This window comes from Flavivirga algicola (assembly GCF_012910715.1).
In the GTDB taxonomy this organism is placed as follows: Bacteria; Bacteroidota; Bacteroidia; order Flavobacteriales; family Flavobacteriaceae; genus Flavivirga; species Flavivirga algicola.
In genome coordinates this window covers 408,700-524,042 of record NZ_JABBHF010000002.1, presented here as the reverse complement: position 1 = coordinate 524,042, position 115,343 = coordinate 408,700, and the positions used below count along the sequence as shown (strand labels likewise).

Sequence of the window (115,343 nt, the reverse complement as noted above, 5' to 3'; positions counted from 1 at the left end):
GTTGTAATTACAAGACATGGTTTGCATAATGCAAGAGAATACCCAGACGAAGATCTTAACTTTATGAATACAGCTAATGGAAAGCACGTTATGATATGGCAGGCAGATTGGGATTATGGTGTTATCGGTACAGCCGAATTACGATTTGTAGAGGATTCCTGGAGTACTGTTAACTCAAAAAATAATAATAACAATAGTGCTAAGGTAGATATTAATGGCTCTGGCAATAATAGATTTCACTATATTTTTACTTTTGAAGGCGATGCTACTGCCGTTAACTATTGGAATGCGCAAACTTTAAACCAAAATAATGCGGCAAGTTTGGCATCAGGAAAATCACAGGACATCACAGTTAAATTTAATAGAGTCAAAAGAATTACTTATGAGCTTCAAGATATAGCAGATATAATCCCTACACATTTAAGCAGTGTTAATTGGAAAAAAACAAGGCAGGTTAATTTAAGTTCCCCAGTACTTAACGAAGATGGTTCTGTGGCCATTGCTTCGGGAACAAGAACATTTTATTATGAGGCTCTAGATGTTGAAGATGAAGATGAAGATAGAGATGGTTTTATAAGAAAACATTGGTTTTGGGGCGTTTATTATTATGGAGAAGAAGGTGATTATTTTTATGAAAAGTTAGATCCTCAACCTTGGCAACAACATGTTTATTTTGCACACAATGGAACCAGAGGAAATGGAACAAAGACAGACGAATTGGCTAACAGAGGTTTCTTTTTAGGAAAAGGAAGTTACACAAACTGGCTGTCCAATGAAGGTTTTGATGGGCGTTGGGTACAGTTGTTTCAGGATTAATACATTTTTATGAGTTTACGCTAATATAGTTTTTTGTTTTATAGCGTATTGAATTAGTTTGTTTGATTAAAACCGCAGTATTGTCAATACTGCGGTTTTTTATGATTAATGATATGTTATGAATGTATTATAAACGTAAATTTGTAAGCAATTAACGTTCTAATTTTTTGCAATATTTATATAATTTGTACATTTATCTCAATTAAAGTAAATCTATTTAGTTTTAAGGGTTTTATTTAGCTTTTAATGCTTTATTCTGAATTAAATGCTATCCAAACTGCTAGATTATAGATGAAATTAAACACTGATAATTGTATGATTTTCAGTGTTTTTATTTTTTTAGTATGAGAAGTAAATGAGCTTCATCTAATAAATTATTTAAATAGAAATTTTATAAGAGATGGCAAACAATATCTTATAAATTAAGAAAATATATTATGAAATTACATTTTTTTATTTCATTGGTCGTTATTTCGGCTTTGGTACTGCCAATACATGCGCAAATAGTTCTTTTAGGCGATAATGCACCTCATGAAAATGTTAATGATGGAAACTTCTCTGCGATTTGGGGGTATTGGAGAAAAGCAGAGCAATCCCCATTTTGGATAACTCGTGCTGTAAAAGGAGAAAGTGAATACCCCATGGGGCTCCATCATGGTACTTTGTTTTCAATGTATGAAGTTGCTGTAGCCGAATCGAAAATATTAAATACAAATCCAGAATACCAACAACCTCTTGCGGGCGATGTTTTAAATTGGAGTTTTGGTGCCGATTTGGAGTATATAAGTGATGGTACAATGACTGTAAGTTTGGTTTTTGGAACTTATGAACGAATTCTGGCTGAAAAAGTGAAATTAATAGGATCAGATAAAATCGTAGAACATTTTAAGGGTACTTACACTGTTACAAAAGAAGATGCCAAGGCAGGTCTTCCTTTTGTAAGGGTTACTTTTTATTCAGGAGAGGATGTTAAAGTGTATTTGCATTATGTTAACATAAGTGTCGTGGCGCCCAAAAAAGCAGGTCCTGTATTAGAAGTAAATACTACTGGTACTGGTATGCAGTTAAGTTGGACCAATAAAAAAATAAAAACAAATACCAAGTTTAAAATTTACAGAGGTCGTGATTTTGAAAAAGGGATTGCTTACGATTTAATAGGTGAAACAACATCAAATAATTTTGTAGATAGCAATTTTATAACTGGGGTTGAGTATACTTATATCGTTACCCAATTTGATACTGAAGAATCAGCAGGTTCTAATAAAGTACGGATAACAAAGTACGATAAAGAGGCGCCAGCCCCTCCGACTAACTTGAATGTTGAAGTATTTGATGCAGAATTAAAAATCAGCTGGACTAAAGTTTCAGATAAAGATGTTAAAAGTTACTCCATATATCGAGGGGATGCCAATGGAGAGAAGATGCAGGAGATTGCTCATGATATCAAGGGTAATAAGTATTTAGATTTTACTCCTATTAAAGATATTGAGAATACCTACATAGTTTTTGCCCATGATTTTAGTGGTAACAAAAGTATGGCATCTAAGCCTGTAAAAGCAAAAGTTAAAATGGTTTCAGGAGCATCTTTTAGCGATTTAATACGTCCGATGCCAATATATAAAGAGCTACGTTCAGATTTATGGGGAGCAGAGAGTGTTCTTCCTCGTGATCCAGACAATGGTATTGAGGATCCTAATTGGAGTTATTGGGGAGGTCGCCCAGTGAAAGGCAAAGAAGGAAAATACCATATGTGCGTAACCCGCTGGCCAGCGAATGCTACAAAAGGACATTGGGAGTGGCCTAGTTCGACAGTAGCTTATGTGATGTCTGATGAGCCAACAGGACCGTATGTTGTGAAAAAAGAAAAGGCATATAATTTTGCAGATGGTTATGGACATAACCCAGATATCATTTTATTAAATGATGGTACTTATATACTCTATTCCCTTATTAATTGGGAAGCCACATTGTTTAAGTCAGCAGCAATGGGTGGGCCATGGAAACGTCTAGGGACTATGACTGTCAATACAGAAACAGCTGATGAAATTCCCGAAAGGTTTTATCGCTTTTATAGAAATTTGTCTGGAGTGCATTTAGATGATGGTCGTTTCCTATTTGTAACAAAAGGCGGCGCCATGATGCTAAGCGAAGGAACAAACCCTCTTGGACCATATAATGTGCTTACCAAGCCAACAGAAGGGAATCCAATTATTCCAGAGAAATACCGAAACTCTAATTATGAAGATCCAGTATTATGGAAAGATGAGGTGCAATACCACATGATGATAAATGCATTTTGGGATTATCGGGCCATCTATCTACGCTCACCAGACGGTATTCGCTGGAAATTTAACCCAGGAACAGCATATACGCCTAATAATACCTCCTACGAAGATGGAACACAAACGCATTGGTATAAATTGGAAAGGCCACATATATTGCAGGACGAATATGGGCGTGCAACCCATTTGTCTCTTGCTGTTATTGATGTGCCAAAAGCGGACGACCTGGCAAGGGATAAGCACAGTTCAAAAAACCTTATTATGCCACTTACGCTTCATAAACGTATGAAAATGTTAAATAAAACTCCTGTTAATATAGATACAAAATCTATAAAAGTGCTTGTAATCTCAGAATCAGGATTCGACGCACAGAAGGATATAGATATAGCATCACTGCGCTTTGGAGCCTCAGAAGCGGTTAATTATGGAAGAGGAGCCAAAGTTATAAAAACAAAGAAAAAAGGAAAAAACCTTATTATTGAATTTGAAGGAAAAGGCAATGGTATAACCAAAGATAATTTTGTATGTAAGATGTTGGGTAAAACAAAATCAGGAGATCTGTTAATAGGCTTTACCAGATTATCTGCAAAATAATATGAAACAGTTATTGCTTAATTTAAAAACTCTCAAATACTTCTTATACCTTTACAAAAAACTTAAGCATTTTGCTTAGTCAATTTAATTTTGATACTTTAGTTGTCGATGTAAATTGTTTTCTTATGTTCGAAAAGAAATATAAACTCTCCATTTTACTTTTATCACTGTTTTTTTTTGTATTTAATTTATTTGCTCAAAAAAAAATTTTAGAAGCTTCTTCTAATTTTACCATTTCTAGTGGTTTGTCGCATAATGGAATTACTTCTATTTTAGAAGATTCTAATGGGTATTTATGGTTTGGTACCTATGAAGGGCTGAGTCTTTACGATGGTTATGATTTTAAAATATATAAAAACAGGGTAGGCGAAAAATCTCTTGTAAGCAATCGGGTAAGAACATTATTCGAAGATCAAAAAGGTAAAATATGGATAGGAACTGATGAGGGAATTAGTTTGTATGATTTATCAACTCAGAAATTTAAAAGCTTATATTCAAATAAGTTAGTAAAAAAAGGATTAAATGGGCCTGTTGTTAGAAGCATAATATCCAATAAAGATGGTTTTGTTGTTTGTGCCACAGAAGAATCTGGAGTTTTAGTTTTTGATGATAATTATAATTTCATAAATGCATACACGCCAAAAGGGGTGGTTTCTCAAGATAAAGTTCGGTTTTTTCAAGGAATCATGTTAGATGAGTCTCAATATTTATATGCTACTTCTCAGGGACTTTTCATATTTAATTTAAAAACGAAGAGTTATAATAGGGTATTGCAAAATAATATAATGCAAAGTAGTTCGATTTCTGTTTTAGATCAAAATACATTATTGGTAACACTTTTCCTTGGAGTCGCTATAATTGAAATAAAAAAAGAAGAAGGAGGAAGCATAACATTTCAATTAAGAAAGAAACTCCTAACGCAACATAAGTTTAACAGTAGTATGGTCGATTCGACCAATAAACTATGGTTGGGGTTATTAAATGATGGGGCTGTCCGATTTAATCAAGTTAATGATTTTATAGATGGGGAAAACGGGAAAGAATTATATTTTGAATTTAATTCAGGTTATATAAAGAGTAGTTGTTTTTATGAAACAACAACAGGTGACTGTTGGTTGGGAACTTTTAATGAAGGGCTTTTCAAATTTGAACTTAATCAAAACCCATTTAAAAAGTACAACACCAAAATGGGATATAAATATGGCGTTAAAGCCAATAATATTACAGAAATTTCGCCTATCGATGACAAAAGTGTGTACTTGAGCGATAGTGGTGGTGGAGTTGCTATTTTTAACACAGAGCTTCAAAAATTTGAGCCTATTAAAAATCCAGTAATAGACGAAAAAAAGATAGAGTTGGGAAACACCTTTTATGACTCAAGACAAAATTTATGGTTTAAGGTTAATGGTGCTGGTTTATGTCGATTAAAAAAGAACGATACCAATATTGAAGTCGTATATAATGCTGCACCGCCACTTTTTAACTATATACATATTCAAGACTGTACAGAAGATAAAGATGGAAATATATGGGTAGTTGGAAATTATGGTGTTTTCAAAATAATTGTAAATAACCAAAATAAGATTATTAATGTTGAGACCATAAATGACAATCCGTATTTTAAATCCGAAAAACTAGGATTTATAAGGTGTGTATATCCAGATCCGTTATACGATTATGTATGGATTGGAACCGATAAAGATGGGCTCTTTAGAATAAGTAATAAAGCCCCTTTGTATAATACCGAGATAGACCAATATGTTAATGAAGAAGGTAATGATGAGACATTATCAGACAATTTTGTGAGTTCAATTATTAGATTGCCTAATGAAGAATTATATGTTGGAACTGAAGGTGGGGGGATATGTAAAGTATTAAATAGTGACAGCAAACCAAAGTTTGTTACTTTTTCCGAGAAAGAAGGATTGTCCAATAATGTTGTAAAAAGTATTCTATACGATAATGAGTATAATTTGTGGATTGCAACTAATATTGGCTTAAATAAATTTAATACCAAAGATTATACCTTCAGAAGATTTACAGATTCAGACGGTCTGCCCTTTGAAGATTTTTGGTACGCTTCAGAACATTTGAAGAACGGATATTTAATGTTTTCGGGTTTGGATGGTTTTTGTTATTTTAAACCAGAAGATATTCTAAATAAAGAAGCACTACCAAGATTTGAACTCGAAAACCTTAAACTATTTAATAGGTCGGTAACCGTTGGAGATTCTGTTAGTGGTAGAGTAATACTAGATAAACGATTGGCGGAAATAGATGAGGTAAAGCTTAAACATAATGAAAATGTATTCTCATTAGAACTTACAAGTCTACATTTTTCTAACCCTAAAAACCATCATATAAGATACAAGTTGTCTCCATTAAATGAAGAATGGGTTGAAGTACCCTCTAACCAAAAGACTATTTACTTTAGTGGTCTTCCGCCTGGTGAATACATTTTAAATACATCGGCTTCAAATTCTTTAAACGAATGGACACCAATTCAAGCTTTAAAAATTACTGTATCTACACCCTATTGGAAAACAAAATTGGCGTTTTTCATTTATTTTCTAATTGTGACACTTATCGTTTTTCTGATTATAAAAGTCATTTTTAGAATTCAGGCTTTAAATCATAAAGTTGAGATAGAGCAAATGGAAATTGATAATGTTAAGCATTTAAATGCGGCGAAACTAAGATTCTTTTCTAATATTTCTCATGAAATAAAAACGCCCCTAACACTTATTTCAGGACCGATAAATTTATTGATACAAGAATTTGGAAGGAATTTCAATGCTGTTGAAAAATTAAAGCTTATCCAGCGTCAATCTAAAAAAATGATTCAACTTGTAGATCAAGTACATGATTTTCAAAAAGCAGATTTCGAATTACTTAAAATGAACTATTCTCATTTTCATTTCAATTTGTTCATTGAAGAACTTATAAAAGACTTTGAGTTTTTAGCTAAAAATGAAGATAAACAGTTGTCCTTAAAAAATAATGCAAGTGATGTTTATGTGTCTGCAGATAAGCAAAAGCTAGAAAAGATTTTTAACAATCTACTTAACAATGCCTTTAAATACACAAAAAAAGGTGATTCCATTTCATTACATATTAGTAAAGAAGATAAAAATTTAATTGTTTCGGTTATAGATACGGGCAGAGGGATCGACAGTAAAGATCTGGAACATGTTTTTGAAAGGTTCTATCAATCTCATAAAAGACATGAGTCTTACATTGGAGGCTCGGGTATAGGATTAGCATTTTCGAAACGTCTAGTTGAGATGCACTATGGCTATATAAGTGCTGAAAGTGAAATAAATGAAGGGACCACTTTTACGGTTAGGCTGCCAATAGTTAAAAAGGGAAAAAATAATAACGAAACAAGCCAAAAGGAAATTTTATTGACTGCTGAAAAAGAATTGGAGACCAATACCATGTTAATAAATAATGATGGTATTACAGATATAAAGATAGATACAGAGTTCTCGGATGCCACAATTTTTTATGCAGAAGATAATTTGGATATGCGTTTGTTTGTATCAAAGTCATTATCAAAGTTCTTCAATATAACTACTTTTGTTAATGGTCAGGAATGTTTGGATGCTATGGAAAATGAGTGGCCGGATATTATTATTAGCGATTTATTAATGCCAGAGTTAAATGGATTAGACCTATGCAAACGTGTAAAATCTGATGTAAAAACCAGTCATATACCAGTTATACTATTAACAGCTTGTGTTGCTGGTGAAGACAGGATCCAAGGCCTTAGAGATGGAGCCGATGCCTATATTAAGAAACCATTCAATATGGAGCATTTGGTAACGCGGGTAGAAGCCTTATTACTAAACAGAAAGCAATTGCGAGAGCGTTACCAAATAGGGATTCCTTTAACAAAAGAGAATAATAAGAACAATGCAAACGACAATGCATTCTTAGAGAAACTTTATAATCTTATGGCAGAAAATTTAGATAATCAGGACTTGGATATAAATCAGTTTGCCAGAAAATTATTTTTAAACAGAACCTTGTTTTATCAAAAGGTAAAAGCACTTACTAACCATACGCCTTTTGAGTTATTGAAAATGTACAGATTAACTAAAGGCGCAGAGTTTTTGGTTCAGGAAAAACTATCGGTTAAAGAAGTGGCCATACGCACAGGTTTTAAGAGTAGAACGCACTTTACCAGATTGTTTAAAGAGAAGTATGGCACGACGCCAGGGATGTATGCAACAGAAAATGAGAAAAAATATTCTTAAAACAAAGTTATAAAACTCCTAAGTCCAGAGATATTAATCCGTGTTTTTCATTTATATTAAATGATTTTATTTCAATAAGATCTTTGATTATAGATCTAAAACTTAAGCTTTTCCGGTTCTTAATAATTGAATTATAACAGTGTTATAGTAACTTTTAAATCTATTAACAGCTTATTTCTTTTATTTAAGCAATTTAGTCATCTTGTTTTTGCAACTAAATCAAATACTTACTCTTGGGTACCTATAAATTATCCAGAAATACATCCTTTAGTTTGATTATAAGTTCCTTTGGCTTGTGTTCAAGTATTTTCAGAATAAAGCATTAAGTAACGTTATAAACCTTATTGTGGTCTGATATTCAGTTTGATAAGGTTGTTACTTACTGAGGTGATCCTCTTTTTTACAGAGGAGGACATGATTTAAAAGCAAAAAAATCAATTTTAAACCCTACAATAATTTAAATAAAAATATGTCGCCAAAAAAAATTAATTCTGCAATAATTCTAATGAGTTTAGGTCTATCTCTATTCCTTTTAAACACAGGGTGTTTTGCTAAAAAAATAAAAGCAGAGTCTGTGTTTTTTAACAATAGTATAAAAGAAGACGCTACTTCTGCTGTGTTACATAGAATATTAGATGCAGGAGATAAGCCTATTTCAGAAATTAAATTTGAAAAAGGGACATACCATTTTTATCCAGATAAGGGACTGGAGCAGTTTTGTTACATATCAAACCATAATGATGTAGTCATAAAAACAGCATTTCCTATTTTCAATATGAAAAATCTGGTGATTGATGGTCAGGGATCTACGTTCATTTTTCATGGAAAAATGATTCCTTTTTTAATTGACATGTCTCAAAATATTACATTAAAAAATCTAAATATTGATTGGGAAATTCCTTTTCACAGTGAAGGTTTGGTTGTGTCTAGCGATTTAAAAAATCGCACATTTGATTTGAAAATATCCGATGCATATCCATATGAAATACGTAACGAACAGTTGTATTTCATTAAAGAATCGTATGAACATAACCTCGGACAAGCTATTTTGTATGATCCAGAACGTAAAGCTATAGCTTACGATACGGAATCGTATACACCACTTACCTTATATCATCACTTACCAAAAAGTGAAGGTGTTGTGAAAAACAGTACAAATTATAAGTACAAATTAGACCCAATAGCACCTAGTCAACGCGTTATTGGTAGAGAATTTAGGCTAAGCGTAAAAGAAATAGAGCCTGGATTGATTAGAATTTTTAATCATGGTAAAAAAATACCTCCAGTTGGAAAAATACTGGTTTGTAAAGGAGAACAGCATTTAAATAGATTGGCTCCAGCCATTCGTTTAACGGGGACCTATGGCTTCAAAGCTACTAATGTTAACATTCATCATGCGGGTGGAATGGGAGTGATAGCAGAAAACTCGGCAGACCTGATTCTAGATAATGTAAATGTTACACCCTCACATGGTCGTATGGTTTCAACAACAGCAGATGCTACGCATTTTGTTGGATGTAGAGGCAAAGTAGAATTAAAAAATTGTACGTTCAATAACCAATTAGATGATGCTACTAATGTACATGGAACCTACCAAGAAGTTATTGATCTTTTAGGAGAAAACACCATAGGTGTTCGCATGGGGCATTTTCAACAACAAGGTTTTGTTATAGGAAAAACTAATGACACCATTGGTTTTGTAAGGTTGAGCAAATCTTTCTTTCCTTATGATAAGCTGACTATAAAGTCTACCAAGCGTTTTAATAGTAGATACCAAATTATAACTTTTAATGAAGCTTTACCAAAAAATTTAGAACCTGGAGATTTAATCGAGAACTTAAGCGGTTATCCAGAAGTATTGGTAGAGAACTGTAATATTAGCCGTAACAGGGCACGTGGATTGCTGTTGTCATCACCCAAGGAAACCATAATAAGAAATAACTTTTTTAGTACCGAAATGGAAGCACTTTTAATACCTGTAGAAAGTGGGCATTGGTATGAGTCTGGCAATGGTTCGAATATAACCGTTGAAAATAATGTTTTCCAAGATTGCAATCATAGCGGATACGATCGGGGGGTAATACGTTTTGTAACAGATGACGATAATGAAAATATTGCTTTTAATAATATAAAGATAAAAGGAAATACATTTAACCATTTTGACAATCTGGTTCTTGAAATAGCAAATACGAATAACCTTGAGTTTTCAAACAATACAATTTCATTGTCAAAAACCTTTCCTAAACTTTTCAATCAAGATTGTGCGATCATGGTAAAATCATCAAAAAATATTGAATTCAAAAATAATACATATAAGGGTGAGGCACCCCTTATTCTCGAAACCGAAAAAGATATGCCTAAACTAACATTTAACTAAAACTAATAATTTATGAAGAACAACCAACATTGTAAGTTGCTAATATCCTTTAAGATAGGGGTTTAAAACTTGAATTTAACTAAACTAAAATTTGAAATTAATTAACAAACAAATGAGACAAAAAAAATTATTGAGATCAAGAAAATTGCTAGGGCTCAAGAGCCTAATGCTTTTTCTTTTTATCCTCTTGAGTGTTACTAACATTCAATCGCAAAACACAACCATAACAGGAACTGTTAGTGATACTAATAACGGACTACCAATACCAGGGGTTACTATAATTGTAAAAGGGACTAGTACGGGTGCAGTTACTAATTTTGACGGAAAGTATTCTATCAATGCAGAAATTGGTGATGTTCTTTTATTCAGTTACCTAGGGATGGAGGACAAATCTGTTACAGTGACACAAACTACTATGAATGTGTCTCTCGACGAATCAGTAGAAGGCTTGGAAGAAGTGGTGGTTATAGGTTACGGTACTCAAAAGAAGAAAGAAATTACTGGAGCTGTAGGAAGTGTTAAAGCTCAGGATATTGAAAATATAGTAACTTCAGATTTGGGTAATGCCCTTCAAGGTCAGGTTGCAGGTGTAAATATTACGGCATCAGCAGAACCAGGAGGACAGTCAGAAATACTTATTAGGGGGATCACATCTATTTCAGGTTCTAACACGCCCTTATTTGTTGTAGATGGTATCCCTCAAGAAGGAGATCCAGGAATTCCACCTACAGAGATTGAATCTATAGATATTTTAAAGGATGCTGCATCTGCAGCAATTTATGGTACACGTGGAGCAGCTGGAGTTATTCTTATAACTACCAGACAAGGAAAAGCAGGTTCGCTATCTGTTAAATTAAATGCCAGTTATGGTTTACAACATATAACATCTGGGACACCATTAATGAATACTGCTCAACAAACCTATTTTAATCTGGTTAGGGACAGAAACCAAACAGGTAGTACAGACGATATTACGGTACTAAATTTTACAAGAAGCCCATTGTCTTTTCAAAATGATACAGATTTATCAGAGCTGGTATTTATAGATAACGCTCCCATACAAAACTATACGATTAATGTATCGGGAGGTACTAAAGATATTACCTATAGTGTTATTACAAATTTGTACGAAAAAGAAGGCATTATTATCAATTCTAACTTTAAACGTTTCAGTACACGTGCAAACACGACATATAATCATGGCAAATGGCGCATTAATGCGACAGCTGGTTTAAATAGAGAAATAACTGATAGGTCACCAGGAGGTATTATTACACAAACAGTACGTTATTTTCCAACGCAGCAAGGGTTAAATATTAATTCCGATGATCCGCTTATAAGTTTAAGAGGGGATGAGTCTAATAGACTAGGTTGGGTTATTGATAGTTTTGATAATACCGATAATGCACGCAGAACACGTGCCTATGCTCAATTTAATGCGAATTATGAATTTTTTAAAGGATTAAACATAGTAGCAAGAGTTGGTATAAATGAAACAAATGAAATTAGAGAACGTTTTAATGGCTATACACCTGTTTTTAATGCAATAAGTGGGGAAGAGATAAGTAACCCAGCTAATAGTTTCGTTCAAAATGATGCTAGTAGATGGTCTTCTAACACCTTCGATTCCTTCCTTACTTATAAGAAAAGTATAGGAGATCATAATCTTACGTTTACCGCTGGAGCTTCGAGAGAAGAATATGTATATAGAAATTTTACAGCTAAGAAGTATGCCGTTGCCAGTAATGATATTCGGGTGTTAAATAATGCGACATTAAATCCAGATGCAAGATCTGGTAACAATTACACCAATACAATTGTCGGTTATATCTCGCGTATTCAATATAACTACAAAGGCAGATACTTGTTGAGTTCCAGTGTGCGTCGTGACGGTTCTTCAAAATTTGGATTAGATAAACGATGGGGAACTTTTCCATCTATTTCGGTAGGTTGGAACATCTCAGATGAGCCATTTTGGGCACCAGTTAAAAGCACTGTAAACAACTTCAAATTTAGAGCAAGTAGAGGAACCGTTGGAAATGAAAGATTTAGTCCATATGCATTCTCTGCTGGAATTACACAAGGATTAGATTATGCTTTTGGCTCAGGAGAAGGTGCATTAAATTTAGGTGCTGCTCAATCTCAATTTGCTAATGCTGTTGTACAGTGGGAAACTTCTATTCAAAACAATATTGGTTTTGATTTGGGCTTCTTTAAAAATAAATTTACACTTTCTGCAGAGTATTATAATACAGAGAAAGAAGATATGCTATTTCCAATAGTATTACCAGGTTCTACTGGAGGAGGTAATAATTCTCAAGTGGTTTTAAATGTTGGTAATATGACAAATAAAGGTTTTGAGCTCTCTGCAGGGTATAGAGGTGAAATAGGTAATTTGAATTTTAGAATGAATGGGGTTTTCACGACTAACGAAAATGAAATCACAAAAATTAATGGAGAAGGCGGCTTTCTGTTTACCAATGATTTTGGTTTAATAAGCGGTGCCAAATCTAGTTCGCAGGTTACTGTACTGGCAGAAGGTTACGAGGCAGGAGCATTCTTTTTATATCCAACAAATGGGGTGGCAGATACCCCAGAAAAACTTGCAGAATACCAACAATTAGAACCTAATGCAGAATTAGGTGATTTAATTTATGTAGATAGTAATGGCAGTGGAGATATTTCTGATGCCGATAGGGTGTACAGTGGTAGTGGATTGCCAGAATATGAGATAGGATATAATTTAAACCTTGATTATAAAGGTTTTGATTTATCAATGCAGTGGTATGCAGCATTAGGGCATGAACTTATGAATGGTGCTGAAGCTACAGCATATGGTTATGGTAGACATAGAGATTTGATTTATGCCTGGTCTGATGTAAACCAAGATTCTCCAATTCCAGCATATAGAGGTAATGTTAAAGATCACCCTAATTACAAAGGTTATACAGACTTATGGTTAGAAGATGGGGATTACTTGCGTCTAAAAAATATTACATTAGGGTATAGTTTTTCAAAGAAAATTACAGAGAAATTAGGTATTTCCAAATTCAGAATATATGCTACAGCGCAAAATGCTCTAACCATTACAAACTATGAAGGTTTTGATCCAGAAGTTGGAGGGGGTATACAAGCAAGAGGACTTGATAAAGGAAGATATCCAATAACCTCACAATATATATTTGGATTGAATTTTAATTTTTAATATCAATTGTTATGAAACGAATTATTTTTATTTTAACAACCTTTAGTTTGGTTCTGGCTGCCTGCGAAAATGCAGAGTTTTTAGACGAGAAAAATCCAAACTTGATTGCTACAGATAATTACTGGAAAAATTTAGAAGAAACTAATGCGACTTTGAATTCTACCTATGCAGTGATGTTTAACCATCATGTGTTGAGCTTGTTGGAAGAGTCATGGAGGTCGGATATGGGCTGGCCGGGATATGGTCGTCCAACACCTGGTCAGGATCAAGGTAGAGCATACTATTATAAAACATATACTAATGACGATTCTTCCATTCAAAATAAATGGGATGCGCTTTATCAAGGTATTTTTAGAGCAAACCAGACCATACAAGCGTTACAGAGTCTTGAAGGTACAGTAAATGAAGAGGAATGGACGTTACAAATGGCGCAAGCAAGGTTTTTTAGGGGCTTATTTCATTTTTACTTGCATACCTCGTTTAACCAAGGAGAAATTATAATTAGAGATGCTGTTCCAGTAACTCAAGAAGATTTTAATAAAGGAGTGTCTCCTTCTTCTGAAGTTATTGCCTTTTTTAGAGAAGATCTAAATTATGCCTATGCTAATTTACCTGCGAGCTATGATGGAACTGCAAGTAATGGGCGTGTAACAGCTGGAACCGCAGCAACCATTTTAGGAACGAGCCATTTATATGAAGAGGAATATAGTCAAGCAATGACGTTGTTCAATGATGTTATTGACAATCCAGAATATGGATATCGATTAGTGAATCCAGATGTTTTATTCACAATAGATGGGGAGTTTAATGATGAATCAATTTTTGAGATTAATTATAATGTTACCCATAGACCTGAGCTAGGACAGTGGGATGAACTTAGTCAAACTAACAGACTGGCATTTTTCTTTAGAGGTGTATATACAGCTATGCCGGCTTGGGCTTTATATAAATATAAAACAGAGCCAATGGATCCTCTAGATGATAGAAATTATTATATAGATCCAGTAGAAGGTAGAAAATTACGTAATGTACCTTTAAGAGCATCTCAAATGGTAACACTTATTGAAGATGCGCAAACATTATATTATTTAACCGATTATGTAAGCGAAAATATGCTTAAAAACCCAGTTGGATGGGGGTTCGGTCACTTAAAGAAATATTCCAACCATGACCACTTAGAAAGTGAAGATGATAATCCAGAGGGCGGATGGAATTCAGGTAAAAATGCCATAGTGAATAGATTGGCCGATGTATATTTAATGCGTGCTGAAACCAAAATAAAAACAGGAGATGTTACTGGAGCATTAGCAGACATAAATGCTGTTCGAGCCAGATGGGGACTTGTGCTGTTAGGGCCAGCTCTGGATGGAGCTCATACATATAATGCTGAAGTTTATACTGCAGAAACATTAATGGATCATTTAATGTATGTAGAAAAACCTTTGGAATTATGTAATGAAGGATATTCCATTCGTTGGACAGACCTACGTCGTTGGGGTATAATTGGTGAAAATTTTGAAAGATTAGCTAATGAGGTATACCATTCGATAGACTTTACATATACTAAAATGGACGGAGGGCAGGCCACATCAGATGTATCGTTGCAATTAGGACCAGATACTAGTGGTACAGCTTCTCATGTAGTAGATTATGAGTATGATTTAACTGCTGAAAATTATATTCCTGAGCTGCATGATTATTTACCCATTCCACTAAGTGAAATTACAACTAACTCAAGCATAACTGACTAAAAACAAACATTATGAAGAATATTGAAAAATATATAATAATATGTCTTGCTATGCTATTAATAGTAGCTTGCCAAGATGATGAATATGATGCACCTGATACGGTTTCCGATGTAACATGGTATACTAGTGTTCCTCCAGGAGATGAGTTTTTAAGGGCAACAGGTGGTTTTATATCCTTTTTAGATGCTTCACAAGGAGATATTTCTCATGAATGGACTATTGAAGAAGGTAATCATTTCTTAAAAACAGGATTTAATGATAAAGACTTTTTACCAGATTTTATCGATTCGAGCAAGGGGCTTGTAACCGACGATAAAGCCGTTCATGTTTTATTTATGAAAGAAGGTAAAAGTACAATTTGCCTTAAGAATATATTTGATGAAAAGGTGGTATACCAAACTGTCGATGGCCCTATTGAAGCCACTCAGGTTGGAGATAAATGGGTATTTGAAAAGTGTTTTGAAGTAGAAGTTATAGCTGAAGAAATTAAACCAGCATTTCGAATACTTCAAGACGGTATCGAAATACTTAGAGTTGGTGAAGATGATGAAATAGATATTAAAGATAAAGATACATGGCCTACTATAGATGTTGAAGTTAACAAAACACTTACATTTATAGATTTAAGTAAGGTTGGAATACCCAATGCCCGAACATGGCGTATCAATGGCGGTGTACCAGAAACTTCAAACGATTCAATTGCAGAAATTGCATTCTTGAATTTTGGTACAACAGTTAATTTAGGTCGTATTGAATCCAGAAGAGATGAACCGCTTCCAACCAAAACAAACTGGAAATATATACCTCTAAATGTAAGCGTTGTATCTTCATCCGAGCCTTTCGAAGTAATTAGTGAAATTAATGAAGATGAGACAGAAAAAATATCGTTTCAGGTTGCCGGTATTATAGATCCCGCTAGCTTGGCAGGGCAAAATGGAAATTTTACGGTTAACGTAAATAATACAGATGCAGGTTTTAACCAAGATATTGCGGTGCAAGCTATCGAAATAAATTCTGTTGACGAGTCTATTTTGGAACTAACATTGGCGGATCCCATATATAATAGTGATGTTGTAACCATTTCATATAGTGGAGGAGGTATTCAATCTACGGATGAAAGGCCTCTCGAAGATTTTGGTCCAATAACTGTAAATATGTATACTACAAATGTTTTAAGTAAAGATATTTTCGGAGCCGAAGGAGTAACTGGAACACGTGGTGGCGTTCAAGGGTTTTGGGCACAGCATAGTGAGTGGTTTGATACAGGCGGACGTTCGGAAGAGCAAGCCGCTAGTGGAAATGCTTCCTTTAAATGGAGTACCCCAGACTGGGATACAATGTCTGGTGGCAATCACAATTTCCAGGGGTCTGGAGATGGTCAATTTGTTGCAGATCCAGGAACTTATGAAATGTCGTTGAAAGTATATCTTCCATCAGGTTCCGATATGCAAGCCGTTAGAACTGTGTTGCAAACTCCTTGGACACCTGTAACATGGTCGTTCGATGGCATAGCAAAAGATACTTGGGTGACTTTAACTAAGACTGTAAATATCACAACACACACTTTTATGTGGTTACAGATGAATAGGTCAGATAATCCAGGAATTTCTGGAGCACAGACTATGTATATTGATGATATAGAACTTGCACCTATAGAACTGAGACCTTAATTTAAAATAATAAATATCCGATCTTTATTTTTCAGGAAGGTCGGATATTTTTATTATTAGCATAATTATGAATAATATTTATTGATAGATAAATGTTTGCTAACCATGAATATTATAATATTCATAATGACCCTAAATTTAACATTAAAGTATTGATTGTTAGTGTAAAAACTATGAAGACCATGAAAAAAAATAAAATTAAATTCCTACACGTATTCAGCTTAATGGCCCTTCTTTTTATAAGCCATTTTAATTATGCTCAAGTTCGAGTACCAAGAATTAACATAGAAGATTTTACTGGTACAGAAGAGCAGGCTAATGCTAAAATTGCAACTTTAGAAGCTCTAATAACAGATGCAGAAAATGAAGGTATTGATGCCTTAAAAGAAAAAATGACGGTTCGTTTGGCCAAAGTATTTTTGGTTTATGCTAATTGGGATGAAAACAATAAAGATCTTCACGAAGATTTCTTCGATGGATTACATACATTCCATCAAACTACGCCGCAAAACTTAGCAGAACATTTAGCCACTTATGAGCGTAGTTCAGTAATTACAATTTTAGAAGAAGGTATTGCTACACTTACAGCAATTATTAATGGGGAAAGAACTCGTAAACCAATTCCAAATATAGATTGGTCTAAAATAGACTATGATGGAAATCAATTGGTGCATGAAGGGAAGCCTATTTATATCTCAGAATATATTTGGCAGCCAGATAAAGCTGGTGATCATGATTTAAGAGACTATTTTGGGGCCTTTGATGGTTTTTATGTAGACCCAGGACATGTATCTAATGAAAATGGAGATATAGCTCAGTGGCTTAGAAATAATATTATGAGTGAGCCTTCAGGTAATTTTGGAACCATATTTTTCGGGCAAAGACGTATACCAAACTGGTTGAAACAGAAGTATCCAGACATAGAAGTTGGAGAAGCGCATTATATAGGTTATGATATTAGTAGTCCAGGCTCAAGAGAAATAATGACAAAGCTTTGTGAAGGTATTGTGCCACTAACAGCTGGTAAGAACTTTTCTAAGCAAGGGTATATGCTCACTAATGAGCCACATTGGAATCTGGCAGGAACATGGGAAGTAGTTGAGTTTTCAGAACATGCAAAAGATAGTTTAAGAACATGGTTACAAAATAAGCATACAGATATTGCAAGCCTTAATACACTATGGAATAAAAGTTTTTCAAGTTTTGATGACATAACAATAGATGATTTTCCCATGCCAGATAGCGAAAGAGGAAACCCTATATGGTATGATATCATGAGGTTTAATCAGGAGCGGGTTACCAATTGGTTCACATTTATAAATAATGAAGTCCTGAAGCATGATCCTGAGGCTAAAACACATATAAAGGTAATACCATTTCAATGGGCTCAAAATGGTAGACATAGCGGATTGGATTTTGAGGCACTAACTGCTTTAACAGGGAACATAGGTAATGATGCAGGAACAAAAAACTCTTTAAGATGGGGAGGCCCTCAGCCCTGGGAAGATCGTTACCATTATTTCTGGAGAGATATGGCTATGACCTATGATTTCTTTAGATCTGTATCACCAGATAAAGTGAACTATAACTCAGAGGGGCATTATATTCAGGCCAATGCGTTTACAGATTTATTTTTAGATCCAGCTTATGTAAGGACAGTTTACTGGCAATCTACATTACAAGGTATGAATTCATGTCAGGGTTGGTTTTGGCCCAGAAAAGCAGATGGTTCTTTAGATCCAAATTCAGCTGAATCAATGGGGGGATCATTGATTGAACAACCTAGAGTTGTTAATGAGATAACGTCTACTTTAATGGATTTAACAGCACATTCTAATCACATATCAAAACTACAACATGTAAATCAGGATATTCGTATTTTTTATTCAGAAACATCGGCAATTAATAAAGGAAACCATATGGATCAAATATTTGAGCTCTATGAATCCTTATATTTTGAAGGGGAGTCTATAGGATTTGCAACCAGAAATATTATTGAAACACAACCAAATAATGATTGGGATGTTATTTTGGTTAATAGATCAGAATTTGTAACAACAGAGGAGTTACAGGCACTTCAGAACTATTTAGATAATGGAGGAACCATTATTATGGATGGAGAAAGTCTGGAAAAAGATGAGTATGGGAGAAACCATACTACAACTTTAAATACTAATAATGGAGGTACTCTCCTTACAGGAAGTTCTGTTGCAGATTTTACAACAAAAGCTCTGGATTTAATTGATAATAAAGGACATGCATCCAGGTTTACTTTAAGTGAAACAAATGGTATAGGGAGTAAAGGGTGTATGTGGAGAAGTTACACAAGTAACGAGGGTGAAGAAATCATAAATATTGTAAATATTGGTAAAACCCAGGCGACACTTTCTATAGGATTAAAAGGTACTGATAACGCTTTAATATGTACAGACTTATTAACAGGTGAAACGTTCGGCGAAGAATTCACAATGCAACCAGAAACGGTTTATTTACTGTCAGTAAGAGAACGTACTAATGCAGATAATAGATTTACCATAGTAACTACAAGCGAAACTTGTCCTGATCAGGATAATGGAGAAATTGAAATTACGGCAGATGTTGAACAAAACTACATAGCTACATTCAATGGGGTTGATACCAATTTCACGAAAGAACTCACTTTGAATGATATAATGCCTGGAACTTATGAGTTATGCATAAGAGCAGAAGGACTTGCTTCAAGCACATGTTATAATCTGGAAATTAAACAAGCAGAATCCATAACAGGCAAGTCAAGTGTAGATATTAAATCGAGTAAAATGTCTGTTAAAATAGAAGAAGGTACTGCTCCCTACACAGTTTCTGTTAATGATGTTGACGTTTATCAAACCAGAGCCTCGTCATTCGGTGTTGAGGTTAATCAGGGTGATGTGGTTAAAATAAAAACAGATGTGGATTGCGAAGGACTTATGATTGAAAAAGTAGATTTTCTTAATAGCGTTAGAGCATATCCTAATCCAACAACAGGCCTTATAGAACTTGCCATACCAGTAGCCGAAAAATCAATACCAGTTAATATATATGGTTTGCATGCTCAATTAATTTCTTCAAAAATATATCCCGTTGTGTCAGGAAAGATAATTTTAAATATTCAAGACAAACCAGACGGCATTTATTTTGCAGAAGTGTTATTCGACAGACCAGTAAATGTGAAAATTGTAAAAAAATAAACTATGATGAAAATGATAAAAACAATAGCCTTAGTCTTTTTTATGACATTTTTGTTCTCCTGTAGTGGTGGTAGTGATTCACCCGCACCTGAAGAAAACAAGGCGCCAGAGAAAGTAGAAACCTTAACATACCCTACTAACAATTTGTTGTGTATAGACAATACATTAGATTTTCAGTGGGGAGCATCATCAGATCCTAATGGAGATGCTATAACTTATACGTTGGAAATAGCAACCAAAAGTGATTTTTCAGATGTAGAGAGCCACACATCAACAACCACAACAAAAACGGTGACATTGGAAAAAGGAAAGGCTTATCATTGGAGGGTTCAAGCAAAAGACAGTAAAGACTTGTCGAGTGAATATTCTTCTGTTTATCAGTTTTATACAGAAGGTATAGGGGTGGTAAACCATTTGCCTTTTTCGCCAGAATTGATAGCGCCAGAAAATGATTCAAACACATCAGATGCATCTATCGATTTGAAATGGGATGCCAGCGATGTCGATGATGATGCTTTAACATACGATGTGTATTTTGATACAGTTAACCCACCAGTTTCTATGATGGGAGATAACCAATCTGAAAAGGAAATCAATGTTTCGCTAACAGTAACAACTACTTATTATTGGAAAGTTGTTGTTAATGATGGGAATGGTGGTGAAGCTATAGGGCCGGTTTGGAGCTTTGAAACAAATTAAAAAATAACATTGATTAGTAGTTTAAGTTAATTATAAAGTAGAGATTTATATATTTAGAATCTCTACTTTTTTATTCAATGATGAGGAGAGTATATTTATGGAAGATTCTCTAATGTTTAAATGACCATTGAGTACAATAGTTTGTGTAACAGATAAACCATTTTTTTGAATATTTGAAAAAAACAATGTAATTATCAAACTATAAATACATTCAAACCAGAAATTCCTTTGAATATTAAAGGATTTAGTATTGAACTCGAACACCCCTCAAATGAGGTTCCAGCTTCAATATTTGAAGTCATTTGCAATTAAATTGAAAACAATTCAAAAAATGAAAAAATATATAATCTATCTGGTTTTTGTTAATTTAATAGTTATTGGTTGTAAACAAAAACCACAGGATGTTTCACGAAATCATACTAAAATAACAAAGAAAAAACGACCTAATGTACTATTTCTGCTAGCAGATGATTTAGGATACGGAGAATTAGGGGCCTATGGTCAAAAAACAATAAAAACACCATTTCTAGATAGTTTAATAGGTCAAAGTATGAAGTTTACCAACTTCTATGCAGGTAGTGCTGTATGCGCGCCATCTCGTGCTGTGTTAATGACAGGGAAAAGTTCATCAATAAACACCATACGAGGTAATAATGGTTTAATGCCAAATGGTAGAGGAGGTAGAATCGCATTACGTAAAGATGAAGTTACTTTGGGAGAAATGATGACAGATGCGGGTTATGAAACGGCATTTATAGGGAAATGGCATCTTGGAGATCCCGATGATGTCTCTACATGGGCACATGGTCGCGGATTTAGTTATGCTGTACAAGAACAATGGTCTAATAAAAGGAATAAGAAGAATTTTGATGGCCCTATGGAATATATAAACGGCATGAAAGATTCTATTTATTTCGATTGGACAAAATGGCAAAGTCATGACGAATATAGAACAGATTTAGCACTAAAATATTTAGATAAAAAAGAGAGCGATAAACCATTTTTTCTATTCATGTCTTACAGAGCACCTCATGGTCATGAAAAAGTAATTGGAAACAAAACTTTGTATACCGAAAAAGGCTGGAAAGAGCCGAACAGATTACATGCAACTCAAATAACACTTCTAGATTCCTATATAGACAGATTACTTAAAAAAATTGATACTATGGGAGAATTAGATAACACATTAATCTTTTTTACTAGTGATAATGGTCCACATAGTGAAGGTAATGGACATGATCATGAGTTTTTTGAAAGTAATGGTGTTTTAAATGGATTTAAGAGAGATGTTTATGAAGGCGGTATAAGAGTCCCTTTCTTTGCTTATTGGAAAGGAAAGATTATACCTGGTTCTGTCTCTAAGCATATGGGTAGTGGACAAGACTTTATGCCTACCTTAGCAGAGATTGTGGGTATAAAAGTCCCTGAACAATCAAATGGGATTTCATTTTTGCCTACGCTTATTGGAAAAGAACAACCAAAGCATGAATATCTTAATGTAGAAGGTTTTTTTTCAGGTAAAAATGCATTCCGTCAGTCCATTAGATATGGCGATTTAAAAGGCGTTCGTTATGGAGCAGACAATCCCGTTGAGATATATGATCTTAGTAAAGATATTGCAGAAGAACATGATGTAGCCAATCAATATCCAGACTTGGTTACTAAAATAGAGACGTTCTTTAAAGAAGAACGAACAAACCCTTCAACTTACCCTTATGGTGGGTTTCATTATAAAAAGAGTAAAAATAAAAATTAAGAAAAGCGTGAGTTTTAATAGAAAAGTAGTATTCAAACTATCATTTTTAATGATGGCAATAGTATTGATGTCATGTAGTAAAACAGAAGAAAAATTTGTACTAAATCATGGCAAAAATGAAGTGCAGATATTTAAGACTAATAATGGCGCATTAGCTTATCAAATTACTTCTAGCGGAACAACTGTTATTGATTCTTCTTCCCTGGGGATTACTATAAATAACAATATTCTAGGAAGACATTCAAATATAAAATTAATAGATGAACAGCCATTTTTAACTAAATTTCCTTTGTTAGGAGTTAAAAGTAAAGCAGAATACAAGGCTAAAGTAGCAACATTTCAATTAACAGAAATTAGTGGTTTAATTTGGTATATAGATATTCAGGTTTCAGATGAAGGAGTAGCCTATAGATATCGTGTTCCAGGTACAGAAACGCAAACAGTTAATGGAGAAGAGACGGCATTTAAAATTCCTTCAAATACAAAAGTTTGGTTTTTTGAGAGAAATAGTGATTGGAAATTAAAATCACATGCAGGAGAATGGTTGTCTGCAGATATTTCTAAGATGCCCAAGATATCAAAAATGGGGCCTACCCAAGGGCTTACATTAACTTTAGAATTACCACAAGGCGGTTATGCTCAGCTAGCAGAAGCTGCACTTTGGAATTATAGCGGCATGCGCCTTGAAGCTATTGGAGATAATACGTTTAGAGCAAATTTTACAGAGGGAGGTAAAGGCTTTGAAATAGAGGGTGATATAAAAAGCCCTTGGCGATGTATATTGTTGGCAGATAATTTAAACGATTTAGTAAATAATACGATGGTGCCTGCATTAAACCCAGAACCAGATAATACACTTTTTGCAGATAGAAGTTGGATAAAACCAGGAACATCGGTATGGCATTGGTGGACTAAAAAAGAAGCTACTCCTGAAGATGAAAATCAAATGGTTGATGATGCTATTGCTCTAGGCTTAGACTATTCTATGGTAGATGAAGGCTGGGAGAAATGGGATAATAAATGGGAGACAACCACTAAATTATGTAATTACGCCAATAAAAATAACATAGGCATCTTTTTATGGAAACGTTCTAAAGAAATCAACTTTCCAAAAAACGATTGGGAAGTGATGCGTTATTTTTTAGATAGTGTAAAAATGACAGGGGCAAAGGGTGTAAAGGTTGATTTTATGAACGGACAAACAAAAAAACTTATAGATTTTGATGAAAACCTATTAAAAAAAGCTGCCGAACGCCAACTTATGGTGAATTTTCATGGATGCCAACAAAGTTCTGGAGAATATAGAACCTACCCTAATGAGGTAACAAGAGAAGGAGTAAGAGGATTAGAAGTAAACGGTATGAAAGAAGGCATGCTAACAGCATCTCATAATGCAGCATTACCTTTTACAAGACTTGTTACTGGGCATGCAGATTACACACCAATAGGGTTTACAAACCCAGGAGAAACTACATGGGCGCATCAATTGGCAACATTAGTCTGCTTTTATTCGCCATTTCAATGTTTGGCAGAAGGTACCGATTTTTTACAAGAATCTCAGTATGTAAAACCAGCTTTAAGTTTTATAGATGAGGTACCATCAGTTTGGGATGAAACCATAGTATTGCCAGAAAGTAAAATAGGAGATTTAGCCATTATTGTCAGACGAAAAGATAAAGATTGGTACTTAGGAGTTTTAAATGCAGGCGATACAAGAACAATTCATGTAAACTGTGATTTTTTATCTGAGAATAGCTATACTACCGAAGTTTTTACAGACGATTTAGAAGCAGATAAATTTGATATTTCTGGGTTGCATCCCAGACAGTTTTTTAAAGAATTCAATAAAGTAACACTATTTAAAAAAGAAACAACAAAAGCTAATAAAACAAGTGACTTAAAAATAGATTTAGCCCAAAATGGAGGAGCGGTAGTTTGGTTTAAATCGAATTAAAAAATAATAAAATGAAGTTTTCTTTTTTTAGAAAAATTACTAAAATTTTAATCACATTAAGCATGGCGTTAGTCATGGGGAGTACTATGTTTGTTCACTCTCAAGAAAGTGAGTTTTCCAAGTACAATTATTTAAAACAAACGTTGTCTTTAAATGGGGACTGGCAATTTGCAGATAGTACCCAAGTAAAAGGTAATAATTGGGATGTATTACCAGTACCTTCCAGTTGGAATACATTTACAGAATATGCCGATTATATTGGAGATGCTTGGTATAAAAAAACAATTTCAGTACCCAAAAACTGGTCTGGAAAACGTATTTTTTTAAAATTTGATGCCGTTTATGACATAGCAGATGTTTGGTGTAATGAGCATTATTTGGGGCAACATGTTGGTGGTTATACACCTTTTGAATTTGATATCAGTCCGTATATTTCAGCTGGAGAAAAAGGTGTCATAAAAGTAAAAGTAAATAACGAGCATGTTGTTGGAGCCTGGTTTCAATGGGGGGGTATCAATAGAGGTGTACATTTAATAGCACATGATGCATTAAGGTTGATTCGGCAAAAAATAGAACCTGTACTTGATGTTGTCACAGGAACAGCCCAGGTAAAATTAAAGGTAACTGTTGAGAATACCTCAGATTTAGATAAGTCTGTTTTAATTAGAGGGACCATTAAAGAACTGGATGACGTTGCATTTAGACTTACAGGAAATGTAAAAGCAGGTACAACAACAACGTTAACAAATAATATATTCCTAAATACCAGTCAAACACGTCTTTGGCATTTTGATGACCCGCAATTGTATCACCTTGAAACGGTATTGTTTAATAATACCGAAGCTATAGATGTATTACAGGCGCATTTTGGTATTAGGCATATAAATATGAAACCTGATGGACTTTACCTCAATGGCGAAAAAGTACGTTTAATGGGGTATAATCGTGTACATGATCATAGAGCTTATGGAAATACAGAACCAGAACATTTGGTGAAATCAGATATTGATATGATGAAACGCTCTGGAGCTAATTTCTCAAGAATCATGCATGCACCTAGTTCTCCAGAATTATTAGACTACTGTGATAAAGTTGGCTACTTAATTTGGGCGGAAATCCCAATGTGGCAAACCGTGTATAGAGTACCAATGAATAATAAAGAGGACGCAGAAATAGCAAAACAATTATACCCAGGAAACGCCTTAAAGGAAATGATACAGCGCGATTGGAATCATCCTTCAATAATAGGTTGGTCACCAGGCAATGAATTACGGGCAGAAGCGAGTTTGTATGTAGAAACCATGAAGCCTTTAGTTAAAGCATTAGATGTAACAAGGCCTTATGCTAACATACATGATGCTGGTTTCGATAAATTCTCTGAAGGTGGCTACAAGAATATAGATCGGCATAATGTAGATGCCATTTTAATGAATAAGTATGGCGGTACAGAAAATAAGATAAAATCTGTTTTAAAACAACATGAATTAGTACCAGAACTGCCTATATTTTATAGTGAATATGGAGAAAAACGGGATGAGTCTTTAAACTTTATGGTAGACTTCAAACCACTATGGGAACGTTTGGGTAAAGAACCATATGTTATTGGGGGAGCACACTGGACGTTTAATGATTACCGCAGTTATTTTAAAAAAACACCTCCTAGCCAAAACAGAGATTGGGGTATCGTAGATATTTGGAGAAACCCAAAGACTTTGTACTATCATATGTCTGAAATTAATGCACCAGTACATGATATTAATGTGGTGTTTAGTAAAAAAGAAGCTCGTGTTAACATCATACCAAGAGGTGTTTTAGAAATTCCATCGTTTACATTAAGAGGTTATTCCTGGGTTTACGAAATTTTAGATGAAAATGGATTGACGGTAAGCGGTAAAATTTACAATTTACCAGAAATAAAACCAGGAACCGAAAGTTTTTCTGAAACTATTGAATTAGGTGGCTCAAAAGGGAAAACATTAGTTGTATCTATCCTATCAAATAATGGTTACGCCGTTGCAGAATCACGTTTTGATATGATAACTCAAGAAGAATTACCCTTACCAACATTTACAACGCCAAAAGATCCTGAAATTAGAAAAGTATTACCATTAGATAAAAGTTTTATGGTTGGAGTAACAAGTCTTGAGGGAGACAAGGGGTTAGAAGTTGAATATGGTATCAAGTCGGGTAAATATACAAAGCAGCTCAAAGCAAATGTAAAAGGAGCTATAAGAATAAGAGGTTTAGAAAATGGGAAGACGTATTTTGGAAGGGTAAGACGCGTACTTGCCGAAGGTTTCAGTGTTTGGTCTAACGAATTTATAGTAATCCCAGATGGAGATAAAAATCCAGAACCTCCAAAAATTCTAGGTGTTATTAAAGGAGAAGATAAACTTATTGTAAGATTAGAGGCTTCAGAAAAAATAACAGGATATAGAGTGGACTTGAATAAAGGGAACGTTCTAAAAATTGAAAAGGTAAACCCAGGCTATTTAATTTTACCCAAGAACAGTATAAAAGTTTCTACAGTAAACAAATATGGAGTGTCTAGACCGACTTCAATTTTGATGAAAAAATAGAATTCAAATGAAAAAAGAGAAAATTTCAAAAGTTATTTTATGCGTTTTAGTAGCGTTTACTTTTTTGAGTTGCCTTAAACCAAAAGGAAAAGAAAAAAAAGAGCAGCAACTAAATGTACTTTGGATAAATGCAGATGATTTAGGAAGAGAATTGGCTTGCTATGGTAACCCTGATGTATCTACGCCACATATAGATAAATTGGCAAGTGAAGGGATATTATATACCAATGCTTTTTCTACGGCGCCAATATGTTCTACTAGCAGGTCTTCAATTATTACTGGGATGTACCCAACATATATAAACTGCCAGGATCATCGAACGTTAAATATGACGAAACTACCAGAAGGTATTCTGCCAATTACCAAGTACTTTCAAAAAGCAGGCTATTACTGTACGAATGCAAGTTCAGAAGATTTTAGTAAAAATGGAAAAGAAGACTTTAATTTTTTAAATGATGGGCTTTTTGATGGTACCGATTGGAATAACAGAGCCGAAGGACAGTCATTTTTTGCGCAAGTGCAAATTCATAATCCACACCGTTTGTTTGTAAAGGATACCGAAAATCCTATCAATCCAGATAAAGTTTTCGTTCCAGAATGTTATCCAGATCACCCATTAATTCGAGCCGATTGGGCTGCATATTTAGAAAGTGTACAGGAATGCGACAGGCAAGTAGGTAGAATTATGGCAAAACTTGAAAAAGAAGGATTATCTGATAATACGATTGTTATTTTGTTTGGAGATCATGGACGTCCACATTTAAGAGATAAACAGTTTTTATATGAAGGAGGATTACAGGTGCCTCTCATAGTTAAATACCCTAAAAGCATACAACTAGGAACTCTAAATAACGATTTAATAAGCTTGATTGATGTTACTGCGACATCATTAGATATAGCTGGATTAGAAGTACCAGATTATATGCATGGAAAAGTGTTTATAGGGGATAAAAAAGATCAAAGAGATTATATTTTTGGCTTTAGACAAAGAGCAGGTGATGCTCCAGAAAATATGAGAAGTATTTCTGATGGTAGATACAAGTTGATTTGGAATAGAACAGCCGATAGACCTTGGATGCAATTAAGTAGTTATAAAAAATTACAATATCCAGCATTTACACTTTATCATGTTTTGAATGAAAGAGGTGAATTGGGGAGTCCATACAATCTGTTGATGGCAAAAACAAAACCAGTGATTGAACTTTATGATTTAAAAAATGACCCTTTGGAGTTTTCTAACTTAGCTGAACATAAAGATTTTAAAAATGTGAAAAATAAATTGTTTTCTACTTTAAAAACTAATTTGAAAGAATTTGAAAAGCATATGGTTTTAGAAGATCAGGCTACAATTGAAAAAGCAAAAAAAGGATCTGCTAAATATTATATTAACTCACTAAAAAAGCAAAAACCTGAATTATCACCCAATGCTACCAATGAAGATATCTTGAAAGATTGGGAAAAGAGGTTAGTCAAATAATTTATTTCAAACCTGAATTTCTACAATGCCTATCCCAAACAAGAATGGGATAAAAGGGGAAAATCCATTTGATAAAATAGAAAAATAAACCATTTACTAATGAGCAAATCCCAGATATCAAGTTTGTGTGCATTAGAATATGATCCTTATATCTGGAAAGTTATTTGTTTTGTATATTATTCATTTATGCGTCTTTAAGAAATTAAGGGGTTAATGAATGGGCCTATATAGGTGGTATAGAAAAATCTCTAACTGAAGACTTTCTTATGTTGAATTCCCCGTTAAAAACTATGGTTTCAGTTTCAGAATCAGGATTGTTTATTCTATTCAATAATATTTCTCCAGCCTTTTTAGCCATATCATGTGTGGGTTGTCTAACACTACTCAATTCAGGGGTTACAAGTTTAGCAATTCGGGTTTCGGTAAAACCCACCAAGGCTACATCATCTGGAATTTTGAAGCCGTTATCTTTTAGCTTTTTCATAGCGCCTAAAGCTACCATATCGTTTACGCAAAAGAAAGCATCTGGTATATCATGATGAAAAATCAAATCTTCAATGACTTCCATACCTTCTTCAGCTAATAATCCTGTTTCTATAATTTTGTAATTTTCTTTTGGAAATTTATGTTTGTTCATGGCTTTTTTATAACCTTCAATTCTTTCAGAAGAAACACATAAGTTATTATATCCAGATAAATGATATATCTTTTTATACTTTTGTCTTATAAGGTGTTCTGTAGCGAAAAAGCTCCACTTTACATTATTAAAAATGACTTTAGAAGCTGGTAAAGTTTCATCAATTCTGTTTAAAAAAACAATTGGATATCCTTCATTATATTTTTCTATAAAATACGGTCTGTTTCTGTACCCAACGGTTGGTGCTATAATTAAGCCATCAACCATATTATTGATTAATGTTTTTACATTTTTTAGTTCTTGTTCTTCATTTTCATCAGATTGCATAAGTAAAACTTGATAGCCTTTTGATATAAAAAACTCTTGCAAAACAATCACTATTTCAGAATAATAACTATTCATAAACTCAGGTATGACAACACCTATATTAAATGATTTATTTTGACTTAACTTTTTTGCTATAGGGTTAGGATGATATCCCATTTCTTTAGCTGTTTTTAATATGAGTTCCTTAGTATCTTTTTTTATATCATATTTGTCATTAAAAGCCCTTGATACAGTAGAAACTGATACATTAAGCCTTTTTGCGACATCTTTAATTGTTACATGTATCATAGTTAATTTGTCTTTGGAGTTAATAAAAGAAATTCCACTTTAATTACTAAGAAGTATTGTTTTATGGTTGTTTCCGAAAACATTATTTAGAAATAATTTTTCATTTCAAATGAACCGTTTCATCATTGTTGTTCATGATATAACTGAATCGACAATAAGATATATTAATGATAAAAAGCTCATTTATGCTATTTAAAGATAGTATACAACTTATAGAAGAATGTTTTAAATTCAAATTAATTGATTTCGGAAACGGTTTCGGTTTTCGGAAACGGTTTCGGAAACGGTTTCAATATTTATTGTTTTAAAAATAAGATTCTCGCCTCTTTTTTAGTCTAAGTTTAGCTGAAATTATAAATTAAACATAAATATTTATGAAACTAAATTATTTTTTAGTAATGGTTTTTTTAAGCTGTAACTTGACGCTTTTTGCGCAAGAAAAAACAGTTTCAGGAATGGTTACTGATGAACAAGGAGTTCCACTTGCGGGAACAAACATTTTAGAAGCTGGCACTGGTAATGGTGTGCAGGCCGATTTTGATGGTAATTATAGTATTACGTTAAATGAAGGGGCCACATTAATTTTTTCTTATGTTGGAATGATAACTCAGAACATTTCAGTGAATGGTAGGGAAAAGATCAATGTAACATTAATTGAAGATGCCGCCCAATTAGATGAAGTTGTGGTAGTGGGTTATGGTTCACAGAAAAAAGTGAATCTTACAGGATCGGTTGAAACTGTTAAGGCGGATGAAATTACCAGACAACCAGTTGCACAGGCTTCTCAAGCATTAGCAGGGTTGGTACCAGGCTTAACGGCTGTACAATCTAGTGGACAACCAGGGCGTGATAATGCTACAATACGTATTAGAGGTATTGGTACATTGGGAGATGGGGCAAAAAACAACCCTTTAATTTTAATTGATGGAATTCCTGATGATATTAATGGGTTAGATCCTAACGATATTGAATCTATATCTGTTTTAAAAGATGCATCTGCTTCAGCAATTTATGGATCAAGAGCTGCCAATGGTGTCATATTAATTACCACAAAACGTGGTAAGGAAGGGAAAATTTCTGCTAGTTATAATACTTATGTAGGGGTGCAAGATCAAACCCAAAATCTTGATTTTTTAGGGGCTTTAGAGTATATGGAAGCATTCAATGATGCAGAACCTGGATCGTTTCCAGATTCTGTTTTAAACGATTACAGAGCAGGAGTTGGTGTAGGTACTGAAGCTTTACCTGATACAGATTGGGTAGACTTAGCTTTTTCTCAACCAGGTTTGCAACACTATCATAACTTAAGTGTTAATGGAGGTAGTGAGAAGGCTAGAGTTGCTGCATCTATTTCTTATTTAGATCAAGAAGGAAATATTCCTAATTATACGTTTAAAAGATACAGTGGTAGATTTAATACAGATTTGAAATTAGGAGAAAAGTTTGATGTCACTTTTGATCTTAACTTTAGAAGAGAAGTCGATAGAGCTCCTATGGATTTAAATCAAACCATAGCACAGGTTTACAGAATGCAACCCTTATTTAATGCTTTTAATGATGATGGTACTTGGGGAGCTGGTTTTAATGGAAGTAATCCTATTGCAAGAATTAATTCAGGATCTGTAGATCAAAGAGTAACTAACTATTTTAGAGGAGTACTTAAATTAACATATAGACCAATAGATGATATAGCAATATCAGCAACGTATTCTCCTCAATATAACGATTTTGATAGAGATGATTTTATTGCCACATATATTTGGAAAGATGGCTCTGCCGCAGAGCCTATGACAGATCATTTGTTAAACAATAGTTTATTTAAACAAACTAGTGAAGGGTTTACAGACAACTTTAATGTAATTATTAATTATAATAAAGATTTTGGAGACCATAGTTTTTCAGCATTAGCAGGTTATGAATTTTTAAAATTTCAAACAGAGAACTGGACTGCCAGTAGAAGACGTTTTGTGTTACAAGAATTTAGAAATCTAAATAACGGAGATTCAGATACGCAACTAAACTCTGGAAGTTCAACTCAAAATGGCTTAGAGTCTGTATTTGGAAGATTGAACTATTCTTATAAAGGCAAGTATTTATTTGAAGCTAATGTTAGACGAGATGCATCGTCTCGTTTTGCAGAAGGTTTTAGAGCAGCTACATTTCCTTCGTTTTCTTTAGGTTGGAGAGTAACGGAAGAGGATTTCTTTCCAAAAGACTCTTTTATAAATAATTTAAAACTTAGAGGGTCTTGGGGAGAGTTAGGAAATCAATTTACATATATAACAGTAAATGGTCAATCGGTACTTAACAATTTTAATTATGCTTCTTTATTTGGTGTCGGTAATGCTAATCCAACTTTAGGAGGAATTCCAATAGTAGGAGGGGCTCAAGATGTTTTAGCTAATACTTCATTAATTTGGGAGTCTGGTGAGTCCACAAACTTTGCGCTAGATGCAGGATTCTTTAGTAATAGATTAACATTTACTGGAGAGTACTACATTAGAAAAACTAAAGATATTTTGCTACCAATAACAATTCCTACAAGTGTTGGTTTTAATGCTCCTGCACAAAATGCTGGGGAAGTTAAAAACACAGGTTATGATTTATCCTTAGGATGGCAAGATAGCATAGGAGGGGTTAAATACGGATTTAATTTTAATTACTCTGATTTTAAGAACGAGATTACTGATTTAAATGGTTTGGATGAATTACCACCAGGTCAAACAATTAGTCGTCTTGGAGAGGAGATTGGGTCTATTTTTGGTTTAAAAGTTGAAGGTTTATACCAAGAAAGTGATTTTACAGGAGGCACTTTAAATAGTGGTTTACCTGTGCCAGCATTTGGAGCTATTCAAGCTGGTGATATCAAATATGTTGATTTAAATGAAGATGGAGTAATAAACAATGATGATAGAACTATTATAGGAAGTAACTTGAATAATAAAAATTGGGGTTTTGACTTTTTTGTAGAATATAAAGGATTTGATTTATCAGCTTCTGTTATTGGTGTAAGTGGAAGAGATGTTGTATTAACAGGAGATATGGGATGGTCTTTCTTTAATGCAGGAAAGATTCAACGTTGGCAAACAGATTATTGGACGCCAGAAAACACAAATGCTTCATTGCCACGTTTAACTGCGTTAAGTGCGCATCATAACTGGAGAGTTAATGAAACTTGGATGCATGATGCTTCTTATGTAAGAGTAAGAAATATTACATTAGGATATAAGCTTCCTGCTTCTGTATTGGATAAAGTGAATTTAACTAAAGCTAGAATTTATATTTCGGGACAAAACTTGTTCACGTTTGATAATATGCCAGATGGTATAGACCCATTAGTGCCTAATTTTAATACTGGGCAATTTTATCCAATTTCTAAAGTATACACATTAGGATTAAACATAGGATTTTAAATAAAAATAAAATGAAAAGAATTAAATTAATTATATCTACATGTTGTGTTATAGCTGCATTATCTATCAGTTGTGCAGACAATGTATTAAATTTGGATGATCCAGGTAGCCCTAACAGTGCTACTTTTTTTGAAACTGAAGCCCAACTAGAAGTTGGCTTAGCAGGAGTTTATGAAAGTTTAATCTATACACCAGGAAATTTCGTTCCAACTTTTCCTCAAATTTTAGATCATTCTACAGATTTAGCCTTTAATAGAGGTAATGTAGCTGGTGCTGCCGAAGCAACGCAAGGAGGGTTATCATCAACTAGTCCTCTGCCAAATAATTTTTGGAATAGATTTTATACTGGAATTCAAAGAGCAAACAATCTTCTTGGCAATATGGAAAAAGCTAAAGATGTTACTAACCCTGCTAGATATGATGAAATTAGAGCAGAAGCACTTTTTTTAAGAGCTATTTTTTATAGTTATCTAACAGAGTTATTTGGAGATATACCATTTAGAAAAGAAGCTGCATCAACATTGAATGATTTGGCAATTCCAAAAACTTCAAAAGCAGAAATAGTTACTTCAATCTTGGCCGATTTAGAAGAGGCTGCAAATATATTGCCTCAAACGGCTTCAGCCAGAGGAAGAGCATCTGCTAATGCAGCTAATGGACTGATAGCGAGAATAGCTTTGCACAATGGTAATTATGAACTTGCTGCTAGCAAGGCTCAGGAAGTAATGGATTCTGGCTTAGCGCTTTACCCAGATTATGAGTCGCTTTTTACTCAACCTGTAATAGAAGATACTAATAATCAAGAAAATATTTTAGATATCTCATTTACGGAAGGTACTCGTACTCACGGATTATCTATAGCTCAAGGAAGTAGATATGGAGGGTGGAGTCAGTTTGTGCCAGTTCAACAAACATTAGATTCTTATGAAACAATAAATGGGTTACCAATTGATGAAGACCCATCATTTGATCCTGTAAATCCTTTTGATAACAGAGATCCTAGAATGAAAGCTTCAATAGCTGTTCCTGGAGAACTTTGGACTAACCGAATCTTTCAGCAACATAGTGATAGTATAGCTACGTGGCAAATAGTAAATGGGGTTCAAACCCGTGTAATGAATCTTAATTCGGCTAATCCTGGTGGGTTAAAAATAACAGACCCTGTTAGTGGTGTAGAGTATACAACTGGTGGATCCAATCGTTTCACATCTTTTACGGGATATGTTTGGAAAAAATTCTCTGATGAGCCAGCTCTTACAGGAGATAAAGGGGTTTGGGCAGGAAATGCAGATCATCCAGTATATATTATGAGATTAGCTGAAATGTACCTAACCTATGCAGAAGCTAAGATAGAATCGGGTAATATTGATGCTACAGTATTAGATGCTATAAATGCGGTTAGGGAAAGAGGCTATAATGGTTCTGGCATAACTTATCCTGCTGTTGTAACAATGGATCAGGCTGAGTTAAGAAGAATTGTAAGACGTGAACGAAAAGTTGAATTGGCTAATGAAGGATTACGATTATTTGATATAAGAAGATGGGGAATTGCTGAAAAGCTAATGAATGGTAGCGCAATAGGAGGGCCTGCTAACGGATTTAGTAAAATAGGAGGAGACTTAGGGTTAGTGCCAAATATTGATGAAGATGGTCATGTAACATATCCAGGGGCACCAATTGAACCAAGAAAAGAAAAAGGAGATCTCAATTATAGAGATTTAGAAACAAGAGTGTTTAATCCTGCTAAGGACTATCTATGGCCAATACCTCAGGCAGAAATTGATGCATCAGAAGGTTTGGTTGAGCAAAATCCAAATTATTAATAATTATTTAGTTTGAGTTAGTTTAATTAGAAATCATAGTTGTTGATTTTATTTAGAAGAATTAGGGAACAAATTTTTTTGTTCCCTAATTTCAATTTAACTTAATAGTTTAAAAATGAAACGTAATAATTTACACAAAGGTAGATTTAAAATAACGGCTATAATGTTATTGCTTTTAGCTTCTTCGTGTAAAGAAAAGAATAGCTCTACTACGAATTTTAGAACCGATAAAAATCAAGAAACTAACTACTTATTCGAAATTTTAAATGATTCTTTAACGGGCGTATCATTTGTAAATAGAATTCAAGAGCGTATGGAAATGAATGCGCTTAACTATGATTATATGTATAATGGAGCAGGTGTTTCTGTAGCCGATTTTAATAATGATGGTTTAGCCGATTTGTATTTCATTTCAAATCAGGAAGAGAATAAATTATACTTAAATGAAGGCCATCTAAAATTTAAGGATGTAACACATACTTCAAAAGTCCAGGGATTTCCAGGGTTTGAGTTGGCATCAACCATTGTAGATATTAATTCAGATGGTTTGTTAGATATTTATGTCTGTCTGTCAGGGCCATACATAGAAGACACAGCCAGAGAAAACAAGCTTTATGTAAATAAAGGGAATGATAAAAATGGGGTCCCCATTTTTGAAGAGCAAGGAAAAAAATACCATTTAAATTTACCGCATTATTCCACCCAAGCTGTTTTTTTCGACTATGATAAAGATGGCGATTTAGACCTGTTTTTAATAAACCATAATACAGATACTAAAGTTCTTTATGATTTAGATAGACTACAAAACGTAAAATCTCCTTTAACCAGTGATCGGTTATTTAGAAATGACAATAACGTATTTGTAGATGTTTCAGATGAAGCTGGAATACTAAATGATGGTATTGGGTTTGGTCTAGGCATTGGAATTGGAGATTTAAATAATGACACATGGCCAGATGTTTTGGTGAGTCAGGATTTCGCTTCTAGTGATAGGATTTATCTCAATCAGAAAAACGGAACCTTTAAAGAGGTTTGCAAGAAAGCCACAGGACATACTTCAAATTTTTCTATGGGAAATGATATCGCCGATTTTAATAATGACGGCTGGTTAGATTTTATGACTCTAGATATGGTTTCTGAGGACAACTACGGTATTAAAGCCAGTATGAGCGGAATGAACCCCGAAAAATTTAATGAATTGCTGGCAAAAGGGTTTCATCGTCAATATATGTACAACGCTCTTCAATTAAATAATGGAACACCAACCAAAGATGAGACACCTGTGTTTTCAGATGTAGCTTCTCTTACAGGAATCTCTAGCACAGACTGGAGTTGGGGACCTTTATTTTTTGATATGGATAATGATGGTGATAAAGATTTGTTTGTTTCAAATGGTATAAAAAGAGACTTTAGAAATGTAGATTATATCCATTATAAACAGAGAACTGAAGCAGACTACGCTAAGAAAATAGAAGAAGCTCCAAATTCAGTAAGGAACCTTTTAGAAAAACAAAGGGATGAGGCCATTTTAAGGCGAATGCCCCTAAGAAAAAAAGATAACTATTTCTATGAAAACAAAGGACACTTATCTTTTGACAAAAAGAATAAAAGCTGGTGCAAAGAAATATTAACAGCTTCTAATGGTGCTGCTTATGCCGATTTGGATAATGATGGCGATTTGGAAATTATTACCAATAACATGGATGATAAGGCACATATTTATAAAAATACTGCTATAGAGCAAGGTTTAGGAAACTATTTAAAGGTGAATCTTGTTGGTGCTGAAAAAAATCCTTTTGGGATAGGAGCTCGCGTTGTTATAGCCACTACAAAAGGTTCTCAAACTTTAGAGCAGCATTTTTCTAGAGGATTTCAATCCTCAACAAGTCATGTTTTGCATTTTGGATTAGGTGAATTACAAGAAGTAAAAAAGTTAACCGTTTACTGGCCCGATAATAACGTACAGGAAATACAAAATATTTCAGGCAATCAAAAGATTACATTAAACCATTCAGAAGCATCTCAAACAGCTATAAAAAATGTTAAGGAGTCAAAATCAGAAAGATTGTTTCAGGATGTAACCGTATCAAAAGGACTAAACCATATCAGTCACCAGAATGTATTTAACGATTTTGAAAGGGAAAGTCTTTTACCGCATAAAATGTCTGAAGACAAACTAGCTTTATGTATTGGAGATGTTAATGGTGATAAGCTGGACGATTTTTTCGTGGGAGGGGCTGCTAACTTTCCAGGTGTTTTATATGTGCAAAATCAAACGGGGACGTTCACTAAAACCAATTCGCGTATCTTTAAAGCAGACAAGAAACATGAAGATGTAGATGCTACGTTTTTTGATGTTGATAATGATGGCGATTTAGATTTGTATGTAGTAAGTGGAAGTAATGAGTTTGAGCAAGCCTCTAAATATTATTCAGATCGATTGTATGTGAATAATGATGGCGTTTTTTCAAAGGTTACCGAAGCACTTCCGAAAGGTTTGAATTTTAGTGGATCTGTGGTAAGTCCTCATGATTTTGATAATGACGGAGATATAGATCTTTTTGTAGGAGGAAGACAAACCCCTGGCGTATATCCGTATGCAGGTAATTCTTTTCTTTTAAGGAATGAATCTACCAATACTCAAATTAAATTTTCTCGTGTTGAAAACAAAGAATTGGCAACTATTGGTATGGTTACCGACGCCAAATGGGAGGATATAAACTCAGATGATATTAAGGAATTGATATTAGTTGGTGAATGGATGCCATTGACAGTATTTAAAAACAAAAAAGGAACGCTTGTAAAAGATACATCATTTGCCAATCTAGATAAAAATACGGGCTGGTGGTTTAGTTTAGAATCTGGAGATTTTGATAATGATGGTGATATAGATTTCATAGCAGGAAACCTAGGGCTAAATTCAAAATATCAAGCTTCAAACGAAACACCTTTTCAGGTCTATGCCAAGGATTTCGATAAAACAGGAACAGTAGATATTGTCTTAAGTTACCATCAAAACGGAACTAATTATCCTTTAAGAGGAAGACAGTGTAGTTCACAACAAATGCCCTTTATTAAGAAGAAGTTTTCCAGTTATCATGAATATGCTTTGGCAGATTTAGAGACGGTTTATGGAAAAGAAAATATAAGCAACGCATTAAATCTTAAAGCAACAAATTTTGCATCCTGTCTTTTTGAAAACACAGGAGAAGGTCTATTTAAGATAAAACCATTAGTTAATGAAGCCCAGACAACTACAATAAAGAGCATTGTTTCCCATGATTATAATAAAGACGGGAATTTAGATCTACTTCTTTTAGGGAATCTGTATGGGTTTGAGGTTGAAACTCCCAGACAAGATGCAGGTTATGGTATGTTTTTAAAGGGGAATACAATTGAATTTACAAAAGAGCCACGAGACGATTTATATGTTAATGGAGAGGTTTTAAATGCAAAAACGATAACCTTAAATGATGGCGGAATAGGCGTTTTAATAGTAAAAAATAATGAAGCACTTCAGCTTCTGAAGATTAATAATTAATAATAGGCTTTTTTTAGAACATTAAAGATGCCGATATAAAAATAGACAGAGTTTTAAATTAAATAAAAATATGAATAAGAATAATGAAATGACACTAAAAGGTGTTTTACCAGTTATACCAACACCTTTTAATGAAGATGGAGGAGTAGATAAAGAAGCCATTAAAAAAATTACAAGTTTTTGTATTGAGTCTGGAGCAGGCGGTTTGGTTTTTCCAGGTGTTGCCAGTGAATACGATTTTTTGAGTGCAGAAGAAAGGTTAGAATTGTTGGAGGTGATTTATGAAGTTAATAAAGGCAAACTGCCGCTTATTTGTGGCGGAGGTAAAGGAGATGCCGAAACTATTGTCAATAACATTTTAGAGTCAGAACCATTTGGCTTTCATGCAGCTATGATATTAATACCTAAACAGTATGCAAATGATGAAAAAGGAGCTCATGATTTTTTAGCAACGATAGCGAAACGCGTTCCAAATTTGAGTATTATTTTACAAAATGCACCATTGCCCGTTGGGGCTGGTTTGTCTCCTAAAGCCATTTGTAGAATTGCAGAATCTATAGAACAAGTAAAATACATTAAAGAAGAAACGCTACCTTCAGGTTCCAGAATAACAGAACTCATAGAAAATGCTCCTGATCATCTTATTGGTGTTATTGGAGGTGGAGGTGCCAGATATATTATAGATGAAATGAAAAGAAGTGTTGTTGCCACAATGCCAGCATCAGAAATAACAGATTTACATGTACAGATGTGGAATGCATTTAAAGCAGGAGACGTGGAAACCGCAAGAGAAATTTATAAAGATTCACTTCCTTTATTGATAATTCAGGCTATTTACAGAATGCGATTAACAAAACATGTATTAACCGAAAGAGGTATTTTTAAAAACGATATTGTTAGAGCACCCTTACCTGAATTCGATGATTATGATAAAAAAGAATTATCATTTCAATTACAAAGTCTCTCAAAATATTTTAAAACTACCGTATTGTCATGAGTAAAATAATTTCTGTTGAATCTTTTGTACTCACCATTCCAAGAGACCAGCCTTATCTTGGTGACACAAAAAAAGGAGAAGAAGCTAATGAAAAAGGTTATTTTGTTCGTCAGGGAAATAAAACAGTATATGCAACTGTAGACAGAACGGTTTTAGTACGCATTATAACCGATTCTGGAATAACGGGATGGGGTGAGACCTATGGGCTTATTGCACCAGAGGCGACTATGGCATTGATTAATGATTTTATGGCAGATTTTGTAAAGGGAAAAGATCCTTTTGATGTATCTGTCATTTATGAAGACATCTATAATATGATGCGTTTTCGTGACTATAGCGGCGGCTATTATCACGATGCTTTAGCAGCCATTGATATAGCACTTTGGGATATAGTTGGTAAAATAACAGGTTTGCCAATTTCTAAATTGCTAGGAGGGAGAAGAAGAACAGAGATACCAGCTTATGTTTCTGGTTTGCCAAAACCAACCTTAGAAGAAAGAACCGAGCTTGCAGTTTCGTGGCAAGACAAAGGGTTTAACAGTTTTAAGTTTGCTACACCACAAGCAGGAGAAGATTTAAACTTAGAAATGGAAACCTTAAGAAATGCACTAGGTTCGTCTACAAAGATTGCTTGCGATATGCATTGGAATCAAACGTCTGCAGAGGCCATTTCAAAAATTAAAGAGATGGAGCCTTATAAATTATGGTTTGCTGAAGCACCAGTGACAACAGAGGATGTAAAAGGGTTGGCTCATGTAGCGCGAGCTGTTCAAACGCCTATTGCGGCTGGAGAAGAATGGAGAACTGTTTATGATGCTCAAAAGAGAATTAATGCCGAAGCTGTACATATTGTACAACCAGAAATGGGACATGTTGGCATCACACAATTTATGAGAATTGGTTTAGCGGCTCAATCCCAAAATTTAAGTATTATTCCTCATGCAACCATTGGTTCTGGAATTTTCTTAGCAGCTAGTTTACAGGCTAGTTCAGCATTAGAAGGTATAAAATCGCATGAATATCAGCACACCATTTTTGATCGAAATCAACATTTAATCACCGAAGGGATAGAGGTAAAAGAAGGAGTATATAGAATTACGGATAAGCCTGGTTTGGGAGTTGAGCCGACTGATTATACTATTTCATTACTAAAAAAATAATTTAGATGCAACAAGTCGATTACATTGTTATAATATTATATGCTATTGGAATTGTAGCCGCAGGAATGGTCTTTTCTGGTAAAATGAAAAGCTCCAAAGATATGTTTGCTGCAGGAGGTAAATCACCATGGTGGGTTTCTGGTCTATCAGCATTTATGACCTGCTTTTCTGCAGGAACATTTGTAATATGGGGAGGTATAGCCTATAAATATGGAGTTGTGGCCATCGTTATAAACCTTTGTTATGGCGTAGCAGCCTTACTTGTAGGGAGGTGGATTGCAGGCGTTTGGCGTAAAGCAGGGGTCAATTCAGCCTCAGAATTTCTTCAGGCGAGATATGGTTCTTCAATAGTGCAGTTTTACACATGGGTAAAAGGACTTTTGGTTATGTTCGTTACAGGAGGTTCTATTTATGCGCTTTCAAAAGTAGTGTGTGCACTTATGCCATTATCAGAAGGGCACTTTTTAGCAGATCCAACAACGGGTTATTTGTCGGTTCCTATAACATCTATCATAGTATGTATTATAGTGGTTATTATTGCTTTTTCTGGTGGTTTATGGGCTGTTTTAGTGACTGATGTTTTACAATTCATCATCCTTTCAGTTTCTGTGATTTTTGTGATTCCTTTGATTTTTGGTGAAGTAGGGGGGATCAGCTCATTCATAGAAAACGTTCCAGAAGGATTTCTTTCTCCAGTCGTTGAAGAATATTCTTGGTGGTTTATGATTGGATGGGTAACTATCAATTTTGTAGCCATGGGAGGAGAATGGGCTTTTGTGCAGCGTTATGTATGCGTACCTAAAGCCAAAGATGCCAAAAAAGTGGCTTATTTAATTGGAGGATTATATATTATAAGTCCAATTTTTTGGATGATTCCGCCATTAGTATACAGAGTTATTAATCCAAATGCAGATACAGAGCAAGCCTATATTTTAGCGTGTCAAAAAGTATTGCCAACAGGTATGATAGGTTTAATGATTGCAGCTATGGCATCTGCCACAGCGAGTATGGCAACCACAAGACTTAATGTTTTTGCGGGGTCTTTTACAGAAATTTATCAACGCATAAAAGGACATACTGTTAGTGAAAAACAAGTCGTAAATGTTGGTAGAATTGTTACTATAATTTTAGGAGGCATTGTACTTACAGGAGCATTATTAATACCGTTGTATGGCTACACAAATTTTATTATAGATATCAATACCTTACTCTACATACCCTTGATACTTCCATCAATTTGGGGATTGTTTTCCAAGAAAATAAGTTTATGGGCTGTGTGGGTAACTACTATAACAGGCTTTATTTCAGCTTATATTATTAAGTTTGCTTTAGTTGGTGACGGTTTTTTAACGCATGTAGAGCTTTTTAAACCCATGGTAAATTGGATTGCTGATAATAGTAGAATAACAGATATGTTATCAGGAATTATTGTGCCACTTATTATGTTATTGGCTTTCGAGATTTTTAGTAAAAAAGAAAATGAAGGTTGGGCTAAGGCTTTAAGTTTGAAAAAGCAGTTTGAAACTCAAAAAGCATCAACAGCGTCTTTAATGCCACTAAAAATGATAGCCATTACAATTTTTATCATTGCTTTAGCCATTGCAATTTTAGCTTTGGTTAATGATGAGCATAAAAAATTAATGTTTTCGTTTTCAATAGCTTTAGCTGTTATTGCTTACATAGCATTTAAGTATTTTACAAAAGCTAAAAAGGCATTGAGTTTGACTGATTAAATAAACTACTATGTGTTTGAAATGCATAGTTTTAAATAAAGAATGAAGTTCTTTTATAACAGAGTTGTCATTCCTGCGCAGGCAGGAATCCAAAAGCATGACAGGATTCCGCATCAAGTGCAGGAATGACAAATTGATCACAAAAGTTTATAGAAACTTAAGTAACTGTAATGGGATTACAGGGGTTTAACCTTTAACTTTATAGTAAAAGGTTAACGTAATTATAATAAGTCAGTTGTAGAACCTTTTACAGAAGACTTTCTAATAGTAAATTCACCATTTAAAACAATAGTCTCAATTGGAGTGTTTTTGTTTTCAATTTGCTTCAATAAAAGTTCTCCAGCTTTTTTAGCCATTTCATAAGTAGGTTGTTTAACACTACTTAATTGGGGGGTTACCAGTTCAGCTATTCGTGTTTCTGTAAATCCAACAAAAGCTACATCTTCAGGTACTCTATAACCATTATCTTTTAGTTTTTTAATGGCGCCCAAAGCTACCATATCATTCACACAGAAAAATGCATCAGGTATGTCATGATGAAAGATTAAATCTTCAATAACTTCCATACCTTCTTTTGCTAACAATCCCGTTTCAATAATTTTGTAATTATCCTCCAGAATATGATGTTTTTTCATAGCTTTTTTAAATCCCTGAATGCGTTCATAAGAAACAGATAAATCTTTATAGCCTGATAGATGATAGATTTTTTTATACCCTTGTCTAATTAAATGTTCCGTAGCAAAAAAACTCCATTTCAGGTTGTTAAAAACCACTTTTGAAACAGGAATAGACGTTTCAATTCTATTTAAAAATACCATAGGGTATCCCTCCTTAACTTTGCTTTGGTAGTATGTCATGTTTTTGCTGCCTCTAGTTGGAGCTATGATTAAACCATCAACCATATTATTGATTAAGGTTTGTACGTTCATTAATTCCTGGTCTTCATCCTCATCAGACTGCATTACCAAGATTTGATAGCCTTTAGAAATTAAAAAATTTTGGAGTGCAATTACAATTTCAGAATAATACTCATTAATAAATTCTGGTACCACAACACCGATATTTGAAGAACGCTTTTTACTTAATGATTTAGCCATTGGGTTAGGGTGATATCCCATGTCTTTAGCCGTTTTTAATACAAGCTCTTTGGTTTCTTTTTTTATATCATATTTATCATTAAACGCTCTGGAGACTGTAGAAATAGATACGTTTAATTTATCTGCAATGTCTTTTATTGTAAAATGCTTCATTTAAAATTTGTGTTAAAGCTAAAATAGTGAATTTTTCGGAAGCGTTTTCGGTAATTTTTTTCGTTTTCGGAAGCGTTTTCAGAGCATAAAAACAATATTGTTTTAATTGAGTTATATGGTTGTAGTATCTTTCAAAAGAATTAAAAATTTCTTTAATGAATAATATCGATATAATTGTCATATTAGTGTTTACAGCACTAGTTTTTATTTGCGGAATGAGTTTTTCTAAAGCAGGTAAAAACATGAAGTCTTTTTTTGCTGCAGGAGGTGCTTTACCATGGTGGATGAGTGGTTTATCCTTATTTATGAGTTTCTTTTCGGCAGGCACATTTGTGGTTTGGGGTTCTATAGCCTATTCCAGTGGTTGGGTGGCAGTTAGTATTCAATGGACCATGTGTATTGCAGGAGTTATTATAGGCTTCTTTATTGCTCCTAAATGGCAAAAAACCAAAGCCTTAACGGCAGCAGAATTTATTGCAGATAGGTTTGGAGTATCCATTCAAAAAATATATACCTACCTGTTTTTATTCATATCAATTTTTACAACAGGAGCCTTTCTATACCCAGTGGCAAAAATTGTTGAAGTTTCAACAGGTATTCCCATCACAACCAGTATTATTGTTTTGGGGGTTCTCATACTTATTTATACTGCTGTAGGAGGTTTATGGGCCGTTATTGTGACTGATGTTTTGCAGTTTATTGTGCTCACAGCTGCAGTATTGATTGTTTTACCGCTCTCTTTTGATAAAATTGGAGGTGTTAATAATTTTATAGCTAACGCACCCGAACATTTTTTTGAGTTTACCAATTCTGAATATACAGGAGTTTTTATGGTAGCTTTTGGACTGTATAATTTATTTTTTATTGCAGGAAATTGGGCTTATATACAACGATATACAAGTGTTGCTACACCAAAGGACGCTAAAAAAGTAGGTTGGTTATTTGGAGCGCTTTATACGATTAGTCCTTTAATATGGATGTTACCTCCAATGATTTATAAGGTGTTGAATCCAGATTTAGGAAATTTAGCAGAAGAAGGGGCTTATCTTTTAATGTGTAAAGAAGTGTTGCCTGTAGGTATGTTAGGCCTAATGTTAGGAGGAATGGTATTTGCAACATCCAGTTCTGTAAATACTACTTTAAACATTTCTGCTGGAGTTCTAGCTAACGATATTTACAAGAATATGTTCCCGAAAACTACCAACCAAGGTTTGGTAAGAGTGGGGAGAATAGCGACAGTTTCTTTAGGAATTCTTACCATAATAATTGCATTATTAGTTCCTTATTTTGGGGGTATTGTAGAGGTGGTTATGAGTGTAGCAGCATTAACAGGAGGTGCTATGTTTTTACCTCCGTTATGGGGATTGTTTTCAAAACATCAAACAGGCAAATCTGTATTAACAGTTACCATTATTTCTTTAGCTATTAATGCCTTTTTCAAATTTTTAGCTCCAGATGTAATAGGTATTACCTTAGATCGTGCTATGGAAATGGTTGTTGGTATGGGAATCCCAATTATTCTAATGGGTATCTTAGAGTTGTACTTTATTCAATTTAAAAATGATACATCACAGTATACCAAATATTTGGCAATTACAAGTGCTAAAGAAACTGCTACAGATAAAGACGAAGAAGCTAGTAACAATAAAAAAGGTATTAGGGTAATTGGTCTTGGAGTAGCTGCAACAGGACTATTAATAATCATCCTATCATTTATGGCAGATTCAGCAAAATTGCTAGTTAGTGGTATGGGAATAGCTATTTTGCTTTTAGGATTGTTCATTATAAAAAAATCTAAATAATTTAAGATAATAATTTGTGTTTTAATGATTGTAGAAACATTTAATAAAGAGAAACGTAACAGTAAAACTGTAGAGTTAGTTTGTGATTTAGGAATTACTGGTGGAGGAACAGCAGGCGTTTGTGCTGCTATAACAGCTGCAAGAAAAGGCACTAAAGTAGTGTTAATTCAAGATAGACCTGTATTAGGGGGTAATGCATCATCTGAAGTAAGGTTATGGATATTAGGTGCAACCTCGCACATGGGAAATAACAATCGTTGGTCTAGGGAAGGCGGCGTGATTGATGAAATTTTAGTAGAGAATTTATACAGAAATCCAGAAGGTAATGCTGTTATTTTTGATACAGTTTTACTTGAAAAAGTGTTAAACGAAGAAAATATAACATTGCTTCTAAACACAAGTGTTTATGATGTAACTAAGTCTGGTGATACTAAAATAGAATCGTTAAAAGCTTTCAATCCTCAGAATTCAACAGAATATATAGTAAAAGCACCCTTGTTTTGTGATGCTTCAGGAGATGGTATTGTAGCATTTAAAGCGGGCGCATCATTTAGAATGGGAGCAGAACCCAAAGAAGAATTTGGAGAATTATTTGCTCCAGATAAGTCTTATGGAGAATTACTTGGGCACTCTATGTATTTCTATAGTAAAAATACCGATAAACCAGTAAAATTTAAAGCACCAGAGTTTGCTTTAAAGGATATTAAGCAGATACCACGATATAAGGCGATAGGAAAAGATGATAAAGGGTGTCGATTCTGGTGGTTTGAATATGGTGGACGACATGACACCATTCATGATACGGAGCATATAAAATATGAACTTTGGAAAGTGATTTACGGCGTTTGGGATTATATTAAAAACTCTGGTGAATTTGATGATGTAGATAATATGACCTTAGAATGGGTTGGTACTATTCCAGGAAAGCGTGAAAGTCGCAGGTTTGAAGGATTATACATGATGACGCAACAAGATGTGATTAACCAGCAACAGTTTGATGATGTCATAGCACATGGAGGTTGGGCCATCGATTTACATCCAGCTGATGGTGTTTATAGTAAACTATCGGCCTGTACACAATGGCATTCTAAAGGAGTGTATCAGATTCCGTATCGTTCGTTTGTAAGTAAAGATATAGATAATCTGTTTCTAGCAGGAAGAATTATAAGTGCAACTCATGTAGCATTTGGTTCAACACGTGTTATGGCTACAACAGGGTTATGCGCCCAAGCTGTGGGTATGGCAGCAGCTTTATGTACAGAAAAGGGAATGAACCCAGCAGATATTTTGAAAAATAGAAGTATAGAAACGCTTCAAAATGAGTTAAATATTGTGGGGCAGAGTATTCCTAATATTCCAATAAATTCAAAATCAAATCTAATTAGTGAAGCAGCTATGGAAGTATCTTCAGAATTAGAAATTTCTGAAATTCCATTTGATGGGGATTGGTTTAGATTAAACATATCTGCAGCTCAATTATTACCATTTAAGGCTAATCAGAATTATAATTTTCAATTACTTGTAAAAGCTGATGAAGCTACGGAATTAGAAATACAATTAAGAACTTCTGAGAAATCCAAAAACTATACACCTGAGCTCATCTTAGAAAAGCAAACCTTTAGTTTAAATGAAGGTGAACAACATATAAACGTTGAGTTTTTAAAAGGGACTCCAAATAATCAGTACGCTTTTGTCTCATTTTTATCGAATGATAAGGTAAGTCTGAAAACAAGTGACAAACGCTATTCTGGCATTTTATCTGTTTTCAATGGGGTTAATAAAGCAGTGTCTAATAACGGAAAACAAGTGCCTCCAACAGATATTGGAGTAGATGAGTTTGAGTTTTGGACACCTCATCGTAGGCCAGATGGCAAAAATATAGCTATGAAAATTTATCCAGCCATTCAGTCGTTTGGCAGTGATAATATTGGCAATGGTTATGTACGTCCGTGGGGAGAAGTAAATGCTTGGGTAGCCGATTTGAATGATAAAAATCCAAGTTTAAAAGTGGAATGGGATGAAGTTAAAAAGGTTTCAGAAATCAAATTATTCTTAGATCCAGATTATGACCATCCCATGGAATCAACTCTAATGGGACATCCAGAAGAAGTAGTGCCTTTTTGTATGCGCAATTATAAGATAAAAGATCTAGATGGAAACATGCTCCATAGCGTTGAAGGTAATTACCAAACTATTAATGTGTTTAAGCCTGAAAAGCCTTTAAATTTAAAAGGATTTATAGTTGAAGCAGAACATCCATCGGAAGATGTACCCGCAGCAATTTTTGAAATATTATGCCAATGATGTAATGAGATGAATTGTGATGTACAAATGCTTGAATTAAAAAAAGACATTACTTAACATATAGTAAACAGATTAAAGTGTGAATAATATAAAATATTTCGTCATCATAATTAGTGTATTGATGGTTAATATTATAGATGCACAAGAAAATTATGGGGAGCTAATTTTTGTTGATGATTTTGAAAGAGTAGAATCGCAAGAGCTGAAGGATGAGCCTGGTAATAATTGGACAACTAGTAGCAATAAAACGGCACCAGGACATAAGCAAGTCGATTTAATAGATGGCACATTGCATATATGGATGCATAAATCTGCAAACCATGCAACAGCAGTACGGCATGAACTTGGGTTTAAAGATGGTTCGGTTGGTTTGAAATTTTTACTTACTTCTAACCAAGATGAATTAAAGTTGAATTTTGCAGACCTTTCTTTAAAAACGGTTTGGGCTGGACACTTATTTGATGTGGTGGTTCGAACACATGAAATTGTTTTTGAAGATAGGAAAACAGGAAATATGAACCTAAAAATACGAAAATCCATATTAGAAAAAAGTTTAACCAAAGCCCAAAAAGAATCACTTAAATCTAAGATACATAAAACCCCTTATGTGTTGGAAATCAACAAATGGTACGAGCTATTAGTACACATCAATAAAAACAAAGTTGAAGTTGAGATTGGAGGGAAAAAAGTAGGGGAATTCAAGTCAGAAGGATTTGAGCATAATAATAAAGCACTTCTAAGATTGCTGGTTCCAAATCAAGTATATATAGATGATGTTAAATTTTGGAATAGGAAATGAGACGTATAGTTTGCAAAATATATTATACCTTATTACTTGGTTTTGTATTTAATATTAATCTAAGTTGTTCACAAGAACCTAACGAGTTATCCTTAAACGCTAACGAGTTATCTTTAAACGGAAATTGGAAATTCCATGCCATTTATGGAGAGGGAGCCAATTACATGAATATAAAAGCAACTGAAGATCATATTATTATAGATAATAAGGATGCTAACGTAGAAATTCATGGCGAATGGAAATCTTCTAAAACAGGGATTCGGTGTTCTAAATTTTATGGAGAAGACTATTTAAAGCATAACTTCCCTGAGAATAATTTAGTTGAAGGAAAGAAAAAAGATGATGCCTATTTTAGATTCAAACCAGATTTTAAAACATCTGGATATTATGAAGCATTTACCAAATACCCTTTTGAATCGCATCTTACCGCGCAATATAATGTAAAGCATGCAGATGGAATCACCACAAAATATGTAAGTCAACGTGTGTTTTGTAATGAATGGGTTAGCCTGGGTATTTACAAATTTGATAGTGCCGATACTAATTATGTAGAACTAACAGCTATTGCTGGAGGTACAGTTGCTGCAGATGCAGTGTTATTCAAGGAAATTTCTAAAGAAAAGTTTTTAATTGCCAAAGATGAACCAAAACAGGTGTTTAAAACTGATTTTGATGATTCTAGATGGCATGATTTAAAAGTACCAGGGCACTGGGGAATGATCAACGATTTTTCAAATTACACAGGAATAGGCTGGTATAGAAAAACTATTGATATACCCAAAGCTTGGACTAAAGCTTCAGATGACAGGTATTATTTAAAATTTGATGGCGTATATCACCTATCAAAAATATATCTTAACGGCACATTTATTGGAAGTAATAGAGGCGGTTTTACACCTTTTGAGTTTGATGTTACAGAAGCCCTAAATTTTAATGGTAAAAATATAATTGCAGTTCAAGTAGACAATACAGCCATTGTTGGAGCAACCTGGAATTGGGGTGGTATAATAAGAGACGTAACTCTTACAAAAAACAAAGATGTTCGTATAGATTACCAACATATACACGCTGATCCCAATCTTAAAACAGGAGCGGTCGCGTTAAAATTAAAGGTGAGAATCGAAAATAATTCCAATGAGAAAAGAAGCATTACAGTTAACTCAAAAGTAATTGATACAACAGAAATAGGAGTTTTAAGTGGCACTATTGAAATTGAACCAAATACATCACAAGATATACATTTAGAAGCTTCATTAAAAGCTGATGCTGTCACATTATGGCATTTTGATAACCCAAAGCTGTACCAAATAGAAACTTCCATTTCCGAAGGTAAAACTGTTTTAAATAAACGAAGCGATAACTTTGGTATTAGAAAAATAGAACTTACCGATTCTAAAATGTTGTTGAATGAAGAACCAGTACGTTTAGCTGGATTTAATAGAGTTAGTGAACATCGTTTTTGGGGATCTTCAGAACCTTTAGAAGTGCTTGAAAAAGATGTTGACCTTTTAAAAGAAGCTGGAGCTAATTTTATGAGAATCATGCATGGTACCCAAAACGAAAAGCTCATAGATTTGTGCGATAGAAAAGGCATTTTATTGTTTGAAGAAATAAACGTAAGAGATTTAGATAACGACGAATTTAGAGCCAATTATCAACCGCTTTCAGAAGTTTCTAAAGATGAAGAAATACTTCAAAACCCAGATGAAGAAGTTTTGTTTTTAGACCAAGCTTATGTTAAAACTTCAAAAGAAAAAGGTGTCAAAAAAAACTATCTGTTGTCAAAATATTGGCTAAAAGGAATGATAGAGCGCGACATAAATCACCCAAGTATTATTGGTTGGAGTGTTGGTAATGAGTTAAATAACCATATGGCATATGGCAAAGAAGCCATAGCATATGTTAAGAACGAACTGGATCCTTACAGGTTAGTAACATGTGTGAGTAATTCAGGTCAAAAAGAACAATACACACCAGAAACCGACCCCAATACCTATGCAGATATCATCATGCATAATATGTACCGCTGGCAAGGGAAACCGCAGGAAATTTTAACCACATTACGTACCAAATGGCCAGATAAACCCATTTTTATCTCAGAATATGGCTTTGACCCGTTTCAAACTACATCACCTAATGCAGATAAAGCCATTTTCTCTGAGTGGATGAACCATTTTAGGCATAAAAACGAGTTTGTAGTAGGCACATCCATGTGGACGTTTAATGATTACAGAAGTGCTTATGCAGGTACTACAGCAGAGGAAAATAGAGTTTGGGGTGTTATTACTTCATGGCGACAAAAAAGAAGACTCTTTAATCGACTTAAAAAAGAGCATGCACCAATTCATGATATCAAAATTTCAAATATCGATTTTGAAAAAAGTACGGCAAATATAAGCATGCCTATTAAGAGCAGAAGCGATTACCCAAGTCATAGTATGGTGAACTATAAATTAGAGTATTCGTTTAGAGATACCAAAGGAAAAGTAATAGCTACAAACGCTATTGATTTACCAGAGCTAACCCCAGAAGATACCATTTGGAATGGTGTAATTACATGGGAAACCATATCAAAAGATGATATTTTAGATATCACTGTACGTTTGGTATCACCCACCAATTATTCAAGATTTGATAAAACCATATCCTTTACAAAGGCGATAACCCCTAAAATTTCAGAAGCAATTTCAGGAAACAATGCGGCACGAATCATTTTTGATAAAGTACCCAACGCCACAGAATATGCTGTGTCTTATGTAAGTGATGAAGGTAAAACCATTACATCTCCGAAGACGATTACTAATGTTATAGATATAGATAGTTTAACCAATGGAAAAGCGTACATTTTTAAATTGCATGCCATCAATGATAAAGGAGAAAGTAACCCTTCTCAAGCAAAGCAAGTAACACCAAATGGCAGACCATTACCGCCTATAGTTTGGGATGCATTTATCACTGATACTAAATTGGTTATAGGCTATTCTAGTGATTTTGAGGATGAAGATTATACTGTTAAATACGGTAGTTCAGAAGAAAATCTAGATAAAGAATTCACGTCAAATGTTAGAGGGATGATGTCTATTGATTTTAAAGACGAAAAAAAGGTGTATTTTAAGATCAAACGTGAGGCCGATGGAAAAGAAAGTAACTGGTCTGAAACAATACAAGCAATCAAAGTAAAAATTTAAGTAATGAGATTTTTTATAATATGTTTTCTTTCAATAAGTTTTGTTTGTGCGCAATCAAAAAGCGATAGTCACAAAAAAGCTTTTGAAAATTACGAAGTTATAGACTTAAAGGATTGGAATTTATCATGGCAAGATGAATTTAATTATGAGAACGAGGCATTAGACAATAATTGGATTTCACAAAATGGACCAACACAGCACGTTTTGGTAGCCTGTAGTCGTTGGAGAGAAAATGCTATTGTACATAATGGTATTCTGGAGCTTGCGATAAAAAAGGAAACAAGAGGAGGACAAGATTGGACGGCTGGTAATGTTTGGACAAAGAAAACCTTTGGCTATGGATACTTTGAGGCTAGGTATAAATATGCAGCTGCGCCAGCAACTAATAACTCTTTTTGGTTATGGCCTAAATTTAGACTACCTAAAGGAGAAAAGGCATGTGAAGTAGATATCAATGAAGGGCACTTTCCAAGCGTTATAAATACAAATGTACATAACTGGACAGATTTTGATACAGCTCCTGATGGGAGAAAAACGCATTCTAGCAATCAATTACATCATACGCTTACAGCTCAACCATTGCATGAAATTGAGTTAAAAGAAGTGGTAAAAGCTAAAAAAATCAGATTGCTTTCAACAACACCTAAATCAATTCAAATAAGCGAATTACGCATTTTTGGGACATCAATCAAGAACTTTCCGAAAAGTAATAAACCATTGCCCAGACATATCGAAAATTTAGTGGCTAATAATGATGTTACCATTACAACAAACGGGAATAATTCCAATGCTTTAAAGTCAGAACCTAGTTTTGTTGCAGATAATCGTCTTGATACTCGATGGGTATCGAGAAACTCTGGAGAAAAATGGATAGAGTTTGAATGGGATACTCATAAAAAAATAAAAAGTATTCAGTTCATAAACGGTTGGTTGCAAAATGATGGTATTTCAAGAAATTTAATAACAGATTATAAAATACAAGTATTTGAAAATAATGATTGGAGAACAATTCATGAGTATAATTTATCAGAAACATCAAACTTTGGGGAAGAATATCACACTTATGGTTTAGAATGGAATGAAGATTACTTTAAATTTTATTTTGATGGTAAATTGTATCATACAATGAGAAATAGGGTTTGTTTTAGTCAAACTAACATTCTATTTAGTTTGGCAATTTTGAAAAAGGATTATTCAGGACCTATTACAAATGATTTAGACGGAAAAAGCATGAAAATAGACTACGTTAGATATTACAATCGAAAAAGTAAAACAACAAACTAAATACAGATGAAAATTATGCGTAAACTTTCGTTATCACTTCTTTTAATAACTGTATTAATAGCTTGTTCTGGTAAAAAGAACAAAAAAGAGACGTTGAATACTATAAAAGAAGACGTTATCGACTATCAGATTGAATTGGGTGAAGTTTCACCTCAATCTGTTTTCGTAAATGATTCTTTAAGTATTTGGGGAGGTTCTCTAGTTAAAGGTGAAGATGGATTATACCACATGTTTTATTCTCGTTGGAAAAAAGATTTAGGTTGGGTTTGGGATTCTCACTCAGAAATTGCCCATGCCATTTCCAAAAGTCCCTTTGGACCCTTTGAACATAAAGATGTGACTCTCCCTATTCGTGGTGCTGAATACTGGGACGGACTTTGTACGCACAATCCAACCATCCATAAGTTTAATGGTAAATACTATTTGTATTATATGGGAAATACGGGAGATGGGAAGATTTATAGTAGGCCAGGAAAGGTGAAATTAAATCCTGTTCATCGAAACAATCAGCGTATTGGAGTTGCCGTTGCTGATAATCCTAATGGCCCATGGAAACGTTTCGACAAGCCTTTAATCGATATAAGTGCAGACAGTACTGCGTTAGATGCTTTAATGACTTCTAACCCCTCAATTACCAAACGTCCAGAAGGTGGTTTTTTAATGGTGTATAAGGCAGTAGGTAAAAAGAAACCTGGAATTTGGGGAGGCCCTGTAGTGCATTGCGTAGCAACATCTGATAGTCCTATGGGACCATTTAAAAAATATGACAAACCAGTTTTTATAGCAAAAGGACATGATTTTCCAGCGGAAGATCCTTTTATATGGTATGAAAGTGGGAAATATAGAGCAATAGTAAAAGATATGCACGGTGCCTTTACTGATGAAGGACGCGCACTAGTATTATTTGAATCTGAAGATGGTTTCGACTGGAACTTATCTGAAAACGGTTTGGTTTCCAAATTGGAAATAAATTGGAAAGATGGAACTACTCAAAAAGTGGAGCATTTGGAAAGGCCACAATTATATCTTGAAAATGGAAAGCCGATAGCATTGTTATGTGCCTCAGATACAGTAGATGAAAAAGGCATAATACATTCGTTTAATGTACAAATACCATTAAAAATAACAAAACATAAAAACTAAAAGGATGAAGAAAATATATTACTTATTTGTAATTCTAATAACATGTTATGCGTGTAATGAAGATATACAAAAAGAGGAATTAGGTCAAATTTCCCTTAATGGTACTTGGCAGTTTTTAGCTTCTAATGACATAGATGAAAAAGAAGTTCTACTAAAAACATTTAGCCAATGGGATACTATAAAAGTACCAGGAAATTGGGATACACGTGAACGTTATTCAGAATATGTAGGGAAAGGTTATTATCAAAAAGAATTTAGTTTGCCTGAAAACTGGAATGGAAAACAAGTGAGATTAAAGTTTGATGCCGTATATGAAACTTCAAAAGTATGGCTGAACGGACAAGAATTAGGAGAACATGTTGGTGGGTATACACCTTTTGAATTTAATATTACGGATAAAGTCGTTTTTGATAAACCCAATTCTGTTGTAGTTATGGCAGATAACACTTATAAACGCGGTGCTTGGTGGGCATGGGGTGGTATAAGTAGAAATGTATCTTTAATAGCTAATCAAGATGTTAGAATGGTGTATCAGCATATTACATCAGTACCCGATTTTGAGAAAAATGTAGTTGATTTTACAATTAAATATAAAGTTGAAAATAATGGTAATACATCAGCTTCTGCTAACATATATTCTGAAATTGAAGGAATCCATAAAGATTCTGTGTCTTTAACGGTTGAAAAAGCATCAACAGCGGTTTCATATTTAAAATTTAAAAAACCGCTTTCAGAAGTAAAACTATGGCATTTTGATGCACCTAATCTTTATGAATTAAATAGTACAATTTCTATTAATACTAATCAGGTTGATACAGCTTCAGATAAATTTGGGATAAGAAAATTTGAAGTTCGAGGTGAGCAATTCTTTCTAAATAATGAAGCTGTAAGAATGAATGGAATTAACCGTGTGCATGACCATCCAGTTTATGGTAACACAGAACCTGATGATTTAGTATTAAAGGATATGCTAGATATTAAATCTTTAGGATGTAATTTTTCACGTTTAATGCATGCGCCACTCTCTGAAAACTTACTAAAAGTGTGTGATAGTATTGGCTTTTTATTAGTAGAAGAAATTCCAGTTTGGGGAGATGATGACCCGCAAACGTTTCCTGATAACCCTCTAACCAAAAAATGGATGAAAGAAATGATAGAACGTGATTATAATCACCCATCTGTAGTTGCTTGGAGCGTTGGTAATGAGTTACGAGAGAACGATTCAATTGCAGCAACATGGCCAGAAAAAAAGATGACCAAAAATCAGTATGATTACGCAAATTCCATGTTAGATTATGTTGCAGCATTAGACCCTTCAAGATTAAAAACATACGTTACTATTACCACATACAGAAAAGGTGAAATAGGAAGCGAACCCTATGAAAAAGTAGATTTTATATCAATGAATTCTTATGGAAAAGCAGTGGAACTTGCTAAAAAAACGCATGATAAATTTCCAGGGAAACCAATTTTTATTTCCGAAATTGGTATTGGGCAAATTGGACCCGCGCCTAAAGGAAAATTAACAGACAAGCTTGTAGGGTATTTAAAAGAACTAAAAGATTTACCATATGTAACAGGCGTATCGCTTTGGAGCTATAACGATTACAGAAGTAATTATCGTGGTACACCAGAATCTGGATTTAGAGAATGGGGTATTGTTGATGAAAAAAGAAATAAAAAAGAAGCCTATAAACAACTTAAGGAGATTTATGCTTTTTGGAGTATAAGACAGTTAAAAGAAACTGACAAATAATAAATTACGCGACATATAAATCTATTGAATAAAAAAGATTAAGTTTAAAAAGTTAAAATGAAACAAACAAAAATGAATTATAAAACTTTTATCATATTATTACTAGCAATAATATCTGTTTCTTGTGTTAACAACAAAAAGAATACAGAAGAAGTTGTTCAGGAAACAAAAGAAAATAAAGAAGGTGTTTTTCCATTTAAAATGCCAACAGAAAAGCCTAATATACCTTTAAGTGCTGCTTCAGAGCGTATGTTTGATTATCTCACACCCAGAGTTCAGGATAATGAGCTTTTTTCACAGTTTAAGTATACTCGCTTAAAGGGGTTTGATTACAGTAATGGAGATGGAACGGTATCTCGTAGAGACCCATCGAGACCCATACATGTTAATGGAAAATATTATGTTTGGTATACAAAGCGTCACACAAAAGTACCTCCAATAGGCTGGAATAGAGCTGCTGAAGCAACAGATGAAATTCCATCTACAGATTGGGATTTGGCAGAAGTATGGTATGCTACAAGTAAAGATGGTATTACTTGGGAAGAACAAGGTGTCGCTATATCAAGACCAGAAAAGCCAAAATCTGGTTGGCGCTCAGTAGTAACTCCAGATATTTTAGTATGGAAAGGGAAATATTACCTGTACTATCAAGCATTTGATGAACCTAGCGGTTTAAGAGGAGATTTATGTCCAGTTTCAATATCGTATGCAGATTCTCCCGATGGTCCCTGGACACATGGAGGAGACAAAGTCATTCCTTTTGGGAAAGAAAACGAATGGGATCATAAAGCTACGCATGACCCACAACCTATCGTTCATAACGGAAAAATTTATGTGTATTATAAAGCGGCCTATAATAAGTGGCCAGATAATAGAAAAAACTATGCAGTGGGTCATGGTTTAGCTATTGCTGACGATCCGTTAGGACCTTATAAAAAACATCCATTAAATCCTGTTATGCAATCAGGTCATGAAACTACCTATTGGCCGTATAAAGGAGGTATAGCGACCCTAGCTATTAAAGATGGAAATGAGCGTGAAACCATACAGTATGCAGAAGACGGTGTTAATTTTAAAATAGCATCATCTGTTTCATTGACTCCAACTGCCGCAGCCCCATTTGTTGCAGATGCCTTTACAGACACCAAAAATGGCAGAGGGTTTACTTGGGGACTATCTCATTTTATCAATGCAGGAGTTTCAAAAAAGGCGTATTCTATCATCGCAAGATTTGACTGTGATTTAAGTTTAGATTATGATGAACCTGCATTTAAAAATACAGGAGTATGGCATAACCCAGATGTGTATTTTGCTCAAGGTATGGGGAGTATAAATAAACATCCTGAGGGGAGGGGGAGTAAAAAGTAATAGTTTAAGAAATAGGGAGCTAAAGTTTTCTTTCTTAAATACTATTCACTTTGTTTTTATGTGGAAATCAAAATATAAGATCAAATATTATTTGAATAAATGTGGATAATTCAAGAAGAGAATTAAACCCCATATATTGGTGAGTTAATACAATTAAGTTATGCATAGAAAAATGTTTGGCTATTGTTGAATAGGAAAAATATTTGGGAAATATTACTTGCATCAATTCACTTAAAAAGCAAAAACCAGAATTATCTCCAACGGCTTCAGATGAAGAGATTTTAACAGACTGGAAGAATAGGCTATTAAAGTAATCTTTTTGTTATTTGTAATTATTTGATTATCAGTGTTTATTGTTGAAATTATTCTCAGACCCAATTAAATTATTATGGTAGACACCATTTGATAGCTTATTAAATATTTTGCATACCTAATAGTATTGCAACACTATATTTAATCGGTTAATTAATAATGGCAACATATACCTCAAAAATAAAATTCGTTAAATATCACTTCTTTCTAGCCATATTTTTCTTTTCAATGTGCGGGCTAATTGCACAAGAAAAAACACTTAAAGATTTCTTTTTACCGATGGAGCCACAATCTGCTTTGGTAAAATTTGGAGATACCTGGGGAGATGCGTCTTTAATGCCAAGAGATACTGCAAATGGGCTGGAAGATGCCAGTATGAAGTATTGGTGTTATTGGGATGGTAGCATTGTTAAAGATGATGAAGGAAAGTACCATATGTATGCCAGTAGATGGGATCAAAAAAATCATCATAGTGATGGATGGAGAAAAAACTCTAAAGCAATGCATGCTGTGGCAAATAAAGCCATGGGGCCTTACAAAGATCTTGGTATGACTTGGTCATATTGGTGGGAAGGTAGAGCGCATAATACTATAGGTCTAAAAATGCACGATGGTAGATATGCTATGGTCACCAGTGAAATTACCAATGGAGAGGTGTTCGTTTCAGATAGCCCGTATGGACCATTTGAGTTTTACGGTGAACTCACTACCGATTTAAATGGGTATAGAAGAGGATTAACCAGATACAACAAACCACCTCACAGAATGGCTAATGTAATGATTATTAGAAGACCCGATAATCGTTATATGATAATGGCACGTTGGTGTGCGCCATTAATTAGTGATCATGGCATCTTAGGGCCTTACAAAGTTATGGGAGAAGCTGTTTGGAGAGACTTACCAGGAGTGCCTCAAAAATATATGGAAGATCCAACAATCTGGTATAGCGATGGTTTGTACCATGTTGTAGTAAACCATTATATGCAGAGTGACGAAACATATCATTTAACTTCAGAAGATGGGATTCATAATTGGAAAAACAGAGGTATTGCCTTTGAACACGATTCCAGGATTTTTAGATATACAAATGGTGATGTAGACGAATGGTTTACAGTACAACGTCCAACGGTATATGTAGAAGATAATAAAATAAGTCATTTCAATTTTTCTGTAATAGATGTGCATAAAGGAAAAGACGGCGGTAATGACAACCATGGAAGTAAAGTTATTGTAGTGCCTTTTGATAGTGACGGCTTTGAAAAATATATAAAAGGTGTTGTAGCTGAAGAACATGCCGCAGCAGACGCAACACCAGCGCCTTCAGGATGGACATCTGTAGACATAGGAAATTCTAAAATAATAGGTAACACTGGTTATAGCAAAGAATTTAATACCTTAAGAATAAAAGCTTCAGGTAATGCATTTAATAATAAATCTGATGCCTTCAGATATGTCTACAAAAAAATGTCTGGAGATGTTATGGCAAGTACGTTAGTGATGTCACAAGATATTACATCAGAAGTTATTAAAGCAGGTTTAATGTTCCGTCAGAGCTTAAAACCAAAATCAAAATTCTTAAGTGCCTGTATTGAGAAAAATAAGGGCTTCAGTTTAGAAAGAAGAACAGGTAAAACTGCCAAAGAGATCGTTTCTAAAAAACTGGTAGCACCATATTGGTTAAGAATGGTTAAAAAAGAGAATAGAGTAACCACATACATATCACAAACAAATAAGTTTAACTGGGAAAAAATTGATGAGACAATCATAGATTTAGATGAAGCTTTTTATGTTGGGGTTGCGGCATCTTCTTTAAACATGGAGAACTTGAATTTGGCACGTTTTAAAGATGTAGATGTACATGAGTTAGGACAACCCAAAACAGACCATATATATGCCCATAATTTACCAGATAGTATACCACAATCTCAAAAGGTTAAAGTCAGGATAGAATATGAATGTGCTGAAGAAAGAAAATTGTCTCTGGGTATGCAGAATACCACCACATGGAACGGATATAATTCGGTAAACAAATTGGTGAAAGGTTATGGTTTTATAGAGTTTGATTATGAGCCCGATAGAGCACTTACTACTAATGATGCCTACAGATTCAACTTGTCTTTAATACCAAAGGATAAAGACTGGAAAAGCGCTATACAAAGCACGTTAAAAGAAGCCGAATTAGAACGTCCTTATATAAGTGTAAAAAACATAAAATTATCTGATACAGTAGTCACACTGAATGTTGGTGAAATATATCAATTAAGTGCAGAAATTCATCCAGAAAAAGCATGGTCTAAAAAGCTGTTCTGGTCCACAGAGAATAATAAAATAGCAGAAGTGGATCAGGTTCTGGGTAAGGTATATGCACTAAAAAAAGGAAAGACCACAATACAAGTTAAAAATTCAGAAGGCATACAATCTAAATGCAAAATAATAATACAATAAGAAAGCTATGGAATTTATTAAAAACTACATTTTAAGAACAATATTAGTATTGTTAATAACAACTACAGGTTTTGCACAAACAACCAAAGAAACAGCACTAAATAAAATAGACGAGCTTAACACATTAATTACTTCCGCCGAAAATCAAGGGTTTGATGCTACAAGAGAAAAAATGAGTGTCAGGGTGGCAGAGGTGTTTTTGTATTATGCAGATAGAGATGAAAATAGTATCGATTATAATGAAACCATCTTTGCAAGTCAGCTCGCTTTACCTAAAGAAGTTAGTGACGATTATACCGATCGAGAATTAGCTGAGTTGCTTCCTGAATTTGAACGGGGAGAAGTAGTCAAACTTCTGGATTTAGGAATAGAGATGCTTACTAAAGTAATTTCTGGGGAAATTGTTAGAGAACCAACTTTTAATCCAGATTATACCAAATTAGATGTAAACGGAACACGTATAGAACAAGATGGGAATCCTGTTTTCCTGGCAGATTGGGTATTTAAGCCAGAAAGTGCAGGTAGTATAAATTTAAAAGAATACTTTGGAAGTATAGGAGGTGCTTTTATACGTCCAGCAGATATGGAAAAGAATGCTCAAGATGAAATCGTTTTAAAAGCATTAACTAAAAGTGTTTTAGAAGGATTCCCACAACCTGGAGATTTTGGATTAGGCTTTTTGGCACAAAGAAATGTAGCGGTACCAGATTATATTAAAAACGACTATCCAGAGATAGAAGATGGTTTTAGTTTACATACAGGGTTCGATATAGATCACCCTAAAGCCAGGGAGTTTCATGCAGATTTTTTCAGATTGGTGGTACCACTGATGAAAGAAGGGAACCACAGTAAATTGGGGTATTTATTAACGAATGAACCTCACTGGAATATTAATGGTACATGGGCCGTAGTAGATCCAACACCTTTTACTCAAGAAAAATTTGGAACCTGGTTAAATAATAAACACGGAGATGTAGCAGCATTAAATGCACTATGGGGAACAAACTTTGCAGATTTTGCAGAAGCAGGAAATACGTTTCAAACACCAATTTCTAACCTTACCACTGAAGGTACACCAAGATGGTATGATTTGGTACGTTTTAATCAGGAACGCGTTAATGAATGGTATGATTTTTTAATAGCCTCCATAAAAACACATGACCCTAATGCCAAAACCCATTTAAAATTAATACCCACTATGTGGTCTCAAGGAAGACGTACAACTGGTTTAGATTTTGAGCATTTAACTAGAGCAAGTACCATCATTGGAAATGATGCAAACTCTGCAAACTCTGAGGCATGGGATGGAGCATCGGTATCAGATTATTGGATGGATAAATATGCATTAGAGTGGAGAAATACAGCTATGACCTATGATTTTTTATCTTCTATTTTGCCAAATGCCATTAACTATAATTCAGAATCTGGTTTTACGGGGTGGGGAAGATTCAGGAATTTATTTTTGGAACCTTCTTATCTGAATGCAGTACATTGGTTTGCTGTTATTCAGGGTATGGATATTGTGAATAGCTGGGAGTGGGGAAGAAATTCGGTTGGAGTTTTAAGATCAGGGGGTGTAGCCTATGTAGACATGATGCCGCAAACACTTAATACCACACATTTAGCAATGTTGGAAATGACGGCTCATGGAGAAGAGATGTCTAAACTTCAGGATATGGAAAGACATATCAGAGTGTTTTATTCAGAAACATCAGCAATTAATGATGAAGATTATATGGAAGGGGAAATTCAGTTAATATATGAAGACTTATTCTTTAATGGTTACAAAATTGGGTTTGCTACAGCAAACATTCTTGAAACCCATGATAATAAAGACTGGAAAATTGTAGTGATAAGAAATACCCCAAGAGTCACTGTAGATGAGTTCAATGCTTTACAAACCTATTTAAATAATGGAGGTACTGTAATCATGGATAGCGGCAGTATCATTGAAGACGAATATGGAAGAAATCTTAGTGGTCAATTAACAGCGGGTAGTGGTAAGTTATCTGTTGTAGATACAGCTAATTTGGCTTCAATAGCTATTTCAGAGGTACAGGGTTTAGGCATTTATCCAGTTGTTAATGCCGTTGAAACCAATACGCAGGGAGACGGTTTTCAAGGCGTAATGCACAGAGCTGTACAAATGAATGACGGAAGAAAAGTAATAGCATTAATAAATATGGGGTTAACAGATGCTACTGTTAATCTTTCATTACCAGGAAATCCAAAATTGGCATTAAAAAATATGGTAAATGGTACAGATTTAGAAAACGGATTTGTAATGAAACCAGAAGATGTGTTACTTCTTGATGTAGCCAAATTTCATAAAGGAGATGATAGCTATACGCTAAAGGTTAATGGAGAAACATGTCCTGATAAAAATAACGGGACTGTAGAAATTACAGCAAGAGATGCTGGTAACTATACAGCAACTATAAATGGTACAGACTACGACTTTATCAAAGATACAACGATAGAAAATTTAACTCCGGGCGCCTATGAGTTATGTATTCTAAATACAGATTCTAATGTAGAACAATGTTTTAACTTAACGGTTGAAGAAGGAGAAGAACTTACAGCAAAGATTTCTTCAATTAAATCAGCTACAGATAGAGTTGCCATAGACATTTCAAAAGGAACCGCACCATTTCATGTGTTGGTAAATGGTGAAGAAGTTATGGAAACATCAAGAACATCATTTGCAGTATCTGCAAGGCAAGGTGATAATGTAGAAGTAAAATCTGAAGTAGCTTGTGAAGGTGTTGTATCTAAGCAAATGGCTATAATAGATGAGATATATCCAAATCCTTTCAGCAGTGAAGTGACTTTAAGGGTAAATGCAGAAGAAAATGTGGCATCACCAGAAATAAGCATGTTTAATATTTTAGGGAAACGTGTTCAAAACCTAAATACATCTAGTGTAAAAAAAGGTAATATGTATGAAATAAACATTAGTCATTTGGATGAATTACCGACAGGTATTTATGTAGTTAATGTTGTTTTGAAAGATGAGGTGAAATCATTTAAATTAGTTAAAAACTAAATATAACTTATAAGAACTTACTTTTATGAGCCGCATAATATGTATTTGTACTCTGGCAATATTGTTTTTTCAATGTCAAAAACAACAACCTTTAAAGGAGAAAATAGTAGAGCAGAAAACACTCATAGATTTTTTTCAACCTTTTGAGCAACAAGCTCCCTTGGTAAAAGAAAATATATGGGGAGATATGGCGGTAATACCGAGAGATACTGCCAATGGTTTAGAAGATGCCACTTTAAAAAACTGGTGTTATTGGGATGGCAAGATTGTTAAAGATGATGAAGGAAAATATCATATGTATGCCAGTAGATGGTCGCAAGCATTTCACCACGGTGTTGGTTGGACTAAGGATTCCAAAGGAATACATGCAGTAAGTGATAATCTATACGGACCTTATAAAGATTTAGGTTTAGCATGGCCACAGTGGAAAGAAGGTAAAGGGCACAATGTTATAGGGTTACGTATGCATGATGATAGATATGCTCTAGTGACTAGTGAGATTGTACCAGGTCAGGTTTTTGTATCTGATACGCCTTATGGACCATTCGAATTATTGGGCGATTTCAAAATAGACCCCAATGGGTATTATCCAGGTTGGGGGCGTTACAATGAGTTAGATGATGGTGCTCTAAGAGGTGGTGGCGTTGGTAATTTGGCAAATGTGATGATTATTTTAAGACCCGATGACAGGTATATGATGATAGCCCGCCATTGTGTAGCAATGATAAGTGATGATGGCATTTTAGGTCCTTATAAAATGTTATCAGATAAGGCTTGGTTAAACGTAAAGGGGTTGCCACAATTCAAAATGGAAGATCCAACCGTTTGGTATAGTGATAGTTTATATCACATAGTAGTGAATCATTATGGCGGCGGCGATACTACATATCATTTAACATCAGAAGATGGTATTCATAATTGGAAAAATAGGGGAAAAGCCTTTGAAAGAGGTGCAGGTGTCTTTAGGCATAAAGATGGTATCATAGAAGATTGGTTTACAGTACAAAGACCTACAGTATACACGGAAGACAATATGGTAAAAGCATTTAATTTTTCGGTGATTGATGTACATAAAGGGCAAGATGCTGCTAATGATGAAAATGCCAGTAAAATTATCGTGGTGCCTTTTGACGGAGAAGGCTTTAGAAAACATATCAGGTCTATTGTAAATGAAGAAAATAAGATATCAGATAACACATTACCTCCTAAACCATGGCAATCTGCAGATATAGGAAATCCTACATTAAAAGGAAATACGGGTTATGATGAGATAGTAAATACAATCCGTATAAAGAGTGCTGGGAATAATCTGGAAGGCACTAAGGATGCTTTCAGGTTTGTCCATCAAAAAATGACTGGAGATGTTTCTGCCAAAGTGATGGTATTATCACACGATATTTCAAGTCAAGCTGTTAAATCTGGTTTAATGTTTAGAAGTAGTCTTAATGAAGATGCCTCTTATATAATGGCTTCGATTGATAAAGATGAAGGTTTTAAATTAGAATATAGAGCACAAGATGGCGTAAGTTCAGAAATTGTAAAGACATTAGATATAGAAGCACCTTATTGGTTGAGGTTAGAAAAAAGAGACCATATTATAACGACATACATATCATCGAGTAACCGACTCAATTGGACTAAAATAGGTGATATGACTTCAGATTTTGGGGAGTCATTTTATGTAGGGATGGTTTCTACATCAAAACAAGAGTCTGTTTCAAGTCTATCCAGATTTAAGGATATAGATGTTCATAATTATGGTGAGCCTTTACATGATGGTATTGTATCCCATACATTTCCAGATACCATTCCTTCTTCGGGAATTATAGATTTTGAAGTAGAATTAGAGTCTGTAAAAACGCTAGATGTATGGGTAGAACTAGAAAATGTACAAACACATCAAAAATACAAGGTTTTACGTCAGCGCTTTTGGAAAAACGGGATTAGAAAACTCACTTACAATGCAGGGTCTAAATTAGATCCTAATGCTACTTATTGGTTTGTTATAAAGGCAGTTCCTATGCACTTTCATGACAGCGAACATGTGCAGGCATCCTTCAAAAAAGTATTTGTAGAAAAATAATAATTTATTATAGAATAGAATGATAAAGAATGCAATGACATTGTTCTTGAGTTTATGTTTATTTATGTCAATAAATATCTTTGGACAAAAAGCAGATCTTACTATTGAGAATAACATCACAACACTTATAAAGAAAATGACCCTTGAAGAAAAAATAGGGCAATTATCTCAACCAGTTTTAGATGAACACACTAAAGAAGTAGGAGAAAAAATTGCAGCGGGAGAAGTGGGGTCTTTTTGCAGTTTTAATAAAAGGCATTATACACCCTCAGAAAGAAATCGTTTGCAAAAAATAGCTGTAGAGAAATCCAGATTAGGGATTCCTATTCTATTTACCTATGATGTCATTCATGGCTTTTCAACAATATATCCTATTTCACTTGGACTGTCTGCCTCTTGGGATTTAGATTTAGCAAAAGACGTAGCATCTATGGCGGCCAAAGAAGCTAGGTATTATGGAATTGATATGACGTTTAGCCCAATGGTAGATGTGTCTCGTGATCCACGTTGGGGGAGAATTTCAGAATGTTATGGTGAAGATGTGCTTTTAAACGCAGCCTTTGGTAAGGCTACAGTTTTAGGATATCAAGGTGATGACTTAAGTAGTCATGAAAACATAGGCTCCTGTGTAAAACATTTTGTAGGCTATGGACTATCTATGGGAGGTCGTGATAAACAGTTCACAGAAATATCTAAAAATACACTATTAAACACCTATTTGCCGCCCTTTAAAAGCGCTGTAGATGCAGGTGCTGTCTCTGTAATGACTGCGTTTAACGATATTTCTGGCGTTCCAGCATCAGCTAATAGGTTTACCATGCAGGAAGTTTTAAAAGAACAATGGGGGTTTGATGGCTTTACATTGAGTGACTGGGATGCCGTATTAGAATTGAAAAATCATGGCATTTCTGGAAACGATAAAGAATCGGCCGAAAAAGCCATTAATGCAGGTTTGGATATGGAGATGCGAAGCGATACTTTCAAAAACCTTATAACATCTGTAAAAGTAGGCAAGGTTAAAATAGCGGTTATAGATGAGGCTGTTAGAAGAGTATTACGAATAAAGTATAGACTGGGTTTATTTGATAACCCTTATATAGACGATAAAAAATCTGATAAAGTACAACTTACGCAAGCGAATAGAGAATTGGCGAGAAAAGCTGGCGCAGAATCTATGGTATTATTAAAGAATAATGGGATTTTACCGTTGTCTAAAAATATGAGGAGGTTAATTGTTGAAGGACCATTTGTTAACAGTAAGGACATGCTAGGTTGGTGGATTGGTAATGCTGATGACAATAATGTTGTAACCGTTGAAGAAGGTATTAGAAATAAAACCGATAGTAAACTTGAAATTATTCATGGGTCTTTAGCCCGTAACTACGATAAAACGGTATTGATATGTTTGGGTGAATCTGGAGGGAACTTTGGAGAATCGAATTGTATTACTGATGTAACGATTCCTAAATCTCAAATTGAATTAGTTAAAGAAGCAAAAGCCAAAGGAAAAAAAGTAGTCGTTGTTATTTTTAATGGGCGCCCATGGGTGTTAACACCAATCATGGATTACGCTGATGCTATTTTAATTGCGTGGCACCCAGGTACAGAAGCTGGTAATGCAGTAGCTGATGTTTTATTTGGTGATGTGAACCCGAGTGGGAAACTAACCTGCTCATTTCCTAAGACAAATGGACAAATTCCTGTGTTTTATTCCGATAGAATTAGCGGAAGACCAAGAGAGAATAAATATAAAAATATAGATGCTAACCCCTTATTTGAATTTGGGTTTGGGTTAAGTTATACTAGTTTTAAATATTCTAATCTTAAATTATCATCTAATACTTTAGGCAAAGAAAGAACTATTACTGTGAGTGTCGATGTCACTAATACAGGGAAAAGAGAAGGGAAAGAGATTGTGCAACTTTATATTCATGATAAAGTGGCCAGTATAACGCGTCCTAAAAAGGAATTAGTTAAGTTTTCTAAGCTAACAATAAAAGCAGGAGCAACTCAAACAGTTACTTTTAAAATATCAGCTTCAGATTTTGAGTTTTATAATTTAGATAATAAATACACAACTGAGGCTGGAGCATACGATTTGTGGGTAGGAGGCAGTAGTGATTGTGAATTGAGTTTGAAATTTACATTAGAAGATTAAACCAATAAATACCATGACATTAAAACATATTTCCCTAATCATATTTTTACTGGTTTTTGGTAGAGCCTTTTCACAGGATGAAGCTACTAATTCAGAAAAAGGGCATACTTATGAAGCTAATTGGGAATCTATTAGAAGCCGTTATAAAATACCTGACTGGTTTAGAGATGCCAAGTTTGGCATTTTTATTCATTGGGGGCCATATGCGGTACCAGCTAAAGGAGATGAAAAGTATCCTAAATATATGTATTACAAGGACCATATAAAGAAAGATGGCTTTAATACTTATGAGTATCACCAAAAGACCTATGGTAATCATAAAGAATTTGGATACAAAGATTTCATTCCCATGTTTAAAGCCAAAAAATTTAAGGCTGAAAAATGGGCGCGATTGTTCAAGAAATCTGGAGCACGTTATGTAGTCCCTGTAGCAGAGCATCATGATGCTTTTGCAATGTATAATTCTAATTATACGCGTTGGAATGCCGTAAACATGGGGCCTAAAAAAGACATTTTGGGTGCATTGGCTGAAGCTGTGAGAAAACAAGGGATAAAATTTGGTACTTCATCACATTTAGCTAATTGGCGAAATTATTATTGGAAAAAAACAGAATACGATAATTCCAATACAGAATATGTTGATTTATACTGGAAACCTGTTAAGAATAAATCAAAACCATCACAAGAATTTTTAGATACGTGGTGGAACCGTACCACAGATATTATTGATCAATACCAACCAGATTTGTTATGGTTTGATTTTGGATTGGATAAACCAGGTTTTGAATCAGTTCATTCTAAAATTCTTTCATATTACTACAACAAAGGAGAAATATGGAATAAAGAAGTTGTTTTTCAGAATAAAAATATGAGGAATGTATCCTTTCCAGAAGATTTAATTGTTTTAGATATAGAACGAGGTAGAATGGATAATATCTTTAAATATCCATGGCAAACAGACACATCCGTAGGTTATAAATCCTGGGGGTATATTGATAATGAAGATTATAAAACCTCAAATTATCTCATTGACGAACTTATTGATATTGTGAGTAAAAATGGCTGTTTGTTATTAAATATTGGACCTAAAGCAGATGGTACAATTCCACAAGAATCCGTAAAAATTCTAACAGAAATAGGCGATTGGTTAAAAATAAATGGTGAAGCTATTTATGATACCAGACCCTGGTTGGTATATGGTGAAGGGCCTACACAAGTGAATAAGGGACATCACTCTGAAAAGAAAAATAAAGTATTCACATCTCAAGATGTTAGGTTTACCCAGAAGAAAGGTGTTTTATATGCAACTGTACTGGATTGGCCTAAGGATAATGTATTCACCATTAAAACATTATCTAAACTTAGTAAAGTAGATGATAGAAGTATTAGTTCGGTTGAGTTTATAAGTGGAAAGAATAAAATTAATTGGTCGCAAACAAACCATTATTTAACTATAAACATAAAGGGCAAAAGCCCATGTAAAGCAGCTTATGTGTTTAAAATTGAGTTTAAAAACTAATAATTATACTACTGCTTGAATTATTCCAATAAAATCCAATATTATATTATTTCTGATTTTTATCATTTTCAAATCTATTTTATACTAAGATAGACAAGTTTTGTACCGTAAGGAACATAAAAACAGGAGTTTGTGGTTAGATTTGAGTAAAAGAACTCAAAACTAAACATTATGAAAATTAACAAAAAGAAGTACAAATTATTATTTATTGTGGTATTTATTGGCATTATTGTTAATGCGCAAGATTTACCGCCAATATCAACTTTTTATACACCAACGATACATACGGCAGCAGCAGCCCAGATTACCATAGGTCCATCATCGGGTACAGGTAATGATACTAATCGAATTCAGGCAGAAATTAACCGTTTAGCTGTTAACCGAACTACAGATAGCAACGGAATTACAAGAAAAGGAGGTGTGTTAACACTAAATAATGGTACTTACAGAATTAGAGGTCTGGTTTTAAGATCTAATGTACATGTAAGATGTAAATCTGGCGTTGTTATTGAGCCTTTTGGACCAGGAGATATGATTATAGCCAATGGAACAGATATTGGAAATTGTACTGGGTGTAGAACAACCCAAAACTTTAGTTTTACAGGATTTTCGAATAATAGTAGGTTTACCATTAATATTGCCAACAGGTTAAATCCTGGAGATGGTTCTAGAAGTTTTAGAATTGGAAATGCGAGAAACTTCAAAATAGGAAATATTAACGTAATTGATGATACAACAAAGTTTCCTACTATTGAGTTTTTACCAGGTCAGGCTCAAGGTACGGTTGGGCCATCAAACAACCGTCAACAAAAAGCTGCTGCACCTACAAAGGGACTTATTGAAAACATAACAGGTACAGGTTATAACCCTGGATGGGGAGTTATACAAATACAAGTGGGAAACAATATCTATTTCCGTAATATTGAAGGTAGTGGAGGCGCTACTATAAGAATGGAATCAGGCTTAGGAGAAGGATTATCAACATTAAATACTGAAAATAGAACGATAACTAAATTGGATGCTATTTGGGGAAGATTTATAAGAGTTAAAAACGGTAGGTGTGCAGTTTTTGCATCTCCCCATACCCATATTCAAGGGTTCTTTGATATGAGGAATATTACTGCTACAAATAGTGAGTTCGCTGTTTTTTTAGCTAAAGGATTTAGAACTATTGGATCCCCTAATAGACCAGATGAATCTAATTTTCCTATTGGGACTTTTCAGAGTAATAGATCAACAGTAAGAAATATTACAACTACTTTTGGAAATACTGCGCAAACCAGAAAACAAGAATTAAGATATATGCCTTGTGCTATAAGAAACAGGGCTAATACAACGCCTATCCCTGGTGCTGGAAACTTTTTTATAGCACCATCTATAGCTCCAATTTATAATATTGCTAATAGTGGAGGGTCTGGATCTTATAATGTGAAAATTATTGGTTTAACAGCAAATAATTATAGGAACGATGTTGTAGATATTATCACAGATCCTGGAGCGAATGATTTTGAAAACTGCAGTTTCACACCAATCGAAAATGTTCTTTTTGTGCCTAATGCTTTAAAGAATACTCCAAATCCATTACAAAATAATAGTAATAAATCAGTTTTGAAAACTAAAAATCAAGACTTAGGTAATAATGAATTAGAATCCATTGAAATTAAAATTATACCTAACCCTGCTACTAATTTTATTAAAATAACTAATGCTGTAGGAAGTAATGTATCTATTTACGATACCAATGGTAAATTAATTAAACAATTATTCAGCTTAAAACCATCACCCATAGATATTTCAAACCTAAATGCTGGTTTGTATTTTGTGAAAATTCATGCTAGTAGTGATGTTTTTAAACTTTGTGTAAAAAAATAAGTAAGGTTAGGGCATATTTTTTTAAGGTGTTTCAATAAGTTTTCTTTAAATTAAAAAGAAAACTTATTGAGACTACTAAAATACTAATAGATACTTATTGCTTTCTGATTTGTTGTTTATTTGATGATATAATTATGTGCATAAAGTATGATAAGAATTAAGAAGAAACAACTGGAGATATTTTTAAAAAAATATAGCCTTGTAGCTTTATTGTTAATAGGAATATTTAAAATAAATGCTCAATCATTAGATAAAGTAGCTAGAGAAAAAATAAGAAATCTTGAAAAGCTGATAAGTAAAGCAGAGAGAAATGATATTGATGTATTAAAAGAGAAAACGACTATAAGAACTGCCGAGACTTTTTTAACCTATGCTAACTGGGATGAAAAACATATAGCAGAAAATGAAAAGTATTTTAAAAAAGTACCGCTGTACAGAGATGATGCTCTTGAAAAAGCAAAAGCACTTCCTGATTTTGAGCGTAAAGAAGTAGTACTCATGCTAGATGAGGCTATAAGTTATCTGCAGTTGCTAATCGATAAACAGGTTTTCAGAAAACCATCAAAAAACATAGATTGGGAAAGAGTTGGCGTTGAAGGTGACCAATTAACCTTTGAGGGTAGACCAGTATTTCTAACTGATTATACCTGGAAGCCAGATACAAAAAAGTTAACAGAATTTCATGGGAATCAAGATGGGTTTTTCATAACACCATCATACATTCAACAAGACGGTAGTTTAATTCCAAGTGTTTATAATAAGCTAAGTAGTAAGGAGGATGGTACACTCGGTTTTATTTTCTTGAACCATAAAACAGTACCTGAATGGGCTCTTAAAGCATACGGAGATTCACTGGTGTTACCAACAGATAGATATACCGTGTATGATATTGACAATCCAGGGGCTAAAGATTTTCAAAGACGACTCATTAAAGCCGTTGTACCATTTACCGCTAATAGAAAATTTTCAGAATTGGGGTATATGTTATGCAATGAGCCTCATTTCTTTACTCAAAAAACGGGTGATAAATTGGCTTGGGCATCTGGTCCTGTTACAGAATTTACCAAAGCCAAGTTTAGAAATTGGTTAAAACAGAAACATCAAAACATAGACGTTTTAAATAAACTTTGGAGTAGCAATTTTAAAAACTTTGAGACAATAAGAATAAATATTCCAATAGATACAGGCTTGCAGGGAACTCCCACTTGGTACGACTGGAATCTATTTAATTTACATAGAGTTACAGAATGGTATCAATTTTTGAAAAATGAAATTAAGAAATACGATACCAATGCTAAAGTGCATTTAAAAATCATGCCTAATTTATGGACTGATAATAAGCGTTCTCACGGAATAGATTTAGAAGCGCTTACAGAAATGAGCGGTATTGTTGGAAATGATTCTGGTGCAGAACACAACAGAACGTGGGGACCGCCCTATGAATGGGAAAAAGACTATGCCTTTGAATGGAGAGAACTATGTATGGGGTTCGATTTTATGAAATCTGTTAGTCCGAAAAAAATTAATTTCAACTCAGAACTACATTATTTATCAACGGTAAGATCGAGGAACTTGTATCTAGACCCGCAATATGCTAGAGCTGTGTTTTGGCTGGCTCATACTTATGGTATGACCGCAAGCCAGATATGGTATTGGCCACGTAAAGAAAATGGAGCAATTTCTGGTAGAGCAGGTAAAGGATATGCAGGCTCTAATAGTCAGCAACCAAGAGTAACAAATGAAGTTGCCACTACCATGATTGATTTAAATACGAATGCAGAGGTAATTATGGCGATGCAGCGTCAAAGAAAACCTGTTCGTATTTTTTATTCCAAAACATCAGCAATAAATAAAAAGGAACATATGGATGACTTATTTCATCTGTATGAAAGTTTAAATTTTGAGGGTATCCCTTTAGGGTTTGTTACAAAAAATATCTTCGAAAAGCAGGACCATAAGAAATGGGATGTGGTATTAGTGCGTAAAACACCATATGCTACCGAAGAAGAATTTAATGCTATTCAAAATTATCTTGATCAAGGAGGAACTGTCATTATAGATTCAGAGAGTTTGAAAAGAAATGAGTATGGCGTACCAATGACTAAAACTTTAAAACAGGAAACCGGCAACTTAATAGAGCTTTCGTCTAAAGAATCAATAAAGAAAGTACTTATGTTATTCTTGGAACGTAAAGGATTGGGAGGTAATATAATAATAGAAGAAACTAATAAAGTAGGTAAGAAGGGGTGTATTTGGAAAGTAGTGAAAAATAAAAAAGGAAATGATGTTTTGTCTGTAGTTAATGTAGGTAAAACAAATGCTAGCTTAAAAATTTCTTTTAAAAACAAAAAACAGTTTGTTTGTATTGATCTTATTAAAGGCGTTGAGGTTAATACTAATCCTATATTAAAACCCTATGAAGTTTATTTTGTAGAGCTCATTAATATGAAATAAGGTGTAGTAAGAATAAAAAGTATTTAGGGATACGCATAAATTATTCATAGATAACAATATAGATATAGAGTCTTTTAAATTTGAATTAAGACAACTAAAATTTAGAAGAACTTATGAAAAAAATTACTTTATTAGTAGCATTATGCTTAACAGCATTAAATTACAATGCGCAAGTCGTATCAACTGTATTTGGTAGTGACGCAAATGAAGCCGCCGCAGAATGGGAAGATGTAGAAAAATCAACAGATGTTAGTACTTTTAATCAATTCCAACCAGAAGAGGCAGCAGATAATGGAAAGTTCCAAACCAGAGGTCCTGGGGCTAATAACATTGGAACTATGAATTATGTTGGAACATATTCTGGAACACTTAGTTCATCTGATGTAATATATTGTAAAATAAAACATCAAGACTTAACTACTCCTGAAATAGAAAAAATTAATGTCTCATACAAAGAGAATGGAGGAACCACTTTAACAGAGTCTCTGGCGTTTGTTTCTACTACTGCGGGAACAGATATTCAGGAAATTATAGTAACTCCAGGTTTTACCGATGGTGCAACACTTTCAGATTTAAGTGTTACTTTCACAACCGACGATATAAATGCTACAGCTTTTGATGTAATTAGAATTTACGAATTTTCAATAGGGCCAAATCCAACATTATCTACAAAATCTAATATAATTGAAGGTGCTAGGGTTTTTGCTAAAGAGGGTAATATTACCGTAAAGGGCGCAAATTTAGATGCAGTGTACGCTTTAACAGGTCAAAGAGTAGGAGCTATAAATCTTTCCAATGGTATATATTTAGTTAAAATTTCTAAAGATGATAAGGCAGCTACTGTAAAAGTAGCACTATAATAACTACTAAAATTATTATATATCTTTAATAAATATTCAGATTAAAATTTATTAGACAAAGGTGGTAACAAAAGTTGTCGCCTTTTTGTTTTAATTAAAGATGGTTTTGTGTAGATTTCTAATGTATTCTGAAAGAATAGGTTAATGAGTATATATCATCATAGTTACTGATGGGGACATTAATTGAACTCATGCAGACATGTTTTTGGTAGTTTATATTTTTCTTCGTGTAATAAATTATTACCATGCCATTCAGCAATATTTCAAAATCAGTATTAAAACTAGTAAGTCTTTTATTAATTGTTTCTTCTTGTAACTCAAAAATAGAGACCAAAATCTATAGTCCAGAAAAAGGAGAAGGTAAATACATTTTAACACCAGAAGTTGGCGATAAACCAAAAATTCATGGACCTTCTGTTTTCGGAGTTAGACCCAATGCACCTTTTTTATATACCGTTCCAGCAACGGGTAGACAGCCACTTGTATTTTCTGTTGAAAACCTGCCAGAAGGGTTGAAAGTCAATAGCAAATCTGGAGTTATTAGTGGTACAATTAAAGCAGAAGAACAAAAGGATTATGATATTGTTTTTGTTGCAAAAAATAACTTGGGAGAAGAAAAAAAGAACTTCAAAATAAAAGTAGGAGAGACCATATGCTTAACGCCTCCATTAGGTTGGAACAGTTGGAATTGTTGGGGAGAATACGTAACCCAGGAAAATGTAATTGCTTCAGCTAAAGCAATGGTTGATAAAGGATTAAAAAATTATGGATGGTCTTACATTAACATGGATGATGGTTGGCAATCTCACAGAGGAGGAAAACATAATGCTATTTTAGCAGACTCTATCAAATTCCCCAATATGGCATCCATGTGTGAAGATATTCATAATATGGGTCTAAAAGTTGGGATATATTCATCACCATGGATAACAACCTATGCTGGTCGTGTTGGAGGATCTAGTGATAGAGAAGATGGCTATTGGGATATAACGATGGACGATAGAAAATTAAAGCCTAAAAGAGTTAACATCCGAGTAGCAGAACACACTTTCGATACTAATGATGCCACACAATGGGCAGAATGGGGAATAGATTATTTAAAATACGATTGGAATCCAAACGAGCCAGCTAGTACGATAAGAATGGCAGAAGCATTAGAGAATAGTGGAAGGGATATCGTGTATTCCATTTCAAATACGGCTCCATTAGAGCACGCAGAATTATTTGGAGAAGAGGTGAATTGTTTTAGAACGTATGGTGATTTAAAAGATAGATGGGATGGTAAAGGAAGTCATAAAAGTATACGGGATGAGTGGAAAGCCCACAGACATTGGCTAGAAAATGGTTTTCCAGGAGCACCAGGACATTTCCCAGACCCAGATATGTTGGTAGTAGGAGAGGTCAATACAAAAAGTAAAAACCCAATACCATCCCGATTAACGGCAGATGAGCAATATTCGCATATTTCCTTATGGTCTTTATGGGCAGCACCATTACTTATTGGGTGTCCCATTGAAAGAATGGACGAATTTACGGTGAAGCTTTTAACCAATTCTGAAGTTTTAGACGTTAATCAAGACGAAAAAGGCATTCCAGGGAAATCAATCATTCATAATGAAGATTTAGAGATTGTAGTCAAAGACATGCACAACGGAACCAAAGCTATAGGATTATTCAATTTAAAGGAAGAAGAACAAGTCATTACTTTGAGTTGGAAAGATATTGGCATTGAGGGTGTAAAAAACGTTAGAGACCTTTGGAGGCAAAAAGATATTGGTAATTACAAAGATAGTTTTTCGGCGGTTGTGCAACCTCATGGTGTAGTTTTAATACGTTTGAATTCAATATAAGTTAAAGCCTCATGAAGAAAGTGTTAAGGTGTATGGGTAAGGTGCAATAATAAAAAAATCGAGTTTAGGCGTAAATAATTTTATAAAGAAAGTGATAATCATACTCTAGAATAAATGTTTTTCTTAAGATCTAATCTGTTTCTAATTTTTTATTAAAACCTACATACACTGTTTCAGTTAAAATAAATGGAGCCCTGTGTTCAATAAATTTTATAGGTTTTAATGAGTAAAGCTCGTTTTAGTTTTGGCGTTTTAAATTTACGTAAAGAGACATTTAATAAATTTATGTGTACTGGTACGATTTTAATTTCATCTACTTTTATGCACCAAAAGAATAGAAATGTACTAAATTCAATATATTTTCAATTGTTTGACCTAGAAAAAGATATAAGAGAACAAAACAGTTTAAAAGTATTAAATATAGAAATACAACTTAAAACGAATTTATTGAAATGGGAAGAAGAAGCTATACCAACGTACTAAATAACTCTAAAATGAAATTATTGAAAATGACCTTAGCCATATCAGGTTTACTTGTGTTTAATGCCTGTAATCATGCTGATAAAAAAGCTGAAACTATTCAGGTTAAAGAAAAGTATGCTGGAGAAAAGCCCAACATTATTTTTTTATTGGCAGACGATATGGGCTATGGAGAATTAGGAAGTTATGGGCAAAAGGATATAAAAACTCCTTTTTTAGACGAGGTGGCATCAAAGGGACTTCGATTTACAGATTTTTATGCAGGTACCTCAGTTTGTTCACCCTCTAGGGCTATACTAATGACGGGCAAACATGCGGGGCATGCCACTATTCGCGCTAATGGAGGCTTAATCAATGGCAAAAAAGGGAGGGTGCCCTTAAAGAAATCGGAAATAACCATAGGGGAAATGCTTCAGGATGCAGGGTATCAAACAGCTATGATTGGTAAGTGGCATCTAGGGGTACCAGAAGACAAGTCTACTTGGGCCAAGGGCAGAGGTTTTGGTTATGCAGTACAAGAACAATGGGGAGTAAACGAGAAGGGAGTCGTTTTGGACGAGCGTGAACACTGGGTAAATAATGACGAAGATTCTGTTTTTTACAACTACAACAACTATAAATGTTTGGACGAGTTTAGAACAAACTTTGCTCTGGATTATCTGGATAAAAAGGAAAACGATAAACCTTTCTTTTTGTTTATGTCATACAGAATTCCCCATGCACACGAATTCTTTTTAAGAAAAACAGATCTGTATGTGGATAAGACGGAAGAATGGTTGGAAATAGAGCGGCGTCATGCAGCTCGCATCACTATGCTGGATGCACAAATAAAAAGACTGTTTGATAAACTGGAAGAACGTGGAGAATTAGAAAATACTCTAATCATTTTTACCAGTGATAATGGTCCTCACAAGGAAAATTACCATGACAATGAATACTTTAATAGTTCAGGAGGGCTAAAAGGTTACAAGCGTGCCCTTTATGAAGGTGGGATTAGAGTGCCAATGATAGCCTACTGGAAAGGAAAAATCAGAGAAGGAGCAACTACAAACTTGCAAGCAGTATTCTATGATATGATGCCAACATTTGCAGACGTTGCAGGTATACCTAAACCAGAGCAAACAGACGGTATTTCGATTTTACCTGAATTATTAGGGGGGACTCAAAAAAAGCGCGATCATTTATATTGGGAGATCCATGAAGGAGGATATCATAAAAGTATGACACAAGCAGCTAGAAAGGGTGAATGGAAAGCATTGAGAACAGCTGCTTCAAGTAAGACAGAATTGTATAACTTAGACACAGATATATTTGAAACAAATAATGTTGCTGCTCAGTATCCAGAAATAGTAGAACAAATGAATCAGATATTTCAAAAAGAAAGTGTAAGTAACGAACATTATCCTAATGCGGGAGGTTTGTTTAAAAAGTAACGTACAATGCAATCATTAAAAAAAACAATGCTATCAGGGCTAATTTTTTGTACTCTGTTATCATGTAAAAACAAGACAAATACCAATCAAGTAGAACCCGAAGTAGAAGCTAAAAAGCCAAATATCATTTGGTTGATGGCGGAAGATATGAGTACCGATTTGGAATGCTATGGTATGCCAGACGTAAAAACACCAAACCTGAACAAAATGGCATCCGAAGGAGTTCTGTTTGAAAACGCTTTTGTAACCAATCCAATATGTTCTCCGAGTCGTTCTGCAATGATGATTGGTACTCATCAGGTAAAAACCAATACCCATCACCACAGAAGCAATAGGGAAGAGCCTTTAAATGCGCAATTCAAACCATTTACGGCATTGTTGAGAGATGCAGGCTATACGACTATTTTAGGAAATCATGGTGTTAAAGGCAAAGGACGAAAAATAGATGTAAATTTCAAGCACGAACCATTGGGGGTTTGGGATGGGAGAACACAATTTGGACTATTTGATAAGTACGATACATTTGAAAAGAAAGATGAACCGTTCTTTGCACAAATACAGTTGGTTGTAACACACAGAGGAGAATGGTGGAATGACGTTAGAAGCCAATCCAAACACCCTGTAAATCCAGAAACGTTAACCTTGCCACCCTACATGGCAGACCATCCAGCCATCCGATTGGATTGGGCAAAATATCTGGACCAGATCGAGTATATGGATAATGAGGTGGGTATGATCTTTAAAGAACTAGAAGACAAAGGTATGGCAGACAATACCATTGTGATTTTTATTGGAGATAATGGACGCTGTAATATACGCGGAAAAGGTTACTTGCAAAACCCTGGACTAAGAATCCCTTTTATAATATACTATCCAAATAAATTTAAAGGTGGTGAAATAAGAAAAGATGTAGTAAGTGCTACAGACATAACGGCTTCAATTATAGACTTCGCAGGAATTGATGTACCTGGTTACATGACAGGAAAGCCAATTTTTTCAGAAAGTTTTAACCGACAATATGCCTATGGGGCAAGAGATTTATGGGATGAGATCGAAGAAAAGTCTAGAGCAGTGACCTCTGGGGAGTGGTCTTACATTAGAAACGATATGCCAGAAGTACCATATGATGCACACCAGGCCTATTTGGAGTTTTATAGACCCGCAGTCCATGTCATGCGAACACTATATAAAGAAGGAAAGTTAAATGATAATCAAAAACCGTTTTTCGAACCCACCAAGCCAAAAGAGGAATTGTACAATTTGAATGATGATCCACATCAATTAAACAATCTGGCAACCGATCCAAAGTATAAAGCTGTCTTAGAAAAATTACGCAAAGAGACCCAAAAATATGATGAGTTAATGATACCAGTAAGCGATGCCTATTATCCAAATAAAATGACAGGACCGTTGGTTATTGAATGGTTGAAAAAAGAAATGCCAGAGGACTATGCCAGAATGGTAGCAGGAGAAGAGATTGGTTACAAAAGAATAACAAATCTATACAAACAATACAAACAAAAGGAATAAACAGCCAAGACATTTTTTAAAAGTGCTTATTTATTAAGAGCTCAATCTTGTAATTCAAAAAGTTTTTGAATTTGAAACTAATTAATATAGAAATAGCATCAGTTTATTTATAATCATGTTGAAATTAAGAAAAAAAAATATAGTTTTTCTATTTGTTGTGCTTTATTCATGTTTGATAATCGCACAGCAAAAATTTTCTACGGCAGGTTTTTTTGAGGTAGAAAACAGTAACCGTTCCGTGTTTGGTTTTAATCAAGGATGGCGATTTTACAAAGGAGACATCAAAGGTGCAGAACAGTCAGTTTTTGACGATTCTAACTGGGAAGCAGCAAACTTGCCCCATGGTTTAGAAATTTTACCAGAAAATGCCAGTGGAGGTAGAAACTATCAAGGAAAAGCATGGTATAGAAAAGTTTTTGATTTAAAAAAAAATGAGCAAGAAAAAGTATACTTGTATTTCGAAGCCGTTATGGGGTTGGCCAAAGTATGGGTAAATGGCACTTTGGTAGCAGAACATTATGGAGGCTATCTGCCTTTTGCAGCCGATGTCACAGATGTACTAAACCAAAATGGTAAAAATGTTGTGGCCGTAATGGCAGATAACAGTGACAGTAAGCTTTATCCGCCAGGAAAACATCAATCTGGTCTGGATTTTAGTTATTTGGGAGGCATCTATAGAGATACTTATTTAATAAAAACAGGAACTGTTCATGTTACCTTAACAGAATTAAGCAAAACAGAAGCTGGAGGTGGTGTTTTTGTAGGTACTCTTGATGTTCATGGAAATAATGCGACAATAGGTATTCGAACCGAAGTAGCAAACCATTCCAAACAAAAACAAACCATTACAGTTAAATCTGTTTTAGAGGATACCAATTACAAAGAAATTAAATCAGTTTCGCAAACCGTTAAATTAGCAGTAAATAAAACCCAGCAACTTATTAAAGAATTTACGGTTAAAAATGTAAAACTATGGCATCCCGATGCGCCGAATTTACATTTTTTAAGAACAGATGTCATTGTTGATGGAAAAATTGTAGACCAAATGCGAACACGTTTTGGGATTCGGTTATTCGAAATGAAAGGAGCAGAAGGGCTGTTTGTAAATAAGAAATACGTAGGAAAAAAATTAGTTGGTGTAAATCGCCATCAAGATTATGCTTATGTTGGTAATGCCTTGCCTAATTCGGCACATTACAGAGATGTTAAGCTGTTAAGAGAAGGCGGTAGTCATATAATACGTGTGGGGCACTATCCCCAAGATGATGCTTTTTATGATGCCTGTGATGAATTAGGCATGCTAACCACTACTGCCAATCCAGGATGGCACTTCTTTAATTTTAAGAACAAAATCTTTGAAGAACGCTTATACCAGGATACGCGAAATTTAGTTAGGAAAGATAGAAATAGACCTTCAATCTTATTGTGGGAAACGGCATTAAACGAAACACCATATCAACCAGACTATGCCATGAATAACATGCATAAAGCAGCACATGCAGAATATCCTTTTCCAGGAATGTTTACCGTAACAGATCATGATGAAGCAAAAAAAGGAGGGCTGGATGTGTATTACCATGGAAATGACAAAAACATAAATTCGTTCAACAGAGAGTTTGGAGATGGCGGAGAAGTTGATGATTGGTATTCTCAAAATTCCATAGTTAGAGTAAGAAGGGAATGGGGAGAAAAAGCAATGTTAGATCAATCATTGAGACAAGCAAAATATTTGTCGCAACGATTTAAGACCGATAAAGTACGCTTAGGTGGTGCTATGTGGGCAGGAATAGATCATCAAAGAGGCTATCATCCCGATCCGTTTTTGGGCGGACATTTAAACGTCTTACGTTTACCACGCTATACCTATTACCTGTACCAAAGTCAAAATATGCCAGACTATAAATTAGATGGTATTAAAACAGGTCCCATGTTGTATATAACTAATGAGTTAACACAATTATCCCCCAGTAATGTTATTATCTACAGTAACTGTGATGAAATAAAATTAACATGGATGGGTAAAGATTATGGAACACAAAAACCATCCACGGATCCTAAATTTTCAGGATTACCACATCCACCGTTTGTGTTTAAAAATGTTTTCTATTTAGATAGTATCAGACATAGAAAAGGTGATAAAAAAGGAGTTGTTAGGTATATGCTTGCAGAAGGGCTAATAGATGGTAAAGTTGTTGTAAAAGAAACCAAATTATATCCAGAAAGGTCAGAAAGACTACAATTGTCAATTGCTGATGAAGATTTAGAATTAATTGCTAATAACTCGGATTTTGTCCCTGTTAGAGCAACTATAGTAGATAGAAACAATGCGAAGAAAGTACTGGCAGAAGAATACGTGTACTTTGAAGTAGAAGGCCCCGCTGAAGTTATTGGAGGCGTACGTAATTTTGGAAACCCGGCAAAGTCTTCTTTTGGAGTAGCTACAGCCTTAATTCGAGCAACCACTACTCCAGGAAAAATAACGGTTAGAGCATTTGTAAATGGACTGGAACCTGATGAAATCACGTTTGAATCTAAGCCCTCAAAATTAAAAATGCTTTATGATAATGACTACGTGACCCAATCAAAAAAAGGGAACAAGGATATAGTTGTTGTAGAACAAGTTGAGCAAGAGAAGTTACCGACTAATGTTAAAGAACTACAAGAAGAAGTTAAAGCTTTAAGATTAGAACTGGTAGGTAAAAACCAAGCTTTAATGGAATTAAGAAGTAATCCGAAAGGTAAAGGGAATTAAATTTAAAAATAAATTATGAAATTCAATTTGCTTAAACTTTTTTTAGTTGGCTTTATCACCATAACCTATTCTCAAAATAATGAAGATGCTTTAGTAAACGTTACATCCAAAAATCAATCAGCTAGAATTACTAAAAATTTTAATAAAGAGTGGAAATTTCAATTGTCGGATAGCATCGCATACAATGCTATTGATTTTGATGATTCTGAATGGAGAATATTAGATGTACCTCACGATTGGAGTATTGAATTTGACTATAACGAATCAAACTCGGGGAGAAATGCCTGGCTGCCTGGTGGGGTGGGGTGGTACAGAAAAACGATAATCATTCCTAAAGAACAATCAAATAAGGAATTTAAAATTGAGTTTGATGGTGTTTACAAAAATGCAACACTATGGGTAAATGACCATTATGTAGGGAATCAACATGATGGGTATACCAGTTTTTATTATAACATCACCCCATTTATAAATTTTGGAGGAAAAAACACGTTTGCTTTAAAAGTAGATAACTCTATCCAGCCTAATTGCCGTTGGTATTCAGGTTCTGGAGTCTATAGAAGCGTACGGCTAACAATAACCAACAAGTTAGCCATAGAGCAATGGGGTACATTCATAACCACACCAAAAGTCTTGAGTAACCAAGCGGAAGTTTTAATACAAACCACATTGCGAAATTATGCTAATGCATCCAATCTCATTCTAGAAACAACAATTTACAATGCAGACGGAGAGCAAGTAGGGATCGTACGAACCAATGCATTCATTGACAGAAAAACTTCAAAAACCGTCAACCAAACTATAAATATTGAAAACCCGATATTATGGTCTACTGAGAATCCAGAGCTTTATATTTCTAAAAGTAAAGTCATTGTAAATAATAAAACAGTAGATAATTATGAAACGACATTCGGAATTAGAACCATTGATTTTGATGCCAAAAAAGGGTTCTTCCTAAATGGAGAAAATTTAAAATTAAAAGGGGTTTGCTTGCATAATGATGGTGGGATTTTAGGTACAGCGGTACCCATAGAAATATGGAAGCGAAGATTAGATAATTTAAAAGAAATAGGGTGTAATGCCATAAGAGCGGCACATAACCCACCATCTCCGGAGTTTTTGGATTTATGTGATACTATGGGCTTTTTGGTAATGAATGAATTTGTAGATAAGTGGAATGCGGATAAAACAAATGAGAAAAAAGGAAAAGGATTAAATAATTTTTTTAACCCTAATGGTTTTGGTGACCCTTATTTTGAATTTGAATGGCAAAAGAATTACAAGTCCACTGTTTTAAGAGATAGAAATCACCCCAGTGTAATCATGTGGAGCGTTGGTAACGAAAACTATCCGCCTGAGGCCGAAGAACAAGTTCAAGGGTTAAGAAAATATACGTCTTATGTGCGTAGTTTAGATAGTACACGTCCAGTTGTTTCGGGTATGGAAAGAGGTAGGGATATTCCTGTAAATGACAAAATTGATGCTATAATCAATACTTGTAGTGAAATGGATTTAATAGCATTGAACTATGGTGAGCAATGGTGTAAAGAAATTGGAAAAAGAAATCTGGAAATGCCTTATGTAAGTACCGAAAGTTATAGATACTTTAACAGTTCGCCAGAAAAACGTTTTGCAAATATTGAACGCTCGCCTTGGATTGATGTATTGGAGAACGACCATAACATAGGGCTCTTTTTATGGGTGGGGATTGATTATTTGGGGGAATCGAAAAAGTATCCCAAATTAGGCTCAACCAGTGGGTTGTTGGATATAGCTGGATTTAAAAAAACGGAATCGTATTTATACCAAGCGTTTTGGTCAGAAAAACCCATGGTAAGCATAGCCGTTTATGAAGGTGATGCTAACGATTTTTCAACATCTGGGCGTTGGGGATGGCCTCCAATATATGAAGCATGGAATTTTAAAAAAGGAGAGAAGAAAGATTTAGTAACCTATACCAATTGTGAATCGGTGAATTTATATCTAAACAATAAGCTTATTGGCAATAAAAAGCTATCAGATTTCCCAAATTGGATTATGAAATGGCAAGATACCGCTTTTGAAGAAGGCACCTTAAAAGCTGTTGGAATTATAAACGGCAAAGAAGTTTGCGAGTTTGAGTTAAAAACAACAGGAGAGCCTTATAAAATTAACCTGAAGCCTTATAATAAACATATCAATTCTGGAGATATCGTTCAAATAGAAGTATCGATTTTAGATAAAAAAAATGTGTTGGTTACCCATCAACCTGTGGATTTGTATTTTAAAATAGAGGGCGATGCAGAAATTTTAGGATTGTCTAATGGTGATATGTATGATGATACTTCGGCTAGCAATATTGAAACCAGAAAAACAAAGCAAGGAGCCTGTTTGGTGATACTGAAAATGGGGCAAGTAATGGATGGGGCTAAGTTGACGGTTACATCCAAAGATCTTAAAAAAGGAGTCTTAAATCTTAAATAAATGATAAAAACAAAACTAGCTTTAAGGATTGTAATCGGTTTAACACTATGTGTAAGTTGTAAAAAAACAACTCAACATGTTGATGAAAGTAAAAAAGAAGAGGTTAAAAAACCCAATATTATATACATCCTTGCAGATGATTTAGGGTATGGTGATTTAAGCTGTTACGGGCAGGAAAAATTTAAAACACCAAATATTGATGCTTTAGCTTCGCGAGGCATAAAATTTACACAGCATTATAGTGGAGCGGCAGTTTGTGCTCCAGCAAGATCTTCATTGATGACTGGGCAGCATACTGGGCATACACCTATTCGTGGTAACAAAGAAATCATGGAAGGAAAAGGAGGTCAGGTGCCTTTACCAGCTAGTTCTATCACTATAGCCGAGGTGTTAAAAGAGGCAGGATATGTTACAGGAATGTTTGGTAAATGGGGATTAGGTTTTAATGAAGGAGACCCAAATACACAGGGTTTTGATGAGTTTTATGGTTACAACGATCAGAAATTGGCACATCGTTATTATCCACCATATTTAAATCACAATAAAGACATCGATTCTCTAGAGGGTAATGACTGGACTCAAAAAGTAACATATGCACCAGATAGAATTCAGGAAGAGACACTAAAGTTTATTGAAAACAACAAAGACACCCCTTTTTTCGCGTACATTCCTTCTGTGATACCACATGCAGAACTTATAGTACCTAATGATACTTTATTTTCTAAATACAACGGGAGGTTTGAAGAAGTACCACTTAAAAATGAAGAAAAATACACTTCAGATTATGGAGATGAAGACATGAAGTTTTATGAGTATTGCCCTCAAGAAAAACCCTATGCTACCTATGCGACTATGATAGATAGGTTAGACAAACAAGTAGGAGAAATAGTTGCTAAATTGGAAACATTAGGTCTTTCAGAAAATACCATAATCATGTTTGCTAGTGATAACGGACCAGCAAGAGAAGGCGGTGCAAATCCAGACTTTTTTAACAGCAATGGAGGGTTAAAAGGTATTAAGCGTGATTTGTACGAAGGAGGAATTCGAAGCCCTTTTATAACCGTGTGGCCTAAAAAAATAAAAGCAGGAACTGTTTCAAATCATATTTCGGCGTTTTGGGACATTATGCCAACGCTAGCAGATTTAGCAGGAATAGAGACACCAAAACAAAGCGATGGAATTTCAATGTTGCCAACTCTTTTAGGAAATGAAAACCAAAAGCAGCATGACTACTTATATTGGGAGTTTAATATAAAAGGAGGAAGGAAAGCTATTAGAAAAGGAAACTGGAAAGGTGTTTGGTATAGTATAAATAAAAAGAAACAAGGCAATTTTGAACTTTATGATTTATCGAAGGACCTTGCAGAAGAAAACAACATAGCAGAAGAACATCCAGAAATTGTTAAAGAACTTAAAAGTTTGATGCATGAAGCAAGCGTAGCGTCTGATCTATTTTCTTTTTAGTAATTGTGATTATTAATAACCATTAATATCGCTGTAAGTGGTTATTATATAATTATTGATAAATTAAGCATTATCATTACAGAAATTTAGCCTTAGCAGGACATAATTTATATACAATATAAAAGTGTTTTAAAGGTTTTGCATGCTACAAATTCACGAAACAATCAACTCCTGAATTATTATCAAATAAAAATTTAGCTTTATCCCTGAACGAGCAAAATATTACATGCTAAGAATTGTTCTATGAAAATTAATTAGATTTGTAATAAACACGCTTAGTTTTAGCCTTAAAAAGTTAAATTAATTTAGAAACTTCCAGCTTAGTAACTGTCTGGTTACGAATTGAATGTTGACTGCATGGTAATGAAATTTAAATATTTTTTTATTTTAATTGGTATATTTTTATGCCGAAATGAATTATATGCCCAGTATACCCCATACTTCAAAAACTACTCTTTATCTGAATTCAATGCTGGTAATCAAAATTGGGGCGTATCCATATCAGAAGATGGAAAACTCTATGTAGCTAACAATAATGGGTTACTGGAATTTGACGGCATCAATTGGAATTTTAATGAATTGCCAAATAAAACAATTATAAGATCTGTTTTAGCCCACAAAGACCTTATATACACAGGTTCTTATGAAGAATTTGGTTATTGGAGAAGAAATAATAAAGGTAAACTGGGATATACATCATTAAATGATTTAATTGAAAAACAACCTCAATTAAACGAGGAATTTTGGCAGATATTATCTCATAAAGACGCCATAATATTTAGGTCTTTTTTAAACCTTTATATATACCAAGACGGGAAAATTATAACCATAAAGCCAGAATCGACTATCATATCTATTGATATTGTTGATGATATTATTTATGTGTCCACTTTAAAACATGGTATTTTTATTTTGCGTGAAGATCACTTATACCCCTATATAAATGGTTCATTGCTTAAAGATTCTAAAGTTATAAGCATTTCAAATTACAAAGGCAAACTATTAATTTCTACAGCTTTGAAAGGGTGCTTTACTTATTCGGAAACCCAATTAACTTCATGGTATTCCGAAATAAACGATATTATAAAAAAGCATCAACTCAATAGTTTTTCCAAATTAAAAAATGGTGATATGATTTTTGGAACTATTAAAAATGGGGTTTATGTTTCTAATAACCAAGGAAAAGTATTGTACCATATTAATAAAGAAAATGGTCTGTTAAACAATACTGTTTTATGTCAAACAGTAGATGAGCGATCGAAATTATATGTTGGTTTGGATAATGGTTTGGCTTCCGTCGATTTAAGCAGCCCTTATTCTTTTTTTAATGACAACTCAGGGAAGTTAGGCGCTGTTTACGATATCATCAATTATGAAGGCATTACATATATAGGTACTAACACAGGACTGTTTTACATTGATAAAGAAAATAAATTACAATTTATAGAAGAATCTCAAGGCCAGGTCTGGTCATTGAATAAAATAAAAGGTGATTTATTTTGTGGACACAATAACGGAACCTATTTAGTGAAAAATAAAAAACTAAAGAAAAAAATATCTAATAGCACAGGGGGGTGGACAATAAAAAAGGTGCCAGAAGAAAATAACACTTACATACAAGGGACTTATACGGGGTTGGTCAAATATGAAAAACATGAAGGAGCATGGCACGTAAAACATTTAGGAGAACCTACCATTCCTATAAAATATTTGGCTTTCGAGGATCAATATACAGCATGGTTAGCCCACGCTTATAAAGGGTTGTTTAGAGTGGAATTTAATGAAAATCATGATAAAATTATAAGTATTGTACCCTATGAAAAGAAAGGGCTTAATTCTGAGTTTAACGTTAGGGTTTACAAAATTAAAAGTGATATATGCTTTAAAACCAATGAGGGGTGGTTAAAATATGAATCCTTAATAGATAGCATCGTACCTTTCAATTTATTAAATGAAAACTTTGGAGATGAAGCTTATTTGCTTTCAGAAGAAAATAATAGCGAACTGGCGATTAAAAATAACAAGGATAAGATTTATATACAGTCCTTAATAGAAGGAGAAGATGATTTACACATTCCAAGTAGTTATTTTAAAGATAGACTCATTGTAGGTTCAGAAAAAATTTCAAAAATAAATGACTCGCTATACTCCCTTAATCTTTATGGTGGGTTTATGAATGTAAACAAAAAGAATTATTCTCATACAAACACTTTGTATAAACCCATGCTGGAAAATATAAAAGTAGGAGATGATTATATAGACATAGACCAAAAAGCCACTTTTGATTTCCCATTTAAAGAGGATGTTAATATAGCAATATCTTCAGCTAAATCCTCGAATCATTTTTTTGAGTATGCTCTAACAATAAACGGTTCTCTAGAATGGATAAAAACTGAAAATGGTAAAATAAGATTATCAAATTTAAGTAATGGAGATTATACGTTACATTTTAGAACAGCTAATAGCTTAGGGGATACTTCAGATATTAAAGTAATAAATTTTACCGTTTTACCACCCTGGTATAAGAATAGTATAGGCATTGCTTTGTATGGAGTTACGGCTATTTTGATTATTCTGTTATTTTATAAACTACATAAGAAGAAAATAGCTAAAGAACAAAGACTTTTAGAAGAAAAATTTGCGAAGGAACAAGAAGATCTTCTTAAAGAAAAAGCCATTGAAAATGAAAAGAAAATTGTTCAGTTAAGAAATCAGTCCTTAAAGAATGAAGTGAAGCTTAAGAGTAAGCAACTTGCTAATACAGCTATGGCTTTAGTAAAGAAAAATGAATCTATGCTGGAAATAAAAGAGGAGTTGGAAAAACAAAAAACAGGGTTTACAAATTCATTGGCGTACAAACATCTCTTACGTAAAATAGACAACTCCATAGGTCATGAAGACGAATGGGAAATATTTGAATATAATTTCAATCAGGTACATGAAGAATTTTTCAACCAATTAAAAAATAAACACCCGCAATTAACCCATAAAGATTTAAAGATCTGTGCCTACATCAAAATGAATTTGTTGACTAAAGAAATTGCACCACTCATGAATGTGTCAATAAGAGGTCTAGAAACCCATCGATATAGATTAAAACGCAAACTAAATTTAGAAAATGATAAATCTCTGGGTGATTATTTAAGGAATTTCAAATAAAGCCCTTTTAAAATTATCTAAACCCATTTCAATTACTACGTCAAAACTACGTCATAATCGCTTTTATCTTAATGTTTTTGTTTGTTTATAACCTTCAAATAGTACGTCAAACAGCTATTTTATGGATTTTTTGCTGCATGACGTAATTTATGTGTAAGCCATTTTTTGTAGAGGCTCTTGATAGTTTATAATTTAGTACAAACTAACAATTTAAATATAACTATATGAAAACAAGATTTACTTTATTGCTAATTCTTTTGTTTACGATCCATGCTTTTACACAGGAAAAAACGATTGGAGGAACAGTGATTAGTTCTGAAGATAATATGCCAATACCTGGAGCAAGTGTTATTGTAAAAGGAACAATTAGAGGTGTAAGTACAGATTTTGACGGGCGTTATTCTATTGAAGTAAACCAAGGTGAGACATTAGAATTTAGTTCGCTTGGTTTTAAAACGACATCCATCTTAATTCAAAATCAAACTCAAGTAAACGTAACTTTAGAATCTGATATAGCAACGTTAGAAGAAGTTGTGGTTATTGGTTATGGTACACAAAAGAAAGCAGATTTAACAGGTGCTATTACAACTATTAAATCTGAGGATATTACAAGAACACCTGCTGGGGCTGCTATGCAATCCCTTCAAGGAAAAGTAGCAGGTTTACAAGTAGTAAGTAGAGGGGCACCAGGTACATCTCCAACGGTTAGGGTACGTGGCCTGGGTTCTTATACAGGCAATGGGGCTTCTAACCCGCTTTATGTTGTTGATGGCGCTTTTTTCGATGATATCGATTTTTTAAATAATGAAGACATTAAAACGATTTCAGTATTAAAGGATGCCTCAGCATCAGCTATTTATGGTGTTAGAGCCGCAAACGGTGTGATACTTATTGAAACACATTCAGGAAAGGCTAATCAAAAACCTCAAATTACTTATAATGGCTATCAAGGGGTTCAAATTGCTCATAATATAGTGAAACTCTCAAACTCAGAACAGTTTTCTACTTTAGCTAGAGAATCTGGTTCTGTCGCAGAAGCTCAATTCATAGAAAATGCTATGCAACGTTATGGGAGAAGTAGAATCAATCCCAATGTTCCTGATGTTAATACAGATTGGTATGATTTAATTTTGCGTCAGGCGCTTATACAAAATCACAGTTTGGGTGTTACTGGGGGAACCGAAGGTATTAACTATTCAGTTGGACTAAGTCAATTTGAACAAGAAGGTATCCTTAGAATGAAAAATGATTATGAGCGCTTTAATATTAGAACCAAATTGAGTGCTGATATAAGCGATCGATTAAAAGTTGGTGTTTCGGCGCTTTTAAGTAATGCTACCAGGTATCGTCCAGAAGAAGGCGCCTTTGCATTAGCTTATTTCGCAGTACCTACCATGCCGGTTTTAGACCCATCTAAAACAGATGCTTTTCCAAAACCTTATGCAAATGCACAAGATTTAGGTTATAGAGGTACACAGAACCCATTCCCTCTAATGGAAAATACTGAGAACAGAAATAAAATAAGAAATACATTAATGACTTTTGATTTACAATATGAAGTCATTCCTGATAAATTAAATTTTAAAACGGCTTACTATCATAATTTTGAAACTCTTGAAACAAGAGAAGTGAGGTTGCCTTTCTTCTTTGGTAATGGAAATGCTTTTAGAGAAAATGCAGAATTAATTAAAAGAAACGAGACGTTTTCTGAACAAACTTGGGACAATACATTAACCTATAATAATGATTTTGGCAAGCATAACTTGACTGTTTTGGCAGGTACATCTTTTAGAGATAGATCTTTTGAACAATTAGAAGCAAAAGGGCTGAATTTTCCAAATGGTCCGGGGATAGGCGATGAGTCGTATTTTTTAGATTTATCAAAAACTATAGATATTGATGGCGTTGGTGATAACGGCGTTAGACAATATTTCTTTTCATACTTTGGAAGAGTCGCTTATAATTATGATAATAAATATCTATTATATGGTACATTCCGTGCCGATGGAACTAGCAAATATCAAGAAAAATGGGGGTACTTTCCTACTGTTGGAGCTGGCTGGGTGATTTCAGAAGAGTCTTTTATGAAAGACAATGGTATTTTTGATTTCTTAAAGTTAAGAGCCAGTTGGGGAGAGTTAGGAAATGCAAATGTAAATTCCAGTTCAGGAGGCATAACATCGGAAGAAACTGATGTAGCTTTTGGAGACGTACGCTTCCCAGGTTTGGTAACAAGTAGTGACTTTGAGGCTTTAAAATGGGAGGTGACCGAAGAAACAAATTTTGGTATTACGGCAAGGTTATTTGATAACCAATTATCTATAGAATCCGATTATTATAGCAGAGAGACTAAAGATGCCATCATACCAGTTTCCAGGCTTTTAGTGCCAGGGGAAACCAGACAAAATATAGGAAGAATTAAAAATTCAGGTTTTGAACTGGTATTAAATTGGACGAAGCGTGTTTCAGATGATTTTAGTTATACCATAGGTGGAAACTTTTCTACCTTAAAAAATGAAATATTAGACTTAGCAGGACAGGAGAATTTAACTACTGGTGGAGATGTGGCCCAAAGATCTGTAGTTGGAGGTTCTATAGACGCTTTTTTCGGTCTTGAGGTTGCAGGGGTATATCAAACAGAAGAAGAAATTTTAGCAGATCCAGCAGCCGTTGCAGCGCGCGGAAATGGCTTAACTGTAGAGCCAGGTGATTTCAGGTTTGTAGACCACAATGGAGATTCAGAAATAGATGCGCAAGATAGAGTAGATTTAGGTTCTTATCTACCATCCTATTCCTTCGGTTTTAATTTTGGTTTCAATTATAAAGCTTGGGACTTTTCTCTAAATGTCATAGGACAAGGCGGCAATGTAATAGCCAATATTAAGCGTTTTCAAATTAGACAAACACCAGACCCTAATATCGATAGAGATTTTGCAATCAACAGATGGCATGGTCCTGGAACTTCAAATACATATCCGTCGGCTCGAGGTATAAGAAACCCTTGGAGTAATCAGTTTCTAAATAGTTTCTTTGTGGAAGACGGCGATTTTATTCGTCTGCAAAATGTTACTTTAGGGTATACACTACCAAAATTAAAAGGAAAATTCAATCCAGATATCAGATTCTACGTAACCGCAGAAAGACCACTTTCTTTATTTGATTATAATGGATTTAATCCAGAAGTGGCAAACGGTAGAGATCAACAAACATACCCTATACCAGGCGTGTATACCTTGGGGGTTAACATTAAACTTTAAAAAATAATAGCTATGATATTTATAAAAACAAACAAATTACAAATACTATTGGTATTGTTGGGGGTTTTACTTACTAGCTGTTCTAGTGAATTAAATCAACCAGAATTGAATAACAATTTTGCTGGAGGTACTGATTTTTCAAAAACGGAAGACATGGTTTTTTCTCTTATAGGTTTGTATGGAGAAGTATCCTATAGAAACTGGGAAAGACCGTTAGTAGTCTCAACAAGAGGTGATGATGTAAATGCTGCTGGAGACCAACAAGGCTTAAAAAATCAAGATCGCTATGTATACGATAATTCATTTTTTGGGTCTAGAACCTTATGGGAAGGGTATTATGGAACTATAATAACGGCTCATACTGCGATGGAGCAGATTCAGAGATATATGGATTTAGCCGATGCCAACGGTGTTGCTTTGGGAGAACAATATGTAGCTGAAGCTAAAGTGCTTAGGGCTATTTTGCTTTTACAGCTTTCTCAGGTTTATGGCGCGGTTTTTATTCCAGAATCTTCAAACCTTAATGATTTTGCTAATGTAACGTCAGTGCCTAATAAAGATGAGGTAATGCAGCATATTTCAGATCAAATGGATGAAGCCATACCATTTTTATTGGACATGCGACCAAACGAACGAACGGATTTGCCAGGTGGAGTTACTAAATACACTGCGTTAATGATTAAGGCGTCAGCAAATCAAGAATTGAAAAATTATCAAGTAGTAGCTGATGCCACAGGAGAAATTATAAGCTCAGGAAAGTTTAATCTTTTTGGAGACTATTACGAGCTTTTCAAGACGCCTGGTAAATTGAGTGACGAAAATCTTTTTGAAATGCAATTTTCTGACTTTGGATCGGGAGAGGGTGATCGTAAAAGTCATTTATATGCGCCTTATGGACCTCAAGGCTGGACGCCTGCAGTTGCTGGTGCTGGAGGCGGATGGGGCTTCTTTGAACCTAGTATGAAATATGTAAAGTTCATGCTCGATAGGGGCGATGATATACGCCTGGAAACTTCAGTGTTATTTACAGATAAAGGTATAGATAGTATTATTTCGAGTACAACTTACACAGTAGCTACATTGCCGTCCTTTGTTTCCTCAACAACTAGAGATGGCGATCAATTGAATAACAGTGAAAGAAATATTTTCTCAAGTGGAAAGCACTATTTACCTTCTAATCAATTGATATCTGGTAGAACAGCCTATGGTAGTAATAAGCACTATATCGTTTATCGTTATGCAGAAGTACTTCTAATGTATGCAGAAGCTTTAATTCAAGGAGCTTCAAATTTGGCAATGACAGCAGACCAAGCAGTTAATATGGTTAGAACAAGAGCAGGGCTTACACCTTTAAGTGGCGTGACTCTAGATCAAGTTGTCGATGAGAAATATGCTGAACTTGCTATGGAGTGGGGCAAGCGATTTTTTGATATGGTAAGACTGGAAAGATATGGTGAATTAAGTTATGAAGGTAGAACTTTTACTGCTGATAAGGCTTTTGTGACATACCATCAGGATCAAATAGACGAGTTTCCGATTTTGGGTGAAATAACTAATTAAAAAATTAACAAGATGAAAATATTTATAAATAAATTTTTCGGAATTGTAGCATTATTACTTGTGCTTTCCTGTGATAATGGTATAGATCCAATAACCAAGGTAGACCCAGGAGCCGATGCTGGTGCACCTCAAGTGACTTTAAAGTATCCTGTAGATGGGACAAAAATTAAAGTAAATGACCCTGTTGTGGCTATAAACATTGAGTTTGAAGTTACTGACGATATTGAGGTAGAAACAATCTCTGTGTTAATTAATAACAGTGAAATAGCCTCGATGAGTGGTGATTTTAAAGATTACAGACGGGTATTGGCCGAAGTGCCTTTTGATAATGTCACTACCGGACAACATGAGCTTAAAATTGTTGCTACAGATATTAGTGGAAACAACACGACTGCAACCGCAAATTTTGAAAAAGAACCGCCATATATTCCACTTTTTGCGAATGAAACCATTTATATGGATTTTGAAACAGATTACACAGAATTTATTAGTGTTACCAGGGCAACAGAGGTTGGGAATCCAGGTTTTGCGGGAGAAGGTTTGGCTAGTAACAATGCCTATGCAGGTACAGAAGATTCATATTTAACACTACCAACTAGTACGATGCAGCTAGGAAATGAGATTTCTGCTATTTTCTGGTACAAAGTAAATGCTTCTCCAGATAGGGCAGGTATTTTGGTTATTGGTCCAGAAGACCCAACCAATGCCGATTATCCTGTTAAACAAAATAACAGAAACAGTGGGTTTAGATTGTTCAGAGAAAATGCGGGAGGCGACCAACGTATTAAGCTAAATGTTGGAATTGGAGATAAAAACGTTTGGGTTGATGGGGGAGATGCTTCCGACATAGATCCTAATAAAGATGAGTGGGTTAGTATCGCATTTACTATTTCAACTACTGAAGCTCGTGTTTATATAAATGGTCAATTGGCAAAAGAAAGTGCTTTGGAAAGCCCTGTAGATTGGACTGGTACCGACATTTTGTCCATAATGTCTGGCGCACCTCGTTTTACGGGTTGGAACCATAAATCGGATAACAGTTATATGGACGAACTACGTTTCTTTAATGTAGCTCTGTCTCAAGGAGAAATTCAGAATATACTAGGAGTCACAAATCCTTATACACCCGCAGATGGAGAAACCATGTACATGGCCTTTGATGGCACATATAAAAATTGGGTAACTGGTGCTACAGCAACAACAGTTGGTAGTCCTGGTTTTGCTGGAGAGAGTAAGCTGGGAGCCGATGCCTATGCGGGTGTTGATGATGCTTATTTAACCTTCCCAACCACAGGATTATTGTCAGGTGAATTTAGTGCAGCCATGTGGCATAAAGTGAATGCAACACCCGATAGAGCAGGTGTATTGGTAATTGGTCCAGAGGATACTGGAAATGCAAATTATCCTGATGTTCAAAATAATAGAAATGCAGGATTCCGATTTTTTAGAGAAGATGCTGGTGGCATGCAACGTTTCAAATTAAATGTTGGAACTGGTGCGGCAAATGTCTGGGTAGATGGCGGTACTGCTGCAGATGTAGACCCTACTGCTAATGAATGGGTACACTTGGCATTTACAATTTCAGGTAGCAAAGCCATTGTATATATTAATGGAGAAGTCGCTAAAGAAAGTGATATAACAGGTGTAGACTGGACAGGATGTGATATTTTATCGATAATGTCTGGGGCACCTCGTTTTACAGGTTGGAATCATAAATCGGATTCTAGCTTCTTAGATGAATTACATCTATACAATAAAGCACTTACCCAGTCCGAAATTCAGGACATTATGGGTAATTAATAGAGATTATTATTTTTAGTTTAGTTTGTTGTTTATAATTGAAAATTCTAGCTGCATATATAAAAAGAATATGCTAGGGAATAAATGCAGCTAGAATTTATTTATTCATTTGTACCTATTTTTTATGAAGATAAGACTACTTTTTTTGTCAGTGATATTGTTTTTCCTTTTCAATTGTAAAAACAATGAAAAAGTCAATAATTCTAATTTAACATCTAATAATACACGTTATGTTCTAGATGATGGCGCTTTATTGGACACCATTCAAAAGCAAACCTTTAATTATTTTTGGGATGGTGCAGAACCAAATTCAGGACTGGCACCAGAGCGTTTACATATGGATAATATCTATCCAACATCTCCTAAGCATACAGTAACTACAGGCGGGACAGGTTTTGGGATGATGGCTATCTTGGTAGGCGTAAAACGAGGTTTTATTACTAGAGAACAGGCATTTAACCATTTTGTCAAAATGATAGATTTTCTAGAGAAGGCCGATAGATTCCATGGTGCATGGCCACATTGGCTGGATGGACAAACAGGTAAAACGATGCCTTTCAGTAAAAAAGATAATGGAGGCGATTTGGTTGAAACCGCATTTTTAATTCAAGGGATGTTGACCGTTGCCGAGTATTTTAAAAATGGTAACAAAGAAGAACAAAAATTAACTACAAAAATTGAGAAACTTTGGCACGAGGTGGAATGGGATTGGTACACTAAGGGTGAAGATGTTTTGTATTGGCATTGGTCACCCCAATACAATTGGGAAATGAACTTCCCTGTTGGCGGTTACAATGAATGTTTAATCATGTATATTTTGGCTGCTTCATCGCCTACACATTCAATAAATGAAGCAGTATATCATAAAGGTTGGGCTAGAAACGGAGACATCGTTTCCAATGAAAAGTATTATGATGAAGACTTGGTACTTGATTATTACGAGCATGATGAATCACCAGTGGGACCCATGTTCTGGGCGCACTATTCTTATACAGGGTTAAAACCAAAAGGTCTATCCGACACTTATGCAGACTATTGGAAACTGGTTCAAAACCAAGCTAAAATTCATTATAAACATGCCGTGGCTAATCCAAAAAACTACAAAGGTTATGGAGATAGTATCTGGGGATTAACATCAAGCTATTCCGTAAAAGGATATAAAGGACACAGACCAGACAAAGACTTAGGTGTTATTGCACCAACAGCAGCATTGGCTTCGTTTCCATATACCCCAAAAGAAAGTATGCAGATGTTACATAAACTATACAAGGACCATGATAGTCTAATAGGAAAATATGGACCTTACGACGCATTCAGTTTTGAGCATGATTGGTATAACCCAAGATATTTGGCTATCGATCAAGGTCCCATTCCTGTAATGATTGAAAATTATCGTTCAGGTATGCTATGGGATTTATTCATGAAAAACAGCGACGTACAAAAAGGTCTCAATAAATTAGGGTTTTCGTATCAGAAAAGTGAATAGAAATATGATTCGATATGGGTTAATAATATTATGGGTTTTATGTTTCTCGTGTGGAAATGATGATGGGCCTGGATATCAAGAACCTTATAATCCCGACGCTAATGGTGATGATCCTGTTACAGTTGATCCTTTGACTGATGAAGAAATGATGGATTTAACTCAAAAAGAAACCTTTAAATACTTTTGGGATTTTGCACATACCAATTCTGGTGCAGCAAAAGAGCGTTATCACCCTAATGAACCAACCCTAAATCAAAATGTAGTAACTACTGGTGGTACTGGTTTTGGATTGATGAGTATTTTGGTTGGTATAGAACGCCAATTTATTACCAGAGAACAAGCCGTTTCAAGGCTTAACAAAATACTGGCATTTTTAGAAAATGCAGATCGGTTTCACGGTGCATGGTCCCATTGGACAGATGGAAACTCTGGAAGTACAATCCCTTTTAGTGCAAAAGACGATGGTGGCGATTTAGTAGAAACAGCATTTTTAGCACAAGGGCTCATTTGTATAAAGGAATATTTTAAGAACGGATCAGATATTGAAAAAACTTTAGCACAAAAAGCAGATGAACTCTGGAAAGGAGTGGAGTGGAATTGGTACACCCAAAATCAAGATGTATTATATTGGCATTGGAGTCCAAATCATGGTTTCGATATTAATTTAAAACTAACGGGCTATAATGAAGTTTTAATAACATATATTTTGGCAGCAGCTTCTCCAGATTATTCCATTGATAAATCAGCTTACGAAAAAGGATGGGCTAATAGCGGATCCATAGTATCTTCCAGTTCGCAATATGGCTTTCCACTTATATTAAAACATGCTGGCGTTTCAAATTTTGGAGGCCCTTTGTTTTTTAGTCATTATTCATTTCTGGGTCTAAAGCCTGAAAATTTAACCGACACATATGGTAATTATTGGGATCTGGTAGTTAACCATACCCAAATTAATCGTCAATATTGTATTGCCAATCCAAAAAATTATACCGATTACGGGGAAAATTGTTGGGGCTTAACAGCCAGCTATTCCAGAAATACTGATGGAACTAGAGGCTATTCTGCTCACAGTCCATCTAACGATAAAGGCGTTGTGTCACCAACAGCAGCCATAAGTTCTATACCATATACCCCTGTCGAATCTTTAAAAGTGATGCATTATTTATACCAGAACAAAGATAAAATGTTAGGGCCAGCAGGGTTTTACGATGCTTTTAGTCCGCACTACGATTTTTGGGTTACCGAGACCTATTTGGCCATAGATCAAGGTCCCCAAGTTATCATGATTGAAAACCATAGAACAGGGTTACTTTGGAATTTATTTATGCAGAATGAAGACGTTAAAAAAGGATTGGATAAACTAGGTTTCAATTATTAAAAATTTATACAGATTCTAAGCCCCTTAAATAATGCTTTAAAAAAAATTAAAATATGAATATAAAACGAACGAAAGCTTGTGTTTTTTTACTCATACTTACTGTTTTTAGTTGTCATACAGGAACAAAAAAGGGAGCAAATACTGCTTCAACAGAAACACCTTTTGATGCTAAAGTCGATTCATTGATGGACATCATGACTTTGCAGGAAAAAATTGGTCAAACTATTATGTACAGTGGCGGTTGGAGTGTTACGGGCCCCACTGTGAGTTCAAACAATAAAAAATTTATAAAAGAAGGGAATATTGGAGCCATGCTAAATGTGTATAGTGTTAAGGGCACGAGAGATTTGCAAAAAATGGCGGTTGAAGAAACCCGTTTAGGCATTCCATTACTCTTTGGCTACGATGTTATTCATGGATTCAGAACCATATTTCCTATCAATTTAGGTTTGGCAGCAAGTTGGGACTTAGAAGATATAGAAAAAGGATCCCGTATTGCAGCCGAAGAAGCTTCAGCTGAAGGTATCCATTGGACATTTGCTCCTATGGTTGATATTGGGAGGGATCCGCGTTGGGGGCGTATATCGGAAGGCGCTGGAGAAGATGTCTATTTAGGAAGTGAAATAGCAAAAGCTTATGTAAAAGGGTTTCAGGGAGACGATTTATCAAAACACAATACTATTTTGGCATGTGCTAAACACTTTGTGGGCTATGGTGCTGCACAGGCTGGCCGCGATTACCATACGGTAAATATGGGAGATGATGAATTGCGCAATGTATATCTGCCACCTTTTAAGGCTACGGTAAATGCTGGTGTAGAAACATTTATGACAGCTTTTAATGAGTTGAACGGTGTTCCAGCTACAGGAAATAAATTTATTTTTAGAGATATTTTAAGAAACGAATGGGGATTTAATGGGTTTGTTGTTACCGACTATACAGCCATTAATGAATTGGTAGAGCACGGATTTGCAAAAGATGAAAAACATGCTACGAAACTAGCTATTGATGCTGGAATTGACATGGATATGATGAGCAGTGCCAACCGTTTATACTTAGAAGAACTGGTAAATGAGGGACAGGTTAATATAGCGTTGATAAATGATGCCTGCCGGCGTATTCTTTTGGCAAAATACAAACTGGGATTGTTTGATGACCCATATAGATATTGTGATGAACAACGTGAAAAAGAAGTGATTTATAAACCTGAGTTTTTAGAAGCTGCGCGTCAATCTGCCGCAATGTCCTCGGTGCTATTAAAAAATGATGATAAAGCATTGCCTTTAGATAAAAATCAAACCATAGCACTTATAGGGCCGTTAGTAAAAGATAAAGAAAATATTATAGGAAATTGGGCAGCAGCAGGCGATAGAAAAGGAAAAGCAATTAGCGTATATCAAGGTATTCAGGAATATCTGGACGATTCTAAAATTAAGTATGCTAAGGGTTGCGACATTGAAGGCGACGATGAAAGTGCCTTTAAAAAAGCTATTAGGGTAGCAAAAAGAGCTGATAAAGTGGTGATGGTGCTAGGTGAAGATTACGATATGAGTGGTGAAGCAGCCAGTAGAACCAATATCGGGTTACCTGGACGCCAAACCGATTTAATAAGAGCGATTCGAAAAGCAGTCCCTAATAAAAAAATCATTGTAGTTTTAATGAATGGACGTCCATTGGATTTATCGGAAGAAGACACCTTGGCAGATGCCATTTTAGAAACTTGGTTTCCAGGAAGCAGCGGTGGATATGGTGTTGCAGATGTATTGTTTGGCACATACAATCCATCAGGGAAATTGCCAGTAACTTTTCCAAGAACTCTAGGGCAAGTTCCTATTTATTATAATATGAAAAATACTGGAAGGCCAATTCCGCCAGAGAATCCTAAAGAAGACTATAAATCCAATTATATCGATATACCCAATACACCATTGTATCCCTTTGGTCATGGGTTGAGTTACACGACTTTCGAATATTCTGATATTGAATTATCCACAAATAAAATAGGATTTACAGATACTTTAACAGCCTCTGTTAAAATTAAAAATACGGGAGATTATGACGGCTATGAAGTGGTACAGTTATATATACACGATAAAGTAGGGAGTATTACAAGGCCCATAAAAGAACTTAAGGGGTTCGAAAAAATATTTCTAAAAAAAGGAGAAAGTAAAGAAGTACGTTTTAGCTTGACCGCTGAGGATTTAAAGTTTTATAACAACAAAGAATTTACAGTGGAACAAGGAGAATTTGAAATTAGTATAAAAGGGACTTCGGATTTTAATTTTGAACAAACCTTTATATTGGAATAATGGATTGCTAACCCAGCCATTGAGTTAAGGATTAAATAAATGTCAACCTGATTGCAGTAGAAGACATTGAGTCTTTGTTTTTATAGCACATTTCGACTTTGGTTTATATTGAAAATAGCTGAAGTGCCTCATGTGATAAATAAAAATAGTTTCCTTAGCTTAATGGCATTTAGTAAAACTAAATAGTGTTTAAAGTATTGGAAATCCGAATAATAAGTGAAGCAATTTACATTGAAAATAAATAGAATCTTTAAAGTTGGAATGACTGCTTTTATGTTGTTTTGGGGACTTGTTTTGTTTAAAATAGAAGCCCAAACAGTTACAATAAATTCTGGTTGGCAATTTATTCTAGGAGAAAAAGCTTCAACCGATTGGGAAACTGTAAATATTCCGCATACATGGAATAAGGATGATGCCTTTGATGATGTAAAAGGCTATCATAGAGGTGTTGGGTGGTATAGAAAACAGGTTTTCTTTTCTAAAAAAACAGAAGATTTAATCCATTACCTACATTTTAAAGGCGTCAATCAAGAAACGGATGTTTATGTGAATGGCAATCACGTCGGGAATCACAAAGGGGGGTATACTGCGTTTAATTTCAATATTTCGAAGTGGATAAAGTATGATACCTATAATTTAATTGAGGTTAAAGTCGATAACAGCCATAATCCCAATGTTCCGCCTTTGGATGCAGATTTTACTTTTTATGGAGGAATCTATCGAGATGTCCAACTTATTTCAAAACCCCAACAGCATATCTCGTTATCAGATCATGCTTCCGATGGGTTTTATGTAGATTATTACCATGTTTCAGAAGAAAAAGCAGGAGTTTCGGTCAAAGTTTTAATTGATAATCTTGGAAGCATTAATACTTCAAATATTATAAAAGTATCCCTTTCAGACGCTAATAATGATGCACTTTTCTCTAAACGGATCAAGTTGAATTTAAGTGCTGGTGTTTCCGAAGCCATAAACATTAAGCTCTCAGAGATTTACAACCCCAAATTATGGTCGCCCGAATCGCCATATTTATATAAGTTACAGCTTCAACTTATAGACGATAGTGAAAATATTTTAGATGAAAGAAAACAAAATATTGCTTTTCGTTGGGTACATGTTGATGCAGATAAAGGTTTTTTCTTAAACGGGAAGTCTTTGAAATTGATTGGAGTAAACCGCCATCAGGATTATCAAGGCTATGGAAATGCAGTACCATTAGAGCTCCAAAAAAAAGATATTCAACTCATAAAGGAAATGGGGGCTAACGTACTTAGAAATGCCCATTACCCGCAATCTCGAGAGTTGTACGATATGTGTGATAAGTTGGGAATTTTAATCTGGACAGAAATACCTATTGTTAATAAAGTAACAGACACCAAAGCATTTTTTGATGTCTGTATAAATATGCAAAAAGAGCATATAAAACAATATTATAACCATCCTTCTGTAGTGATGTTTGGTTACATGAACGAGATCTATTTGCGATTGGCGTTTGATAATAAATCTATAGAAATAGAAAAAGAAAATCAAAAAAAAGCAGCTTTTGCTTTAGCGAAACAATTAGAGCAATTAACACGTGAGTTAGCGCCAAATCATATTACCGTTATGGCAGGGCATTTAAACGAATTATACAATGAAACGGGCATAGCCGATTTACCAATGTTATTCGGATGGAATTTATACTTTGGTTGGTACGATAAAGACATTTCAGATTTGGGTATTTTTTTAGATGAACAACATAAAAGATATCCAAATCGGTCTTTATTGCTTTCTGAATATGGTCCTGGGGCTGATGTTAGAATTTTTACAAAAACGCCTAAGAAGTTCGATTTTTCTATAGAATACCAATCAAAATTACACCAATCCTATTACGAACAAATCACACAAAGGTCTTATATGTCTGGGATGACTGCCTGGAATTTTGCCGATTTTGGCTCTGAATTCCGTGGAGATGCTATCCCGCACGTGAATCAAAAGGGTTTGGTTCGGTACAACCGAGAACCAAAAGATATTTATTTCTGGTATAAATCGGTCTTAAATAAACAAGAACCCTTTATTCATATAGCTGCTAATTATTTAAAAGGACTCGTATTATTTAACGATGATACTTACCCTGTTCAGGTTTATTCCAATCAAAATAATGGAGATATCTTATTAAATGGCCAAAAACTTCAAAATGTACGATTTAAAAACGGTGTAGCTACTATTGATATGCCGTTTAAAAATGGAATAAATACGATTAAGGTTATTTCTGAAACTATTTCAGAAGAAAAAACAATCCAGGTATCTAAAATGGGAGCTGTTAATTTTGAAACATACGCTCTCTTAGGAATTAACTTAGGCTCCCATTTTTATTTTATAGATAAAGAACACCAAACGACTTTTATTCCAGACCGTTCCTATGAAAAAGGGACTTTTGGTTATGTAAATGGCAATATTTTTAATGTAAGTAGCGATAAGCATCAAGGCATGCCTTATAGTATAAAAAACACCCATTTAGAACCCTTATTTCAAACGATGTTGGAAGGCTGTACCGAATATAAACTGGATATTCCGAATGGTATGTATAAAGTGATTTTGTTTTTTGTGGAACCCAAAATAAAGCCCACAGAAAATATTTATAATTTGAATGCTAATGAAGAGAGTATAGGTGTAAAAAAAGAACAGCGTATTTTCGATATTTATTTGAATGATACTTGTATAGAAAGCCAATTTAATATGGCAGAAAAATACCCTGAGAAGTATGGGATTGAAAAGTCTGCCAAAACCAAAATTAAAAATAATGAAGGGTTAACAATTTCATTAAAACCAATTCAAGGTAAACCTGTAATTAGTGGTGTCTTAATAGAAAAACTAAATTAATGAAAAACAAGTTTTTAATAGCTGCCTTTTGCCTGTGTGCTTGCGTGTTTTCCCAAAACAAGGAAACATATACCTATGCTGTTAAAGAAGCAGATTCATTGAAAATAGATGTTTATAAACCCAATAATATCAAAAAATCAGATAGATTACCTGTGGTTTTGTGGATGCATGGCGGTGGATTCGCAGGTGGTAAACGTGACAATCCTGCTGAGGTTAAAATGATGAAATACCTAACCGAACAAGGCTACATAGGTATTTCTATATCATATAGGTTATTGCTTAAAAACTTAAAAATAAATTCAGGATGTGATTGCCCGAAAACCTTTAAACTAGATATTTTTAGGCAAGCAACCATAGATTATTTAGATGCTGCAAAATATGTGGTCAATAACAAGGATGTACTTCAAGTAGACCCTACAAAAATTATTGCAGGAGGTAGTAGTGCAGGCGCTGAAGGGGTTTTAGGCGCTGTTTACCAGAAAGACATTTTTGTGGACGACATTTCAAAATACAACGCTGTAAACTTTTCTGGAGTCATATCACTTGCTGGTGCATTACTTAATACCGATTACATTTCGAAATACAATGCGGTGCCTACTGTTTTGTTTCATGGCACTGATGATAAGCTTGTGCCTATAGGTAAAGCATCGCATCACTATTGTGCTATCGATAAGTTAGGCTATTTAATTTTGAATGGTTCTGAAGAAATAGCTGATAAATTAGATGATTTGAACACCTCCTATTATTTCCATAAAGTTATAGGTGGTGGACATGAACTGTGCCAAATACCATTTAAAGAGATGAAAACCGTACTGGATTTTTTTAATAAGACCATTTATGATGAAATAACAATCCAAACTAAAAAAATTATAACCAAAGATGATTAATAAAATCTTATATGTTTTACTCTTAGCTGTCGTATTTCAATCTTGTAAAAAGGAAAAGAAAGAAGTTTTTCATGAGGAAACTGTTCAAAAGCCAAACATTATTTTCATTATGGCCGATGATCATGCTACGCAAGCCATTAGTGCTTATGGTCACCCAATAAGCCAATTGGCACCGACACCAAATATTGATAGAATTGCAGACGAAGGGGCTATTTTTAAAAATAACTTTTGTACCAATTCCATTTGTGGACCAAGTCGAGCTGTGATACTAACAGGAAAACATAGTCATGTTAACGGATTTAGAATGAATGGAGACCGTTTTGATGGTAATCAACAAACTTATCCGAAATTATTGCAAAAAGCAGGTTATAAAACGGCTATGATTGGAAAATGGCATTTACATGGTCTGCCACAGGGGTTTGATTATTGGAACATTTTACAAGACCAGGGAAACTATTACAATCCTAATTTTATTAAAGAAAATAAGGATACCCATCAAGTTGACACCACAATGGTTATGGGGTACGCCACAGATATTGTAACTGAGGATGCTTTGAAATATCTAGAAAAAGTAAAAGATGAAGAACAACCATTTATGCTCATGGTACAGCATAAAGCTCCCCATAGAAATTGGATGCCCGCTTTACGGCATTTGAACAAATATGATAATATTGAATTTCCAGTGCCAGAGACCTATTTTACAAATCACGAAGGGTCTATAGCCTCAAAAGAACAATACCAAACCGTTTATCGAGATATGTATGAGGGGCATGATTTAAAAATGACCAAGAAAAAAGGAAACTCAGAATTGGCGCATAATCCATGGACAACGGATTTTGAACGTATGACACCAGAGCAAACTACAGCATGGAATAAAGCGTATCAACCCAAAAACGATGCCTTTCACGACGCAAATTTATCCGGAAAGGATTTGGGTTTATGGAAACTACAACGCTATTTACAAGATTATTTAGCAACCATAACAGCAGTTGATGAAGGTGTTGGTAAGATTTTGGATTATTTAAAGGAAAACAATCTGGAAGAAAATACCATAGTAGTGTATACCACAGATCAAGGTTTTTATTTGGGTGAAAAAGGCTGGTTTGATAAGCGTTTTATGTACGAAGAATCATTGGCAATGCCTATGTTAATAAAGTATCCGAGGTTGATAAAACCAAGGACCGAAGTGACAGCCCTAACACAAAACCTGGATTTTGCTGAAACTTTTTTAGACTTTGCAGGAGTTGCTATTCCTAAAGATATGCAAGGGAAATCCTTAAAACCATTAGTAGAAAATGCTATTGAAGATGATCATTTTAGAGACGCCATATATTATCATTATTATGATTTTCCTGCGTTTCACATGGTAAAAAAGATGTATGGAGTACGTACAAAAAGGTATAAGTTAATTCATGTATACGACGATATTGATGAATGGGAATTATATGATTTAGAAAAAGATCCAAGCGAGATTAACAATTTGATAAATGATACTATTTACGATGATATCGAAATGCAACTTCAAAAAAAAATAAAGGCTTTACAATTAGAATACAATGTCACCGAACAAGAATTTAAGCAAGCAAATAAAGAACAAATCAAAAGAAGTTATAAAGGTTTTGAACGTTTAAGGGGAAAGCCGATGAAAGCATACGAACATTAAATATTTTTTTATGAGAGCTCCAATCGTTAAAAGTATCATATGTATCATTTTTCTAGTGTCTTGTACACCTAAAAAGAATTCTATAGAAACAACCGTAGTGTCTCCAGATGGGCATATTAAAGTTGATTTTTTTCTTTCCGATCAAAATGAGCCATCATATTTAGTACAGTATAAAAAAGAGAAGCTTATAGACTCATCGAAATTGGGATTCGAATTGAAGGATGCATTACCGTTAAGTAAAAATTTTAAAATTCTAAACGTTCAAAAGTCGACTACAGATGAAACCTGGAGTATGATTTGGGGAGAAGATGCACAAGTACGAAATCATTATAACACATTGAAAGTTGTATTGGAAGAACATTCGGAATTAAAAAGAAAACTGAATATTATTTTTAAAGTTTACAATGATGGTCTTGGTTTTCGTTATGAATTTCCTGAGCAAAAAAATCTAGATCATATCGTGATTACCGATGAAAATACGGAGTTTAATTTAGTAGGAGACCATAAAGTATGGTGGATCCCTGGAGATTGGGACATTTATGAGTATTTGTATAATACGACTAAATTTTCAGAGATTGATGCTTTGAAATACTATAAGCCAGGAACTCATTTAGGGCAAACATACATTCCAGAAAATGCTGTGAATACCCCTGTAACGATGAAAACAGATTCGGGTGTATACCTAAGTTTTCATGAGGCCGACCTAACCGATTATGCAGGGATGACTTTAGCGGTCGATACTTTGAAATTAAAAATGAAAAGTGCGTTGGTTGGTAATAAACAAAACATAAAAGTAATACAGGAAATTCCTTTTGAAACTCCGTGGCGAACCATTCAAATAACAGATAGGGCGGGTGATTTAATAGAATCTAAGTTAATTTTGAATTTAAACGATCCAAGTGTTATTGATAGTATGCCTTATTTTAAGCCCATGAAGTATGTCGGCATTTGGTGGGATATGCACATTGGCACTGGTAATTGGGACTATTCAGGGAAATACCATGCCGCAAATACAGTGTATGCCAAAAAAATGATAGATTTTGCAGAAGCCCATAACTTTCAAGGGATGTTGGTTGAAGGCTGGAATACAGGTTGGGAAAAATGGTGGGATAAAAAGAATAAAAAAGAACACTTTGATTTTGTTACACCTTATCCAGATTACAATTTAGAAGAAGTTGTACGCTATGGAAAATCGAAAGGAGTTGAGTTAATAATGCATCATGAAACTTCTGCCGATATTATTGGATATGAAAAGCAATTAGATACAGCTTTTGCTTTAATGCAGTCGCTCGACATTCATAGTGTGAAAACGGGTTATGTAGGTCGTATCATTCCAGAAGGCGAATACCATCATGGACAGTACATGGTGAATCATTATCAGAAAGTTTTAGACAAAGGTTTGGAAACACAAGTTGCCATTAACGCACATGAGCCTATTAAAGCCACAGGCAAACGACGTACCTACCCCGTAGCGATTGCACGAGAAGGTGTTCGAGGACAGGAATACAATGCTTGGTCGAATGATGGTGGCAATCCACCAGAGCATTTAACCATAGTGCCATTTACAAGAATGTTAGGTGGTCCCATAGATTATACACCAGGTATTTTTAATACATCTCTAAACCCCTATAAAGAACATAACCAGATTAATACAACCTTAGCGCACCAGTTGGCGCTTTATGTCGTTTTATATAGCCCTGTGCAAATGGTACCAGATTTAATTAAGCATTACGAAAACAATCCTGCATTGCAATTTATTGAAGATGTTGGTGTCGATTGGAATAAAACAAAGGTTTTGGATGCTGAAATAGGGGATTTTATTACTGTAGCAAGACAAGAAAAAGGTACTCAAAATTGGTTTTTGGGAACGATTACTGATGAAAATAAAAGAACCCTAAAAGTGACGCTTGATTTTTTAGATTCAGATAGAACATATATAGCAAAATTATATAAAGATACATCAGATGCTCATTATTTAAACAATCCTGAAGCTTATCAAATTGAAGAACAAGAGGTTGATAGTAAAACCGTTCTGGAATTATATTTAGCTGCCGGTGGCGGATGTGCTATTTCTATAATGCCTAAAAATAATGTAAATGAATAAACTAATTTGCTTTATGCTATTGTGTTTCTGTTTGCAGATTATAACAGGGCAGGAAACGACCAAAATAATGACTTATAACATCAAATTAGATCATCCAAAAGCTGGACCTAACAGTTGGGGGCATCGTAAAGGTTTGATTGTGGGGCAAATTAATTTCTACGAACCAGATGTTTTTGGCGTACAAGAAGCCCTATCAAATCAAATGCAATATTTAGATGCTGTTCTTGAAAATTATAATTTTATTGGAGTGGGGAGGGATGACGGTGAAGATGAAGGCGAATATTCTGCTATATTCTATAAAACAGATATGTTCAAAGTAGTGGAAAGTGGCACATTTTGGTTATCTGAAACACCAGACAAGGTATCTATGGGATGGGATGCTGTATGTAATCGTATTTGCACTTATGCCTTGTTAGAGAATAGAAAAACTAAGCAACGTTTTTGGGTATTCAACACGCATTTTGATCATGTAGGAAAAGTGGCGAGAATGTCAAGTCCTAAACTGATTTTGAAAAAAATAGATGCATTAAACAAAAATAATCTACCAGTGGTTTTAATGGGGGATTTTAATTTAGAACCTGAGACAGAAAACCTTCAAATTATAAAAGATACCCTTTTTGATGCTAAGGATGTTTCGGAAACACGACCCTTTGGACCATCAGGCACATACAACGGTTTCCATTTTGAAAAGCCTGTAACTCGAAGAATTGATTATATTTTTGTGAGTAAGCAAAACATCAGCATAAAAAAATATGGTGTTTTGAGTGATTCTAAAGACTGTAAATACCCCTCAGATCACTTACCGATTTTGGTTTTTATTCAATTTGCTTAAAAAATTTTTATGCTATAAACAGAAAGCTTAAAGCCTTCTGATGTTATCAAAACTTTTTAAGCTTCCTTTTTTATTCAAAGTAGTGTGTGGCTGTACTTTTATATTATTCCACACTGAATTGAAATATCTGAGATTCTGAATTATTGTTTGCATCGTCATGTGTTACAACACGCCAATAATACGTATTACCAGAAGTGACATTTACCGAAGTGGATATACTACTTGTTGTACGCTCTTTATTTGTTGGCGGATTTATGGTGCCAAAAAACACATCATATTCTTTTATATCATTATCAACATCTTCGCCCTTCCATTCTAAAGTCACATTAGTAGTGGAAGCGTTTAAGGTTTCTGATAAAATTGGAGCTACCAATTCTGCTGGAAATGGCGCATATGATGATACCGCTTCTCCTGCATTGTAAAACTTCCAAGTATTGCTTTGCGCTGTTTGTGCTCCCGAGTTTTTAGATACGACATACCATGAGTAAGGTGTGCCCCGTAAAATGGTTACACTTTTTTCTGAAATATTAGATGTGAAATTTTGAGTATTTTGAGTACCCAGATTTTTTACAAATAATTGATAAGAATCGGCATTGTTGGCATCATTCCAATTAAATATAATGGTACTTTCTGTACTTGTTAGGTTAGATCCTGTTGTACACTCTGAGTTCTGCTCTGGGTATACCAGAGTGGATGCACTGGGCGGATCTACTTGCCCTGGTCCTGAGTTTGGTTCTGTGGGGTCATCGCCGCTGCTGCAGTTCAAACTAAAAACGCAAAGTATCAAACTGGCAATACGATATATAACTGATTTTTTCATTAGTTCTTAATAATTTTAAAGCTTTTACTGTTTGTTTCTGTAGCTATTCTTAAAATATAAATGCCTTTAGAAAAACCTGAAGTATCAATATTTAGGTTGGCTTTTGTAACTTCCGTATTATAAACGCTGTTTCCTAGAATAGAATATATTACAACGCTAGCAGGCTTGTTTTCTAGCTTGCCTAGGCGCACATTTAAATTGTTGGTTATTGGATTTGGAAAAGCCAAAATACCATCACCATAAAAAATGGATTCTTCATAGTTTCCTTGACAATCTTTATTGGTTTTAATACTCATTTTATTTTCACCGAACTGCAGGGGTAATTCAATACTTGAAGCAGAGGTTTCAGTGGTTACACCGTTTAAAGTAATTTCATAAGCATCGCCTCCGCTTAGGTTTAAAGAAATAGCGTTTTTAGTATTTAATACCTTGGATATTACTGATAAATCCTCAGGTTCTGTAATGGTAATATTGAAACATTGTTCGTAACCTGTTTGCCCTTCAACCGTAATACAAACCCTGTAATCTCCAGCTTCAAGATCGGTTTTAATATAAGACAAGGTGAAGAAATCCGAGCTATTTAAACCATTTCCTGTGATGGTAGCGGTATAATTTAAATTTTCCTGAGCTGCAATATCAATAATACCATTATTGCTGCTTCTGCAGGTTTCACTGCTTATTTGTAATCTAAAATTATTGGTAGGTAATATAAAAACTTCGCAACCAGTGGCATCAACATGGGTACCCAAAGGTGTATTTGCACAGGCATCATTGGTATTTAAAACACCATCACTATCCAAGTCGTTAGGATCTATAACAGGTTGGGGTGCATAAACACGATATTCACCTGGAGCTAATATTATGGAAGCTGATACATTAGTAACATCTAATGGTTTATTGTTGTTTAATATGCTATACCATGTTCCTGTAGTTGAAAAATTAGGAACTACCGATTTTTCTACGATATCAAAATTGGCAATAACAGTCACATCAAAATCACCTGAACTGTCATTAAGATTGATACGCTTAACCAATCCATTCAAACTATATGAAAAATCGTCTGTATTAAATGTTGATGGGTATGTTTTCTTCAACATAATCATCTTTGAGGTTACATTGTATAGGTCTAATCTGTCAGGGTCTTCGTCATAATTTAAAGTCCATGCCACAGGTTTTCTGTCCAATCTACAACTCCCATCATTAATATCATTTTCACAATTAATACTTTTATCGTAACCTAATTCTCCAAATTGCCAAAGCATTTTAGGCCCAGGAACACTATAAAAAATAGCCGTAGCTGCCTCAATTCTGTTTAAAGCTGTTTGGAAATCTTTAGTGTCATGTTCAGCGTTTGAATTTCCATTATTAATGTTTCTAACCATTAACCGTTCTTCATCATGACTTTCCATATAGCCAACAATATGTGGGTTGTTCCAATTTCTTTCAGTGTAAGAGAGCCACGAAATATCAGAATCGGCTGAATAGCCCATTGTATTTTGGTTAAAACTATGGTTAAGATTGCCCCAAAGCATAAAACCGTAATTTGCCAGGGCGGTCTCCTCTGTATTATCTGCAAAATGTTCGAGAATCAAATAAGCATCGGCAGATACATGATTCCAAATATAATCTGCATAGTCTTGCAGAATAGCGATTCTGGAAGTATCAAAATTACCCCAAGCCCCAACGTTATTTGGGTTGTTGGTTTGCGTAAATCCTTTTGATAAATCGAAACGGAAACCGTCTACCTTGAATTCTTCAATCCAATATTTAAGTGTCTGTTTTACGTAGGTTTTGGTATAGTCACTTTCATGGTTAAAATCATAACCCACGTTAAATGGGTGTCTGGCATCTGGATTTAGCCAAGGATTATCTACCGTAGGTTTAAAGTTAGCACTGTCCCAATATAATTGCGCCAGAGGACTTTGACTAAATACATGATTGTAAACTACATCAATTATTACAGCAATACCTCTTTCGTGACACGAATCTACAAATGCTTTAAAATGATTTTGAGTGCCGTAATACTTATCTAAAGCACCATGAAACGATGGATTATAACCCCAACTCTCATTGCCTTCAAACTCACTTATAGGCATCAATTCAATAGCATTTATACCTAGGTTTTCAAGATAATCTAGATGAGTCATGGCAGCTAAAAATGAGTCGTCTTCGGTAAAATCACGAATCAACATTTCATAAACAACTAAATTTTCTTGGTTAGGTTTTGAAAACGAATTGATTTGCCAATTATAAGGGGTTTCATTAATTTGAAAAGTTGATACTATACCATTGGTTTTGCCCGTTGGGTAGTCCATTAAATTAGGATAAGTGGTATCAGGAATAAATTGATCATTATTTGGGTCAAGTACTTTTTTAGCATAAGGGTCTGCTATTCTTAAGGAATAATCTACGTAATACTGATAGACATATTCGGTATCAGCATCTAAACCACTTACCGTTAGCCAAAACGTATCATTATCTTTTTTCATTTGATATGATGGATCCAATTTCCAATCATTAAAGTTGCCAATTAGAAAAACATCAGTTTTCAATGGAGCCTGAAGTACAAAAGTCACAGAACCATCATTGTTTTTGTTAAGTCCGTTTTCTAATCCATTTGGTAACGTTTCATTTTGTGTGGGTGTTTTTACATAAACAGAGATACTTTCTTCTTTGGTTTCAGAATTTTGAGTGGCTGTTGCATTAATGGTAAAAATGCCAGTTGAAGAAAATGTATATGGTACAGATATACTAGTTGAAGCCAATTCAGTACCTATGGAATTATTGTTAACTGTTAACTCTAAATCTGCGGTAGTGCTAGATTCTGCAGTTATTGTAATGTTGTCGTTTAAATCAAAGACAGCGTCATTTGATGGATTGGTAATAGTAACATTCAAACCTTCTTCAAAAATTTGAATAAATAAATCTGGTCTGGATTGTAGGCTGCCATCACTACTTCTAAAAACAATAGCAATGTTTGTTACAGTTTCATTTGTATCAACATTGTAGAATGTTAATACATCTGGAGTCATTGTAAGCTCATAAATATTTGCGCTTATATTTGTAAGTTTTGGTTGTGTGGTATTGTTTCCCCATTCTCCTATAACATGCTTCCAATCTGTGTTACTCGAGGATGCAGATGTTAGAACACCTGTGTGGGCATAAATATCTCCTGTATATCCATCCAATTCCGATCCAGTAGCATCAAATGTTATGGTAAGTGCATTATTGGCTGTTGGAATTACTGGATTGGTTGATACCGATTGCGCAAAGGAAAATGATACAAAGAATAAAAGGAGTAAGGAAAGTTTCTTTTTCATGCTTTTATAAAATTTAATAAAAAAGGCTGTACTAAATTATGCACAGCCTTTTTTTAACTTTAACTAAACTAATTAGGAATAATCACATAGCCTCCATCCAAATCGTTAAACCATACATCGTAGTTTCCAGATGGTTCGGTAAACGGGAAGTTGTCTCCACCGCCTGCTAATAAAGCGGTTCCATAAAGCTCGGATGATCCTGTATATCTCCAAACATCATCCCACATATCATTAGCTCTAATTAAAAACTCTTCGCCTTGTTGGAAAGACACTGAAAGTGCATACCATAAATGAGGATTGTTAGGGTCTTGCGTGAAGTTAATTTCATCACCGTCTCCCCAGCCTCCAATAGCCTGTCCTATAATTCCCATCGTGGTATAAGTTGCAGAGCCAGAGGCATCATAAGATGTCACTGTAAAGCTGCCAGATTCTCCAACAGTGGTAAATGAATAGGTGTAATATCCAGCACTGGCAACATTAAAAGTACCAGGATCTGAACCGCCACCAGGATTTACAGCTAATGTAGAACCATCATTGGTACCCCATTGTGGTTGCCATTGTCCTTTTGTTTCTAATAACTTGAATGCACCCGCACCAAAATACCCTGTAAAGAAATAATTATTTGGCACGTCTTGATCTCTAAATATTGGTGTGTTGTTATTATTGTTGTCCCAACCTGGTGTTGTAGCATCGCCTACCATATATAAATAAGGGAAAGATACATTATAAGGCGTAACAGAAACTGTAATAGTTTCAGAAGTACGTTCTAATTCATTTCCATTAGAATTGGTATTTCGGGCAACAATTCTTAAATCCATGTCTCCTGCTGTATCAGCAGCTAATCCAATACCAATTGCAACAGCATTTAAATCTCCGTGTGTTGATGTAATGGAAGTCCCATTGGTTGAAGTTCCAACTGTTACGGGGGCTGCAAAATCGGTTCCAGAAGCCGCAGCTTCAATTGTATATGTAACATCAATTCCTAATGAAGAAGATAAAACAGGGTCTGTCCACTCTACAGTCATAGCAATATCATTTAAGGTTGCCAATGATAAAACAAAGGCATCGTTATTTGAAGGGCTTGACATTTGAGGCACTTCTGTTGGGTAAGTCGTTACTAAATATTGCACAGCATTACTAATGGTTCCACCAGCATTAATTCTCACATATATGGCAACATCTCTAAAAGTTGAAGCTCCTGCATTTCTTATGGCGTTGTTTAACTCCTCAACACTGATAGTAAAAGAGTTTGCACTTACGTTACCTAAGTTTACTGTTGAAGGGAAATCGGCATCCAATGACATTTCAACATCATAAGAGGTACTACCTGTCACTTCATCATTCCACGCCATGGTAATAGCTGCGTTTGTAGGCGTTCCAAAATTTAAAAACACATTACTTATACCAGGTTGTTGTAAAACAAAGGCTGGTTCGGGAGACGTTATCTCAATGCTTTCTTCAGTTTCACAAGCCGAAAATATTAAGGCAAGTAAAAGACATAGAAAGCCTATTTTTTTAGTATATAAATTCATATCTAATCTTTTTATAATTATAAATTCAACGGAATTAATATGTAACGACCATCTAAATCGCTAAACCAAACTTCGTAATCGTCTTCAACAATCACAGGAATACTTCCCGTATTTTCCGTAGCTTGACCAGAAAACTCTGTAGCTCCTGACCAAGTAGAACCTGTATTGGTAACAAATTGCAAATCTCCAGGAACTAATCGTACACTGGTTAT

Annotated in this window: 60 protein-coding genes (2 of these 60 only partly in view); 54 read left to right on the top strand and 6 right to left on the bottom strand. The window is 34.5% G+C overall.

Annotation, left to right across the window (positions count from 1 at the left end; genetic code table 11):
* The 13 genes from HHX25_RS04970 to HHX25_RS04910 all read left to right on the top strand — a co-directional run.
* On the top strand, positions 1–816 hold the 3' portion of the coding sequence (locus tag HHX25_RS04970) for a hypothetical protein (RefSeq protein WP_169670770.1). It extends 450 nt beyond the left edge of the window; the window shows 816 of its 1,266 coding nt (coding positions 451–1,266); its start codon lies beyond the left edge, outside the window; the stop codon is at positions 814–816.
* 437 nt (positions 817–1,253) lie between these two features.
* The gene (locus HHX25_RS04965; protein WP_169670767.1) at positions 1,254–3,692 is read left to right on the top strand and encodes a hypothetical protein; all 2,439 of its coding nucleotides are present in this window, start codon (positions 1,254–1,256) and stop codon (positions 3,690–3,692) included.
* Positions 3,693–3,817: 125 nt separating this feature from the next.
* Complete coding sequence (locus tag HHX25_RS04960; RefSeq protein ID WP_169670765.1) at positions 3,818–7,951, top strand: hybrid sensor histidine kinase/response regulator transcription factor; 4,134 nt, start codon at positions 3,818–3,820, stop codon at positions 7,949–7,951.
* 469 nt (positions 7,952–8,420) lie between these two features.
* Positions 8,421–10,328: an alpha-1,3-galactosidase-related protein gene (locus HHX25_RS04955; protein WP_240964243.1), complete on the top strand. Its 1,908-nt coding sequence runs from the start codon at positions 8,421–8,423 to the stop codon at positions 10,326–10,328.
* A 130-nt stretch (positions 10,329–10,458) separates the two neighbouring features.
* A complete protein-coding gene (locus HHX25_RS04950) occupies positions 10,459–13,533 on the top strand; it encodes a SusC/RagA family TonB-linked outer membrane protein (protein WP_240964241.1) in 3,075 nt (1,024 codons plus the stop codon).
* Between the two features lie 11 nt (positions 13,534–13,544).
* A complete protein-coding gene (locus HHX25_RS04945; RefSeq protein WP_169670761.1) occupies positions 13,545–15,284 on the top strand; it encodes a RagB/SusD family nutrient uptake outer membrane protein in 1,740 nt (579 codons plus the stop codon).
* 11 nt (positions 15,285–15,295) lie between these two features.
* Positions 15,296–16,954, top strand: coding sequence for a SwmB domain-containing protein (locus tag HHX25_RS04940; protein WP_169670759.1), 1,659 nt, complete (start codon positions 15,296–15,298; stop codon positions 16,952–16,954).
* 182 nt (positions 16,955–17,136) lie between these two features.
* Positions 17,137–20,163 (top strand): beta-galactosidase, encoded by a 3,027-nt coding sequence (locus tag HHX25_RS04935; RefSeq protein ID WP_169670757.1) that lies wholly within the window; start codon positions 17,137–17,139, stop codon positions 20,161–20,163.
* Between the two features lie 12 nt (positions 20,164–20,175).
* Positions 20,176–20,862, top strand: coding sequence for a fibronectin type III domain-containing protein (locus tag HHX25_RS04930; protein ID WP_169670755.1), 687 nt, complete (start codon positions 20,176–20,178; stop codon positions 20,860–20,862).
* 331 nt (positions 20,863–21,193) lie between these two features.
* Positions 21,194–22,618: a sulfatase-like hydrolase/transferase gene (locus HHX25_RS04925; protein WP_169670752.1), complete on the top strand. Its 1,425-nt coding sequence runs from the start codon at positions 21,194–21,196 to the stop codon at positions 22,616–22,618.
* Between the two features lie 49 nt (positions 22,619–22,667).
* The gene (locus tag HHX25_RS04920) at positions 22,668–24,572 is read left to right on the top strand and encodes a glycoside hydrolase family 97 protein (protein ID WP_169670750.1); all 1,905 of its coding nucleotides are present in this window, start codon (positions 22,668–22,670) and stop codon (positions 24,570–24,572) included.
* 11 nt (positions 24,573–24,583) lie between these two features.
* On the top strand, positions 24,584–27,151 hold the full coding sequence (locus HHX25_RS04915; protein WP_169670748.1) for a glycoside hydrolase family 2 protein: 2,568 nt from the start codon (positions 24,584–24,586) through the stop codon (positions 27,149–27,151).
* Positions 27,152–27,158: 7 nt separating this feature from the next.
* The gene (locus tag HHX25_RS04910; protein ID WP_169670746.1) at positions 27,159–28,628 is read left to right on the top strand and encodes a sulfatase family protein; all 1,470 of its coding nucleotides are present in this window, start codon (positions 27,159–27,161) and stop codon (positions 28,626–28,628) included.
* Between the two features lie 223 nt (positions 28,629–28,851).
* On the opposite strand, the gene HHX25_RS04905 is transcribed toward HHX25_RS04910, so the two are convergent.
* The gene (locus tag HHX25_RS04905) at positions 28,852–29,880 is read right to left on the bottom strand and encodes a LacI family DNA-binding transcriptional regulator (protein WP_169670744.1); all 1,029 of its coding nucleotides are present in this window, start codon (positions 29,878–29,880) and stop codon (positions 28,852–28,854) included.
* Positions 29,881–30,254: 374 nt separating this feature from the next.
* Here HHX25_RS04905 and HHX25_RS04900 point away from each other — a divergent pair, with 374 nt between their 5' ends.
* From HHX25_RS04900 to HHX25_RS04875, 6 genes are all read left to right on the top strand, one after another.
* Complete coding sequence (locus HHX25_RS04900; protein WP_169670742.1) at positions 30,255–33,293, top strand: SusC/RagA family TonB-linked outer membrane protein; 3,039 nt, start codon at positions 30,255–30,257, stop codon at positions 33,291–33,293.
* A gap of 11 nt (positions 33,294–33,304) precedes the next feature.
* Entirely contained in the window at positions 33,305–35,116 is a 1,812-nt protein-coding gene (locus HHX25_RS04895) for a RagB/SusD family nutrient uptake outer membrane protein (protein WP_169670740.1), read from the top strand.
* Between the two features lie 115 nt (positions 35,117–35,231).
* A complete protein-coding gene (locus HHX25_RS04890) occupies positions 35,232–38,657 on the top strand; it encodes a VCBS repeat-containing protein (protein ID WP_169670738.1) in 3,426 nt (1,141 codons plus the stop codon).
* 70 nt (positions 38,658–38,727) lie between these two features.
* A complete protein-coding gene (locus HHX25_RS04885; protein WP_169670736.1) occupies positions 38,728–39,654 on the top strand; it encodes a dihydrodipicolinate synthase family protein in 927 nt (308 codons plus the stop codon).
* Positions 39,651–40,814 carry a mandelate racemase/muconate lactonizing enzyme family protein gene (locus HHX25_RS04880; RefSeq protein ID WP_169670734.1) on the top strand — a complete coding sequence of 388 codons (1,164 nt, stop codon included), beginning with the start codon at positions 39,651–39,653 and terminating at the stop codon, positions 40,812–40,814. The genes HHX25_RS04885 and HHX25_RS04880 overlap by 4 nt, the downstream gene beginning before the upstream one ends.
* 5 nt (positions 40,815–40,819) lie before the next feature.
* On the top strand, positions 40,820–42,547 hold the full coding sequence (locus HHX25_RS04875) for a sodium:solute symporter family transporter (RefSeq protein ID WP_169670732.1): 1,728 nt from the start codon (positions 40,820–40,822) through the stop codon (positions 42,545–42,547).
* Positions 42,548–42,768: 221 nt separating this feature from the next.
* Here the strand turns inward: HHX25_RS04875 and HHX25_RS04870 are convergent, their stop codons facing one another.
* Positions 42,769–43,797, bottom strand: coding sequence for a LacI family DNA-binding transcriptional regulator (locus HHX25_RS04870; RefSeq protein ID WP_169670730.1), 1,029 nt, complete (start codon positions 43,795–43,797; stop codon positions 42,769–42,771).
* 155 nt (positions 43,798–43,952) lie between these two features.
* On the opposite strand from HHX25_RS04870, the gene HHX25_RS04865 reads away from it, so the two are divergent.
* The 35 genes from HHX25_RS04865 (at position 43,953) to HHX25_RS04695 (ending at position 109,459) form a co-directional block, all read left to right on the top strand.
* Positions 43,953–45,599 carry a sodium:solute symporter family protein gene (locus tag HHX25_RS04865; RefSeq protein ID WP_169670728.1) on the top strand — a complete coding sequence of 549 codons (1,647 nt, stop codon included), beginning with the start codon at positions 43,953–43,955 and terminating at the stop codon, positions 45,597–45,599.
* Positions 45,600–45,623: 24 nt separating this feature from the next.
* Positions 45,624–47,903 carry an FAD-dependent oxidoreductase gene (locus HHX25_RS04860; RefSeq protein WP_169670726.1) on the top strand — a complete coding sequence of 760 codons (2,280 nt, stop codon included), beginning with the start codon at positions 45,624–45,626 and terminating at the stop codon, positions 47,901–47,903.
* Positions 47,904–47,982: 79 nt separating this feature from the next.
* Positions 47,983–48,702, top strand: a complete 720-nt coding sequence (locus HHX25_RS04855) for a hypothetical protein (protein ID WP_169670724.1) — start codon at positions 47,983–47,985, stop codon at positions 48,700–48,702.
* Entirely contained in the window at positions 48,699–51,890 is a 3,192-nt protein-coding gene (locus HHX25_RS04850) for a glycoside hydrolase family 2 TIM barrel-domain containing protein (protein WP_169670722.1), read from the top strand. Before HHX25_RS04855 ends, HHX25_RS04850 begins: the two co-directional genes overlap by 4 nt.
* A gap of 3 nt (positions 51,891–51,893) precedes the next feature.
* The gene (locus HHX25_RS04845) at positions 51,894–53,174 is read left to right on the top strand and encodes a glycoside hydrolase family 16 protein (RefSeq protein ID WP_169670720.1); all 1,281 of its coding nucleotides are present in this window, start codon (positions 51,894–51,896) and stop codon (positions 53,172–53,174) included.
* A gap of 15 nt (positions 53,175–53,189) precedes the next feature.
* Positions 53,190–54,317 carry a glycoside hydrolase family protein gene (locus HHX25_RS04840; protein WP_169670718.1) on the top strand — a complete coding sequence of 376 codons (1,128 nt, stop codon included), beginning with the start codon at positions 53,190–53,192 and terminating at the stop codon, positions 54,315–54,317.
* A gap of 4 nt (positions 54,318–54,321) precedes the next feature.
* Positions 54,322–56,073 (top strand): glycoside hydrolase family 2 protein, encoded by a 1,752-nt coding sequence (locus HHX25_RS04835; RefSeq protein ID WP_169670716.1) that lies wholly within the window; start codon positions 54,322–54,324, stop codon positions 56,071–56,073.
* 57 nt (positions 56,074–56,130) lie between these two features.
* Positions 56,131–57,441: a glycoside hydrolase family 117 protein gene (locus tag HHX25_RS04830; protein ID WP_240964239.1), complete on the top strand. Its 1,311-nt coding sequence runs from the start codon at positions 56,131–56,133 to the stop codon at positions 57,439–57,441.
* A 540-nt stretch (positions 57,442–57,981) separates the two neighbouring features.
* On the top strand, positions 57,982–60,198 hold the full coding sequence (locus HHX25_RS04825; protein ID WP_169670714.1) for an Ig-like domain-containing protein: 2,217 nt from the start codon (positions 57,982–57,984) through the stop codon (positions 60,196–60,198).
* 7 nt (positions 60,199–60,205) lie between these two features.
* A complete protein-coding gene (locus HHX25_RS04820) occupies positions 60,206–63,244 on the top strand; it encodes a T9SS type A sorting domain-containing protein (protein ID WP_169670712.1) in 3,039 nt (1,012 codons plus the stop codon).
* A 25-nt stretch (positions 63,245–63,269) separates the two neighbouring features.
* A complete protein-coding gene (locus HHX25_RS04815; protein ID WP_169670711.1) occupies positions 63,270–65,327 on the top strand; it encodes a glycoside hydrolase family protein in 2,058 nt (685 codons plus the stop codon).
* 64 nt (positions 65,328–65,391) lie between these two features.
* Positions 65,392–67,485, top strand: a complete 2,094-nt coding sequence (locus HHX25_RS04810) for a glycoside hydrolase family 3 N-terminal domain-containing protein (protein ID WP_169670709.1) — start codon at positions 65,392–65,394, stop codon at positions 67,483–67,485.
* 13 nt (positions 67,486–67,498) lie between these two features.
* On the top strand, positions 67,499–69,004 hold the full coding sequence (locus HHX25_RS04805) for an alpha-L-fucosidase (RefSeq protein ID WP_169670707.1): 1,506 nt from the start codon (positions 67,499–67,501) through the stop codon (positions 69,002–69,004).
* Positions 69,005–69,175: 171 nt separating this feature from the next.
* Positions 69,176–70,876: a T9SS type A sorting domain-containing protein gene (locus HHX25_RS04800; RefSeq protein WP_169670705.1), complete on the top strand. Its 1,701-nt coding sequence runs from the start codon at positions 69,176–69,178 to the stop codon at positions 70,874–70,876.
* Positions 70,877–71,023: 147 nt separating this feature from the next.
* Complete coding sequence (locus HHX25_RS04795) at positions 71,024–73,330, top strand: beta-galactosidase (RefSeq protein ID WP_169670703.1); 2,307 nt, start codon at positions 71,024–71,026, stop codon at positions 73,328–73,330.
* Positions 73,331–73,443: 113 nt separating this feature from the next.
* Positions 73,444–74,190 (top strand): hypothetical protein, encoded by a 747-nt coding sequence (locus HHX25_RS04790; RefSeq protein WP_169670701.1) that lies wholly within the window; start codon positions 73,444–73,446, stop codon positions 74,188–74,190.
* 245 nt (positions 74,191–74,435) lie between these two features.
* Complete coding sequence (locus HHX25_RS04785) at positions 74,436–76,040, top strand: putative Ig domain-containing protein (RefSeq protein ID WP_169670699.1); 1,605 nt, start codon at positions 74,436–74,438, stop codon at positions 76,038–76,040.
* A 222-nt stretch (positions 76,041–76,262) separates the two neighbouring features.
* Entirely contained in the window at positions 76,263–76,523 is a 261-nt protein-coding gene (locus HHX25_RS04780; RefSeq protein ID WP_169670697.1) for a hypothetical protein, read from the top strand.
* A gap of 11 nt (positions 76,524–76,534) precedes the next feature.
* Positions 76,535–77,953, top strand: a complete 1,419-nt coding sequence (locus HHX25_RS04775; protein WP_240964236.1) for an arylsulfatase — start codon at positions 76,535–76,537, stop codon at positions 77,951–77,953.
* Positions 77,954–77,959: 6 nt separating this feature from the next.
* Entirely contained in the window at positions 77,960–79,483 is a 1,524-nt protein-coding gene (locus HHX25_RS04770) for a sulfatase family protein (RefSeq protein ID WP_240964234.1), read from the top strand.
* A 115-nt stretch (positions 79,484–79,598) separates the two neighbouring features.
* On the top strand, positions 79,599–82,235 hold the full coding sequence (locus HHX25_RS04765) for a glycoside hydrolase family 2 protein (protein WP_169670693.1): 2,637 nt from the start codon (positions 79,599–79,601) through the stop codon (positions 82,233–82,235).
* A 15-nt stretch (positions 82,236–82,250) separates the two neighbouring features.
* A complete protein-coding gene (locus HHX25_RS04760; protein ID WP_169670691.1) occupies positions 82,251–84,698 on the top strand; it encodes a glycoside hydrolase family 2 TIM barrel-domain containing protein in 2,448 nt (815 codons plus the stop codon).
* The gene (locus HHX25_RS04755) at positions 84,699–86,162 is read left to right on the top strand and encodes an arylsulfatase (protein ID WP_169670689.1); all 1,464 of its coding nucleotides are present in this window, start codon (positions 84,699–84,701) and stop codon (positions 86,160–86,162) included.
* Between the two features lie 363 nt (positions 86,163–86,525).
* A complete protein-coding gene (locus HHX25_RS04750) occupies positions 86,526–89,321 on the top strand; it encodes a helix-turn-helix and ligand-binding sensor domain-containing protein (RefSeq protein ID WP_169670687.1) in 2,796 nt (931 codons plus the stop codon).
* Positions 89,322–89,545: 224 nt separating this feature from the next.
* Positions 89,546–92,578 (top strand): SusC/RagA family TonB-linked outer membrane protein, encoded by a 3,033-nt coding sequence (locus tag HHX25_RS04745; protein ID WP_169670685.1) that lies wholly within the window; start codon positions 89,546–89,548, stop codon positions 92,576–92,578.
* Positions 92,579–92,590: 12 nt separating this feature from the next.
* Positions 92,591–94,138, top strand: a complete 1,548-nt coding sequence (locus HHX25_RS04740) for a RagB/SusD family nutrient uptake outer membrane protein (protein ID WP_169670683.1) — start codon at positions 92,591–92,593, stop codon at positions 94,136–94,138.
* 12 nt (positions 94,139–94,150) lie between these two features.
* Positions 94,151–95,938 carry a LamG domain-containing protein gene (locus HHX25_RS04735; protein WP_169670681.1) on the top strand — a complete coding sequence of 596 codons (1,788 nt, stop codon included), beginning with the start codon at positions 94,151–94,153 and terminating at the stop codon, positions 95,936–95,938.
* A gap of 124 nt (positions 95,939–96,062) precedes the next feature.
* Positions 96,063–97,424 (top strand): glucoamylase family protein, encoded by a 1,362-nt coding sequence (locus HHX25_RS04730; protein ID WP_169670679.1) that lies wholly within the window; start codon positions 96,063–96,065, stop codon positions 97,422–97,424.
* A gap of 4 nt (positions 97,425–97,428) precedes the next feature.
* Positions 97,429–98,802, top strand: coding sequence for a glucoamylase family protein (locus tag HHX25_RS04725; protein ID WP_169670931.1), 1,374 nt, complete (start codon positions 97,429–97,431; stop codon positions 98,800–98,802).
* 53 nt (positions 98,803–98,855) lie between these two features.
* On the top strand, positions 98,856–101,111 hold the full coding sequence (gene bglX, locus HHX25_RS04720) for a beta-glucosidase BglX (RefSeq protein ID WP_169670677.1): 2,256 nt from the start codon (positions 98,856–98,858) through the stop codon (positions 101,109–101,111).
* 231 nt (positions 101,112–101,342) lie between these two features.
* The gene (locus tag HHX25_RS04715) at positions 101,343–103,973 is read left to right on the top strand and encodes a glycoside hydrolase family 2 TIM barrel-domain containing protein (RefSeq protein WP_169670675.1); all 2,631 of its coding nucleotides are present in this window, start codon (positions 101,343–101,345) and stop codon (positions 103,971–103,973) included.
* Positions 103,973–104,860, top strand: a complete 888-nt coding sequence (locus tag HHX25_RS04710) for an alpha/beta hydrolase (RefSeq protein ID WP_169670673.1) — start codon at positions 103,973–103,975, stop codon at positions 104,858–104,860. Before HHX25_RS04715 ends, HHX25_RS04710 begins: the two co-directional genes overlap by 1 nt.
* Positions 104,853–106,523, top strand: coding sequence for a sulfatase family protein (locus HHX25_RS04705; RefSeq protein ID WP_169670671.1), 1,671 nt, complete (start codon positions 104,853–104,855; stop codon positions 106,521–106,523). The genes HHX25_RS04710 and HHX25_RS04705 overlap by 8 nt, the downstream gene beginning before the upstream one ends.
* Positions 106,524–106,533: 10 nt before the next feature.
* On the top strand, positions 106,534–108,627 hold the full coding sequence (locus HHX25_RS04700) for a glycoside hydrolase family 97 protein (RefSeq protein WP_169670669.1): 2,094 nt from the start codon (positions 106,534–106,536) through the stop codon (positions 108,625–108,627).
* Positions 108,620–109,459, top strand: a complete 840-nt coding sequence (locus HHX25_RS04695; RefSeq protein ID WP_169670667.1) for an endonuclease/exonuclease/phosphatase family protein — start codon at positions 108,620–108,622, stop codon at positions 109,457–109,459. Before HHX25_RS04700 ends, HHX25_RS04695 begins: the two co-directional genes overlap by 8 nt.
* Positions 109,460–109,562: 103 nt before the next feature.
* On the opposite strand, the gene HHX25_RS04690 is transcribed toward HHX25_RS04695, so the two are convergent.
* From HHX25_RS04690 to HHX25_RS04675, 4 genes are all read right to left on the bottom strand, one after another.
* Positions 109,563–110,279 (bottom strand): hypothetical protein, encoded by a 717-nt coding sequence (locus HHX25_RS04690; RefSeq protein ID WP_169670664.1) that lies wholly within the window; start codon positions 110,277–110,279, stop codon positions 109,563–109,565.
* Entirely contained in the window at positions 110,279–113,599 is a 3,321-nt protein-coding gene (locus HHX25_RS04685) for an alpha-amylase family glycosyl hydrolase (protein ID WP_169670662.1), read from the bottom strand. Before HHX25_RS04685 ends, HHX25_RS04690 begins: the two co-directional genes overlap by 1 nt.
* A gap of 68 nt (positions 113,600–113,667) precedes the next feature.
* Positions 113,668–115,131 (bottom strand): SusE domain-containing protein, encoded by a 1,464-nt coding sequence (locus HHX25_RS04680; protein ID WP_169670660.1) that lies wholly within the window; start codon positions 115,129–115,131, stop codon positions 113,668–113,670.
* 17 nt (positions 115,132–115,148) lie between these two features.
* Positions 115,149–115,343 carry the 3' end of a SusE domain-containing protein gene (locus HHX25_RS04675; RefSeq protein ID WP_169670658.1) on the bottom strand. Its footprint extends 936 nt past the window's final position, so the window shows 195 of its 1,131 coding nt (coding positions 937–1,131); its start codon lies beyond the right edge, outside the window — the gene reads right to left on this strand; its stop codon occupies positions 115,149–115,151.

Excerpts from the sequence above, each read along its gene's own strand:
- HHX25_RS04920 (WP_169670750.1), top strand. The coding sequence starts at position 22,668 with ATGATGGCAATAGTATTGATGTCATGTAGTAAAACAGAAGAAAAATTT.
- HHX25_RS04780 (WP_169670697.1), top strand. The coding sequence starts at position 76,263 with ATGAGTAAAGCTCGTTTTAGTTTTGGCGTTTTAAATTTACGTAAAGAG.
- HHX25_RS04870 (WP_169670730.1), bottom strand. The coding sequence starts at position 43,797 with ATGAAGCATTTTACAATAAAAGACATTGCAGATAAATTAAACGTATCT.
- HHX25_RS04680 (WP_169670660.1), bottom strand. The coding sequence starts at position 115,131 with ATGAATTTATATACTAAAAAAATAGGCTTTCTATGTCTTTTACTTGCC.
- HHX25_RS04865 (WP_169670728.1), top strand. The coding sequence starts at position 43,953 with ATGAATAATATCGATATAATTGTCATATTAGTGTTTACAGCACTAGTT.
- HHX25_RS04835 (WP_169670716.1), top strand. The coding sequence starts at position 54,322 with ATGAAGAAAATATATTACTTATTTGTAATTCTAATAACATGTTATGCG.
- HHX25_RS04890 (WP_169670738.1), top strand. The coding sequence starts at position 35,232 with ATGAAACGTAATAATTTACACAAAGGTAGATTTAAAATAACGGCTATA.
- HHX25_RS04790 (WP_169670701.1), top strand. The coding sequence starts at position 73,444 with ATGAAAAAAATTACTTTATTAGTAGCATTATGCTTAACAGCATTAAAT.
- HHX25_RS04885 (WP_169670736.1), top strand. The coding sequence starts at position 38,728 with ATGAATAAGAATAATGAAATGACACTAAAAGGTGTTTTACCAGTTATA.
- HHX25_RS04925 (WP_169670752.1), top strand. The coding sequence starts at position 21,194 with ATGAAAAAATATATAATCTATCTGGTTTTTGTTAATTTAATAGTTATT.
- HHX25_RS04685 (WP_169670662.1), bottom strand. The coding sequence starts at position 113,599 with ATGAAAAAGAAACTTTCCTTACTCCTTTTATTCTTTGTATCATTTTCC.
- HHX25_RS04850 (WP_169670722.1), top strand. The coding sequence starts at position 48,699 with ATGAGACGTATAGTTTGCAAAATATATTATACCTTATTACTTGGTTTT.
- HHX25_RS04895 (WP_169670740.1), top strand. The coding sequence starts at position 33,305 with ATGAAAAGAATTAAATTAATTATATCTACATGTTGTGTTATAGCTGCA.
- HHX25_RS04930 (WP_169670755.1), top strand. The coding sequence starts at position 20,176 with ATGATAAAAACAATAGCCTTAGTCTTTTTTATGACATTTTTGTTCTCC.
- HHX25_RS04690 (WP_169670664.1), bottom strand. The coding sequence starts at position 110,279 with ATGAAAAAATCAGTTATATATCGTATTGCCAGTTTGATACTTTGCGTT.
- HHX25_RS04735 (WP_169670681.1), top strand. The coding sequence starts at position 94,151 with ATGAAAATATTTATAAATAAATTTTTCGGAATTGTAGCATTATTACTT.
- HHX25_RS04825 (WP_169670714.1), top strand. The coding sequence starts at position 57,982 with ATGTGCGGGCTAATTGCACAAGAAAAAACACTTAAAGATTTCTTTTTA.
- HHX25_RS04695 (WP_169670667.1), top strand. The coding sequence starts at position 108,620 with ATGAATAAACTAATTTGCTTTATGCTATTGTGTTTCTGTTTGCAGATT.
- HHX25_RS04955 (WP_240964243.1), top strand. The coding sequence starts at position 8,421 with ATGTCGCCAAAAAAAATTAATTCTGCAATAATTCTAATGAGTTTAGGT.
- HHX25_RS04785 (WP_169670699.1), top strand. The coding sequence starts at position 74,436 with ATGCCATTCAGCAATATTTCAAAATCAGTATTAAAACTAGTAAGTCTT.
- HHX25_RS04945 (WP_169670761.1), top strand. The coding sequence starts at position 13,545 with ATGAAACGAATTATTTTTATTTTAACAACCTTTAGTTTGGTTCTGGCT.
- HHX25_RS04770 (WP_240964234.1), top strand. The coding sequence starts at position 77,960 with ATGCAATCATTAAAAAAAACAATGCTATCAGGGCTAATTTTTTGTACT.
- HHX25_RS04880 (WP_169670734.1), top strand. The coding sequence starts at position 39,651 with ATGAGTAAAATAATTTCTGTTGAATCTTTTGTACTCACCATTCCAAGA.
- HHX25_RS04820 (WP_169670712.1), top strand. The coding sequence starts at position 60,206 with ATGGAATTTATTAAAAACTACATTTTAAGAACAATATTAGTATTGTTA.
- HHX25_RS04765 (WP_169670693.1), top strand. The coding sequence starts at position 79,599 with ATGTTGAAATTAAGAAAAAAAAATATAGTTTTTCTATTTGTTGTGCTT.
- HHX25_RS04860 (WP_169670726.1), top strand. The coding sequence starts at position 45,624 with ATGATTGTAGAAACATTTAATAAAGAGAAACGTAACAGTAAAACTGTA.
- HHX25_RS04940 (WP_169670759.1), top strand. The coding sequence starts at position 15,296 with ATGAAGAATATTGAAAAATATATAATAATATGTCTTGCTATGCTATTA.
- HHX25_RS04795 (WP_169670703.1), top strand. The coding sequence starts at position 71,024 with ATGATAAGAATTAAGAAGAAACAACTGGAGATATTTTTAAAAAAATAT.
- HHX25_RS04845 (WP_169670720.1), top strand. The coding sequence starts at position 51,894 with ATGAGATTTTTTATAATATGTTTTCTTTCAATAAGTTTTGTTTGTGCG.
- HHX25_RS04730 (WP_169670679.1), top strand. The coding sequence starts at position 96,063 with ATGAAGATAAGACTACTTTTTTTGTCAGTGATATTGTTTTTCCTTTTC.
- HHX25_RS04915 (WP_169670748.1), top strand. The coding sequence starts at position 24,584 with ATGAAGTTTTCTTTTTTTAGAAAAATTACTAAAATTTTAATCACATTA.
- HHX25_RS04900 (WP_169670742.1), top strand. The coding sequence starts at position 30,255 with ATGAAACTAAATTATTTTTTAGTAATGGTTTTTTTAAGCTGTAACTTG.
- HHX25_RS04710 (WP_169670673.1), top strand. The coding sequence starts at position 103,973 with ATGAAAAACAAGTTTTTAATAGCTGCCTTTTGCCTGTGTGCTTGCGTG.
- HHX25_RS04700 (WP_169670669.1), top strand. The coding sequence starts at position 106,534 with ATGAGAGCTCCAATCGTTAAAAGTATCATATGTATCATTTTTCTAGTG.
- HHX25_RS04965 (WP_169670767.1), top strand. The coding sequence starts at position 1,254 with ATGAAATTACATTTTTTTATTTCATTGGTCGTTATTTCGGCTTTGGTA.
- bglX (WP_169670677.1), top strand. The coding sequence starts at position 98,856 with ATGAATATAAAACGAACGAAAGCTTGTGTTTTTTTACTCATACTTACT.
- HHX25_RS04740 (WP_169670683.1), top strand. The coding sequence starts at position 92,591 with ATGATATTTATAAAAACAAACAAATTACAAATACTATTGGTATTGTTG.
- HHX25_RS04800 (WP_169670705.1), top strand. The coding sequence starts at position 69,176 with ATGAAAATTAACAAAAAGAAGTACAAATTATTATTTATTGTGGTATTT.
- HHX25_RS04910 (WP_169670746.1), top strand. The coding sequence starts at position 27,159 with ATGAAAAAAGAGAAAATTTCAAAAGTTATTTTATGCGTTTTAGTAGCG.
- HHX25_RS04760 (WP_169670691.1), top strand. The coding sequence starts at position 82,251 with ATGAAATTCAATTTGCTTAAACTTTTTTTAGTTGGCTTTATCACCATA.
- HHX25_RS04815 (WP_169670711.1), top strand. The coding sequence starts at position 63,270 with ATGAGCCGCATAATATGTATTTGTACTCTGGCAATATTGTTTTTTCAA.
- HHX25_RS04960 (WP_169670765.1), top strand. The coding sequence starts at position 3,818 with ATGTTCGAAAAGAAATATAAACTCTCCATTTTACTTTTATCACTGTTT.
- HHX25_RS04840 (WP_169670718.1), top strand. The coding sequence starts at position 53,190 with ATGCGTAAACTTTCGTTATCACTTCTTTTAATAACTGTATTAATAGCT.
- HHX25_RS04875 (WP_169670732.1), top strand. The coding sequence starts at position 40,820 with ATGCAACAAGTCGATTACATTGTTATAATATTATATGCTATTGGAATT.
- HHX25_RS04830 (WP_240964239.1), top strand. The coding sequence starts at position 56,131 with ATGAAACAAACAAAAATGAATTATAAAACTTTTATCATATTATTACTA.
- HHX25_RS04745 (WP_169670685.1), top strand. The coding sequence starts at position 89,546 with ATGAAAACAAGATTTACTTTATTGCTAATTCTTTTGTTTACGATCCAT.
- HHX25_RS04905 (WP_169670744.1), bottom strand. The coding sequence starts at position 29,880 with ATGATACATGTAACAATTAAAGATGTCGCAAAAAGGCTTAATGTATCA.
- HHX25_RS04725 (WP_169670931.1), top strand. The coding sequence starts at position 97,429 with ATGATTCGATATGGGTTAATAATATTATGGGTTTTATGTTTCTCGTGT.
- HHX25_RS04805 (WP_169670707.1), top strand. The coding sequence starts at position 67,499 with ATGACATTAAAACATATTTCCCTAATCATATTTTTACTGGTTTTTGGT.
- HHX25_RS04750 (WP_169670687.1), top strand. The coding sequence starts at position 86,526 with ATGAAATTTAAATATTTTTTTATTTTAATTGGTATATTTTTATGCCGA.
- HHX25_RS04810 (WP_169670709.1), top strand. The coding sequence starts at position 65,392 with ATGTCAATAAATATCTTTGGACAAAAAGCAGATCTTACTATTGAGAAT.
- HHX25_RS04935 (WP_169670757.1), top strand. The coding sequence starts at position 17,137 with ATGAAAAAAAATAAAATTAAATTCCTACACGTATTCAGCTTAATGGCC.
- HHX25_RS04705 (WP_169670671.1), top strand. The coding sequence starts at position 104,853 with ATGATTAATAAAATCTTATATGTTTTACTCTTAGCTGTCGTATTTCAA.
- HHX25_RS04755 (WP_169670689.1), top strand. The coding sequence starts at position 84,699 with ATGATAAAAACAAAACTAGCTTTAAGGATTGTAATCGGTTTAACACTA.
- HHX25_RS04775 (WP_240964236.1), top strand. The coding sequence starts at position 76,535 with ATGAAATTATTGAAAATGACCTTAGCCATATCAGGTTTACTTGTGTTT.